Source organism: Pseudomonas sp. PDM19 (assembly GCF_014852215.1).
Classification (GTDB): domain Bacteria; phylum Pseudomonadota; class Gammaproteobacteria; order Pseudomonadales; family Pseudomonadaceae; genus Pseudomonas.
In genome coordinates, this window is the sequence record NZ_JACVBG010000005.1 from 731,390 (window position 1) to 846,732 (window position 115,343).

The 115,343-nt window shown below is 66.6% G+C and carries 98 protein-coding genes (2 of these 98 running past the window's edge); 51 read left to right on the top strand and 47 right to left on the bottom strand.

What is annotated here, in order from left to right:
* The 3 genes in view from IB273_RS29815 to choV are tightly spaced (at most 54 nt apart) and all read left to right on the top strand, a layout consistent with a single transcriptional unit that may run on beyond the window.
* On the top strand, positions 1-834 hold the 3' portion of the coding sequence (locus IB273_RS29815) for a choline ABC transporter substrate-binding protein (RefSeq protein ID WP_045213872.1). The gene continues 108 nt to the left of window position 1, outside the view; the window shows 834 of its 942 coding nt (coding positions 109-942); its start codon lies beyond the left edge, outside the window; the stop codon is at positions 832-834.
* A gap of 54 nt (positions 835-888) precedes the next feature.
* Positions 889-1,728 (top strand): choline ABC transporter permease subunit, encoded by an 840-nt coding sequence (gene choW, locus IB273_RS29820; RefSeq protein WP_081519043.1) that lies wholly within the window; start codon positions 889-891, stop codon positions 1,726-1,728.
* A gap of 5 nt (positions 1,729-1,733) precedes the next feature.
* Positions 1,734-2,912 (top strand): choline ABC transporter ATP-binding protein, encoded by a 1,179-nt coding sequence (choV, locus tag IB273_RS29825; protein WP_045213877.1) that lies wholly within the window; start codon positions 1,734-1,736, stop codon positions 2,910-2,912.
* 251 nt (positions 2,913-3,163) lie between these two features.
* Here the strand turns inward: choV and IB273_RS29830 are convergent, their stop codons facing one another.
* The 4 genes from IB273_RS29830 to IB273_RS29845 form a co-directional block, all read right to left on the bottom strand.
* Complete coding sequence (locus IB273_RS29830) at positions 3,164-4,174, bottom strand: alpha/beta fold hydrolase (protein ID WP_192225682.1); 1,011 nt, start codon at positions 4,172-4,174, stop codon at positions 3,164-3,166.
* A 134-nt stretch (positions 4,175-4,308) separates the two neighbouring features.
* On the bottom strand, positions 4,309-5,178 hold the full coding sequence (locus IB273_RS29835) for a helix-turn-helix transcriptional regulator (RefSeq protein ID WP_192210514.1): 870 nt from the start codon (positions 5,176-5,178) through the stop codon (positions 4,309-4,311).
* A gap of 53 nt (positions 5,179-5,231) precedes the next feature.
* Complete coding sequence (locus tag IB273_RS29840; RefSeq protein WP_192225683.1) at positions 5,232-6,650, bottom strand: aminotransferase; 1,419 nt, start codon at positions 6,648-6,650, stop codon at positions 5,232-5,234.
* Between the two features lie 92 nt (positions 6,651-6,742).
* Positions 6,743-7,846, bottom strand: a complete 1,104-nt coding sequence (locus IB273_RS29845; RefSeq protein ID WP_081519047.1) for a polyamine ABC transporter substrate-binding protein — start codon at positions 7,844-7,846, stop codon at positions 6,743-6,745.
* A gap of 371 nt (positions 7,847-8,217) precedes the next feature.
* On the opposite strand from IB273_RS29845, the gene IB273_RS29850 reads away from it, so the two are divergent.
* From IB273_RS29850 to IB273_RS29920, 15 genes are all read left to right on the top strand, one after another.
* The gene (locus IB273_RS29850; RefSeq protein WP_081519048.1) at positions 8,218-8,865 is read left to right on the top strand and encodes a TetR family transcriptional regulator C-terminal domain-containing protein; all 648 of its coding nucleotides are present in this window, start codon (positions 8,218-8,220) and stop codon (positions 8,863-8,865) included.
* A 110-nt stretch (positions 8,866-8,975) separates the two neighbouring features.
* Positions 8,976-9,722: a response regulator gene (locus tag IB273_RS29855; RefSeq protein ID WP_139791607.1), complete on the top strand. Its 747-nt coding sequence runs from the start codon at positions 8,976-8,978 to the stop codon at positions 9,720-9,722.
* A gap of 103 nt (positions 9,723-9,825) precedes the next feature.
* Positions 9,826-10,587, top strand: coding sequence for a substrate-binding periplasmic protein (locus IB273_RS29860; RefSeq protein WP_192225746.1), 762 nt, complete (start codon positions 9,826-9,828; stop codon positions 10,585-10,587).
* Entirely contained in the window at positions 10,584-12,827 is a 2,244-nt protein-coding gene (locus IB273_RS29865; RefSeq protein ID WP_192225684.1) for an ATP-binding protein, read from the top strand. Before IB273_RS29860 ends, IB273_RS29865 begins: the two co-directional genes overlap by 4 nt.
* A 519-nt stretch (positions 12,828-13,346) precedes the next feature.
* Positions 13,347-14,774: an amino acid permease gene (locus tag IB273_RS29870; protein ID WP_151188798.1), complete on the top strand. Its 1,428-nt coding sequence runs from the start codon at positions 13,347-13,349 to the stop codon at positions 14,772-14,774.
* A gap of 482 nt (positions 14,775-15,256) precedes the next feature.
* On the top strand, positions 15,257-16,045 hold the full coding sequence (locus tag IB273_RS29875) for an enoyl-CoA hydratase/isomerase family protein (RefSeq protein WP_081519053.1): 789 nt from the start codon (positions 15,257-15,259) through the stop codon (positions 16,043-16,045).
* Positions 16,046-16,062: 17 nt separating this feature from the next.
* Positions 16,063-17,223 (top strand): acyl-CoA dehydrogenase family protein, encoded by a 1,161-nt coding sequence (locus tag IB273_RS29880; RefSeq protein ID WP_138213566.1) that lies wholly within the window; start codon positions 16,063-16,065, stop codon positions 17,221-17,223.
* Between the two features lie 10 nt (positions 17,224-17,233).
* Complete coding sequence (locus IB273_RS29885; protein WP_192225685.1) at positions 17,234-19,321, top strand: acetate--CoA ligase family protein; 2,088 nt, start codon at positions 17,234-17,236, stop codon at positions 19,319-19,321.
* A 159-nt stretch (positions 19,322-19,480) separates the two neighbouring features.
* Entirely contained in the window at positions 19,481-21,091 is a 1,611-nt protein-coding gene (locus IB273_RS29890; protein WP_192225686.1) for a 5-guanidino-2-oxopentanoate decarboxylase, read from the top strand.
* Between the two features lie 55 nt (positions 21,092-21,146).
* On the top strand, positions 21,147-22,337 hold the full coding sequence (locus IB273_RS29895) for a pyridoxal phosphate-dependent aminotransferase (RefSeq protein WP_192225687.1): 1,191 nt from the start codon (positions 21,147-21,149) through the stop codon (positions 22,335-22,337).
* A complete protein-coding gene (locus IB273_RS29900; RefSeq protein WP_192225688.1) occupies positions 22,330-23,748 on the top strand; it encodes an aldehyde dehydrogenase family protein in 1,419 nt (472 codons plus the stop codon). The genes IB273_RS29895 and IB273_RS29900 overlap by 8 nt, the downstream gene beginning before the upstream one ends.
* Before the next feature lie 72 nt (positions 23,749-23,820).
* The gene (locus IB273_RS29905; RefSeq protein ID WP_192225689.1) at positions 23,821-24,525 is read left to right on the top strand and encodes an NAD(P)H-dependent oxidoreductase; all 705 of its coding nucleotides are present in this window, start codon (positions 23,821-23,823) and stop codon (positions 24,523-24,525) included.
* Between the two features lie 357 nt (positions 24,526-24,882).
* Positions 24,883-25,818 carry a LysR family transcriptional regulator gene (locus IB273_RS29910; RefSeq protein ID WP_081519060.1) on the top strand — a complete coding sequence of 312 codons (936 nt, stop codon included), beginning with the start codon at positions 24,883-24,885 and terminating at the stop codon, positions 25,816-25,818.
* A 181-nt stretch (positions 25,819-25,999) separates the two neighbouring features.
* Positions 26,000-26,194 (top strand): hypothetical protein, encoded by a 195-nt coding sequence (locus IB273_RS29915; RefSeq protein ID WP_045213909.1) that lies wholly within the window; start codon positions 26,000-26,002, stop codon positions 26,192-26,194.
* 401 nt (positions 26,195-26,595) lie between these two features.
* Positions 26,596-27,600, top strand: coding sequence for a hypothetical protein (locus tag IB273_RS29920; RefSeq protein ID WP_192225690.1), 1,005 nt, complete (start codon positions 26,596-26,598; stop codon positions 27,598-27,600).
* Here IB273_RS29920 and IB273_RS29925 read toward each other — a convergent pair.
* A complete protein-coding gene (locus IB273_RS29925) occupies positions 27,582-28,916 on the bottom strand; it encodes a sigma-54-dependent transcriptional regulator (RefSeq protein ID WP_151188792.1) in 1,335 nt (444 codons plus the stop codon). The two genes, IB273_RS29920 and IB273_RS29925, sit on opposite strands and share 19 nt — an antisense overlap.
* Positions 28,913-30,676, bottom strand: a complete 1,764-nt coding sequence (locus IB273_RS29930; RefSeq protein WP_081519063.1) for a sensor histidine kinase — start codon at positions 30,674-30,676, stop codon at positions 28,913-28,915. Before IB273_RS29930 ends, IB273_RS29925 begins: the two co-directional genes overlap by 4 nt.
* Before the next feature lie 103 nt (positions 30,677-30,779).
* On the opposite strand from IB273_RS29930, the gene IB273_RS29935 reads away from it, so the two are divergent.
* Together IB273_RS29935 and IB273_RS29940 are read left to right on the top strand one after the other, a co-directional pair.
* Positions 30,780-31,658 (top strand): alpha/beta fold hydrolase, encoded by an 879-nt coding sequence (locus IB273_RS29935; RefSeq protein ID WP_192225691.1) that lies wholly within the window; start codon positions 30,780-30,782, stop codon positions 31,656-31,658.
* The gene (locus IB273_RS29940; protein WP_151188790.1) at positions 31,655-32,008 is read left to right on the top strand and encodes a hypothetical protein; all 354 of its coding nucleotides are present in this window, start codon (positions 31,655-31,657) and stop codon (positions 32,006-32,008) included. Before IB273_RS29935 ends, IB273_RS29940 begins: the two co-directional genes overlap by 4 nt.
* On the opposite strand, the gene IB273_RS29945 is transcribed toward IB273_RS29940, so the two are convergent.
* On the bottom strand, positions 32,005-32,496 hold the full coding sequence (locus IB273_RS29945; protein WP_081519066.1) for a DUF3301 domain-containing protein: 492 nt from the start codon (positions 32,494-32,496) through the stop codon (positions 32,005-32,007). The genes IB273_RS29940 and IB273_RS29945 overlap by 4 nt on opposite strands.
* Before the next feature lie 120 nt (positions 32,497-32,616).
* Here IB273_RS29945 and pdxY point away from each other — a divergent pair, with 120 nt between their 5' ends.
* Complete coding sequence (gene pdxY, locus IB273_RS29950; protein WP_081519067.1) at positions 32,617-33,486, top strand: pyridoxal kinase PdxY; 870 nt, start codon at positions 32,617-32,619, stop codon at positions 33,484-33,486.
* 85 nt (positions 33,487-33,571) lie between these two features.
* Here the strand turns inward: pdxY and IB273_RS29955 are convergent, their stop codons facing one another.
* The 6 genes from IB273_RS29955 to IB273_RS29980 all read right to left on the bottom strand — a co-directional run bounded on the left by IB273_RS29955 (position 33,572) and on the right by IB273_RS29980 (position 40,609).
* A complete protein-coding gene (locus IB273_RS29955; RefSeq protein WP_024766834.1) occupies positions 33,572-34,156 on the bottom strand; it encodes a YqaA family protein in 585 nt (194 codons plus the stop codon).
* 4 nt (positions 34,157-34,160) lie between these two features.
* On the bottom strand, positions 34,161-35,864 hold the full coding sequence (ybaL, locus tag IB273_RS29960) for a YbaL family putative K(+) efflux transporter (protein WP_192225692.1): 1,704 nt from the start codon (positions 35,862-35,864) through the stop codon (positions 34,161-34,163).
* A 209-nt stretch (positions 35,865-36,073) separates the two neighbouring features.
* Entirely contained in the window at positions 36,074-36,553 is a 480-nt protein-coding gene (locus tag IB273_RS29965) for an acyl-CoA thioesterase (protein WP_081519069.1), read from the bottom strand.
* A gap of 202 nt (positions 36,554-36,755) precedes the next feature.
* Positions 36,756-37,514, bottom strand: coding sequence for an SDR family NAD(P)-dependent oxidoreductase (locus IB273_RS29970; RefSeq protein WP_045213936.1), 759 nt, complete (start codon positions 37,512-37,514; stop codon positions 36,756-36,758).
* A gap of 237 nt (positions 37,515-37,751) precedes the next feature.
* The gene (locus IB273_RS29975; RefSeq protein WP_192225693.1) at positions 37,752-39,134 is read right to left on the bottom strand and encodes a glutamine synthetase family protein; all 1,383 of its coding nucleotides are present in this window, start codon (positions 39,132-39,134) and stop codon (positions 37,752-37,754) included.
* A gap of 80 nt (positions 39,135-39,214) precedes the next feature.
* The gene (locus tag IB273_RS29980; RefSeq protein ID WP_192225694.1) at positions 39,215-40,609 is read right to left on the bottom strand and encodes an aspartate aminotransferase family protein; all 1,395 of its coding nucleotides are present in this window, start codon (positions 40,607-40,609) and stop codon (positions 39,215-39,217) included.
* A 127-nt stretch (positions 40,610-40,736) separates the two neighbouring features.
* Between IB273_RS29980 and IB273_RS29985 the strand changes: the two genes are divergently transcribed.
* Together IB273_RS29985 and IB273_RS29990 are read left to right on the top strand one after the other, a co-directional pair.
* On the top strand, positions 40,737-41,525 hold the full coding sequence (locus IB273_RS29985) for an SDR family NAD(P)-dependent oxidoreductase (protein ID WP_192225695.1): 789 nt from the start codon (positions 40,737-40,739) through the stop codon (positions 41,523-41,525).
* Between the two features lie 74 nt (positions 41,526-41,599).
* Positions 41,600-42,265 (top strand): GntR family transcriptional regulator, encoded by a 666-nt coding sequence (locus tag IB273_RS29990; protein ID WP_081519073.1) that lies wholly within the window; start codon positions 41,600-41,602, stop codon positions 42,263-42,265.
* Between the two features lie 8 nt (positions 42,266-42,273).
* Here IB273_RS29990 and IB273_RS29995 read toward each other — a convergent pair whose 3' ends face one another.
* The 3 genes from IB273_RS29995 to IB273_RS30005 form a co-directional block, all read right to left on the bottom strand.
* Positions 42,274-42,486, bottom strand: a complete 213-nt coding sequence (locus IB273_RS29995) for a YgdI/YgdR family lipoprotein (RefSeq protein WP_017521498.1) — start codon at positions 42,484-42,486, stop codon at positions 42,274-42,276.
* Positions 42,487-42,589: 103 nt separating this feature from the next.
* Positions 42,590-42,991 (bottom strand): SMI1/KNR4 family protein, encoded by a 402-nt coding sequence (locus IB273_RS30000; protein WP_081519074.1) that lies wholly within the window; start codon positions 42,989-42,991, stop codon positions 42,590-42,592.
* 194 nt (positions 42,992-43,185) lie between these two features.
* Positions 43,186-44,070 (bottom strand): Tim44 domain-containing protein, encoded by an 885-nt coding sequence (locus IB273_RS30005; protein ID WP_138213587.1) that lies wholly within the window; start codon positions 44,068-44,070, stop codon positions 43,186-43,188.
* Positions 44,071-44,328: 258 nt separating this feature from the next.
* Between IB273_RS30005 and IB273_RS30010 the strand changes: the two genes are divergently transcribed.
* Positions 44,329-46,089, top strand: coding sequence for a cation:proton antiporter (locus tag IB273_RS30010; protein WP_081519076.1), 1,761 nt, complete (start codon positions 44,329-44,331; stop codon positions 46,087-46,089).
* A 75-nt stretch (positions 46,090-46,164) separates the two neighbouring features.
* Here IB273_RS30010 and uvrD read toward each other — a convergent pair whose 3' ends face one another.
* Entirely contained in the window at positions 46,165-48,345 is a 2,181-nt protein-coding gene (gene uvrD / locus IB273_RS30015) for a DNA helicase II (RefSeq protein WP_192225696.1), read from the bottom strand.
* Positions 48,346-48,521: 176 nt separating this feature from the next.
* Between uvrD and IB273_RS30020 the strand changes: the two genes are divergently transcribed.
* Positions 48,522-51,371: an EAL domain-containing protein gene (locus IB273_RS30020; RefSeq protein WP_081519078.1), complete on the top strand. Its 2,850-nt coding sequence runs from the start codon at positions 48,522-48,524 to the stop codon at positions 51,369-51,371.
* Here IB273_RS30020 and IB273_RS30025 read toward each other — a convergent pair.
* From IB273_RS30025 to IB273_RS30055, 7 genes are all read right to left on the bottom strand, one after another.
* On the bottom strand, positions 51,365-51,886 hold the full coding sequence (locus IB273_RS30025) for a nitrous oxide reductase accessory protein NosL (RefSeq protein WP_192225697.1): 522 nt from the start codon (positions 51,884-51,886) through the stop codon (positions 51,365-51,367). The genes IB273_RS30020 and IB273_RS30025 overlap by 7 nt on opposite strands.
* A 14-nt stretch (positions 51,887-51,900) precedes the next feature.
* Entirely contained in the window at positions 51,901-52,725 is an 825-nt protein-coding gene (locus tag IB273_RS30030) for an ABC transporter permease (protein WP_192225698.1), read from the bottom strand.
* On the bottom strand, positions 52,722-53,630 hold the full coding sequence (locus IB273_RS30035; protein ID WP_192225699.1) for an ATP-binding cassette domain-containing protein: 909 nt from the start codon (positions 53,628-53,630) through the stop codon (positions 52,722-52,724). The genes IB273_RS30030 and IB273_RS30035 overlap by 4 nt, the downstream gene beginning before the upstream one ends.
* Entirely contained in the window at positions 53,627-54,892 is a 1,266-nt protein-coding gene (locus tag IB273_RS30040; RefSeq protein WP_151188779.1) for a nitrous oxide reductase family maturation protein NosD, read from the bottom strand. Before IB273_RS30040 ends, IB273_RS30035 begins: the two co-directional genes overlap by 4 nt.
* Before the next feature lie 59 nt (positions 54,893-54,951).
* Complete coding sequence (nosZ, locus tag IB273_RS30045; protein WP_081519083.1) at positions 54,952-56,859, bottom strand: TAT-dependent nitrous-oxide reductase; 1,908 nt, start codon at positions 56,857-56,859, stop codon at positions 54,952-54,954.
* 27 nt (positions 56,860-56,886) lie between these two features.
* A complete protein-coding gene (nosR, locus tag IB273_RS30050) occupies positions 56,887-59,034 on the bottom strand; it encodes a transcriptional regulator NosR (RefSeq protein WP_192225700.1) in 2,148 nt (715 codons plus the stop codon).
* 74 nt (positions 59,035-59,108) lie between these two features.
* On the bottom strand, positions 59,109-59,420 hold the full coding sequence (locus tag IB273_RS30055; RefSeq protein ID WP_054910310.1) for a c-type cytochrome: 312 nt from the start codon (positions 59,418-59,420) through the stop codon (positions 59,109-59,111).
* 200 nt (positions 59,421-59,620) lie between these two features.
* Here IB273_RS30055 and IB273_RS30060 point away from each other — a divergent pair, with 200 nt between their 5' ends.
* The 6 genes from IB273_RS30060 to IB273_RS30085 all read left to right on the top strand — a co-directional run bounded on the left by IB273_RS30060 (position 59,621) and on the right by IB273_RS30085 (position 65,135).
* Positions 59,621-60,418: a CbbQ/NirQ/NorQ/GpvN family protein gene (locus tag IB273_RS30060; protein WP_192225701.1), complete on the top strand. Its 798-nt coding sequence runs from the start codon at positions 59,621-59,623 to the stop codon at positions 60,416-60,418.
* The gene (locus IB273_RS30065; protein WP_192225702.1) at positions 60,402-60,995 is read left to right on the top strand and encodes a cytochrome c oxidase subunit 3; all 594 of its coding nucleotides are present in this window, start codon (positions 60,402-60,404) and stop codon (positions 60,993-60,995) included. The genes IB273_RS30060 and IB273_RS30065 overlap by 17 nt, the downstream gene beginning before the upstream one ends.
* Entirely contained in the window at positions 60,992-61,240 is a 249-nt protein-coding gene (locus IB273_RS30070; protein WP_081519087.1) for a cytochrome C oxidase subunit IV family protein, read from the top strand. The genes IB273_RS30065 and IB273_RS30070 overlap by 4 nt, the downstream gene beginning before the upstream one ends.
* Before the next feature lie 113 nt (positions 61,241-61,353).
* Positions 61,354-61,794 (top strand): c-type cytochrome, encoded by a 441-nt coding sequence (locus IB273_RS30075; protein ID WP_045213987.1) that lies wholly within the window; start codon positions 61,354-61,356, stop codon positions 61,792-61,794.
* 2 nt (positions 61,795-61,796) lie between these two features.
* Positions 61,797-63,221 carry a cbb3-type cytochrome c oxidase subunit I gene (locus IB273_RS30080; protein WP_081519088.1) on the top strand — a complete coding sequence of 475 codons (1,425 nt, stop codon included), beginning with the start codon at positions 61,797-61,799 and terminating at the stop codon, positions 63,219-63,221.
* Positions 63,222-63,287: 66 nt separating this feature from the next.
* Positions 63,288-65,135: a nitric oxide reductase activation protein NorD gene (locus IB273_RS30085; protein ID WP_192225703.1), complete on the top strand. Its 1,848-nt coding sequence runs from the start codon at positions 63,288-63,290 to the stop codon at positions 65,133-65,135.
* A 182-nt stretch (positions 65,136-65,317) separates the two neighbouring features.
* Here the strand turns inward: IB273_RS30085 and IB273_RS30090 are convergent, their stop codons facing one another.
* The 6 genes from IB273_RS30090 to nirK all read right to left on the bottom strand — a co-directional run bounded on the left by IB273_RS30090 (position 65,318) and on the right by nirK (position 69,909).
* Entirely contained in the window at positions 65,318-65,500 is a 183-nt protein-coding gene (locus tag IB273_RS30090; RefSeq protein WP_081519090.1) for a protein DnrP, read from the bottom strand.
* Positions 65,501-65,503: 3 nt separating this feature from the next.
* Entirely contained in the window at positions 65,504-66,187 is a 684-nt protein-coding gene (locus tag IB273_RS30095; protein ID WP_081519091.1) for a Crp/Fnr family transcriptional regulator, read from the bottom strand.
* A 108-nt stretch (positions 66,188-66,295) separates the two neighbouring features.
* Complete coding sequence (ytfE, locus tag IB273_RS30100) at positions 66,296-66,967, bottom strand: iron-sulfur cluster repair protein YtfE (RefSeq protein ID WP_081519092.1); 672 nt, start codon at positions 66,965-66,967, stop codon at positions 66,296-66,298.
* Positions 66,968-67,069: 102 nt separating this feature from the next.
* Positions 67,070-67,798: a Crp/Fnr family transcriptional regulator gene (locus tag IB273_RS30105; RefSeq protein WP_139791608.1), complete on the bottom strand. Its 729-nt coding sequence runs from the start codon at positions 67,796-67,798 to the stop codon at positions 67,070-67,072.
* 65 nt (positions 67,799-67,863) lie between these two features.
* Positions 67,864-68,691 (bottom strand): SUMF1/EgtB/PvdO family nonheme iron enzyme, encoded by an 828-nt coding sequence (locus tag IB273_RS30110; protein WP_081519093.1) that lies wholly within the window; start codon positions 68,689-68,691, stop codon positions 67,864-67,866.
* A gap of 66 nt (positions 68,692-68,757) precedes the next feature.
* Positions 68,758-69,909, bottom strand: a complete 1,152-nt coding sequence (nirK, locus tag IB273_RS30115) for a copper-containing nitrite reductase (RefSeq protein WP_081519094.1) — start codon at positions 69,907-69,909, stop codon at positions 68,758-68,760.
* A 243-nt stretch (positions 69,910-70,152) separates the two neighbouring features.
* Here nirK and IB273_RS30120 point away from each other — a divergent pair, with 243 nt between their 5' ends.
* Positions 70,153-72,330 carry an outer membrane assembly lipoprotein YfiO gene (locus tag IB273_RS30120; protein WP_081519095.1) on the top strand — a complete coding sequence of 726 codons (2,178 nt, stop codon included), beginning with the start codon at positions 70,153-70,155 and terminating at the stop codon, positions 72,328-72,330.
* A gap of 5 nt (positions 72,331-72,335) precedes the next feature.
* The gene (locus IB273_RS30125) at positions 72,336-73,043 is read left to right on the top strand and encodes a DUF3142 domain-containing protein (protein WP_151188772.1); all 708 of its coding nucleotides are present in this window, start codon (positions 72,336-72,338) and stop codon (positions 73,041-73,043) included.
* A gap of 98 nt (positions 73,044-73,141) precedes the next feature.
* Here the strand turns inward: IB273_RS30125 and yegQ are convergent, their stop codons facing one another.
* Positions 73,142-74,545: a tRNA 5-hydroxyuridine modification protein YegQ gene (gene yegQ, locus IB273_RS30130; protein WP_192225704.1), complete on the bottom strand. Its 1,404-nt coding sequence runs from the start codon at positions 74,543-74,545 to the stop codon at positions 73,142-73,144.
* A 220-nt stretch (positions 74,546-74,765) separates the two neighbouring features.
* A complete protein-coding gene (gene zwf, locus IB273_RS30135; RefSeq protein WP_192225705.1) occupies positions 74,766-76,241 on the bottom strand; it encodes a glucose-6-phosphate dehydrogenase in 1,476 nt (491 codons plus the stop codon).
* Positions 76,242-76,331: 90 nt separating this feature from the next.
* Here zwf and hexR point away from each other — a divergent pair, with 90 nt between their 5' ends.
* Together hexR and IB273_RS30145 are read left to right on the top strand one after the other, a co-directional pair.
* The gene (gene hexR / locus IB273_RS30140) at positions 76,332-77,216 is read left to right on the top strand and encodes a transcriptional regulator HexR (protein WP_045214017.1); all 885 of its coding nucleotides are present in this window, start codon (positions 76,332-76,334) and stop codon (positions 77,214-77,216) included.
* Positions 77,217-77,340: 124 nt separating this feature from the next.
* Entirely contained in the window at positions 77,341-77,556 is a 216-nt protein-coding gene (locus IB273_RS30145) for a PA3496 family putative envelope integrity protein (protein WP_192225706.1), read from the top strand.
* On the opposite strand, the gene IB273_RS30150 is transcribed toward IB273_RS30145, so the two are convergent.
* A complete protein-coding gene (locus tag IB273_RS30150) occupies positions 77,510-78,445 on the bottom strand; it encodes a LysR family transcriptional regulator (RefSeq protein ID WP_138213613.1) in 936 nt (311 codons plus the stop codon). The genes IB273_RS30145 and IB273_RS30150 overlap by 47 nt on opposite strands.
* Positions 78,446-78,672: 227 nt before the next feature.
* On the opposite strand from IB273_RS30150, the gene IB273_RS30155 reads away from it, so the two are divergent.
* From IB273_RS30155 to IB273_RS30165, 3 genes are all read left to right on the top strand, one after another.
* Positions 78,673-80,088, top strand: coding sequence for an acetyl-CoA carboxylase biotin carboxylase subunit (locus IB273_RS30155; RefSeq protein ID WP_024766119.1), 1,416 nt, complete (start codon positions 78,673-78,675; stop codon positions 80,086-80,088).
* A gap of 11 nt (positions 80,089-80,099) precedes the next feature.
* Entirely contained in the window at positions 80,100-81,914 is a 1,815-nt protein-coding gene (gene oadA, locus IB273_RS30160; RefSeq protein WP_081519101.1) for a sodium-extruding oxaloacetate decarboxylase subunit alpha, read from the top strand.
* A 170-nt stretch (positions 81,915-82,084) separates the two neighbouring features.
* Positions 82,085-82,720 carry a c-type cytochrome gene (locus tag IB273_RS30165; protein WP_225610324.1) on the top strand — a complete coding sequence of 212 codons (636 nt, stop codon included), beginning with the start codon at positions 82,085-82,087 and terminating at the stop codon, positions 82,718-82,720.
* Between the two features lie 51 nt (positions 82,721-82,771).
* On the opposite strand, the gene IB273_RS30170 is transcribed toward IB273_RS30165, so the two are convergent.
* Together IB273_RS30170 and IB273_RS30175 are read right to left on the bottom strand one after the other, a co-directional pair.
* Positions 82,772-83,038, bottom strand: coding sequence for a hypothetical protein (locus IB273_RS30170; RefSeq protein WP_192225707.1), 267 nt, complete (start codon positions 83,036-83,038; stop codon positions 82,772-82,774).
* A gap of 189 nt (positions 83,039-83,227) precedes the next feature.
* Positions 83,228-86,200, bottom strand: a complete 2,973-nt coding sequence (locus IB273_RS30175; protein ID WP_192225708.1) for an autotransporter domain-containing protein — start codon at positions 86,198-86,200, stop codon at positions 83,228-83,230.
* 164 nt (positions 86,201-86,364) lie between these two features.
* On the opposite strand from IB273_RS30175, the gene IB273_RS30180 reads away from it, so the two are divergent.
* The gene (locus tag IB273_RS30180; protein ID WP_081519104.1) at positions 86,365-86,706 is read left to right on the top strand and encodes a zinc ribbon domain-containing protein YjdM; all 342 of its coding nucleotides are present in this window, start codon (positions 86,365-86,367) and stop codon (positions 86,704-86,706) included.
* A gap of 175 nt (positions 86,707-86,881) precedes the next feature.
* Here IB273_RS30180 and IB273_RS30185 read toward each other — a convergent pair whose 3' ends face one another.
* From IB273_RS30185 to IB273_RS30195, 3 genes are all read right to left on the bottom strand, one after another.
* Entirely contained in the window at positions 86,882-87,721 is an 840-nt protein-coding gene (locus IB273_RS30185; protein WP_192225709.1) for an acyl-CoA thioesterase, read from the bottom strand.
* Positions 87,722-87,799: 78 nt separating this feature from the next.
* Positions 87,800-88,828 (bottom strand): DUF5924 family protein, encoded by a 1,029-nt coding sequence (locus IB273_RS30190; RefSeq protein ID WP_192225710.1) that lies wholly within the window; start codon positions 88,826-88,828, stop codon positions 87,800-87,802.
* A 325-nt stretch (positions 88,829-89,153) separates the two neighbouring features.
* The gene (locus IB273_RS30195) at positions 89,154-90,062 is read right to left on the bottom strand and encodes a LysR substrate-binding domain-containing protein (protein ID WP_081519107.1); all 909 of its coding nucleotides are present in this window, start codon (positions 90,060-90,062) and stop codon (positions 89,154-89,156) included.
* 204 nt (positions 90,063-90,266) lie between these two features.
* On the opposite strand from IB273_RS30195, the gene IB273_RS30200 reads away from it, so the two are divergent.
* From IB273_RS30200 to IB273_RS30230, 7 genes are all read left to right on the top strand, one after another.
* The gene (locus IB273_RS30200) at positions 90,267-91,064 is read left to right on the top strand and encodes a carbon-nitrogen hydrolase family protein (RefSeq protein ID WP_192225711.1); all 798 of its coding nucleotides are present in this window, start codon (positions 90,267-90,269) and stop codon (positions 91,062-91,064) included.
* 195 nt (positions 91,065-91,259) lie between these two features.
* Positions 91,260-92,753, top strand: coding sequence for an aldehyde dehydrogenase (locus IB273_RS30205; protein WP_192210524.1), 1,494 nt, complete (start codon positions 91,260-91,262; stop codon positions 92,751-92,753).
* 172 nt (positions 92,754-92,925) lie between these two features.
* Positions 92,926-94,308, top strand: a complete 1,383-nt coding sequence (locus IB273_RS30210; RefSeq protein WP_138213622.1) for an aspartate aminotransferase family protein — start codon at positions 92,926-92,928, stop codon at positions 94,306-94,308.
* A 224-nt stretch (positions 94,309-94,532) separates the two neighbouring features.
* Entirely contained in the window at positions 94,533-95,579 is a 1,047-nt protein-coding gene (locus tag IB273_RS30215; RefSeq protein WP_151188765.1) for an ABC transporter substrate-binding protein, read from the top strand.
* Between the two features lie 66 nt (positions 95,580-95,645).
* Positions 95,646-97,037, top strand: a complete 1,392-nt coding sequence (locus IB273_RS30220) for a purine-cytosine permease family protein (RefSeq protein ID WP_081519112.1) — start codon at positions 95,646-95,648, stop codon at positions 97,035-97,037.
* A complete protein-coding gene (locus tag IB273_RS30225; RefSeq protein ID WP_192225712.1) occupies positions 97,034-98,146 on the top strand; it encodes a class II histone deacetylase in 1,113 nt (370 codons plus the stop codon). Before IB273_RS30220 ends, IB273_RS30225 begins: the two co-directional genes overlap by 4 nt.
* Before the next feature lie 186 nt (positions 98,147-98,332).
* Positions 98,333-98,740 carry a lysozyme inhibitor LprI family protein gene (locus tag IB273_RS30230; RefSeq protein WP_192225713.1) on the top strand — a complete coding sequence of 136 codons (408 nt, stop codon included), beginning with the start codon at positions 98,333-98,335 and terminating at the stop codon, positions 98,738-98,740.
* A gap of 295 nt (positions 98,741-99,035) precedes the next feature.
* Here the strand turns inward: IB273_RS30230 and fdhA are convergent, their stop codons facing one another.
* From fdhA to glyA, 7 genes are all read right to left on the bottom strand, one after another.
* Positions 99,036-100,235, bottom strand: a complete 1,200-nt coding sequence (gene fdhA / locus IB273_RS30235) for a formaldehyde dehydrogenase, glutathione-independent (protein ID WP_081519115.1) — start codon at positions 100,233-100,235, stop codon at positions 99,036-99,038.
* A 262-nt stretch (positions 100,236-100,497) separates the two neighbouring features.
* Positions 100,498-101,355 (bottom strand): formyltetrahydrofolate deformylase, encoded by an 858-nt coding sequence (locus IB273_RS30240; RefSeq protein WP_081519116.1) that lies wholly within the window; start codon positions 101,353-101,355, stop codon positions 100,498-100,500.
* A 55-nt stretch (positions 101,356-101,410) separates the two neighbouring features.
* Complete coding sequence (locus IB273_RS30245; RefSeq protein ID WP_081519117.1) at positions 101,411-102,046, bottom strand: sarcosine oxidase subunit gamma; 636 nt, start codon at positions 102,044-102,046, stop codon at positions 101,411-101,413.
* A 74-nt stretch (positions 102,047-102,120) separates the two neighbouring features.
* Positions 102,121-105,141, bottom strand: a complete 3,021-nt coding sequence (locus tag IB273_RS30250) for a sarcosine oxidase subunit alpha (protein ID WP_192225714.1) — start codon at positions 105,139-105,141, stop codon at positions 102,121-102,123.
* Positions 105,141-105,467 carry a sarcosine oxidase subunit delta gene (locus IB273_RS30255; RefSeq protein WP_081519119.1) on the bottom strand — a complete coding sequence of 109 codons (327 nt, stop codon included), beginning with the start codon at positions 105,465-105,467 and terminating at the stop codon, positions 105,141-105,143. Before IB273_RS30255 ends, IB273_RS30250 begins: the two co-directional genes overlap by 1 nt.
* A gap of 13 nt (positions 105,468-105,480) precedes the next feature.
* Entirely contained in the window at positions 105,481-106,731 is a 1,251-nt protein-coding gene (locus IB273_RS30260; protein ID WP_192225715.1) for a sarcosine oxidase subunit beta, read from the bottom strand.
* A gap of 128 nt (positions 106,732-106,859) precedes the next feature.
* Complete coding sequence (gene glyA / locus IB273_RS30265; protein ID WP_192225716.1) at positions 106,860-108,113, bottom strand: serine hydroxymethyltransferase; 1,254 nt, start codon at positions 108,111-108,113, stop codon at positions 106,860-106,862.
* Between the two features lie 241 nt (positions 108,114-108,354).
* Here glyA and IB273_RS30270 point away from each other — a divergent pair, with 241 nt between their 5' ends.
* The 4 genes from IB273_RS30270 to IB273_RS30285 all read left to right on the top strand — a co-directional run bounded on the left by IB273_RS30270 (position 108,355) and on the right by IB273_RS30285 (position 111,292).
* Positions 108,355-108,882, top strand: a complete 528-nt coding sequence (locus IB273_RS30270; protein WP_192225717.1) for a hypothetical protein — start codon at positions 108,355-108,357, stop codon at positions 108,880-108,882.
* Between the two features lie 65 nt (positions 108,883-108,947).
* Positions 108,948-109,628, top strand: coding sequence for a hypothetical protein (locus tag IB273_RS30275; RefSeq protein ID WP_081519123.1), 681 nt, complete (start codon positions 108,948-108,950; stop codon positions 109,626-109,628).
* A gap of 119 nt (positions 109,629-109,747) precedes the next feature.
* A complete protein-coding gene (locus tag IB273_RS30280; protein WP_192225718.1) occupies positions 109,748-110,173 on the top strand; it encodes a hypothetical protein in 426 nt (141 codons plus the stop codon).
* 75 nt (positions 110,174-110,248) lie between these two features.
* A complete protein-coding gene (locus IB273_RS30285; RefSeq protein WP_081519125.1) occupies positions 110,249-111,292 on the top strand; it encodes a low specificity L-threonine aldolase in 1,044 nt (347 codons plus the stop codon).
* 186 nt (positions 111,293-111,478) lie between these two features.
* Here IB273_RS30285 and IB273_RS30290 read toward each other — a convergent pair whose 3' ends face one another.
* Positions 111,479-111,796, bottom strand: a complete 318-nt coding sequence (locus IB273_RS30290; RefSeq protein WP_017521552.1) for a heavy metal-binding domain-containing protein — start codon at positions 111,794-111,796, stop codon at positions 111,479-111,481.
* Positions 111,797-112,707: 911 nt separating this feature from the next.
* Between IB273_RS30290 and fusA the strand changes: the two genes are divergently transcribed.
* A complete protein-coding gene (fusA, locus tag IB273_RS30295) occupies positions 112,708-114,756 on the top strand; it encodes an elongation factor G (RefSeq protein ID WP_192225719.1) in 2,049 nt (682 codons plus the stop codon).
* A gap of 235 nt (positions 114,757-114,991) precedes the next feature.
* Here the strand turns inward: fusA and gbcB are convergent, their stop codons facing one another.
* Positions 114,992-115,343: the final stretch of a glycine-betaine demethylase subunit GbcB gene (gene gbcB / locus IB273_RS30300; RefSeq protein ID WP_081519127.1), read on the bottom strand. The gene runs 752 nt beyond the window's last position; the window shows 352 of its 1,104 coding nt (coding positions 753-1,104); its start codon lies off the right edge, out of view; its stop codon occupies positions 114,992-114,994.

Here is a 115,343-nt window from a genome sequence, read left to right on the forward strand (position 1 = left end):
GGCTGGACCGATATCACCGTGACCACCGCTACTACCCGTCAGGTGCTCGAGTCGCTTGGCTACACCACCAAGGTGACCATGTTGTCCGTGCCGGTGACCTACAAGTCGCTGGCGAACAAGGATCTCGACGTCTTCCTCGGCAACTGGATGCCGAGCATGGCCAACGACATCAAGCCCTACGCCGACAATGGCTCGGTGGAGACGGTGAAAGCCAACCTCGAGGGCGCCAAGTACACCCTGGCCGTGACCCAGGCCGCTTACGACGGCGGGCTGAAATCCTTCGCGGATATCAGCAAGTACGCCGACAAGCTGGGCAACAAGATCTACGGCATCGAGCCGGGCAACGACGGCAACCGCCTGGTCCAGGGCATGCTGGACAAGAACCAGTTCGACCTGGGCAAGTTCAAGCTGGTGGAGTCCAGCGAGGCGGGCATGCTCTCGCAGGTCGGGCGCGCCGACCGCCGCAACCAGTGGATCGTGTTCCTGGGCTGGGAACCGCATCCGATGAACACCCGCTTCAAGATGAAGTACCTCGAAGGCGGGGACGATGTGTTCGGCCCCAACTACGGCGGCGCGACCATCTACACCAACGTCCGCAAGGGCTACGTCCAGGAATGTTCCAATGTCGGCAAGCTGCTGACCAACCTGACCTTCACCCTGGAAATGGAAAACAAACTCATGGACGCCGTGCTCAACGGGGGCAAGAAGCCCGAAGAGGCGGCAAAAGCCTGGTTGAAGGACCATCCGGAACTGCTCGACGCCTGGCTCGCCGGCGTGACCACCCGTGACGGCAAACCGGCCTTGGCGGCAGCCAAGGTGGCATTCGCTAAGTAAGTGCCGAAAGCATTGCCGTTGGCCGATTCCTCAAGCTTCTGATGGGCCCGCATTATGTTTCTGACTGACCACAAGTTACCACTGGGCGAGCATATCGCCGCCTTCGTCGACTGGCTCACGCAACATGGCGCGTCGGTGTTCGACAAGATTTCCGACACCCTCGAGTTCCTCATCCACGGCGTCACCAACAGCCTGCTCTGGTTCAACCCGCTGGCGCTGATCGCGCTGCTGGTCTTCCTGGTGTTCTACATCCAGCGCAGCTGGGGGCTTGCCGTATTTGCCCTGGCCTCGCTGCTGCTGATCCTCAACCTGGGGTACTGGCAGGAAACCATGGAGACCCTGGCGCAGGTGATCTTCGCCACGGTGGTGTGCATTGCCGTCGGGGTGCCGCTGGGCATCCTGGCGGCGCACAAGCCCTGGTTCTACACCGGGCTGAGGCCGCTGCTGGATTTGATGCAGACGGTGCCCACCTTCGTCTACCTGATCCCCACCCTGACCCTGTTCGGCCTGGGTGTGGTTCCGGGTCTGATCTCCACGGTGATCTTCGCCATCGCCGCGCCCATCCGCCTCACCTGCCTGGGTATCCAGGATGTGCCGGCGGAGCTGTTGGACGCCGGCAAGGCCTTCGGCTGCTCACGCTGGCAACTGCTGACGCGCATCGAGCTGCCGCACGCCATGCCAAGCATCGGCGCGGGGATCACCCAATGCATCATGTTGTCGCTGTCGATGGTGGTTATCGCCGCGCTGGTGGGTGCTGATGGCCTCGGCAAGCCGGTGGTCAACGCGCTCAACACGGCGGACATTTCCCTCGGCTTCGAGGCCGGTCTGGCCATCGTCCTGCTCGCCATCCTGCTCGACCGGGTGTGCAAGCAACGTTCGCTGCGGGGGAGGTAAGTACTATGTCGGCGATTCGATTCGAACATGTGGATGTGATTTTCGGCACCCACACCAAGGAAGCGCTCAAGCTGCTGGATCAGGGCCTGGGCCGCGAGGAAATCCTCAAGCGCACCGGCCAGGTGCTGGGTGTCGAGGATGCCTGCCTGGATGTCGAACGCGGCGAAATCTGCGTGATGATGGGCCTGTCGGGCTCGGGCAAGTCCAGCCTGCTGCGCTGCATCAACGGCCTCAACCGGGTCAGCCGCGGCAAGCTGCTGATCGAGCACGAAGGCCAGCAGGTGGATATCGCCAACTGCTCGCCGGCGGCGCTCAAGACCATGCGCACCAAGCGCATCGCCATGGTGTTCCAGAAGTTCGCACTGATGCCCTGGCTGACCGTGGCCGAGAACATCGGCTTCGGCCTGGAGATGCAGGGCCGCCCGGCCAACGAGCGGAAGAAGGTGATCGACGAGAAGCTCGAACTGGTCGGCCTGTCGCAATGGCGCGACAAGCGCCCGGATTCGCTCTCCGGCGGCATGCAGCAGCGCGTCGGCCTGGCCCGCGCGCTGGCGATGGATGGCGATATCCTGCTGATGGACGAACCCTTCTCCGCGCTGGACCCGCTGATCCGCCAGCAGCTGCAGGATGAACTGCTGGTGCTGCAACGCCAGCTGCACAAGACCATCGTCTTCGTCAGCCACGACCTGGACGAGGCGCTGAAGATCGGTACGCGCATCGCGATCATGAAGGACGGCCGCATCATCCAGCACGGCAAGCCCGAGGAAATCGTGCTCAGCCCGGCGGACGACTACGTGCGTACTTTCGTGGCCCACACCAACCCGCTCAACGTGCTGTGCGGCTCCAGCCTGATGCGAGGCCTGGACCAGTGCCGCCGCCAGGCCGACGAGGTGTGCTTCGACCAGGGCCGCGACTGCTGGCTGGGCCTGACCGAGTCGAACCAGATCAAGACCGCTCGCCAGGGCAGCAACATCATCGACCTGCAGCAATGGCGCCCGGGTGACCCGGTGGAGAAGCTCAAGCACGAGCCGACCCTGGTGGACGTCAACATCCGCATGCGCGACGCGCTGCAGATCCGCTACCAGACCGGCCACAAGCTGGTGCTGCAGGAGCAGAGCCGCGTCGTCGGCGTGCTCGGCGACAGCGAGCTGTACCACGCGCTGCTGGGCAAGAACCTGGGCTGATTGCCCGCCTGAACAAAAACGCCGGCTCCCTGGGAAGGGGGCCGGCGTTTTTGTTGGGGCTGGCGACGGTGTTCACCTGTAGGAGCGCCCCATGGGCGCGATCGCGGGCATGGCCCGCTCCTACAAGTCCGCGCGGGAGCGCTTTTGTAGGATGGGTGGAGCGCAGCGATACCCATGCTGATGGCGGGGCGAATCGATGGGTATCGCTTCGCTCCACGCCATCCTACGGTTCAACCAACCCGGCACATCGATCAGTGCTTGAGGTCCGCCAGGCCCTTGAGCAGCGCGTCGTGGAAGCGCTTCGGGTCCTGGATCTGCGGGGCGTGGCCCATGTCGTCGAATTCCACCAGGGTGGCGTTGGGGATGGCCTTGGCGGTGGCCTTGCCCAGTTCGGCGTAGTTGCCCAGCTTGGCTTTCAGCTCGGCGGGGGCCAGGTCCTTGCCGATGGCGGTGTTGTCCCTGGTGCCGATCAGCAGCAGGGTCGGCATCTTCAGCTGGCCGAACTCGTAGACCACCGGCTGGGTGAAGATCATGTCGTAGAGCAGCGCCGAGTTCCACGCCACGCGCTCGTGGCCGGCGCCGTTGAACAGGCCGGCGAGCATGTTCACCCACTTGTCGTACTCGGGTTTCCACTGGCCGGCGTAGTAGGTCGCCTGCTCGTACTGGCGGATGCCTTCGGCGCTGGTCTTCAGCTCGCGCTCGTACCACTGGTCCGGGGTGCGATAGGGCACGCCCAGGGCTTTCCAGTCTTCCAGGCCGATGGGGTTGACCATGGCCAACTGCTCGACCTGCTGCGGATACATCAGCGCGTAGCGGGTGGCGAGCATGCCGCCGGTGGAGTGGCCGAGCAGGGTGATCTTGCCGACCTTCAGGTGCTCGAGCAGGGCGTGGGTGTTGGTCGCCAGTTGCTGGAAGCTGTACTGGTAGCGCTCGGGCTTGGTGGACTTGCAGAAGCCGATCTGGTCCGGTGCCACCACGCGGTAGCCGGCGTCGCTCAAGGCGGCGATGGTGGTTTCCCAGGTTCCGGCGCAGAAGTTCTTGCCGTGCAGCAGCACCACGGTGCGGCCGTTGGGCTGCTTCTTGGGCTTCACGTCGATGTAGGCCATGTGCATGTGGTGGCCCTGGGACGCGAAGCTGTAGTGACCGACCGGGTAGGAGTAGTTGAAGCGCTCCAGTTCCGGGCCGTAGGTGGGTTTGGATTCGGCGGCGTGCAGCGGCAGGGCGGCGGCCAACAGCAAGGCGGGTAGCCAGCGGCGGGGCATCGGGAAGCTCTCCTGGTGGTGGGGCACGGGTCAGACAGCGGGAAAGGCCATAGGTTGGCAGATTTCCGGGCGCGCCGCCGCATCGGTTGGTATCGAAATCCGTACGGTCGTGAGCTTGGCGGTAGCAGTGGGTGTCAGGCCGCGCTCACGCCGCCGGTGAGCCAGTCGATGAACAGCGAGAACAGCTCGGCCTGGGAGTTGATCGCCAGCTTGGTGTAGAGGTGCTTGCGGTGCATGCGCACGGTTTCCGGCGAGATATCCAGCACCCGCGCGCTGGATTTCACCGAGTGGCCGCGCAGCAGCAGGTGGGCGATTTCCCGTTCGCGCTCGGTGAGCAGGTCGGCGCCGAAGTTCATGAAGGCGGCGCGGATGTGCCGGTTCAGCGGCGCCTGGTCGTCCGGCGCACTGACTTTCACGCCGCGCCCGGCCAGCAGCAGGTCCAGCCCGCCATTGCGCTCGAACTGGCGGAACAGCTCGCGCACCAGCGGCAGGGCGGTGGCCAGCAGGTCCAGCTGGGTTTCGCTGAAGCGTGCGCCGCTCTCGCCCTGGTACAGGCACAGCGAAACCTTGCGCGTCTCGCCCAGGTCGATGATGAAGTGACAGTCCTCGGTGCAGCCGAACTTGAGGTAGTAGGTCTTGTAGTACTCGCTGGCGAAGAAGTCGTCCGGGGCGATGTCGGCCAGCGGGTAGAAGCCTTCGGTGAGGCCGTCTTCCATGGCCAGGCAGAAGGGGTCGAGCAGGTAGCCGCGGGCGTAGTAGCGGTCGACCAGGGCCTCGTGGTGGTCCGGGTGGACGCCGCGCTGGTACAGCGGTTGCGGCGGCTGGCCGCGCTGTTCCAGGCCGAGCATCACCGACTCCACCGGCACCAGGCAGCCCAGGGCGTCGGCCAGGCGTTCGACGAAGACGACTTCGCCGACGCTGGCCAGGGCGCGCGCCAGCCCCGCATGCCAGGCATGCAGGGCCGGTGCGTCGGAGGTTTCGCTCAGCGCCTGGGATTCGCTCATGTCCGGCAGTCTAAAGGGCTGCCGGGGTGTAGGCAAAATCCTCGGATCGATCATCAGTGCCCCGCGTAATCACCGCTGCGCTTGAGGTCTTCGGCGGCCTCGAGGATCGACTCGCGCAGGATGTCGACGATCTCGTCGACCTGCTCGCGGGTGATGGTCAGCGGCGGCGACATCACGTTCAGGTGCACGATCGGCCGCACCAGCAGGCCCTTGGCCTGGGCGCGCAGGTGGATCTTCTCGCCGATGTTCAGCTCCTCGGGGAAGAGCACCTTGCTGCGCTTGTCGGCGACGAACTCGACGCAGGCCATCAGCTTCTGGCAACGCACGCTGCCCACCAGCGGCAGCTCGGCCAGTTCCTGCAGACGCTGCTCCAGGTAGCCGCCGACGTCCTTCACATGCTCCAGCAGATTCTCGCGCTCGATGATCTCGATGTTCTTCAGTGCCGAGACGCAGCTCACCGGGTGTCCGCTGTAGGTGAAGCCGTGGGCGAAGCAGCGGCCCTTGTCGGCCTCGCCGATCACCTTCCAGATGCGGTCGGAGAAGATGCACGCGCCCAGCGGCAGGTAGCCGGAGGTCAGGCCCTTGGCGGTGGTGATGATGTCCGGCTGCATGCCGAACACGTCCTCGGAGGCGAAGAAGGCGCCGAGGCGGCCGAAGGAAGTCACCACCTCGTCGGCGACGTAGAGCACATCGTACTTCTGGCAGACCTGCCACATGCGCTGGTGGTAGCCCTTGGGCGGGATGATCACGCCGCCCGAGCCCATGATCGGCTCGGCGAAGAAGGCGGCGACCTTGTCCTGGCCCAGCTCGAGGATCTTGTCTTCGAATTCCTTGACCAGGAATTCGAGGAAGTCGCCCTCGGTCATCCCTTCCGGCGCGCGGTAGGGGTTGGGGCAGGAGATGTGGTGGATGACGTCCTTGAGGAAGTCGAATTCGGCCGGGTGGTCGGCGACCTTGCCGCCCAGCGACATGGTGAGGAAGGTCGAGCCGTGGTAGGCGTTGACGCGGCTGATGATGTGCTTCTTCTCATGCTTGCCGCGGCAGTTCTGGTAGTACTGGATCAGGCGGTAGGCGGTGTCCACGGCGGTGGAGCCGCCAGTGGTGAGGAACACGTGGTCGAGGTCGCCCGGCGCCAGTTCGGCGAGTTTCTCGCAGAGCTGGATGGCGGTGACGTTGGCCATGTCGCAGAAGGGGTTGGAGTAGGCCAGCTTGCGTACCTGCTCGGCGATGGCATCGGCCATTTCCGCGCGGCCCAGGCCGATGTTCGTGCACCACATGCCGCCCACGGCGTCCAGATAGCGATTGCCCTTGGTGTCGTAGATGTAGGCGCCCTCGCCGGCGGCGATGTTCAGCGCACCGTTGACCCGGTGATCGTCGAACACGTGATAGCCGTGCATGTAGTGGGCTTTGTCGGCGGCGACCAGCTGCTCGTCGTTGAACTGGGCGAAGAAGGCTGGGGTTGGGGTGGTCATCTGCTTTACCTCGGTATTCCGGTTATTCGTCCTGGGGAGAGCCTTCTCCCCGTGCCCCGGCGCTCAGGCCGGGGCGTGTGGTTGGCGATCCATCAGGTCCCGGTCTTCACCGCGTTCCAGGTACGGGTGATCAGGCGGGTCGCCTTGGGGGTCTGCACTTTCTGGGTGAACAGGCGGGCGCGGGTCTCGGCGTCGGGGTAGATCGCCGGGTCGTTGCGCACTTCTGCGGCCAGCAGCGGGGTGGCGGCGGCGTTGCTGGAGGCGTAGCGGATGTAGTCGGCGACGCCGGCGGCCACCTTGGGCTGCAGCATGTATTCGATGAACTTGTGGGCGTTTGCCACGTGTGGCGCGTCGGCCGGGATGTAGAAGTCGTCGAACCAGATCAGCGAGCCTTCCTTGGGCACGAAGTAGCCCAGCTTGACCTTGGCGCCGGCTTCGTCGGCGCGGGCCTGGGCGGTGGCGTAGTCGCCGGACCAGGTCATCGCCATGCACTGGTCGCCGTTGGCCAGGCCGTTCAGGTAGCTGGTGGAGTCGAACTTGCGGATGTACGGACGGATCGATTGCAGCAGGTCCTGGGCGGCCTTGAGGTCCTCGGGCAGCGCGCTGTTGGGGTCACGCTTGAGGTAGGCCAGGGCCAGCGGGATCACGTCGGTGGGGGAGTCGATGATGGTCACCCCGCAATCGGCGAATTTCGACACGATCTTCGGATCGAACAGCATCGCCAGCGAGCCGATGGGGGCGTCGGGCATGCGCTGCTTGATCTTGTCGATGTTGTAGGTGATGCCGTTGCTGCCCCAGGTGTAGGGCGCCGAGTACTGCACGCCCGGATCGTAGTGGTCCAGGTGCTTGAGCACGTCCGCGTCGAGGTTGTTCCAGCTGGGCAGCTTGGACTTGTCCAGCGGCTGGAAGACGCCCGCCTTGAGCAGCGGCGGCACCAGGGCGGCGTTGAGCACCACCAGGTCGTAGCCCGAGCGGCCGGGCAGCAGTTTGCCCTGCACGGTCTCGTAGGAATCGAAGGTGTCGTAGACCACCTTGATCCCGGTTTCCTTCTCGAAATCGGCGATGGTGTGTTCGCCGATGTAGTCGGTCCAGTTATACAGCCGCAGCGTCTTCGCGCCTTCGGCATCCTCCCCGTGACCCAGTGCCGGCAAGGTCGCCAGCGCCGCGCTGAGTACTGCTGCGAGCGTTTTCTGCATGTCAGTCCCACCTTTGATTTTGTTATGGATTGGAGATATCGCGGATGAAGCCACTCTCGACCAGGGCCGGTTCCCCGGCCATTCCCCGAACGGGTAGGTAAGGGTCTGTTGGCGTTTCGACGCGAGCCGCGTTGCCGCGAAAAATCACGCCAGGCTAGACGCGGGACGCCGGCAATGGTCATTCCCTTGCCTAGTCCCGCAACGACGCATGGCGTGATTTTTCGCGCAACCCGAAGGGACGACTAACGGCTCGCATCGACCTTTGTGAGCGCGCATCGTCGCGGCCGTGGCAAAACGTCAACAGCGCCCTGGCGCTGGCGTCCAATCGAACAATCGTTCAGATTGGCCACCTGAAACCTTAGGAGCCAGGCATGAACGAGGAAGTCCGCTTTACCCGACTGGAGCCGGAGCAGCGCAAGGCGCTGCTGATCGAGGCCACCCTCGCGTGCCTGAAACGCCATGGCTTCCAGGGAGCATCCATACGCAAGATCTGCGCCGAGGCCGGGGTCTCGGTGGGGCTGATCAACCACCACTATTCGGGCAAGGACGAGTTGGTGGCCGAGGCCTACCTGACCGTTACCGGGCGGGTCATGCAGCTGCTGCGCGAGGCCATCGCCGAGGCGGCGCCGGATGCCCGCGCACGGCTGTCGGCGTTCTTTCGCGCGTCGTTTTCCGCCGAGCTGCTCGACCCGCAACTGCTGGATGCCTGGCTGGCGTTCTGGGGCGCGGTGAAGACGGCCGAGGAAATCAACAAGGCGCACGATCATTCCTACGGCGAGTACCGCGCGCTGCTGACGCAGGCGCTGAACGAACTGGCAAAGGAGCAGGAGTGGGCTGATTTCGACGCGGAACTGGCCGCGATTGCCCTCAGCGCCTTGCTCGACGGGTTGTGGCTGGAGTCCGGTCTGAACCCCAATACCTTCACCCCGGAACAGGGCGTGCAGATCTGCGAAGCCTGGGTGGATGGTCTCCAGTACGGCGGCCGGCAGCGCTTCTGTCGGGCGTCGGGAGTCTGTTGATCGATTGTTCAGCGGGCGGTAACCTGCCGCCATCTGCAGGACAGTTCCTACAGCTCTACCTCCACGCATAACAAGAACGGCCCCGTCACGAGCGGCGGCCTCAGCAGGGTATTGCGATGACTTCCCGTGTACTGATCGTCGACGACGATCCGGTGATTCGCGAGCTCCTCCAGGCCTACCTCGGCGAGGAAGGCTATGACGTGCTTTGCGCCGGCGCCGCCGAACAGGCTGAGGCGTACCTGGCCGAAGCCGAGCAGGCCGGCCAGCCCATCGACCTGGTGATGCTCGACATCCGCCTGCCGGGCAAGGACGGCCTGACCCTGACCCGCGAGCTGCGCGTGCGTTCGGAGGTCGGCATCATCCTGATCACCGGGCGCAACGATGACATCGACCGCATCGTTGGGCTGGAATGCGGCGCCGATGACTACGTGATCAAGCCGCTGAACCCCCGCGAGCTGGTGTCCCGCGCAAAGAACCTGATCCGCCGCGTGCGCCACGCCCGCCAGCCCGCCGCCATTTCGGTGTCCGCCAGCCGGCAGAACCACAAGCGCTTCGCCCACTGGACACTGGACCCGGACCGCCGCCGCCTGATGGACCGCGACGGCAGCGAAACCCCGCTGACCCACGGCGAGTTCCAGCTGCTCTGCGTGTTCCTGCGCAACACCGGTCACACCCTGAGCCGCGACCAGCTGATGGACCAGATCCGCAACCGCGAATGGCTGCCCAACGACCGCTCCATCGACGTGCTGGTAGGTCGCCTGCGCCGCAAGCTGCGCGACGACCCGGCCGAGCCCGAACTGATCATCACCATCCACGGCGCCGGCTACCTGTTCACTGCCACGCCTGCCGACGCCTGAGCCTTACTCCGTGTTTCGAGCGCGCACCGTACGGCTCCCTCTCCCTTCGGAGCGGGGCGCGCAGCCAGGGCTGGGGAGAGGGCAATCCCCGCTCCAATTCCTCCTGTATTTCCTGGCTTTGCTCTTCTGCACCCCCACCCAAGCCGCCCAACCCCTCCGCTACTGCGACTACCCCGTCTACCCACCCATTTCCTGGACTGATGGCCACGAAGTGCGCGGGCTGGCGCCGCAGACCGTGCGCAGTGTGCTTGGCGGCTTGGGCTACGAGGTGAAGACCGTGGTGCTGGGCAACTGGAAGCGTTGCCTGCTGGACGCCGCCGAAGGCCGGGTCGACGTGGTGCTCGCCTACCAGACGCCGCAACGCGACGACGGCCTGCTGTTCTCCCGCGTGCCGGTGCTGCGCGAGGAAGTGGCGATCTTCTACAACCGCCGCAAACCGGTACGATTCGACCAGCTCGGCGACCTCGCCAGTTACCGTGGCGGGCTGCTGTTCGGCGAAAGCTACGGGCCGGAGTTCGACCGTTTCGTCGCCGAGCACGGCAATGTCGAATGGGTCTCCGACAGCCGGCAGAACTTCGGCAAGCTGATCCGCCAGCGCATCGACTTCATCGCCCACGAGCGGCGCACCGGCACGCTGTTCGTCGAGCAGTTGGCCGGCGGCCAGGACATTGCCGCGCTGCCCCGGCCGCTGACCGTGGATTACCTGCGCATCGCCGTCTCCCGCCATTCGCCGCTGGCGGCGCGGATGGACGAGATCGACGCGCTGCTGAAGCAGCGCGTGGACGACGGCAGCGTCGCCCGCTGGCTGCAGCAGAGCGAGCACGACTACCGCGCCATGCTCGCCGGCGACGGGGTGCCGCGATGAAGCTGCCCGGCGGCCTGGCCCGGCGCCTGCTGCTGCGGGTGCTGCTGTTCAGCCTGTGCTTCACCGTGCTGGCCAGCGCGGTGCAGCTGTACTTCGAATACCGCCGCGAGATGCGCGACATCGACACGCGGCTGGAGCTGATCCGCGTCGGCTATCTGGCCAGCTTCGAACGCAGCCTGTGGGACCTCAACCAGGAGCAGCTCAACGTGCAGCTGCACGGCCTGGCCGACTTCCCGGACATCGCCCAGGTGCGCCTGCGCAGCGCCGACTTCAACCTGGTGCAGGACGCCGACGAGAAACGCGGGCCGTTTCGCGTCGTGCACTACGCGCTGGCCTTCCAGCCGCCGGATGGCGAGCGCCGCGCCCTGGGCGAGCTGGAAATCAGCATCGACCTCGGCGCGGTCTACCTGCGCCTGCTCCACGGCGGGCTGACCAGCCTGTTGTGGATGGGCGTGTTCCTCTGCGGCCTGGCGGTGGCGCTGAGCTGGCTGTTCCACAGCCTGGTCACCCGCCACCTGCGCGCCATGGCCGACTTCGTCCGTGGGCTCACCGGCGGCGACCTGGGCACCGAGCTGGCGCTGGCCAAGAAACGCTCAGGTGAAGAGGACGAGATCGACACCGTCGCTGATGCACTCGATGGTTTGCGTCGTGCCCTGCGTGCCGAACTGCGCCGACGCGAGGCCGACCGCGAGGCGCTGCAGAGCAAGCGCGACGAGCTGCAGCGCCGGGTCGAGCGGCGCACCGCCAGCCTGCGCCGCGCCAAGGAGGAAGCCGAGGCCGCCAACCGCGCCAAGAGCCGCTTCCTCGCCACCATGAGCCACGAGATCCGCACGCCGCTCAACGGCATCCTCGGCATGGCCGAGCTGCTGCGCGCCGCGCCTTTGGGCGAGCAGGACCGGCGCCGCCTGCAGGCGCTGTCCACCGCTGGCGAAGGGCTGCTGGCGATCCTCAACGAGGTGCTGCACTTCGCCAAGCTGGAGGACGGCGCCAGCCAGCCCGAGCCGGTGGACTTCTCCCTGCGCCGCCTGCTCGATGACGTGGTGACGCTGCTGGAGCCGCGCGCAGAGGACAACGGCAGCTGCCTGCGCCTGCGCATCGAACCCCAGGTGCAGGACGGTTGTCGCGGCGCCGAGCAGTTCCTGCGTCAGGTGCTGAGCAACCTGCTGGCCAACGCGGTGAAGTTCACCGAAGAGGGCGAGGTATTGCTGGAGGTGGCCGTGCTCGAAGGCGGAGACGCCGGGCAGCGCCTGCGCTTCAGCGTGACCGACGACGGCATCGGCATCTCCGCCGAGCAGCAGGAGAAAATCTTCCAGCGTTTCACCCAGGCCAGCGACGAGGTGGCGCGGCGCTACGGCGGCACCGGGCTGGGGTTGGCGATCAGCAAGCGGCTGGTGGAAGCCATGGGCGGCGAGATCGGCGTGGAGAGCCTGGAAGGCGAGGGCAGCACCTTCTGGTTCGAGATCATGCTGGCGGCGGGCGTGGTGCCGCGCTCCGACGTGGCCATCGAGCAGGCGCCGGTCCTGGACGTGCTGGTGGTGGAAGACGTCGCTCTCAACCGCGAAGTCGCCCAGGCTTTGCTGGAGCGTGATGGCCACCGCGTGCTGCTCGCCGATGACGCCGAGCCCGCGCTGGCGCTCACCGCCGCGCGGCGCTTCGACCTGATCCTGCTGGACATGCACCTGCCGGGGATGACCGGCCTCGACCTGTGCCGGGCGATCCGCGCGCAGTCCGGTGGGCTCAACGCGACCACGCCGATCCATGCTTTCACCGCCAGCGTGCAGCCGGGCATGGTCCGCCGCTATTTCGAGGCCGGCATGCAGGGCGTGCTGGGCAAGCCGCTGCGCCTGGACGACCTGCGCCGCACGCTGTCCGGCGTGGCCTGGGAGCTGCTGCCCGCGGCTGTGGATAACGGCCCGCTGGACCGCCAGGTTCTGGATACCCACCGTCGCCTGCTGGGCGAGCACAAGCTGAACGAACTGCTCGCCAGCCTGTGGAAGCTGCTCGATGAGCAATGGCCGCTGCTGCTGGATGCCTTGCGCCAGGACGATGCGGTGGAGGCAGCCAGCCTTGCGCACCGGTTGGCGGGCAGTTGCCGGTCCATGGGCTTGCGCGGGGTGGGGAATTGCCTGGCTGAGCTGGAAGCTGCGGCGCTGGCGGGGTCGCTTTCTGGCGATTGGGTGGTGCGCTTGGAGCAGGAGAGGGCGGTTGCCGCTGAACTCCTGAAGAGCTGGCCGACGTAGGGCGCATGACCTGGAACAGGTTATCCGCCGTTGGCTGCGGCGGATAACGCTGGCGCGTTATGCGCCCTACGGAACTCAAGAGCGTCAGGTTCAGTTCTGGCGTGGCAGGCCGGCCCTCACCCCAACCCTCTCCCAGGGGGAGAGGGGGCCGTTCGGCGTAGGGGGATGTCACGAATTCTGCCGGCGAGCGCCGTTATTTAAGCTCGCTCGGACAGTCCCCTCTCCCTTCGGAGCGGGGCGCGCAGCCAGGGTTAGGGTGAGGGAGATCCTGGGCACCGAAGTCGCCGGGAGCGCCAAACCCTGTAGGAACGCTCATGAGGCCCCGCCCCACGCGCCCTGCACAAAATCCTTACATCTTTCTACAACTTCGATCCAGGCGAACAACCCCGTCTTACATCGCCTTCCAATAATCCGGTGGCATCCGTGCCCGAGCCACGGCCTCTGATTGATTGGAGATAACAATAATGATCCAACGTAGAGTTCAGCTCAGCCGCGCCCGCCGTTCCCTGGAGGTGCGCCATGTCTGAGACCCATCACGCCGGTAGCGGCGAGAAGATCCAGCTCACCCGCGCGCTGAAGAGCCGCCATATCTTCATGCTGTCCCTGGGCGGCGTCATCGGCACCGGCCTGTTCATGGGCTCGGGCGTCACCATCAGTTCCGGCGGCCCGATGGGCGCCATCCTCGCCTACCTGGTCGCGGGCCTGCTGATGTACCTGGTGATGGTCTGCCTGGGCGAGCTGTCGGTGCAGATGCCCGTCTCCGGCTCCTTCCAGGCCCACGCCACACGCTTCATCGGCCCGGCCACCGGGTTCATGATCGGCTGGGTCTACTGGATGAGCTGGGCCTCCACCGTCGGCCTGGAATTCACCGCCGCCGGCATGCTGATGACCCGCTGGTTCCCCGAGGTGCCGATCTGGCTCTGGTCGGGGTTCTTCGTGGTCGTGCTGTTCTCCCTCAACGCCCTGGCCACCCGCGCCTTCGGCGAGGCCGAATACTGGTTCTCCGGGATCAAGGTCGCAGCCATCCTCGGCTTCATCGTGGTCGGCCTGCTGGTGATCTTCGGCGCCATCCCGCTGAACGATGGCGCGGCCGCGCCGGGGCTGTCCAACCTGGTCAGCGATGGCCTGTTCCCCAACGGCCTGTCCGCCGTGTTCGCGGTGATGATGACGGTGGTCTACGCCTTCCAGGGTTGCGAGATCATGGGCGTCGCCGCCGGCGAGACCGACCAGCCGGAGAAGAGCATCCCGCGCGCCGTGCGCAACGTGGTGTTCCGCGTGCTGATCTTCTATGTGCTGGCGATTGCCGTGCTCTCCTGCATCGTCCCCTGGAAGCAGGCCGGGCTGATGGAAAGCCCCTTCGTGCAGGTGTTCGACATGGTCGGCATCCCCTACGCCGCCGACATCATGAACTTCGTGATCCTCACCGCGATCCTGTCGGTGGGTAACTCCGGCCTGTACGCCTCCACGCGCATCCTCTGGGCCATGTCCAAGACCGGCATGGCGCCGCGTAAGCTGTCCAGGCTCAGTGCCCGTGGCGTGCCGCTCTATGCACTGCTGATCAGCCTGGCGTTTGCGCTGCTCTCGCTGCTCACCAGCGTGGTCGCCGCCGATACCCTGTTCATGGTGCTGATGGCGGTGAGCGGCATGGCCGGCACCGTCACCTGGATCGTCATCGCCTACGCCCAGTACCGCTTCCGCCGCGAGCACATGGCCAAGGGCGGCACCGTGGCCGACCTGAAGTACGCCGCTCCGCTGTTCCCGCTGATCCCGCTGGCGTGCATTGCGATCTGCTGCTCGCTGTTCGTGTTCCTCGCCATGGACCCGACCCAGCGTCCGTCGCTGTACTGGGGCTTCGGCTTCATGGCGGCCTGCTACCTCGCTTACTTCCTGCTCAAGCGCAAGCGCGGGCAGGTGCTGAGCGACGAGGCGGTACCGAGCCTGGGCTGAGGCTTCGCCCGTTCGGCTGAAGCCCCGCAGCGCGGGGCTTTTGGCTTTACGTAGGGCGGATAACGCGCCAGCGTTATCCGCCGCAGGGCCGGCGCATAACCTGTCCCAGATTATGCGCCCTACGAGCTGCGGGGCTTTTGCTTTGGCTTTGTGGTTCTTCGCAGGAGCGAGCTTGCTCGCGAACCCGTTCAGCTCCAGAGCCGCCGGCTGATCGTTTCGCGAGCAAGGGCTAGGCGCCCCCCTCGGTCCTACAGGTACTCCACCAGCCCCATCTCTTGCTGAACGATTGTTCGAAGTTGTAACAAGCCCGCCGCGACTTCCCTGCAAAACCCCTCAGCCCCCGCGCCGCGCGGCCTTCCCGTCGATTGGCGGAGCGTTACAAGCCACCCATTCGGGTGGATTGCCGTCTTACTGAACACTTGTTTAGTATTGGCTCCAACGCTTCATCCGCCTCAGCAAACGACTACAAGAACGAGGGCAGCATGACTCAGCCATCCCCGCTCAGCCGGGTCCAGGACGGTATCGCCTGGATCACCCTGAACCGCCCCGAGCAGCGCAACGCGCTCGACGTCCCCACGCTCAAGAACCTGCTGGCCCTGCTCGACGCCTATGAAGTCGACGAGGCCGTGCGCGTCATCGTGCTCAGTGGCGAAGGCCGCAGCTTCTGCGCCGGCGCCGACCTCGCCGAATGGGCCGAGGCCGAAGCCCGTGGCGAACTGGAAACCTACGGCTGGACCGAAACCGCGCACGCCCTGATGCGCCGCCTGCACGGCCTGGACAAGCCGACCATCGCCGCCGTCAACGGCACCGCCGTCGGCGCCGGGATGGACCTGACCCTGTGCTGCGACTTCCGCATCGCCGGCGCCTCCGCGCGCTTCAAGGCCGGCTACACCGGCATGGCCTACTGCCCGGACGCCGGCGCCAGCTGGCACCTGCCGCGCCTGATCGGCAGCGAAGCAGCCAAGCGCCTGCTGTTCCTCGACGAACTGTGGAACGCCGAGCGCGCGCTGCAGGCCGGGCTGGTCGGCGAAGTGGTCGCCGACGATCAGCTGCAGGCCCAGGTCGGCGAGTTCGCCGCGCGTCTGGCTGCCGGCCCGACCTTCGCCTTCGCCCAGACCAAGCGCCTGATGCGCGACGGTGCCGCCCGCACCCTGGCCCAGCAACTGGAGGCCGAACAGGCCGCCGGGCTGCTCTGCGGCCGCAGTGAAGATGCCGCCGAGGCGCTGCGCGCCGTGGCCGAGAAACGCTCCCCCCAATTCAAAGGCCGCTGACGGCTGCAGGTGATGTGATGGACTTCCAACTGACCCAGGAACAGGAAATGCTCGTCGAGGCGGTCAAGGCTTTCGTCGAGAAAGAACTGCTGCCCTACGAGGAAGAAGTGGACCGCGCCGACGCGGTGTCCCCGGAGCTGGCCGCGAAGATTCGCGGCAAGGCCCTGGCAGCCGGCTTCTACGCCTTCAACATGCCCGAGGAAGTCGGCGGCGGCGGCCTGGACTACCTGTCCCAGGCGCTGGTCGAGCGCGAGCTGTCCAAGGTGTCCTGGGCGCTGCACGTGTTCGTCGCGCGGCCCTCGAAGATCCTCATGGCGTGCAAGGGCGAGCAGATCCAGGACTACCTGCTGCCGGTGGTACAAGGCGAGAAGATCGATTGCTTCGCCCTCACCGAACCGGGCGCCGGCTCCGACGCCAACTCGATCAAGACCCGCGCCGTGCGTGATGGCGAGGACTTCGTGATCAACGGCTCCAAGCACTTCATCAGCCATGCCGGCCACGCCGACTTCGCCATCGTCTTCGCGGTCACCGACACCTTCGAGCGCAACGGCAAGAAGCGCAACGCCGTGACCGCCTTCCTGGTGGACAAGGGCACCGCCGGCATGACCGTGCGCCGTGGCCCGAAATGCGTGAGCAACAAGGGTTACCACACCTACGAGATTTTCTTCGACGACTGCCGCGTGCCGGCTTCCAAGGTCCTCGGCGAAGTCGACAAGGGCTGGGAAGTGGCCAACGCCTGGCTCACCGCCGGCCGCGTGATGGTCGCCGCCAACTGCGTCGGCCAGGCCCAGCGCGCGCTGGACCTGGCGCTGCAGTGGTCGGCCGACCGCAAGCAGTTCGGCGCGGCCATCGGCAGCTACCAGGGTATCTCCTTCAAGCTCGCCGACATGGCCACGCAGATTCGCGCCGCCGAGCTGATGACCCTGCACACCGCCTGGAAGATGGACCGCGGCAGCATGACCGACGGCGAGGCCGGCATGGCCAAGCTGTTCGCCAGCGAGGTGCTGGGCAAGGTCGCCGACGAGACCGTGCAGATATTCGGCGGCATGGGCCTGATGGACGAAGGTCCGGTGGAACGCATCTGGCGCAATGCGCGCATCGAGCGCATCTGGGAAGGCACCTCGGAAATCCAGCGCCACATCATTTCCCGCGAACTGCTGCGTCCGCTGCTGCGTTGAGGCCCGTGCGATGAAACGCGAAAACCTCCAGCGCCTGCTGGCGCCCCGGCACCTGGCCTTCATTGGCGGTCGCAGCATGGCGCGCGCGCTCAAGCGCTGCGCCGAAGGCGGCTTCGCCGGCCCGATGTGGCTGGTCAACCCGCAATACGACGAACTCGAAGGCGTGCCCTGTGTACGCAGCATTGCCGAGCTGCCCGAAGGGCCGGATGCGGTGTTCGTCGCCACCAACCGTGACCTGACCCTGCAGGCCGTCGCCGAACTGGCCGCCAGGGACGCCGGCGGCGCCATCTGCTACGCCTCCGGCTTCGCCGAGACCGGCGCCGAGGGCGAAGCCCTGCAGCGCCGCCTGCTCGCCAGCGCCGGCGACATGGCCCTGCTCGGCCCCAACTGCTACGGCCTGCTCGACTACCTGCACGGCTCCGCGCTGTGGCCGGTGGCCCACGGCGGGCACCTGGTGGAGAAGGGCGTGGCGGTGCTGACCCAGAGCGGCAATTTCGCCTACAACCTGTCCATGAGCGACCGCTCGCTGCCCATCGCCTACATGGCCTCGGTGGGCAATCAGGCGCAACTGGGCGTGGCCGAACTGATGGACGTGCTGCTCGACGAGCCGCGCGTCACCGCCATCGGCCTGCACCTGGAAGGCTTGAAGAACGTCCCCGGCTTTGCCCGCGCGGCCTTCAAGGCGCTGCAGAAAGGCATCCCGGTGATCGCCCTGAAGACCGGCGTTTCCGAGATCGGCGCCGAACTCGCGCTCAGCCACACCAGCTCCCTGGCCGGCTCCGACGCGCTGTACGACGCGCTGTTCGACCGCCTCGGGGTGATCCGCGTCAGCGGCCCGGTGAGCTTCATCGAAACCTTGAAGGCCGCCGCCTGCGGCAACCTGCCGGCCGGCCCCAGCCTCGCCGCGCTGGCCTGCTCCGGTGGTGATGCCGGGCTGATCGCCGACTACGCCGAGCGCAACGGTCTGAGCCTGCCCAAGCTGGTTGACGCGCAGCGCGCCGAACTGGCCCAGGTACTGCCGGACTACGCCAACATCGCCAACCCGCTGGACTTCACCACCGCCATCTGGGGCGATGGCCCGGCGCTCGACCGTATGCTCGACAGCGCCCTGCAGACCCCGGCCGATGCCGCCCTGTTGGTGCTGGACTACCCCGGCGAGGATACCGGCGAGCGCCCGCAGTGTGACCTGCTGCTGGAGCTGTACTGCGCGGCATTGAAGCGCCACGACAAGGTCGGCTTCATCGCCTCCGCGCTGCCCGAGCTGCTGCCCAGACATGCCCGCGAACTGCTGCATTCCCACGGCGTCGCCGCGCTGCAAGGCGTGGAAGACGGCCTCGCCGCCTGGGGTCGCATCGCTCACTACCGGCAGCGCCGCGAAGCGCTGCTGGCCCGTGGCGAAGCCGCGCTGGTACCGCTCTGCCCGCAGGCGCTGGACAGCGAAGGCCGGTTGCTGGACGAGTGGCAATCCAAGCAGGCGCTGAAACCCTTCGGCCTGCCGCTGCCGCGCGCCGCCCTGAGCACGCCGACCCAGGCCCGCGAAGCGGCCGCCGATGTCGGCTTCCCGCTGGCCTTGAAAGTGGTCAGCGCGCAACTGCCGCACAAGACCGAGGCCGGCGGCGTGGCGCTCAACCTGCGCAACGAGGCGGCGCTGGAAGCCGTGCTGTTCGACATGCGCGAGAACATCGCCCGCCACGCCCCCGGCGTGCCCTTCGACCAGGTGCTGCTGGAGCGCATGGCCAATCCGCCACTGGCCGAGCTGATCGTCGGCATCAAGCGCGAGAACGGCTTCGGCCTGGCGCTGGTGCTGGGTGCCGGCGGCATCCTCGTCGAGCTGCTCAAGGACAGCCGCAGCCTGCTGCTGCCGACCAACGACGCGGCGATCCGCGACGCCCTGCTGGGCCTGCGCAGCGCGCCGCTGCTCACCGGCTTCCGCGGTCGCCCGGCGGTGAACCTGGAGGCGCTGGTAGAGGCGATACGCGCCGTCGCCGACTACGCCTGCGAGCACGTGGACAACCTGCTGGAACTGGACGTGAACCCGCTGCTGGCGGACGCCGATGGCGCCGTGGCGGTGGATGCGCTGATCCGCACCGCCGAGTGATCGGCAGCAGGACCTGAAGGAAGAACACGAACGCTCCCTCTCCCGCTTGCGGGAGAGGGAGCAAAAGCGGCGCACGCCGGACACTCGGCGTTGGCCCCAACGAGTAGGGCGAGTAACCGCTTGCGGTTATCCGCCGAAGAACAGTTCGGGAGATCGTTCATGCAAAACGACAAGACCCTCACCGGCGGCCAGGCCCTGGTACGCCTGCTGGCCAACTACGGCGTCGACACCGTGTTCGGCATTCCCGGTGTGCACACCCTGGAGCTGTACCGTGGCCTGCCCGGCAGCGGCATCCGTCATGTGCTGACCCGCCATGAACAGGGCGCCGGCTTCATGGCCGACGGCTATGCGCGCGTCAGCGGCAAGCCGGGTGTGGCCTTCATCATCACCGGGCCGGGGGTGACCAACGCCGCCACCGCCATCGGCCAGGCCTACGCCGACTCGATCCCGATGCTGGTGATTTCCAGCGTCAACCACACCGCCAGCCTGGGCAAGGGCTGGGGCTGCCTGCACGAGACCCAGGACCAGCGCGCCATGACCGCGCCGATCACCGCTTTTTCCGCCGTCGCCCTGAGCGCCGAAGACCTGCCCGAGCTGATCGCCCGCGCCTACGCCGTGTTCGACAGCGAGCGCCCGCGCCCGGTGCACATCTCCGTGCCGCTGGATGTGCTGGCCAACCCGGTCGCCCGCGACTGGACCCACGAAGTGGTGCGCCGCGCCGGCCGTGGCCAGCCCAGCAGCGAAGCGCTCAAGCAGGCTGTGGATAAGCTCCAGGCTGCAAAGCGCCCGATGATCATCGCCGGCGGCGGCGCGCTGCATGCCGCCGATTCCCTGGCCGCGCTCAGCGAGCGCCTGGCCGCGCCGCTGTTCACCAGCGTCGCCGGCAAGGGCCTGCTGGCGCCGGAAGCGCCGCTCGCCGCGGGTGCGACCCTGTGCACCCAGGCCGGTTGGGACATGATCGCCGAGGCCGATGTGGTCCTGGCCATCGGCACCGAAATGGCCGACACCGACTTCTGGCGCGACCGCCTGCCGGTCACCGGCGAGGTGATCCGCGTCGACGTCGATTCGCGCAAGTTCAACGACTTCTACCCGAGCGCCGTGGCGCTGCTGGGCGATTCGAAGGCCACCGCCGAGGCGCTGCTCGCCGCGCTGCCGAGCGCGAGCCGGGATGCGGCGAAAGCGCAGTCGCGCATCGCCGAACTGCGTGCGCAGATCGACGGCGGCCATGCGCCGCTGCAACTTATCCACAAGTCGATCCTGGAACGCATCGCCAAGGTCCTGCCGGACAACGCCTTCATCGCCAGCGACATGACCCAGCTGGCCTACACCGCCAACTACCTCTACCCGAGCAAGGCACCGCGCGGCTGGCTGCACCCCACCGGCTACGGCACCCTCGGCTACGGCGTACCCGCCGGTATCGGCGCCAAGTTCGGCGCGCCTGAGCGTCCCGGCCTGGTGCTGGTCGGCGACGGCGGCTTCCTCTACACCGCGCAGGAACTGGCCACCGCCACCGAGGAGCTGGACAGCCCGCTGGTGGTGCTGCTGTGGAACAACGATGCGCTGGGGCAGATCCGCGACGACATGATCGGCCTGGACATCGAGCCCATCGGCGTCCTGCCACGCAATCCGGACTTCGCCCTGCTCGGCCGCGCCTACGGTTGCGAGATGCGCCAGCCGCAGAGCCTGGACGAACTGGAGCGCGACCTGCGCACCGGCTTCGCCCATCCGGGCGTCACCCTGATCGAGCTGAAACACGCCTGCGCCCAGTAGGACCCGTTGCACCCGCCGGAGCTCACGGGCTCCGGTACCTTGAAGGAAGCACAGCATGCGCTACTCGAACTTCACCCAACGCATCGCCGGCGACGGCGCCGCTGCCTGGGACATCCACTACCGCGCCCTGGCGCGCATGGAGCAGGGCGACGACATCCTGCTGCTGTCGGTGGGCGACCCGGACTTCGACACGCCGGTGCCCATCGTGCAGTCGGCCATCGACAGCCTGCTGGCCGGCAACACCCACTACGCCGACGTGCGCGGCAAGCGCTCGCTGCGCGAAGCCATCGCCCGCCGCCACAGCCAGCGCAGCGGCCAGGCCGTCACCAGTGATGACGTGGTCGTGCTGGCCGGCGCCCAGTGCGCGCTGTATGCCGTGGCGCAGTGCGTGCTCAATCCGGGCGACGAGGTGATCGTCGCCGAGCCGATGTACGTCACCTACGAAGCGGTGTTCGGCGCCTGCGGCGCCAAGGTCATCCCGGTGTCGGTGCGCTCCGAGCACGGCTTCCGCGTGCAGGCCGAGGACGTCGCCGCGCTGATCACCCCGCGCACCCGCGCGCTGGCGATCAACAGCCCGCACAACCCGTCCGGTGCCAGCCTGCCGCGCGCCACCTGGGAAGCGCTGGCCGAGCTGTGCATCAGCAACGACCTGTGGATGATTTCCGACGAGGTCTACAGCGAGCTGCTGTTCGACGGTGAGCACATCAGCCCCGCCAGCCTGCCGGGCATGGCCGGGCGCACCGCGACCCTCAACAGCCTGTCGAAATCCCACGCCATGACCGGCTGGCGCGTGGGCTGGGTGGTCGGCCCGCAGGAGCTCTGCGCGCACCTGGAAAACCTCGCCCTGTGCATGCTCTACGGTTCGCCGGACTTCATCCAGGACGCCGCCTGCACTGCGCTGGAAGCCAGGCTGCCGGAACTGGAAGCCATGCGCGAAGCCTACCGCCAGCGCCGCGACCTGGTGCTCGACTGCCTCGCCGACTGCGTCGGCGTGCGCGCCCTGCGCCCGGACGGCGGCATGTTCGTGATGGTGGATATTCGCGCCACCGGGCTCTCCGCCCAGGACTTCTCCGATCTGCTGCTGGACCGCCACGGCGTCTCCGTGCTGGCCGGCGAAGCCTTCGGCCCCAGCGCCGCCGGGCACATTCGTCTCGGCCTGGTGCTCGGCGCCGAACCGCTGCGCGAAGCCTGCCGCCGCATCGCCCTGTGCGCCGCCGAACTGCTGAAGGAAAAACGCTATGCGTGAGCGTACACAGCTCTACATCGATGGCGCCTGGGTGGCGCCGCAGGGGCAGGGCATGGCCGAGGTGCAGAACCCGGCTACCGAGGAATGCGTCGGCCGTGTGCCGCTGGGTGGCGAAGGCGACGTGAACCGCGCGGTGGACGCTGCCCGCCGTGCCTTCCCGGCTTGGTCGCAGACCCCGTCCCAGGTGCGCGCCGGCTATATCCGCGCGCTCGCCGAGCAACTGAAGAACCGCGCCGACGAAATGGCCGCGCTGATCACCGCCGAGCTGGGCATGCCCATCCAGTGGTGCCGCATGGTGCAGGTCGACGGGCCCATCGAGGGCCTGGAAAGCTACGCCGCGATGGCTGCGCACATGGACGAAGTGCGCGAGGTCGGCAACTCGCTGATCGTGAAGGAGGCGGTGGGCGTCTGCGCTTTCATCAACCCCTGGAACTACCCGCTGCACCAGCTGATCGGCAAGCTCGCCCCGGCCCTCGCCGCCGGCTGCACCGTGGTGGTCAAGCCGAGTCAGGACACTCCGCTGCACGCCTTCCTGCTGGCCGACATGATCCACGCCATCGGCCTGCCGGCCGGCGTGTTCAACCTGGTCAGCGGCCCCGGCTCCAAGGTCGGCGAAGCCCTGGCGCGGCACCCGGACGTGGACATGGTGTCCTTCACCGGCTCCACCGGTGCGGGCGTCAAGGTCTCCGAAGCCGCGGCGCCGACGGTCAAGCGCGTGTGCCTGGAGCTGGGCGGCAAGTCGCCCTTCCTGATCACCGCCGATGCTGACCTGGCCACCGCCGTGCGCCACGGCGTGCAGGACGTGATGATCAACTCCGGGCAGACCTGCACCGCGCTGACGCGCATGCTGCTGCCGGCCCATCGCTATGCCGAAGCTGTGGAAATCGCCCGCGCCGAAACCCTCGCGCTGAAGATGGGCGATCCGCTGGATGCCGACAGCTTCCTCGGCCCGATGTGCTCGGGCGGCCAGCGTCGCACCGTGCTCGATTACATCCGCGTCGGCCAGGAAGAGGGCGCGCAGCTGGTCTGTGGCGGCGCCGAGCGTCCGGCTCATCTGGAGCGCGGGCACTATGTGCAGCCGACGATCTTCGCCGGCGTGAACAACCAGATGCGCATCGCCCGCGAAGAAATCTTCGGCCCGGTGCTGTGCCTGATTCCCTACGCCGACGAGGCCGAGGCGATCGCCATCGCCAACGACTCGCCGTTCGGCCTGTCCAGCGCCGTCTGGGCGGGCGACCGCGAAGATGGCCTGCGACTCGCCCGGCAGATGCGCGCCGGCCAATGCTTCGTCAACGGCGGTGCCTTCAACTACCGGGCGCCGTTCGGTGGCTACAAGCAGTCCGGCAACGGCCGCGAATGGGGTGAGCAGGGACTGCACGAGTTCGTCGAGCTCAAGGCCATCCAGCTTTAAACAGACCCCCTCTCCCTCCGGGAGAGGGCTGGGGTGAGGGCTGTGCCGCTCACCGACTTGTCAGGAATCCACATGAACGTACTGATCGTCCACGCCCACAACGAACCGCAATCTTTCAGCACCGCGCTGTACCAGCTCGCCGAGGAAACCCTGCGCGGCCAGGGCCATGAAGTGCAGGTCTCCGACCTCTACGCAATGAACTGGAACCCGGTGGCCAGCGCCGCCGACTTCGGCGCCCGCGCCAACCCCGAGTACCTGGTCTACGCCCTGGAGCAGCGCGAAGGCGCCAAGGCCGGGACCATCGCCGCCGACATCCAGGCCGAGCTGGACAAGCTGCTCTGGGCCGATCTGGTGATCTTCAACTTCCCGATCTACTGGTTCTCCGCGCCGGCCATCCTCAAGGGCTGGTTCGACCGCGTGCTGGTCTCGGGCATCTGCTACGGCGGCAAGCGCTTCTACGACCAGGGCGGCTTGGCCGGCAAGAAGGCGCTGGTCAGCGTGACCCTCGGCGGGCGCGACCACATGTTCGGCGACGGCGCCATCCACGGCCCGCTGGAAGACATGCTGCGGCCGATCCTGCGTGGCACCCTGGCCTACACCGGCATGAGCGTGCTGCCACCCTTCGTGGCCTGGCACGTGCCCTACATCAGCAACGAGGCGCGCCAGGACTTCCTGCGCCAGTACCAGGATCGCCTGCAGAACCTGGACGGCGACCAGCCGCTGGAATTCGTGCGCCTGGAGCAGTTCGACGAGCGTCTGTACCCGCTGCCGCGCTGAGGCTTCCTCGGTTGGGCCGCGGATTCACCCTGTAGGAGCGGGCCATGCCCGCGATCGCGCGCATGGCGCGCTCCTGCAGACATGAAAAAGGGCGGTCATCCGAAGATGACCGCCCCTGGAGAAAGAGTCAGTCGCTGCAGCCAGGTATGCGCGGGGGAGAGGACCGTCGATTGGTGTATCGGCGGCCGTACGATGAGCCTGGTATGCCCAACGTTGCTGCAGCGACTTGTCCGGCACTATACGTGGTAACAATCGGCAAAAAACGACCCTATACTGCGATTCAGTTTTGCGGCGCGGACAACAATGGTTGTCGTCTCCTACAGGCGCCTACGACGAGATCAACAGGCAGGGGGAAGCATGGACGTACTTCACGCGATGCGGGCATTCGTCCGGGTGGTGGATGCCGGCAGTTTCACCGCCGCCGCCAACGCCCTGGGGTTATCCACAGCCCAGGTCTCGCGGGTGGTCTCCGACCTCGAAGCCCAGCTCGAAGCGCGCCTGCTGCACCGCACGACAAGACGCCTGGCGCTGACCGAAACCGGTGAGCGCTACCTGCTGCGCTGCCGGGAAATCCTCGCCGATGTCGATGAAGCCCAGGCCGAAGCCAGTGGCGCGCATCTGAACCCGCGCGGTCGCCTGCGTGTGCACTCGCTCACCGGGCTGGGCCAGCAGCACCTGATCCCGCTGATCTCGCGCTACTGCGAGTCCTTCCCCGAGGTCTACATCGAGCTGACCCTGGCCCAGCGCCAACCGGACATCCTCGAGGAAGGCCAGGACGTGGTGATCACCCGCGACCGCGAGCTGCCCGACTCCGAGTTCGTCGCCCAGACCCTGGGCACCATCTACAGCGTGCTCTGCGCCAGCCCCGAGTATCTCAAGCGGCGCGGCACCCCGACCAGCGTCGCCGACCTGCACCAGCACCAGTGCCTGCGCCTGCAGGACCCGACCTTCCCCGAAGGCTGGGCCTTCGAGGAGGGCAACGAGGAAAGCGTGATCCGCCCGCGCGACACCTTCATGGTCAACGTCGCCGAGGCGCTGACCGGCGCCGCCGCCGCCGGCATGGGCATCTGCCTGCTGCCCAGCTACGTCGCCGCACCCGCGCTGCGCCGGCGTTCGCTGGTACGCGTACTGCCCCGGCACAGCCTGCATGTGCGGCAGATCTACGCGCTGTACCCGTCGCGGCGCTTCCTCGACGCGAAGATCCGCACCTGGGTCGAATTCCTCAAGGCGGAGCTGCCGCGGGTATTCGAGGAAGACGAAGCAGCGCTCAACGATCCCGTCAACTGGGCATAAGGCAAAGGGCTAGCGTGGCGGATCGCCGCAGCCGCTCTATACCGGCGTTCTCGGACGATCGGCACGGATTGTTGCTTTTTAGGCAATGCTTTGTTGGTTAGCTAGCTATTTTTCGAGGGACTGTTGCGCCGTAACCTTTCATCAACCCCGACCAATCGGGTGTTCAGAAAGGATCACCGTCATGTCCCGTTCGCTTTATGTTGCTGCCCTGCTGTCCGTCTGCTCGCTGTCCTTCACTCAGCTGAGCTTCGCCGAAGAATCGCGCCTGATGACCGACAAGATGGTCAAGGCCAACGAAGCAGTGATTGCCCAGCAGCAGGCCCAGTCCGCCGAGCAGACCGCCAAGGCCGCCGCTGGCAGCAACGCCGATTCCTGATCGGCCGCTTCCCCCGGGAGGCTCGGTGCGTGAGCCGGGCTTCTCAACACCTTGCGCCGCATAAGACATGCGGCGTTTTTTTTGCCTGCGTTTTCACAGCGGCCAGCTGACTGTTACAGATTCTGAAACAGTCTTTCGCGGCCAGTGACCTGTATTCCTGTCTATTTGGTCAATATACTTGACCCAACAGCGCGGCTTTCCAGCCTCGCCGTTACCGGCCTCACCGCCGGCAAGCTTCCCGACGTCGATTCTTGATTGCTCCAGATCGATGTCCGTCTCAAGGCCGCTGCTTTCAGCGGCCTTTTTTTATGTCTGTGGATAAACCGCTGGCGTGCCGGGTAAGGGCTGATAGGCTGTAGGCCGCGTCAATACAGCCCCGGACTCGACAAGGATGCCGACCCATGACTGCTGAAAATCCCTTTGCTCCACCCCTGGCTCAGCTCACCGCACCGCTGTCATCCCAAGCCATGCCGGTTTCGACTTTCCGCCAGCCCTATTCCTTTATCGCCATTCAGATTCTCGCGACCCTGTTGTTGTTGGCCGTCAGCATCGGCTGGATATGGTTCGCCGCAACGGCATCGTTTCAGCTGCGCTACATGCCGATGATGATTTCCAATACGGTGGGCAGCCTGCTGTTCGACTGCTGCGCCGTCCTGCTGCTGGTGCACGATCAGCGAGAGCGCCACGGCTTGCTGGGCTTTCGCCCGATGTGGGCGCTGCTGCTGGGCTATGGTGCGTTGTACTTGCTCGCCAGCATAGTGCTCAACGGTGTCCTGGCCCACTTCAACTCTTCCCTGTTCGACTGGATGAGGCTGCAGCCGGGGCGCCAGTTCTGGATGTTCCTCTACACCCAAGCCAGCGGCGTGCTGAATCTTCTGCTGACCTGCCTGCTGCCGCTGTGGCTGGTGCTCCGGCTGGCGCGCTCGCGTTCGGAGCGGGTGCTCGGGAAGGTGCAGCTGAGCTTGGCGGGCTGGCAGGTCGCACTGGGCATCGCCCTGTGTTTCAGCACCGTGCTGTACAAAGTGGCCTCGACCCTTGCGTCGTCCCTGATGATGCTCTACAGCGAAGGGGACTACTGGCAGCCGCTGTTCCAGTTCCTCAGCAGTGCTGTGCCCTTCGCGGTGGTTCTGATGGCAGCCAGAGGCGCGCTCGGTGCGCGGCGCGAACGCTTCGCGGCCGGTCGGGTGCTCGCGGCGGCACTGGTGCTGTGGCTGATCTGGAGTGTCTGCGTGGTGCTGTGCTCGGCGCTGCTTACCTTCACTGCGCTGAACTACAACGATCCCGCCGAGCTGCAGCGCTATGCCGTGTTGCCGGCGGTCGTCTGCCTGGTTTTGCTCTGGCCGCTGACCCGCCTGAGCACTGGCTGGTTCTTCGCGCGCCCGGCGGCTCAGTCTTCGCCAAGGTAATCCCCGCGGCTCAGCCCGTGGCGCTGCATCTTCTCGTTGAGGGTGCGGCGCGGCAGGCCGAGCAGCTCCATCACCGCCTTGATGTCGCCCTTGCACTGGCCCAGCGCCTGGCGGATGCACTGCGCCTCGTAGGCTTCCATGCGTTCGAACAGGCCATTTCCGGCGGGCTCGATCGGCAGCTCGGCGCGGTCCAGGCCGAGCACGTGGCGCTCGGCGGCGTTAGCCAGTTCGCGTACGTTGCCCGGCCAGTCGTGGGCGAGCAGGCGGGCCAGTTCGCTGGCGGAGAGCGGCGCGGCTTCGCGGCCGAATTTCTCGCTGGCCAGCAGCGCGTAGTGCTCGAACAGCAGCGGGATGTCCTCGCGGCGTTCGCGCAGCGGCGGCAGGCGCAGCTCGGCGACGTTCAGGCGGTACACGAGGTCCTCGCGGAAACGCCCGGCGCGGGCTTCCTCGAGCAGGTCGGGCTTGGTCGCGGCGATTACCCGCAGGTCAACCTTGATGCTCTGGTTCGAGCCAAGGCGCTCCAGTTGCTGTTCCTGCAGCACGCGCAGCAGCTTCACCTGCTGGGCCAGCGGCATGCTCTCGATCTCGTCGAGGAACAGGCTGCCGCCGTTGGAGTGCTCCAGCTTGCCGATGCGTTTTCCCTGGGCGCCAGTGAAGGCGCCGCTTTCGTGGCCGAACAGTTCGGTCTCGAACAACTGCTCGGGAATCGCCGCGCAGTTCAGCGCGACGAAGGGCTTGCCGGCGCGTGGGCCGAAGTCGTGCAGGCAGCGTGCGACCAGTTCCTTGCCGCTGCCGGTGTCGCCGCGGATCAGCACATTCACCGGCGTACCGGCCAGCGCCATGATCTGCCGGCGCAGGGTTTCCATTGGGCGCGAGACGCCGAGCAGGCGCGATTCGATCTGGTCCTTGAGCGCCGCCTGTTCACGCAGCTGGCGGTTCTCCTGCACCAGCCGGCGTTTCTCCAGGGCGCGGCGCAGGCTGTCGAGCAGGCGTTCGGGGGTGAAGGGCTTCTCGATGAAGTCGTAGGCGCCCTGACGCATCGCCTGCACCGCCATGGGCACGTCGCCGTGGCCGGTGACCATGATCACCGGCAGGTCGCGGTCGATCTGCTGCAGGCGTTCGAGCAGGGCCAGGCCGTCGGTGCCGGGCATGCGCACATCGCTGATGACCACGCCGGGCAGCTCGCGGGACACACTCTTCAGGCACTCGTCGGCGCTGCTGCACAGGCGCACCTCGAAGCCGGAGAGTTGCAGCCATTGCTGCACGGCGTCGCGGATGGCGGCTTCGTCGTCGACGAAGAGGATGGTCTCGCTCATGGTCTTCTTTCTTCGCTGGCGGCCGGCAGGCTCAGGCGGAACAGCGCGCCGCCGGTGGGCTGGTTGGCGGCGTCGAGGCGCCCGCCAAGTTCGTGGACGATGCCATAGGATACCGCCAGCCCCAGGCCCAGTCCTTCGCCCACCGGCTTGGTGGTGAAGAAGGGGTCGAAGACGCTGGCCAGATGGGCTTCGTCGATGCCGGGACCGTTGTCGGCGACTTCCAGGCACCAGTGCTCGCCATCGCGGCGCAGGGTCAGGCGGATCTGCGGCGGGGCGGTATTGGCCACCGCATCGAGGGCGTTGCGGATCAGGTTGACCAGCACCTGCTCCAGGCGGATCGCATCGCCCAGCACCCAGGCGGGCAGGTCGAGGTCCTGGCTGATCTCCACGCCTTCGCTGCGGATGCGCACGGCCAGCAGCTGCAAGGCCTGCTCGATCACGTGGCCCAGCTCGATGCGTTCGCGCAGGCCGCCGGGCGTCTTGCGGGCGAAGGTCTTCAGGTGACCGGTGAGTGCGGCCATGCGCTCGAGCAGCTCATCGACCCGCACCAGCGCGGCGCGGGCGTCGTCCTGGCGGCCGGCGTCGAGCAGCAGGCGCACGCTGGCCAGCTGCATGCGCTGGGCGGTGAGCGGCTGGTTGATCTCGTGGGCCAGCGCGGCGGACATCTGCCCCAGCGCGGCCAGCTTGGCGGCCTGCACCAGGCCGTCCTGGGCGGTGCGCAGGGCGGCGGTGCGCTGCTCGACCAGGCGCTCCAGCTCTTCCTGGTTGCGCTGGCGCAGGCGCGCCAGGCGGCGGCGCTGTTGCAGCCAGAGCACGAGGAACACCAGCGCCAGCCAGACGCCGGCGGCGGCCAGCCGCGCGCTGGTGACGTCGGACTGCACGCCATGGGGATTGCGCAGCAGGTGCAGGGTCCACTCGTCTTCCGGCAGGCCGACCGATTGCCAGAGGTAGTCGCCGCTGATGTCCTGGCCGTCGACACGGACCATGCGCGCGTGCTCGCCGAGGGTTTCCAGCGTCCGGTGCGGCAGCGCGCTGAGCGGCTGCTTGTGGTACTGGCGGGTGTCGGCCATCTCGGCGCGGGCCACGGCGTCCAGCGGCATCAGCTCGCGGTAGCGCCAGCGCGGGTGGTTGGCGAGGAACACCACGCCCTTGCTGTCGCTCACCAGCACCACGTCCGGGGTCTGGCTCCACTGCCGCTCCAGGTCGGGGAATTCCAGCTTGACCACGATGGCGCCGAGGAAGGTGCCGTCGTCGTCGCGCAGGGCATTGGACAGGAAGTAGCCGGGAATCCCGCTGGTCACGCCGACCGCATAGAAGCGCCCCGCGCCCTGGGCGATGGTCTGGCGGAAGTAGGGGCGGAAGCCGTAGTTGTGGCCGACGTAGCTGACCGGCAGGTTCCAGTTGCTGGCAGCCACGGCAAGGCCGGTGTGGTCCAGCAGCTCCAAAGTGGAAGAGCGCGCCGCGCCGTTGATTTCCTGCAGCTTGAGGTTGAGCCGGTGCTGCAGCTCGCCGGTCACCGGGCCGCGCATGGCCGCGCGCAGCTCCGGGTCCAGCGCGAGCACGGCGGGAATACTGCGGAAGCGCTCGATCAGGGTGTGCAGGGAGTTGGCATAGAGACCGAGCTGTTCATGGGCCGCTTCCGCCTCGGCGAGCAGCGCGCGGTGCCGCGCCTTCTCGCCGGCCCAGAACACCGACAGCACCAGCCCGGCCAGCAGGAGCAGGCAGATCAGCAGCAGGCGAAGGGGGCGGGTAGGCGACATGTTCGACGGGGTTCGACCAACGGTTGGCGACAATAGCACGGCCGCGAGCTGGTCCGGCGCCCCGCCGCCTCGCTACACTGCCGCATCCCGATGGAGAGCTTCGATGCAGTTGTCGTCCTGGACCCACGAAGGGTCCGCCGGTTTCACCCTGCGCGGCTGGCGCAGCGAGCCCAGTGGCAAGCCGCTGCTGCACTTCCTGCATGGCAATGGCTTCTGCGGCCGTGCCTACGAGCCGATGCTGAAAATCCTGGCGCAGGATTTCGACCTCTGGCTGTGCGACGTGCAGGGCCATGGCGACAGTGACCACGGCGGACGCTTCCACGGTTGGAACCGCAATGCCGAGATGGCGGTGGAAGCCTTCCAGGCCGGCAGCAAAGTATTCGGTGACGTGCCGCATTACGCCGCCGGGCACAGCTTTGGCGGCGTGCTCACCAGCCTGATCCTCGGCCGTCATCCCGAGCTGTTCCGCCGTGCGGTGCTGCTCGACCCGGTGCTGTTCACCCCGGCGATGATCGGCGTGATGGCGCTCTCCGAAGTGCTCGGCCTGCACAAGCGCCGCACCATGGTGCAGAAGGCGCGCTCGCGGCGCAGCCAGTGGCCGGACCGCGAGGCGGCGTACGCCGGCCTGCACGGCCGCGGCATCTTCAAGGGCTGGACCGACGAAGCGCTCTGGGCCTATGTGGAGAACGCCATGAAGCGCACCGAGGCGGGTGTCGAGCTGAAATGCCGGCCCAGCCGCGAGGCGGAAATCTTCAGCTCCTTCCCCAAGCGCCTGTGGCCATCGCTGACCAAGGTGGTGACGCCGACCCAGGTGCTGTTCGGCGAGCGCACATACCCGTTCGTGCCCAAGTCCGTGGCGCGCTGGTGCGCGACGAACACGGTGGTGAGTGGCCAGTGTGTCGATGGCGGCCACTGCTTCATGCAGGAATTCCCCGAAGACAGCGCCGCGCGCGTGTCGCGCTTCCTGCTGGGCCACGAATGAACGACCCGGCCCGCGAGTCCGTCTGGCTGGCGCTGTCCGAGCTATGGCTGGACACCGAGCTGGATGAAGGCGGGCGCGCCGCTATCGCGGGCACCCTGTCGATCAGCGGATTCAGCGTGGACGAGTTGGAGGCCATCTACCGCCTGGAAGTGGCGCCGGTGGTCTGGGCCAACACCTGGGTGACGGCGGGCGTCTGGGACGGTTTCGATCCGGACTGGCTGTTCGAGCACTGCCGGCGCAACCAACGGCGGCGAACGTCACTCTGGCACCGCGGACGTTGCCGGTTGTTGCGCAAGGCGATGACGGCGGCGGTGGACGAGGACTGGAGGAAGATCCGCGCTCAGCTCTAGTCGCCGACCTTCTTGTCCTGGTGCGCGCGGCGCCATTCGTCCAGGCGCACGACTTCGGCCCTGGGGCGCGGCGGCGGCGGGGTGTCGTCGAACACGGCGTCGACGATGTCCTCATCGACCGGCGCGGCGGCGGGGTGGAAGGTGGCGACCGGCGATACCGGCATGCGCGGTTCGGGTTCCATGCGGAAGGGCGCCAGCTCGATGCGGCCCAGGTGCTGGCCGAACATGGCGATGCGACCGGCGTAGCGTTCCTGCCCGGTGGCGGTGAACTCGAAGGCGTATTCGCGGGCCAGGCGCAGGTTGCCGCGGCCGTCGCGCTGGAAGCGGAAGCGCTGCAGGGCCATGGCGTCATCGAGCAGCTCCACGCCCTCGCGCGCGCAGTGCTGCTTGGCCAGCGCCAGCGCACGCTCGCGGATGCCATGGGCACGCCACCACCAGGCGGCGCCCGCGACAACCAGCATGAAGATGAAAAGATTGCCCAGGTCCACTTCGGCTTCCTCGGAATCGGCGCACCAGCTTACTCACTCCGCCGTCGGGCGGCGAGGGGCGGATGTTCACAGCGTGTGAATTGCGCCCCATACTGGCCCATTCTGTAGCAGGACACCGTTATGCCGCGCACTCCCCACGTTCTCGCCATCCAGTCCCACGTCGTCTTCGGCCACGCCGGCAACAGCGCTGCCGAGTTTCCCATGCGCCGCGTCGGGGTGAACGTCTGGCCGCTGAACACCGTGCAGTTCTCCAACCATACCCAGTATGGCCACTGGACGGGGCAGGTGCTGCCGCCGGAGCAGATTCCCGCGTTGGTGGACGGCATCGCCGCCATCGGCGAGCTGGGCAACTGCGACGCGGTGCTCTCGGGCTACCTGGGCAGCGCGGCGCAGGGCCGTTCGATCCTCGAAGTGGTGCGCCGCATCCGCGAGGTCAACCCGCGCGCCGTGTACCTGTGCGACCCGGTGATGGGCCACCCGGAAAAGGGTTGCATCGTCGCCCCGGAGGTCAGCGAGTTCCTGCTCCACGAAGCCGCCGCCGTGGCCGACTACCTGTGCCCGAACCAACTGGAACTCGACAGCTTCTGCGATCGCCAGCCGACCTCCCTGGAAGACTGCGCGGCGATGGCCCGCGGCCTGCTGGTGCGCGGCCCGAAGGCGATCCTGGTGAAGCACCTGAATTACCCGGGCAAGCCGGCGGACGCTTTCGAGATGCTGCTGGTGACCCTCGACGAGACCTGGCACCTGCGCCGCCCGCTGCTGGCCTTCCCGCGCCAACCGGTGGGCGTGGGCGACCTGACCTCCGGGTTGTTCCTCGCCCGCCTGCTGCTGGGCGATGACCTGCGCACTGCCTTCGAATTCTGCGCCGCCGCCGTGCATGAAGTGCTGCTGGAAACCCAGGCCTGCGGCAGCTACGAGCTAGAGCTGGTGCGCGCCCAGGACCGCATTGCCCATCCGCGGGTGAAGTTCGAGGCGGTGAAGCTGGGGTGATTTGAGCCGCACATCGATATTCCCCTGCAGGAGCGGGCCGCGCCCGCGATTGGGCGCATGGCACGCTCCTGCAGACGGCTCAGTGTCAGAGCATGTACTTGCCCAGCAGCAACCCGCCCACCACCATCGCCGTGAGCAGGCCGAACGCCAGCCCGAGGCGTTTCTCGATGGCTTCGCGCAGCGCAGGTCCTGCCCAGAACAGCAGGGCGCAGGTGGCGGCGAAGCGCAGGGTGCGCGCCACCACGCTGAGGGCGATGAACAGCACCAGGTCCAGCTGGGTGACCCCGCTGGTCAGGGTGATCAGCTTGTAGGGCAGCGGGGTGAAGCCGCCGCCCAGCAGCACCATCAGCCAGCCGAGTTCGTTGTAGCGCTCGGCGACCTCGGCGAAGTTCTCCTGCAGGCCGTAGAAGGCCAGGATCGCCTGGCCCACCGTCTCGAACAGCAGCAGGCCGATGAAGTAGCCAGCGATGCCGCCCAGCACCGAGCTGACGATGCAGATGGCCGCATAACGCCAGGCCTTGGCCCGGTTGGCCAGGACCATGGGCACCAGCAGCGCGTCCGGCGGGATGGGGAAGAACGAACTTTCGGCGAAGGTCACCCCGCCCAGCGCCAGCTCCGCCCGCGGATGCCCCGCCAGGCGCATGGTCCAGTCGTAGAGTCGGCGCAGCATGGCGTCAGGCCGACTGGGGCAGGTGATCGTCGCTGGCCGCCGGCGTGGCGCCCTCGCGCTCGACCCGCTCGACCATCCCACGGGCAATTTCGCGCTCGCCCATGATCACCAGGCTGGCGCCGTTCTGCTCCAGGTAGTCCACCTCGGCGTCGAAGTGGGCGCGGGCGATGATGTCCAGGTTCGGGTTGATCGCCCGCGCGTGGCTGGAAATCGTCCCGGCCTCGAAGCCGTTGGGGATGGCGATCAGCAGCCAGCGCGCCGAGGTGATGTTGGCCTGGGTCAGGACATCCGGGTTGGCGGCGTTGCCGACCACCACGCAGAGACCGTGCTCGCGCAGTTCGGCGGCCTTCTCGCGCTTGTCCTCGATGACCACCAGCGGAATCCTGTCCTTGCGCAGGCACTCGCTGACCAGCGCGCCGACGCGGCCGTGGCCGATGAGGATCGCATGGTTCTGCTCCAGCACCGGCGGCGGCAGGTCCGGCGCCTCTACCTGGACCACACCCGGCTCGGCTTCGGCCTTCTGCTCCTGCCGCGCCTGCAGACGGTCGATGGCGATGAACAGCAGCGGGTTGACCAGGATCGACAGGATCGCGCCGGCCAGCACCAGGTCGCGGCCGGCTTCGGGCAGCAGGTTCAGGGTCACGCCGAGGCCGACCAGAATGAAGGAGAACTCGCCGATCTGCGCCAGGCTCGCGGCGATGGTCAGCGCGGTGCTGTTGGGGTGCCCGAACATGCGCACGATGACGTAGGCCGCCACCGACTTGCCGAAGACGATGACCAGGAAGGTCGCCAGCACCGGCAGCGGCTCGTGGATCAGGATCGCCGGGTTGAACAGCATGCCGACGGAGACGAAAAACAGCACGGCGAAGGCGTCGCGCAGCGGCAGCGAGTTCTCGGCGGCCTCGTGGCTGAGCTCGGACTCGTTGAGGATCATCCCGGCGAAGAAGGCGCCCAGGGCGAAGGACACGCCGAAGATCACCGCCGAGCCGTAGGCGATGCCCAGGGCGATGGCCAGCACGGCCAGGGTGAACAGTTCGCGCGAGCCGGTCTTGGCCACGCGCTCCAGCACCCAGGGTACGAAGCGGCGACCGCCAAGGATCATCACCGCGACAAAAGCGGCGACCTTGCCCAGGGTCAGCAGGATCGGCATCAGCAGGCCGCCGTCACCGCCGTCTGAGGTGCCGCCCAGCGAGCCGGCCAGCGCCGGCAGCAGCACGAGTGTGAGGACCATGGCGAGGTCTTCGACGATCAGCCAGCCGATGGCGATGCGCCCGCGCTTGGTGTCGATCAGCTGGCGCTGCTCCAGCGCCCGCAGCAGCACGACGGTACTGGCCACCGACAGGGCGAGGCCGAAGACCAGGCCGCCGCCGAAGTTCCAGCCCATCATCCAGGCCAGACCCAGGCCGAGCAGGGTGGCGACGCCGATCTGCACCACCGCACCGGGGATGGCGATGGCTTTGACCGACAGCAGGTCTTTCAGCGAGAAGTGCAGGCCGACGCCGAACATCAGCAGGATCACGCCCAGTTCGGCGATCTCCGTGGACAGCGCCTGGTCGGCGACATAACCGGGGGTGAAGGGGCCGGCCAGCACCCCGGCGAGCAGGTAGCCCACCAGCGGCGAGATGCGCAGGCGGTTGGCCAGGGCGCCGAGGACGAAGGCCAGCACGAAGCCGACGGCGAGGGTGGTCAGTAGCGGGGTGTGATGCATGGTCTGGGCTCCGGGCACTCAGGGAGCGACCGGACTGCGCATCAGCACCGGGTCGCTCGACGGTGGGTCACGGGGGCAAACCCGCGTATGAAAAGTCTAGGCGTAGTAATCGATTCCTACCTTGCTTTCACGCAAGGGTAACCTGTTGACGCATTGGGAAATTTCCGCGACACGAGGGATTTCTTTTCAGGAAATGTCGTGAACGTCCGTCATTCGTGGCGAAGCTCGGCGTAGCGCTGTTCCAGCTCCTGGCGAATCTGCCGACGCTGCTGGGCCTGGGCGAAACGACGTTTCTCGTCCTTGGTCTGCGGCACCAGTTGCGGCACCTCGATGGTCTTGCGGTCATCGTCCAGCGCCACCATGGTGAAGAAGCAGCTGTTGGTGTGGCGCACGGATTTCTCGCGGATGTTCTCGGTGACCACTTTCACGCCGATCTCCATGGAGGTGCGGCCGGTGTAGTTCACCGAGGCGAGGAAGGTGACCAGTTCGCCGACGTGGATCGGCTGGCGGAAGATCACCTGGTCCACCGACAGGGTCACCACGTAATAGCCGGCGTAGCGGCTGGCGCAGGCGTAGGCGACTTCGTCGAGGTACTTGAGCAGGGTGCCTCCGTGGACATTGCCGGAGAAGTTGGCCATGTCGGGGGTCATCAGGACGGTCATGCTGAGCTGGTGGTTGCCAGGTTCCATGGAATTCTCTTCGGAATTGTCTTGGGAAAAGGAAAGGGCCTAACTCTGGACAACCAAAGCGCGGCAGGCGACACAGTTTTTTCTATACCGCCGATTGGCGTCCGGCACCAGTGGGCCATTTACCAATGGCATGTCTGTCGTTCGATCAACGCCCCAAACGAAAACGGGCGACCCCTGGCCGCCCGTCCGTCTATCTGCCGGCTCAGCGCCCGGCGGAGAGGCCGAAGTCGATGGCCAGGTCCGCGCCGGTGATGGCTTCGGATTCCGGTTTGCACAGGTACCAGACCAGCTCGGCGACTTCCTCGGGGCGGATGAAGCGCGACGCCTTGCCCTGTGGGTAATCCTTCAGCAAGGCGCGCTTGTAGCTGTCCGGGTTGCCCTGGCCATAGCGCTCGGCCTGGTAGTCGAGCATCGGCGTGGCGATATCCGCCGGGGAGATGGCGTTGACCCGCACGCCGGACTCGGCCAGTTCCAGCGCCAGGGTACGGGTGAGCATGGTCAGCGCCGCCTTGCTCGCGCAGTACGCCGCGGAGCCGCGATAGGCCTGGCGGCCGGAGTCGCTGGAGATGTTGACGATGCAGCCGTGGTTTTCCTTGAGATACGGCGTCGCCGCCTGGCACATGTAGAAGGCGGCCTTGAGGTTCACGCCCATGACCAGGTCGAAGTCGTCCTCGTTGAAGTCTTCCACCGGGCCTTCGCGCCAGACGCCGGCGGCGTTCACCAGGGCGTCGAGGCGGCCGGTGCGGGCGAGGATGTCGGAAACCAGGCTGTGGCAGTTGTCGGCGCGTCGCAGGTCGCCGACGGCGGTGGCGTCCAGCGGAACCTGGGCGTTGAGCGCATGCAGGCCGGCTTTGTCCACGTCGGTTGCGGCGATGCGCCAGTGGCTTTGGGCGAAACGTTTGGCGATGGCTTTTCCGAGGCCACCGGCAGCGCCGGTGATCAGTACGACAGGAGTGCTCATTGTCTACGGGTTCTCCCTGCCTGAGAGAGGACGGCGGCCGGCAGGCAGTACCGGCGGCGCCGCTTTGACCACGGGGCGCATCTGCGCCCCGTGCAATTACAGACCAAGAAAAGACCAGATTCTTCAGTCTGACAGGGTAAATTTTTCGTAAGGCTGTCGTGTGTCAGTGGGGGTGCTGCGAAGCGTGGGCCTGGCGGCGGATAACGCTTCGCGTTATTCGCCGTATTGCCGCACGAATCAGGCGTGATGCAGGTACCAGCGCCAGTCCTGCTCGCCGACCTCGCCCATGAACTGGCGGTACTCCTCCCACTTGATCGCCAGGAACACCTTGAGGAATTCCTCGCCCAGCGCCTCGCGGGCCCAGGTGGAGGCTTCCAGTGCGCGCAGCGCGGTGAGCCAGTCGGTGGGGAGGAACTCGGTGGCCTGCTCGTAGCCGTTGCCGACGATGGGCGCGCCCGGATCGATCTGCTCGCGGATGCCTTCGTGGATGGCCGCGAGGATCGCCGCTGCCGCCAGGTACGGGTTGGCGTCGGCGCCGCAGATGCGGTGCTCGATGTGCCGGCTTTTCGCCGGACCGCCAGGTACGCGGAACGACACGGTGCGGTTGTTCACGCCCCAGCTCTTGGCCAGCGGCGCGTAGCTGTTGGCCTGGAAGCGGCGGAAGGAGTTGGCGTTGGGGCAGAAGATTGCCAGCGAATCCAGCAGGCGGGCCATCATGCCGCCGATGGAGTGGCGCAGCAGTTCGGTGCCGTGACTGCTCTCAAGGTCAGAAAGATCGCTGGCATAGAGGTTGTTGCCCTGCTCGTCGGCGAGGCTGACGTGCAGGTGCATGCCGGAGCCGGCGCGGTCGCCGAACGGCTTGGCCATGAAGCAGGCCTGCAACCCGTGCTTGTTCGCCACGCCCTTCACCAGGCGCTTGTAGCGCACGCCTTCGTCGATAGCCTGCATGACGTCGAAGCGGTGCTCCAGGGTCAGCTCGACCTGGCCCGGTGCGTACTCGGAGATCGCCGTGCGTACCGGCAGGCCCTGGACTTCGCAGGCAGCATAAAGATCGTCGAGGAATGGCTGCAGCTGTTCCAGTTCATAGACGCCATAGACCTGCGGCGCTTCCGGGCGGATGCCGTTCATCTGCACCGCCGGCTGCGGGCGGCCGTTGGCGTCGCGCTGCTTGTCCAGCAGGTAGAACTCCAGCTCCACCGCCATCACCGGGTGCAAACCGTCGGCCTTCAGCCGGTCGACCACGCGGGACAGCGCCTGGCGCGGGTCGGCCGGGGTGGCGGGCAGGCCCTGGGTCGGGTGCATGCTCACCTGCAACTGGCCGGTGGGGCTGGTGCGCCAGGGTTGCAGGGTCAGGCTGCCGGGCAGGGGGTAGGTCCAGCAGTCGGCGTCGGCCACTTCCCAGACCAGTCCGGTGCCTTCGACGTCTTCGCCCTGCACGGTCAGCGCGAGGATCGAGCTGGGCAGCGGGCGGCCGTTGTCGTAGATCGCCAGCAGCTCGTCGCGGTGCAGCAGCTTGCCGCGCGGGATGCCGTTGGAGTCGATGATGAAGAGTTCGATGCTGCGCACGTCCGGGTGGGCGGCGAGGAAGGCTTCGGCTTCCTGTCGATCGGCGAATTGCATGGTGGTCCTCGGTGGCGCTCGGCGCCGGATTGTTCTTTTGGCAGGAGCGAACCACGTCCGCTCCTGCAGGTGGCAGGCGATCAGGCCTCGCGCGCGCCGGGGATCGCCAGCAGCTCGGTGATGCCCGCATCGAGGGTCTCTATCAGGCGATCCACGTCGGCGGCGGTGGTGTCCGGGCAGCACAGGGTCATGTTGTGGAACGGCGTGATCAGGATGCCGCGGTTGATCAGGTACAGGTGCAGGGCCATCTGCAGCTCGTCGTGGAAGGCCGCTTCGGCCTCGGCGCCGGTGCGCGGGGAGACGGGGCAGAACTGGAACTCGCTGCGTGCGCCCAGCTCGGTCACCGACCACTTCAGGCCGTGCTTGGCGATCAGTCGGCGGAAGCCATCGGCCAGGCGCTTGGCCAGCGGCAGCATGTGGTCATAGGCCGCCTGGGTCATCACCTGTTCCAGGTTCGCGCGCATACAGTGCATGGCCAGGGCATTGGCCGAGAGCGTGGTGCCCATGCCGCTGTGGCCGTGGCCATGGCTGTCTTCCTGGGCACTCTTGCGCGACGCGGCCATGCGTTCGGCCATCTCCGCGCTGCAGCCGAAGATGCCGCAGGGGACGCCGCCGGCGATCGGCTTGCCGACCACGAAGAAGTCCGGGTCGAGGTTCCACAGCTTCGTGCAGCCACCGATGTTGGTGGAGATGGTGTGGGTTTCGTCGATGATCAGCAGCGCGCCGTACTGGCGGGTCAGCTCGCGGCACTTCTGCATGAAGCCCGGGTCGGGCAGGACCATGCCGATGTTGGTCATCGCCGGCTCGCACAGCAGGGCGCAGACGTCACCCTGGGCCAGCGCGGCTTCCAGCGCCTCGACGTCGTTGAAGGGGATGGAGCGGCTGTGCTGGGTCAGGTCGTAGGCCTGGCCGACCAGGCCGGAGCGGTGCACGGTCTCGCCGTCGCGGTAGCGCACCATCACATCGTCGACGGTGCCGTGGTAGCAGCCATCGAACACCAGCAGGGTCTTGCGCTTGGTCACCGCACGGGCCCAGCGCAGCACATAGCGGTTGGAGTCGGTGGCGGTGGCGGTCACCTGCCAGTAGGGCAGGCCGAAGCGCGCGGCGAGCAGTTCGCCGCAGACAACGGCGTCCTCGCCGGGCAGCATGGTGGTCAGGCCGCGTGCGCCTTGTTCGGCGAGCGCGCGGGCGATCGGCGCCGGCGAATGGCCGAACATGCTGCCGGTGTCGCCCAGGCAGAAGTCCACGTAGTCATGGCCGTCCACGTCATAGAAGCGAGCGCCCTGGGCGCGTTCGACGAACAGCGGGCAGGGCGTGGACCAGTCGGCCATCCAGTGCATCGGCACACCGGCGTACAGCGACTTGTGCGCACGCTCGGCAAGGGCGACGGACTTGGGATTCTGTTCCAGGAAGCGCTGGCGCTCGCGGGCGGTGAAGATATCCACGGCCTGTTGGGCGATTCCGCTGGCGGTCATGTTGCACACCTCGTTTGTTATTTCGCACATATTCCATTTGTGATCACAAAAATGTCAATACAGCGCGTCGACTGCCTGATAATCTGCCCTGTAACGAATTCTGTGATCACAGATCAAAAAGATGCCCATGAAAGATGTCACGAATGAGTCCGCCTGGGCCGGCCAGGTCGCCCTGGTCAGCGGCGCTGGCAGCGAGTCCGGCATCGGCTTCGCCAGTGCCCGCCGGCTGGCGCGCAACGGCGTGAAGCTGCTGCTCACCGCCAGCAGCGAGCGCGTTCTGCTGCGTGCGCAGGAGCTTCGCGCCGAGGGCTTCGAGGCCCGCGCGCTGCCCGCCGACCTGACCCGCGAAGGCGACGTCCGCGCCCTGGCCGAGTGGGCGCAGGGGCAATGGGGAAGCGTAGACGTGCTGGTGAACAACGCCGGCATGGCCATGCAGGGCAGCCCGGAGCCCTTCGCCGAACTGGCGGCGATGGACCTGGCGACCTGGAACCTGTCGCTGGCGCGCAACCTGACCAGCGCCTTCCTGCTCACCCGCGCGCTGCTGCCGGGGATGCTGGAGCGCGGCTACGGGCGCATCGTCAATGTCAGCTCCACCACCGGCGTGCGTGCCAGCAATCCGGGCGAATCGGCCTACAGCGCGGCCAAGGCCGGGATGCTCGGCATGAGCATGGGGCTGGCGCTGGAAGTGGCGTGTCGCGGGGTGACGGTGAACAGCGTGGCTCCGGGCTGGATCGCCACCGGCTCCAGCAGCGAGGAAGAAATCCAGGCCGGACGGCGCACGCCGCTCGGCCGTTCCGGGCGACCGGAAGAGGTGGCGGCCGCCATCGTCTTCCTGGCCTCGCCCGAAGCCAGCTACATCACCGGCGAAGTGCTGGTGGTGGATGGCGGCAACTGTCTGATCGAGAACAAGGGATAAGCAAGATGAAGCACGACTGCAGCCTGACCTTCGCCCAACTGCCGGCGCCGCCGGCCGGCCGGGAGTGAATCACGATGGCCGACAACCTTCAGGAACAGCTGTACCAGAACCTGCGCCAGGCCTTGTTGAGCGGGCGCTTCCAACCCGGCGAGCGGCTCAAGATCCGCGACCTGGCCGATGAGTGGGGCACCAGCCCGATGCCGGTGCGCGCGGCCCTGCAACGGCTGGTGGCCGAGGGCGCTCTGGAGGGCGAGCCGCAGCGCTCGCTACGGGTGCCGGTCATGACCCGCGAGCGCTACCTGCAGATCCTGCAGGTGCGGCAATCCCTGGAGGGGCTGGCGGTGGAAGACGCGGCCAGGCACCTGAAGCCCGCCGACATGGCGGTACTGCGCGATTGCACCGAGCGCATGGAAATCGCGCTGAACGCCCGCGACGTCCACGGCTACCTGGAGGCCAACAGCCGGTTCCACCTGACGCTCTACCGTGCCTGCGGCAATCCCACGCTGCTGCGCATGATCGAGGCGCTGTGGCTGCAGGTCGGGCCCTTCTTCAACCGGTTGTTCACCGAGGCCGACCTGTCGCTGCGCCTGAACGACTTCCACGAAGACACCCTGCAGGCGCTGGAGCGTGGCGATGGCGCAGGCGCGCGCAAAGCCATCGAACAGGACCTGGGCTACTGCGGCCAGTACCTGCTCAACCTGCTTGAGCTGGAAAGCGGGGGAAGGCTCGGGGCGCGCTAGGGCGCCCTTCACGGGGTCTTGATGAAGCGGACGTTGTCCTTCTTGATCAGGATCGTCTCGCCGTTGAGCTGTTCGAATTCGTAGTAGTCATTGTATTTGTCGTAGTCGGAGTGATCCTTCACCAGGATTTCGCTGCCATCCTGCAGCGTCACCACGGCCTTGTCGGCGCATCCGGCGAGGCCGAGCAGCAACAGGCAGGTGAACAAGGCTTTCAACTTCATAGTTTCTCCACGGGGCATCGTACCCGCCCGGGCAGCAAGGGCTGGAGGTACGCTGGGTTGCCTGTGTGACCATGGAAGTTTCAGGAAATTCCGACACCGGGCTTCAAGTATCGAGCCATACGTCGCGTGCCCAGGTCCAGACGGAGTCCCAGGTTTCCTCGGTGAGCTCGCCGTCGGCCCAGAGGATCACCTCGCCGTCCTCGGCGACCGCGTAGTAGTCGTCACCATCGGCGCAGAGCGGAATCAGCTCGCGCGGCAGGCCGCTGGCCCAGGCTACGGCGGCCACTTCCGGCAGGTAGGTGTGGGACTGCGGATCGGCCACGGTGACCGGCTCCAGGCGCCCGTAGATCACATCGCTGACCAGCAGGAGGAACTCACGGAATTCCGACGGAATGCCGATCAGCAGGGCTTCTTCGATCTCCACGAGCAGTTCTTCGTCGGGCAGTTCCAGCGGTACCGGAACCGGCTCGTTCGCTTCACGCAGTTTCTCGATCACATCTTCCACAGGCGGGGCCTCTTTGAATTCGACGAATGGCGCGCTTTATACAGTAGTAGCCGGCCATTCGCGCAAGACCACTGTGCCGGTGCCGTCCGGACGAGCGGCGGGCCCGCGGGGAGTGCCGCGCCGGATTGCCGAGGCGGGCGACGGAAACGAAAAAGCCCGGCAATCGCCGGGCTTTTTCAGTGTTGCGCGCAGGATCAGTTCTGACGGATGCCCGCCACCAGCCAGGGCTGGTTCTCGCCCTGCGGGCGCTCCATGCGCCAGCTTTCGCTGAAGGGCTCGCCCTGGTCGAAACGCGAGGACTTCGACACGCCGCTGAAGGTCAGGGTGGCGATGGTCTTCTCGGCCTGGTCGTCCACGCCCTCGAGCTGCACGTCGAGGTTGTCGATGTAGGTGGACTGGTAGCCCTCGCCCAGGTCAGCACGCTCCTGCTTGAGGAACTGCAGCATCTGCGGGGTGACGAACTCGGCGATCTTGTCCATCTCGTTGGCGTCCCAGTGCTGCTGCAGGGACATGAAGTGCTCGCGGGCGGCGGCGACGAAACGGGTCTCGTCGAACCAGCTCGGCGCGTTGATCACCGGGCGGCTGTCCATCACCGGGCGGGACGCACCACCGAAGATCGACGGCGGGGCGGCCGGCATTTCACGCTGCATCGGCGCATGTCCGCCGGCCATGGCGGGCTGGTTGCCCTGCTGCTGGCGGCGACGGGAGGCGATGAAGCGGAAGGCGATGAAGGCGATCAGCGCGATGATCAGGATGTCGAGGAACTGCATGCCCTGGAAGCCGTCGCCCATGAACATGGAGGCGAGCAGGCCACCGGCGGCGAGGCCGGCCAGCGGGCCGAGCCAGCGCGAAGCGCCGCTCTTGGCGGCGGCGCCGGCAGCGCCTGCGGCAGCACCGGTTGCGGCAGGGCCTGCGGCAGTCGGGGAATTCGGCGCGGCATTGGGTTGCGCCTGGCGGGTCTGGTGGCTTGGCGCCGAGCCCATGCTCTTGCCACCACCAAAACGCTTGGCGGCGTTGACGTCGAGGCTGAGCGTCACGGCGACACAGAAAGCCATGGCAAGGCTGAGAAAGCGCTTCATGGTTGTCATTCTCTTGGTTGGTATACGACGCACGTCATGTTGCCGGTGGGTGCCCTTGAGGGCCAGCCGGATTTTGTTTCGTGCTGTTGCCCTGCGTGGGCTCGCCCCCTGATATGGGGTCTGATGAATCCCTTTCCAAATCAGTCTGTTACTGATTCTTTCAGAGCCGCCTGTCGGAGGACTCGGATGGTAGGCTTCGCTGAGCGAGGCCGTCAGCCGCGCGATCCCCTGACCAGCCCGCCGCGAGGACCGCCGACCATGCATGCCATCGACTTCATCCAGGACCTCGCGGTGATCATGCTGATCGCCGGTTTCGTCACCATTCTCTGCCACCGCTTCAAGCAGCCGGTGGTGCTGGGCTACATCATCGCCGGGGTGATCATCGGCCCGCACACCCCGCCGTTCGCCCTGGTGCACGACGAGGAAACGATCAAGACCCTCGCCGAGCTGGGGGTGATCTTCCTGATGTTCTGCCTGGGACTGGAGTTTTCCCTGCGCAAGCTGTTCCAGGTCGGCGCCACGGCGTTCATCGCCGCGTTCCTGGAAATCACCCTGATGATCTGGGCCGGCTTCGAGATCGGCCGCCTGTTCGACTGGAGCACCATGGATTCGCTGTTCCTTGGCGCGATCCTGGCGATGTCCTCCACCACCATCATCATCAAGGTCCTGGGCGACCTGAAGATGAAGAACGAGCGCTTCGCCCAGCTGATCTTCGGCGTGCTGATCATCGAGGACATCCTCGGCATCGGCATTATCGCGCTGTTCTCCGGCATCGCCGTGAGCGGCACGGTGGAGGCCGACCAGGTGTTTTCCACGGTCGGCAAGCTCAGCCTGTTCATGGTCGTCGCGCTGGTCGTCGGCATCCTGCTGGTGCCGCGTCTGCTGGCCTACGTGGCGAAGTTCGAAAGCAACGAGATGCTGCTGGTGACGGTGCTGGGCCTGTGCTTCGGCTTCTGCCTGCTGGTGGTGAAGCTGGAGTACAGCATGATCCTGGGCGCCTTCCTGATCGGCGCGATCATGGCCGAGTCGCGCCAGCTGATCCAGATCGAACGCCTGATGGAGCCGGTGCGCGACATGTTCAGCGCGATCTTCTTCGTCGCCATCGGCCTGACCATCGACCCCAAGGTACTGGTGGACTACGCCGCGCCGATCCTGGTGATCACCCTGGTGGTGGTTGCCGGCAAGCTGGTGTCCTGCGGTGCTGGCGCCTTCATCGCCGGCAACGACGGGCGCACCTCGATGCGCGTGGGCATGGGCCTTTCGCAGATCGGCGAGTTCTCCTTCATCATCGCCGCGCTGGGCATGAGCCTGGGCGTGACCAGCGACTTCCTCTATCCGGTGGTGGTCGGCGTGTCGGCCATCACCACGCTGCTGACGCCCTACCTGATCCGCTCGGCCGACCCGCTGGCGCTGTACCTGGGCCGCAGCCTGCCATCGCCCATGGTGCGCGTGTTCAGCCTGTACGGTGAATGGCTGCGCAGCATCAAGCCACGCGGCGACAAGGCGATCCTCGCCGGGATGATCCGGCGCATCCTGCTGCAGGTCGGGGTCAATCTGACCCTGGTGATCGCGATCTTCTTCGGCCTGGCGTTCTTCGCCGACCGTCTGTCGCAGTGGCTGGCGCAGTTCGTCGAGCACGAGGCGCTGCACAAGGCGCTGATCTGGGGGGCCGCGCTGCTGCTGTCACTGCCGTTCCTGATCGCCGCCTACCGCAAGCTCAAGGCGCTGGCGATGCTGCTGGCGGAGATGGGCGTGAAGGCGGAGAGCGCCGGGCGCCACACGGCCCGCGTGCGCCGGGTGATTTCCGAGCTGATCCCGCTGCTGTCGCTGGGCGGCATGATGCTGCTGCTGGCGGCGCTCAGTTCGAGCATCCTGCCGCCGGGCGAGCTGCTGGTGGTGGTGGCGCTGATCGCAGCCCTGGTGATCGCGGTGTTCTGGCGCTGGTTCATCCGCGTGCATTCGCGGATGCAGGTGGCGCTGATCGAGACGTTCGAGCAGAACGGCGGCGGGCATCACTGAGGCCTCGCCATTCCCTGCAGGAGTGGGCCATGCCCGCGATCGCGCCCATGGGGCGCCCCTACAGGTTGGCCGTGATCAGATCGCTTCCAGCTTCGCGTAACCCATCATCAGCCACTTGCTGCCCTCGCTGTCGAAGTTCACCTGCACCCGTGCCTGGGCGCCGGAGCCTTCGAAGTTGAGGATCACGCCGTCGCCGAACAGCGGGTGGCGCACGGACTGGCCCAGGCTGAAGGGGGTGTCCGGTACGCTGGCGCCGCTGAACAGGTTGCCGCTGCGCTGGTTGCCCGACAGCGGACGGCTCACCGAGTTGGACAGGCGCACTTCCTGGATCAGGCTCGGCGGGATTTCGCGCACGAAGCGCGAGACCTTGTTGTAGGTCTCGCTGCCGTACAGGCGGCGGGTTTCCGCGTAGGTCATGACCAGGCGGTGCATGGCGCGGGTGATGCCGACGTAGGCCAGGCGGCGTTCCTCTTCCAGACGGCCGGGCTCTTCCAGGCTCATCTTGTGCGGGAACAGGCCTTCTTCCACCCCGGCGAGGAACACCAGCGGGAATTCCAGGCCCTTGGCGCTGTGCAGCGTCATCAGCTGCACGCTGTCCTCGAAGGCATCGGCCTGGGTGTCGCCGGACTCCAGCGCGGTGTGGTCGAGGAAGGCCACCAGCGGCGGGGTGTCCTCGTCGTCCGGGGTCTCGAAGGCGCGGGCGGCGCTGACCAGTTCTTCCAGGTTTTCCACCCGGGCCTGGCCTTTCTCGCCCTTCTCTTCCTTGTGGTAGGTGATCAGGCCAGACTGCTCGATGACGATCTGGGTCATCTGGTGCAGCGGCAGGCCCTCGACCTTCACCGCCAGCAGGTCGACGGTTTCCAGGAACACATTGAGCGCACTGGCGGCGCGGCCGGCCACGGCCTTGGCGGCGATCACGTCGTTGATCGCACGCCACATCGAGGTGCCGTTGTGGCGTGCGGCGTTGCGGATCGCCTCGATGGTCTTCTCGCCGATGCCGCGTGGCGGCACGTTGATCACCCGCTCCAGCGCGGCGTCGTCGTCGCGCAGGCGGATCAGACGCAGGTAGGCCAGGGCGTTCTTGATCTCGGCACGCTCGAAGAAGCGCTGGCCGCCGTAGATGCGGTAGGGAATCTTCTCGCGCAGCAGCGCCTCTTCCAGCACGCGGGACTGGGCGTTGGAGCGGTAGAGGATGGCGATGTCGCTGCGCTTGAGGCCGTCCTTGCGCAGGGCGTCCTCGATGGTCTCGACGATGTAGCGCGCCTCGTCGTGCTCGTTGAAGCCCGAGTACAGGGTGATCGGGTCGCCGTCGACGCCGTCGGTCCACAGCTCCTTGCCCAGGCGTCCGCTGTTGTTGGCGATCAGCGCGTTGGCGGCCTTGAGGATGGTGCCGGTGGAGCGGTAGTTCTGCTCCAGGCGGATGTCCTCGGTGCCGGCGAAGTCATCGCCGAACTGCTGGATGTTCTCGATCTTCGCGCCGCGCCAACCGTAGATCGACTGGTCGTCGTCGCCCACCACCATCAGGCTCTCGCCGCCCTTGCCGAGGAAGCGCAGCCAGGCGTACTGCACGGCGTTGGTGTCCTGGAACTCGTCCACCAGGATGTGGCGGAAGCGCCGCTGGTAGTGCTCCAGCAGACTCGGGCGGTCGCGCCAGAGGTCCAGCGAGCGCAGCAGCAGCTCGGCGAAGTCGACGACGCCGGCGCGGGCGCAGGCCTCTTCGTAGGCCTGGTAGACGCTGACCATGGTCGCCAGGTACAGGTCGCCGCCGGCCTGGATGTTCTGCGGGCGGTTGCCCTCGTCCTTCTGGCCGTTGATGAACCACTGCGCCTGGCGCGGCGGCCAGCGCTGCTCGTCGAGGCCCAGCTCGCGCACCACGCGCTTGACCAGACGCAGCTGGTCGTCGCTGTCGAGGATCTGGAAGTTCTCCGGCAACCCGGCTTCCTGCCAGTGCGCGCGCAGCAGGCGGTGCGCCAGGCCATGGAAGGTGCCGACCCACATGCCGGCCGGGTTGATCCCCAGCAGTTGCTCGATCCGCGCGCGCATCTCGGCGGCGGCCTTGTTGGTGAAGGTCACGGCCAGGATGCTGTGCGGCGAGGCGTTCTCGACCTGGATCAGCCAGGCGATACGGTGCACCAGCACGCGGGTCTTGCCGGACCCGGCGCCAGCGAGCACGCGCTGGCGCCCCAGCGGCGCGGCCACGGCCTGGCGCTGCGGGTCATTGAGGGAGTTGAGCAGGTAGGAGATGTCATCGTTCATGGGGCGGCATTCTACCGACGGGCGGTTTTCCCCGGCAAACCCGCCCGCCGTCCGGCGTCTTCCCGACGAAAGTTGGGCGGGCACGCAGCCAATTGCCATCATCCTGCTTGGGTGGGGCTACCTCCTCGGGTATGCTCCGCCGACGCCTAGGCCTGACACCTACAAGAAAAACGCCTATGACCGCTTATGTAGAGCCTTCGGCGATCCCGGTGAGCCATGCCGAGATCCGCCAGCAGTACGCTCACGAAATTGCCGTCGAACGCACGCGCCTGCTCTATCAGGGCTCGCGGGTGCCGACCCTGCTCATGCTGCTCAATGGCCTGGCCTGCGCTGGCTTGCTGTGGGATTACGTGAAGCCGGGCCTGCTCGCCGGCTGGCTGGTGTGGCTGGTGCTGCTGGCCGTGCTGCGCCTGATCCAGGTATCCGCCTTCAACGCCGCTTCCGCCGAGCGCCAGGCCAGCCCGCACTGGCAGCGCACCTTCCTGTTCGGCGCCGGTGCGTCAGGGCTGACCCTCGCCTTCGCCGCTATCGCCCTGGTGCCGCCGGACGCCTTCCTCCAGCAATCCCTGGTCTTCGGCCTGATCGCCGCGGCCATTCTCTCCGCCAGCGTCGCCTACGCGGTCAGCCTGCCAGCCTTCCTCACCTTCGCCTTGCCCTGCCTGTTCCCCTCCATTGCCTATTTATTGATCAGCGATAACCCGCTGCAGCAAGGCTGGGGCGTGCTCGGGGTGATCCTGCTGGCCGCGCTGCTGGTGGTGGCCTGGCAGATCCACCGGGTGGTGCATGTCGGCCTGCTGCGACGTTTCCAGGCCCAGGCGCTGGTGGCGCACCTGGAGCGCGCCAAGGCGCAGACCGAGGCGCTGAACCAGGACCTGGAGCGCGAAGTCGAGCAGCGTCGTCGCGCCGAACGTGAACTCTGCCGCGCCCGCGATGCCCTGCAGGAGCGGGTCGAGGCGGGCAGCGCCCAGCTCAGTCATACCGAGGCGCGCCTGGCTCTGGCACTGGAAGCCAGCGAGCTGGGCCTGTGGGACTGGAACCTGCTGACCGACGAAGTGCACCACTCGCACCTGGAAGAAATCTTCGGGCTGACCCAGGCGGCGGTGAAGAGCGTGCGCAACGACCTGCGCCCGCGCCTGCACCCCGATGACCTGCCGCTGCTGCGCCGCGCGCTTGTCGAGCATCTCAAGGGCCGCACCGACGGCTACCGCATCGAATACCGCGTGCGCCACGCTGCGGGCCACTGGGTCTGGGTGGAAGACCGTGGCCGGGTGATGGAGCGCGACGGCCGCGGGCAGGTCACCCGGATGGTCGGCACCCGCGCCGACATCTCCACGCGCAAGCTGCGCGAGGAAGAGCAACGCCTGGCCGCCACGGTATTCGAGGCCGCCAGCGAAGGCATCATCATCCTCGACCCGGATTACCGGCTGATCGCCCTCAACGAAGCCTTCACCCGCCTCACCGGCTACCGCCGCGAAGAAGTGCTGGGGCACAACGTCGCGCGCCTGATGGGATCGTCGGAGGCGCTGCGGCGCTATCAGTCGATCCGTACCGAACTGGAGCGCCAGGGCACCTGGCAGGGCGAGCTGATCGAGACGCGCAAGAACGGCGAGCTGTACCCGCAGTGGCTGCAACTGAACGTGGTGCGCGACGGCCGCGGGCAGGTCGCCCATGTGGTCGGCTTCTTCGCCGACCTCACCGCCCGCCGCGACGCCGAGGAGCGCCTGCGCTACCTGTCGCACTACGACGAACTCACCGGGCTGGCCAACCGCACGCTGTTCAAGGAGCGCCTGCACGAGGCCAGCCAGCGCGCGCGCCAGGAAGGCCGCACGGCGGCGCTGCTGCTGATCGACCTGGACCGCTTCAAGTTGCTCAACGACAGCCTCGGCCACGAAGTCGCCGACCAGTTGCTGCGGCAGATGTCGAGGCGCATGACCCAGACCGTGCCCGAGGCCGACACCATCGCCCGGCTTTCCGGCGACGAGTTCGCCGTACTGATCGACTCCTACGCCAGCCTCGCCGCGCTGGCGCGGCTGTCCAGCCGCCTGCTGGCCAAGCTGCGCACGCCGATGACCGTGGGCGGCCACGAACTGGTGATCAGCGCCTCGGTGGGCATCAGCCTGCTGCCGGAAAACGCCTGGGAAATCTCCGCGCTGATGAGCCAGGCGAACATGGCCATGCAGCACGCCAAGCACCTGGGCGGGAACACCTTCCAGTTCTTCACCGACAACCTGCAGGCCTGCACCCTGGAGCGCCTGCAGCTGGAAACCCGCCTGCGCAAGGCCATCGACGAAGGCCAACTGGACGTTCACTACCAGCCCAAGCTGAACCTCGCCAACGAGCGCCTGGACAGCGCCGAGGCGCTGGTGCGCTGGCGCCACCCGGAGATGGGCATGGTACCGCCCAGCGATTTCATCGGTCTGGCCGAGGAAACCGGGCTGATCGGTGCCATCGGCGAGTTCGTCCTGCGCCGCGCCTGCCGGCAGGCGCGCGCCTGGCAGCTCCAGGGCCGCGAGTTGCGGGTGTCGGTCAACCTCTCGGTACACCAGTTGCGCACCGGCAACCTGGTCGACCTGGTGCGCACCGTGCTGGAGGACACCGGCCTGCCGTCGCACCTGCTGGAGCTGGAGCTCACCGAAAGCCAGCTGCTGGACAACGTCGAGAGCGTCACCACGACCTTCCAGCAACTGCGCGAGATGGGCGTGAAGCTGGCCATCGACGACTTCGGTACCGGTTACTCCTCGCTCAGCTACCTGAAACGCTTCCCGGTGGACTACGTGAAGATCGACCAGACCTTCATCCGCGACCTGTCCGAGCGCGGCGAGGACGCGGCCATCACCCGCGCGATCATCGCCATGGCGCACAGCCTGGAACTGAAGGTGGTGGCCGAAGGCGTCGAGCAGGCCGAGCAGCTGCGCTTCCTGCGCGCCCATGGTTGCGACGAGATTCAGGGCTACCTGATCAGCCAGCCGGTGCCGGCGGATGCCTGCCTGGCGCTGCTGGAGAGAAGCGACCGGCTGGGTCAGTGATGCTGGTGGTCGCCTGAAACACCCTGCAGCACGCTCTGGTCGATCTCGCTGAAACGCAGCACCCGACCACCGTCGTCATTGGCCATGCGTTCCGCGTCCGCGCGTTCGGAGAATGACGCGAGGGTGGCGCCCATGGCGCCGGGACGCTTCACCCCGACCACGTAGAAGGCGCTGGTGGCGTCGATCAGGTGGCGGTCGTCGGGATGGTTCCAGTCGCTGCGGGCCATGTCATGCACATACAGGCGCGCGCCGCTGTGCTGGTTTTCCGGCTGCAGCCACCAGCCCAGCAACTCGGCGGTGGAACAGAACTTGTGTACGGCTCCGGGGGCCACGGCTTCACCCTTGGGACCGGCGAAGTCGCTGATGACCATACCGCAGACGTGGCATTCCTCGCCGTTCTGGAAGGGCACAGGGCCCAGGTTGGCACTTTGTTGGGCAGCATCGTCGCAGCCGCCGAGCAGCAAGCTGAAGAACCCGGCGGCGAGGCCGAGGCGAAGGGGACGGGACAGCAGCATGGGGGCTCCTTGAGTCAGATCGGGCGTCGGCGGAACAGCGCATAGGCCAGCGCCAGCGCGGCCAGGGTCCAGGCGCACAGCGCCAGCCAGAGGCCGGCGACGGGAACGGCGAGGTCGCGGCCGAGGGTCAGTACGCCGCCCAGCTCGGAACCGAAGTCAGGCAGGTTGATCAGCCGGTACAGGTCGGTGGGGTTGAGCAACAGCAGCCAGGGCAGCAGGTTGGCGCTGAGCTGGCCCTTGCCTATCACCAGCAGGGCGAGCAGGGCCAGGTCGAACAGCAGTACGAAGAAGAACCACACACCCAGCGCCAGGCCGGCGGCGGTGGATTTTTCGCTGACCCGCGCGCTCAGCGCGTAGGCAATCGCCAGGAAGGTCCAGCCCAGCAGGCAGGACGACAGGATGAAGCGGGCGAACGAGCCCAGCAGTTGCCCCAGCGGGATACCCGGCACCAGCAGGCCAATGGCCAGGGCGGCAGCGGAGAAGCCCAGCAGCGTGGCGAGGCCGAGAATCAGGCCGTGGCCAAGAAACTTGCCGATCAGCAGCTGCCCGCGCCCCAGCGGGTAGGTCAGCAGGAGCAACAGGGTACCGCCTTCCTCCTCGCCGACGATGGCGTCGTAGGCCAGCAACAGGGCAATCAGCGGCATCAGGAAGGTAGCGAGGCTGGTCAGGCTGGCCAGGGTTGCCGGTAGCGAGGTGAAGCCTACCTGGCCACTGGCGGCGGCACCGAACCAGGCGATGCCGACCGCCAGCAGGGCGAACAGCAGGCTGATGGCAAGCAACCAGCGATTGCGCAGGCCGTCGGCCAGTTCCTTGCGCGCGATGTTCCAGATCGGGTTCATGCCGTGGCTCCCGCGTGCGCGCTCTGCATATGGTGGCGATAGAGGTCCTCCAGCGATGGAGGCAGCACTTCGAGCTCCTGCGCCTGCTCGGCGAGCAGCACGCTGAGCACTTCGTGCTGGCGCCCTTCATCGACCCGCAGCTCCAGGCGTCGGCCATCCAGGGCGGCGACTTCATGGCCGACGGTGCGCCAGTGTTGCGGCCAGTCGCTGTCGGGTTTGCCTGCGTAGCGGATACGTACCGGCAGGCCGGCGTCCCGGCGCAGGTCGGCAAGACTGCCGGCGGTGAGCAGGCGGCCCTTGGCCAGGATCGCGGCGCGGTCGATATGCGATTCCACGCCGGGCAGTACGTGAGAGCAGAGGATGATCCCGGTGCCCTGTGCGCGCAGGCGGTCCAGCCATTGGTAGAGCTCGATGGTGGCCAACGGATCGAGGCCGACGGTGGGCTCGTCGAGCAACAGCAGTTGTGGCTCGCCGAGTAGCGCCTGGGCCAGCCCGAGGCGCTGGCGCATGCCCTTGGAGTAGGTTTTCACCCGGCGCTGCGCGGCGTGGCTGAGGCCGACCTGTTCGAGCAACTCGTCCACTTCGGCAGGCCGCGCGCCCTTGAGCCGGGCGAAGTGCTGCAGGGTTTCGCGGCCGGTGAGCTGTGGATAGAAGGTCACGTTCTCCGGCAGGAAGCCGATGCGCCGGCGCACCGCCGCATCGCCCGGTGACTGGCCGAAGACTCGCACCGAGCCTTCTGTCGGGCGCAGCAGGCCGAGGATCAGCTTGATCGTGGTGGTCTTGCCGGCGCCGTTATGTCCGAGCAGGCCGAGGACTTCCCCGGCCCCCAGTTGCAGATCGAGCCCATGCAGGGCAGTGAAGCCGCCGTAGTCCAGGGTTGCGTCACGGATTTCCACGGGGTTCATGGTTGCGGCTCCAGGTCAGCGGCTCGCATCAGCGGGAAGCTGTCGCGCACGCCGGGTGGACGGGTGACGGGAAAGGCGCGCTGGACCCAGCGCAGCAATTCGATGGCGGGGCTGGTCATCAGCAGTTGCACCTGTGGGTACAGCCAGAGCAACTGGTCGACCTTGTCGTTGGGCTCGTAGGCGACGTCGCCGATGCCGTCGGCGTTGCGGTCCCAGCCCAGGTAGTCGCTCCAGTAGTTGCCGCGCCCGTCGGCGGACCATTCCTGGGTCCGGCTGGCGACGTACTTGACCTGCTGGCGGTTGCCGATGAATGCGTTGCCACTGATGCGGTTGTCTTCGGAGCCGGCGGTCAGGTGGATGCCCAGGGCGCTGCTTTCGAAGCGGTTGTCCTCGATGCGGTTGAACAGTGAGTTGTAGATGAACAGGGCCTTGCCCTCGGCGCCTGCAATCATCGCGTCGCCGCCGCCATCGCCGCTGCGCACGGCTTCGACGCGGTTGCCGGTGAGGGTGGAGTAGGTGATGTAGTTCATCAGGATGCCGTAGTTCTGGTCGTCCACCGAGCGGTTGCCGACCACGGTGAGCTTGCGGCTCTGCATCAGCGCATAGCCGGTGCGCGTGTGCCGGGTGGTGTTGCCGATGACGCGGCTGTTGTGGGTGAACATGTAGTGCACGCCGTAGCGCAGGTCCTCGAAGAGGTTGTCTTCGATGCTGCTGTCGTTGGAGGTGTCGATGTAGACGCCGTCGCGGGTCTGGCGCACCTGGTTGCCGCGCACCAGGGCGTTCTTCACCGCATAGAGGTGGATGCCGTTGCCGCGGTCCTGGGAGCGAACGCTGGGGTCGCCCTGGATGCGGTTGTCGAGCACCTGCACGTCAGCCGTCGCGTCGAGCCAGATGCCAAAGCCGGCGCCCTGCAGGTCATTGCCGCGCACCACGGTGCCGTGGGCGGCCTTGTCGATGAATATCGCCGCGTCCATGGCGGTCAGGTCGCGGCCCCAGTTGCGCAGCGCGCAGCCCTCGATGACGACGCCGGGCACCCGCACGTGCAACGTGCTGCCGGTCCCTTCGCCGTCGAACAGGGCGCCAGGCGCGCAGCGCAGGTGCAGCGGATGGTCGATGGTGAAGTTGCCGCTGTACGTACCGGCCGGCAGCGTGCGGATGTCGCCGTCGCCCTGCAGGGGCAACTGGTCGATGGCTTGCGGTTGTGCCTGGACGCTTGCCGCGAGCAGCAGCGACAGGGCAAGGCCGGGCCGGGTGAGTCCCATGCAACACCTTCTCGTCGATACCCCGCCGGCGCTTGCCGGCGGGGCCAGGGGCCTGCTCGTCAGGCTTTTTCCACCAGCATGCGGCCGACCATTTCCATGTGCAGCGCATGGCAGAACCAGCTGCAGTAGTACCAGTGCAGGCCGGGCTTGTCGGCGGTGAAGGTGATGGAGGAGGTCTGTTGCGGGCTGATCTCCATGCTCACGCCGTGGTTGACCACGACGAAGCCGTGGGTGACGTCCTCGATCTCGTCCAGGTTGGTGATGGTGACGGTGACTTCATCGCCCTGTTTCACGGTGAACTCGGTAAGACCGTAGGCGGGCGCGGAGGAGGTCATGTAGACGCGGACCTTCTTGCCGTCGCGGATGACCTTGTTGTCCTGCATCAGGTCGATGCCGTCGCGCTTGGCGATGGCCACGGTCTCGGCGAAGAACGGGTCCTTGCGGTCCCAGATCTTGCGGGTCTTGATCTGGTCGCGGCGGGCGAGGATGCAGTCATGCGGCTCGGCGAAGGTGGGGCCGTCGTGCACCAGCTTCATCTCGTCGCCGGAGATGTCGATCAGCTGGTCGTTCTCCGGGTGCAGCGGGCCGGTGGGCAGGAAGCGGTCCTTGGAGAACTTGCTGAGCACGATGATCCACTTGCCGTCGGCCTCCTTGGTCTCGGTCAGCGTCGCGTGGTTGTGGCCTGGCTGGTAGTGCACGTCGAGCTTCTGGCGGATGTAGTCGACCTTCTCGCCCTTGTAGGCGCGAATCGCGTCGGCGATGTTCCATTTCACCAGCTGGCTGTCGATGAACAGCGTGGTATAGGCGTTGCCGCGGCCGTCGAAGGTGGTGTGCAGCGGGCCCAGGCCCAGCTCCGGTTCGCCGACGATAACGTCGCGCGGGTCCTTGAGCTTGCCGGAGAACAGGTCGGGCAGCTTGTCGATGGCGATGATGCTGCAGGTGGGGGAGAGCTTGCCGTTGGCGATGAAGTACTTGCCGTCCGGCGAGGTATTGAGGCCGTGGGGGTTCTTCGGCACCGGGATGTAGCGGGTGACGACGCTGTCCTTGCCGTCCTTCTTGCGCCCGTCGACCACCGGCACCTTGCTGTCGCCCAGGGTGATGAAGCGCTTGGCCTTGATCTCCTTCTCGATCGCCGGGACGTCGAACACCACCACCCAGTCGCGCTCGTTGCGCATCATGCCGGCCAGATCGGTGGCCTTCTCCGAGTTGTAGCAGGTGGCGGCCGTGAAGCGGCCGGTGTAGTCCATGTCGCTGTTGTCGAGGTTGCCGTCGACGATGACCTGCCAGGCCACTTCCATGGTCTCGGCATCCAGCGCGTTGTACATGGTGAAGGCGTTGTCGCCGGTGATGTCGAAGCTCGTCCCGTCATTGGGGTGGGGGATGATGAACTCGGCGTTGCAGAACACGTACTGGGTGTGCGGCACCTTCTGCAGGCGCAGGCCGTGGATGGCCTGGACGTTGGGAATGGTGGTGATGCGGTCGCACTTCATGATGTCCAGGCGGATGCGCGCGACGCGGCTGTTGGCCTTGTCGTTGATGAACAGGTACTTGCCGTCGTACTTGCCGTCGGTCATCGAGATATGCGGGTGGTGGCAGTCGCCGTTCTGGAAATGCGCGCTGTCGCCGAGGACGCGTTTGCTCTCGTTGGTCAGGCCCCAGCCGGTGGCCGAGTCGACGTTGAACACCGGGATGCGCATCAGCTCGCGCATCGATGGGATGCCCATCACGCGAACCTCGCCCTGGTGGCCGCCGCTCCAGAAGCCGTAGTACTCGTCCAGCTCACCGGGGGCGATGTGGATCTTGTCCTGGGCCGACTTGACCGCGTCGGCCCAGGCCTCGCGAGAGGTGAACGCGCCCATCGAGCCTGCGGTCACCAGCGCCGCTGCGCCGGTGACCGCGGAGGCACCGAGGAAACCCCGCCGGCTGAGCCCGGCGATCTCGTCGTGCTGCTGTTTCTTGTCAGTCATTTCCTGCTCCTTCCTGAAGGCAAATGGTCAGATCTGTTGCACTGCAATCAACTGGTCGTCGTCGCTGGCAGTTGCCCGCTTGCCGCGCTTCTTGCGCTTGTTCACCAGCGGCGGGCACTTGTTCTCGTTGTGGTAGGTCATCTGGCAGTCGAGGCAGTAGTGGCACTCGTTGGCGTTGATCCTTCCATCGGGGTGGATGGCCTGGATCTCGCATTCCTTGGCGCACAGCTGGCAGGGCTGGCCGCACTCCTTGCGCCGCTTGAGCCAGTCGAACAGGCGGGCCTTGCCGGGGATCGCCAGCGCCGCGCCGAGCGGGCAGACGTAGCGGCAATAGACCTTGCGGGTGAACAGGTTGAGGACCAGCAGCAACACCACGTAGGCGACGAACCACCACTGGCGGTCGAAGTGCAGGGTGATGGCGGTCTTGAAGGGCTCGACCTCGGCGAAGCGCTCGGCGGTGGAGAGCGACTCCAGGGAGAGGCCGAACAGCACCAGCAGGACGATGTACTTGATCGCCCAGAGCCGCTCGTGGACGGCGAAGGGCAGCTCGTACTGCGGCACCTTGAGCTTGCGCGCGGCCTCGTTGAGCAGCTCCTGCAGGGCGCCGAAGGGGCACAGCCAGCCGCAGAACACGCCGCGGCCCCAGAGCAGGATGCTGGCGGCGGTGAAGGTCCAGAGGATGAACAGCACCGGGTCGATGAGGAACAGTTCCCAGCGGAAGCCTTCGAACAACGCGTGGACGAAGGTCAGCACGTTGACCACCGACAGTTGCCCCAGGCAGTACCAGCCGATATAGGTCAGGGTGAACAACAGGTAACCCCGGCGCAGCCAGTGCAGCAGTTGCGGACGGCGGGTCAGGGTATCCTGCAGGAACAGGATCACCGCGAGCAGCCCCAGGGCACTGAGCAGCACGCCGATCTGGAAGCTCTTCTGGTACCAGACGCGCAGCCACATCGGCCGCTTGGCATCGGCCAGCGCCTCCAGTTCCGCAGCGGTCGGTTGTGGCCGGTCGAGGTAGCCTTCGGGCGTCTGGTAGCCCAGGTCGAAGGTGGTGAAGAGGCTGTCCACCGGGCCGGTCTGGCGCCGCACCAGCAGTTCCAGGTCCCACGGGGTGCCGGGGTCGAAACGCTGCGCGGCGCGGACGATGAAGATCGCCATCTCGACGAAGTGCGGCATGCCCTCGGCATAGGTGTCCGACAGGCGCTGGTAGTCGAGGTCGCGGAAGCTGAGGATGTCGCCGAACTGGCGGATCTGCACCCGGTCGAAGATGCCGCCGCGCACATAACCCGAGCCCTTGAACGAGTACTCGCCGCTGCCCATTACCACCACGGCGTATTCGTTCGGCTTCAGGGAGTCCATCAGCTCGCGGTACTGCCTGTCGCCGAGCAGGTTTCGGCCGACATTGGGCGGGTTCAGCAGGGCGGTATAGAGGTCTATGAAAGTGTCGTCGCGCTGCTGCGCATCGCGGGCCTGGTCGACCTTCTCCGCGGCGGTGCCCTTGAAGGCATCATCGATCTGCCCGCGGGTCAGTTTCAGCTGGCGGATCGCGCCATTGCCCAGCAGCTCGCTCCAGCTCGCCGGCTGGTAGGCGTCGGCGCGGACGATGGCGGGCTTGGGCCGCACCTGTCCGTCGTCCTTGATCAGCTTGAGCGACACCGCCACGGTACGGGCGGCGCGCATGACGATCTCGTTGACCACCATGACCGTCACGGTGGCGCCGGCGACGGCATCCACGGTGACCGTCTGCGGATCGCCGGAGCGGCCCACGGCGACCCGCTGGTCGGCGCGCAGCCCGGAGTAGCCGGCGGTGAAGGCGTGAAGTTTCTCTTCGGGAATGCCGATCAGCAGGATCGGCTCATGGTGTTCGAGGACGTAGCTGTCGCGGATCACCGCCTGCGGATCGAGGATCACCTGGAGGTTGATCGGCTTGCCCGAATACGCGGGCATGCGGGTGACGCGGATGCTCTGGAAGGCATAGCCCAGCAACTTGTCGCCGTGGGACAGGCGCCGCACGCCGTACTCGCCTTCGGGTTCGCCGATATGATCGGCCTGGGGAAACACCTGCTGGATGCGCGTCCGCTCCAGATCACTGAGCTCCGCACCCTGGACCGCCAGGCCGGCCATCAGCAACAGACAGCCGACCAGGAGCCTGAACCACTCGCGAACGCCCACCATGAGGCCTCCTTCCTCCATGCCCGAACGGGCAGAACTGCGTCAGAAGGCGGTGGGCGCCCATCTCACGCGGCAGGTCACTTCAGGGTGACGATCCACTCGGCCAGGGTCTTGGCTTCTTCCGGGCTCACGGCGTTGGCTGGCATCGGAATCGGGCCCCAGTTGCCCTTGCTGCCGGTCTTGATGCTGTTGGTGATGTGGGCGACACCATCGGCCTGCGGGCCGTACTTGGCGGCGACGTCATGGAAGGCGGGGCCGACGAGCTTTTTGTCGACCGAGTGGCAGGCCACGCAGGCCTTCGCCTTGAACAGCTCCTCGCCGGTGCTGGCCATCGCGGTTGTCTGGACCAGCAGGCCGCCGAACAGCAGGGCTACCAGGGCTTTGTTCATGAACGTCTCTCCTCACAGGCTTGGCGCTTCGAGGCGCCGATCGTTTTCGCCGGCTTCCCGCCCGGCGTCTGTGGCGATTCTAGGAGCGGCCCATGCGGCTTCCGCTTGATGCCAATCAAGAACTTCCGGCGACGTGCTTGAGGCAATCCGTCGCGCTGGATAGCTTGCTACCCGAAACTTCCTACTGAGATTCGCCCGTCATGAATGCCCCTGTGCAGAACGATCCGCCGCTCTTCTACCAGCCTTCAGGCAACGAGGTAGCGCTGTTCACCCACGCCTCCGCGCAGGGCATGCCGGTGCTGATCAAGGGCCCGACCGGCTGCGGCAAGACGCGCTTCGTCCAGCACATGGCGCAGCGCCTGAACCTGCCGCTGTACACCGTGGCCTGCCACGACGACCTGTCGGCGGCGGACCTGGTCGGCCGTCACCTGATCGGCAGCGACGGCACCTGGTGGCAGGACGGCCCGCTGACCCGCGCGGTGCGCGAGGGCGGCATCTGCTACCTGGACGAGGTGGTGGAAGCGCGGCAGGACACCGTGGTGGTGCTGCACCCGCTGGCGGACGATCGCCGCGAGCTGTTCATCGAACGCACCGGTGAATCCCTGGTGGCGCCGCCGGGCTTCATGCTGGTGGTGTCCTACAACCCCGGCTATCAGAACCTGCTGAAGGGCATGAAGCCCAGTACGCGCCAGCGCTTCGTCGCCCTGCGCTTCGATTACCCGACACCGGAAGTGGAAGCCGGCATCATCGCCCGCGAGGCCGGCGTTTCCCCTGAGCTGGCGCAGCGCCTGGCGCAACTGGGCGTGGCCCTGCGCCGCCTGGGCCGGCAGGAGCTGGAAGAGGTCTGCTCGACGCGCCTGCTGGTACTCACTGCGCGCCTGCTGCAGGCCGGCGTGGCGCCGCGTGATGCCTGTCGCGCCGGGCTGGCCGAGCCGCTGTCGGACGACGAGGCCACGGTCGCCGCGCTGATGGACCTGGTCGATGTCCACTTCGTCTGAGGCGACGCTCAGCGCCCGGCACCTGCCGGGCGACCTGGCGATGTGGTTCTTCATCCTCGCCGAGCTGACCGTCTTCGCCATCCTCATCATCGTCTTCGCCGTGACCCAGCACCTGGACGTCGAAGGCTTTCGCGCCGGGCGCGCGCAGCTGGACCTGTCCACCGCCCTGGCGCTGACCCTGACCCTGCTTACCGCCGGCTTCTGCGCGGCGCTGGCGGTGGAGCAGGTGCGCCACGGCCGCCAGCGCCGAGCGGCCGTGTTGCTGGGTATTGCCGTGCTGCTGGGGCTGGCCCATGTGGTGCTCAAGTCCGGCGAATACCATCACCTCGCCGCACGCGGGCTGGACCTGGAGTACAGCACCTTCTTCACCCTGTTCTGGCTGATCACCGGCTTCCACTTCCTGCACGTGCTGCTGGGGCTGGTGATCCTCGGCTGGATGACCCTGCGTTGCCTGCGTGGCGCCTACCGCAGCGACGCCCTGGGCGGGCTGGAGTCCGGCGCGTTGTATTGGCACATGGTCGACCTGGTCTGGGTGGTGCTGTTCCCGCTGGTCTACGTGCTGGCGCCTGGCTCATGAGGACGTTGCTGCTCGCCTGGCTGCTGATGCTGCCGATGTCCGTCGCCTCGGTCTGGCTCGGTCACCATGCACCCGACCTGCTGCTGCCGGTGGCGGCGATCCTGCTGCTGGGCCTGGGCAAGGCCTGGATCATCACGCTGCGCTTCATGGAGCTCAGCCACGGCCCGCGACTGTGGCAAGCGCTGCTGCTCGGCTGGCCGCTGGTGGTCACCGGCGTGATTCTGGCCCTGCACGCAACTCCCTGATTTTTCTTCGAAAAAATACCTGACTGGAAGCATTGGTCTTTCTTGATTGCCATCAAGCGAGAGGTCCTGGGTCGCTTCCTACAATGGCCCCGACCGTGACCTAGGAGGGCCCCATGTCAGAGACATTTACCAAAGGGATGGCGAGGAACATCTACCTGGGAGGAGGCGTTTTCTTCTTCCTGGTATTCCTCGCGCTGACCTATCACACCGAAACCACCTTCCCCAAGCGCACCAACCAGAGTGAGCTCACCGAATCGGTGGTGCGCGGCAAGCTGGTGTGGGAGCAGAACAACTGCGTGGGTTGCCACTCGATCCTCGGCGAAGGCGCCTACTTCGCGCCGGAGCTGGGCAACGTAGCGGTCCGCCGTGGCGGTGACGCGGCCTTTGGCAGCTTCCTCGCGGCCTGGATGAAGATGCAGCCGCTGGGCGTGCCCGGTCGCCGGCAGATGCCGCAGTTCCACCTGAGCGACCAGGAGGTCACTGACCTTGCGGCGTTCCTGCTATGGACATCGAAGATCGACACCAACAAATGGCCGCCGAACAAGGAGGGTTGAACATGAACCCGGGCAATCCCTATCTGAAATTCGCCTCGCAGTCGGTGGCCAAGCCGTACTTCGTGTTCGCCCTGATGCTCTTCGTCGGGCAGATCGTCTTCGGGCTGATCATGGGCATGCAGTACGTGGTCGGTGACTTCCTGTTCCCGGCGATCCCCTTCAACGTCGCGCGGATGGTGCACACCAACCTGCTGATCGTCTGGCTGCTGTTTGCCTTCATGGGCGCGGCCTACTACCTGATCCCCGAAGAGGCCGACCGCGAGCTGTACAGCCCGAAACTGGCCATCGTGCTGTTCTGGGTGTTCGCCATCGCCGGCGTGCTGACCATCCTGGGCTACCTGCTGGTGCCCTACGCGGGCCTGGCGAAGCTGACCCACAACGAGCTGCTGCCGACCATGGGCCGGGAGTTCCTCGAGCAGCCGACGATCACCAAGATGGGTATCGTGGTGGTGGCGCTGGGCTTCCTCTTCAACATCGGCATGACCATGCTCAAGGGCCGCAAGACTGCCGTCAGCGTGGTGATGATGACCGGCCTGGTGGGCCTGGCGGTGTTCTTCCTGTTCTCCTTCTACAACCCGGAAAACCTGTCCCGCGACAAGTACTACTGGTGGTGGGTCGTGCACCTGTGGGTGGAAGGCGTGTGGGAACTGATCATGGGCGCGATGCTGGCCTTCGTGCTGATCAAGATCACCGGCGTCGACCGCGAGGTCGTGGAGAAATGGCTCTACGTGATCATCGCCATGGCCCTGATCACCGGGATCATCGGCACCGGCCACCACTTCTTCTGGATCGGCGCGCCGCAGGTCTGGCTGTGGCTGGGTTCGATCTTCTCCGCGCTGGAGCCGCTGCCGTTCTTCGCCATGGTGCTGTTCGCCTTCAACATGGTGAACCGTCGTCGCCGCGAGCACCCGAACAAGGCCGCCGCGCTGTGGGCGCTGGGCACCACCGTGACCGCCTTCCTTGGCGCCGGCGTGTGGGGCTTCCTGCACACCCTGGCTCCGGTGAACTACTACACCCACGGCTCGCAGCTCACCGCCGCCCACGGCCACCTGGCCTTCTACGGCGCCTACGCGATGATCGTCATGACCATGATCAGCTATGCCATGCCGCGCCTGCGGGGCATCGGCGAAGCGCCTGACGCCCGTGCGCAGAGCCTGGAGATCTGGGGCTTCTGGCTGATGACCATCTCCATGCTGCTGATCACCCTGATGCTCACCGCCGCCGGTATCGTCCAGGTCTGGCTGCAGCGCATGCCCGCCGATGGCGCCGCCATGCCGTTCATGGCCACGGTCGACCAGCTGAAGATCTTCTTCTGGCTGCGCCTTTACTCCGGTGTCGGTTTCTTCATCGGGCTGATCTGCTACCTGCTGAGCTTCCGCCAGCGCGGCCGCGTGGCCGTTGCCTCGGGCGCGGCTCAGGTGAGCTGATCGATACCGTCCACCCGGGCCCGACCGCTTTGCGGCGGGCCCTTTTTTCGTTCTGCAGGGGGCGCCATGACCATCCACCTCGAAATCGAAGAAAGCTTCGGCCGCGTCTGGCACCGCTTCATCACGCGCCGCGCCAGCCCGGAGTTCGAAGAGGCGGCAGTCAGCCTGGAGGAAGTGCGGCGCAGCCTGCTGCTGCTGTTCCGCGGCACCGGCGGCGAGGCCGGGGTCGGCGTGGAGGCGGCCAGCGCCCGCGAACTGCTGGTGCGCCGCAGCCTGCTGCAGCAGGTGGCCGGCACCTGCCAGCAATTGCCGGTGGCCTGGTTCGACGCTGATTCCCTGCGCCTGCCCGCGCAGTTGGCTGTATACCCCGACGCCGAACTGAACCACGAGCTCTACCGCTGGCTGGCGCTGCTGGCCGCGCACAGCCAGCCGATGCGCCACTGGGCGCGCGACAACCAGGCCTGGACCTGCGCCGTGCTGGAGCGCTACCCGCTGCTGCGCCCGCGCTACCGTCGACTGGTGGAAGCGCTGCTCGGCCTGCGTCCCGACCCCGCTGATCTGCCACCGGCGGAAGCGGAACTGGAGCTGGCGCTGCAACGGGCGCTGCGCGATCCGGGTAGCGTCGAGCGCCTGCCACGCAGTGAAAAGGCGCCGTGGCCGGTGCCGTTGTGGCTCTACCCGCCGCAACGACTGGCCGCGCCGCAGCACACCGACCTGATCGACGGCGACGAGCACGGCCGCTCCGCCCACAGCGAAGCCAAGGGCCTGGCACGCAAGCGCGCCGAGCGGGTCGAGCAGGACCCCGGTCGCGGCGGCCTGCTGCTGTTCCGCCTGGAAAACCTGTTCAGCTGGTCCGAGCACATCGAACTGGATCGCGCCGGCGACGACAGCGAGGACCTCGACGCGGCGAAGGTCGCCGACGACCTCGATCACCTGAGCATGTCCCGACAACGGCAGAAGAAGGGCGGCGGGCTGAAGCTCGACCTCGACCTGCCGGCCGCCGACTTCGACGACGTGCCGCTGGGCGAGGGCATTCGCCTGCCGGAATGGGATTACCGTCGCCAGCAACTGATCGACGACCACGTCTGTCTGCAGCCGATGCTGCCCCGCGATGCCGTTCCGGCGCCGCTGCCGGACTCACTGGCGCCCATTGCGCGGCGCCTGCGCCGGCAGTTCGAGAGCCTGCGCCAGCAGCCCCAATGGCTGCGCCGGCAACCCCAGGGCGCGGAGCTGGACCTGGAAGCCTGGCTGGACTTCAGCGTCGAGCGGCGCCTCGGCGCCTGCAGCGAGCCCGGGCTGTTTCTCGAGCGCCGGCAGACCCGCCGCGACCTTGCCTGCCTGCTGCTGGCGGACCTGTCGATGTCCACCGACGCGCACATCGACAACGACCACCGGGTGATCGACCTGATCAGCGACAGTCTGCTGCTGTTCGGCGAGGCGCTGCAGGCGGTGGGCGACCGGTTCGCCCTGTACGGGTTCTCCTCGCTGCGCCGCCAGCAGGTGCGCCTGACCCAGCTGAAGACCTTCGATGAGCGCCACAACGATGTGGTGCGCGGGCGCATCCGCGCGCTGCGGCCGGGCTACTACACGCGTATGGGCGCGGCGATCCGACGGGCCACGCAGCTCCTGCTGGAACGCAAGGAGCGCCAGCGAGTGCTGCTGATCCTCACCGACGGCAAGCCCAATGACCTGGATCTGTACGAGGGGCGCTACGGCGTCGAGGACACTCGCCAGGCAGTGCTGGAAGCCCGCCGTGCCGGACTGGTGCCGTTCTGCATCACCATCGACCGCGAGGCGGCCGACTACCTGCCGCACCTGTTCGGCAGCCAGGGTTACCTGTTGATCAACGATCCGGCGCAGCTGCCAGTTCAGCTGCCGCAGCTCTACCGGCAGCTCACCCGCCGGCAGGGCTGACCATTGTGGGGGCGCGCCCTGCGCGCGATCGCGGGCATGGCCCGCTCCTACAGGGTGAAACCACGGGGTCAGTTTGGGGACGTAGGGCGAATGAAGCGGGACGCTTCATCCGCCGCGGCGGATAACGCCTGGGGCGTTATGCGCCCTACAGGGTGTTCACAGGTAGCGGCGGAAAGCGGGAATCAGCGCGGCAACCACACCATCATCACCCCGCAGAACACCGCGAGAATGGCGCAGTACCAGGCGAAGCGCCGCAGTCTGCGTTGCTTCGCCAGTTCCTGGTCCACCGGCAGGGGCATCCCGCACTGCGGGCAGTCCGCAGCATCCTCGGGGCTCTCGTGCTGGCAGTACAGGCACTGGCGCATGGCTTACTCGAACTGTTCCAGCCGCGCCACATCGAGCACCTGCACGGTGCGGCCGTTGAGGTCGATGATCTTCTCGTCGATCAGTCGCCGCAGCACGCGGGAGAAGGTCTCCGGCTGGATCGACAGGTGCCCGGCCACCAGTTGCTTGGCCATCGGCAGTTCGAAGCGGCCGTCCTGGTTGCCATGGCGGTTGAGCTGGGTGATCAGGTAGCGCACCACGCGGTGGGTGGAGTTCTTCAGCGACAGCGTCTCGATCTCGTTGATCCGCCGGTGCAGGCGCACGCAGAGAGTGGCGAGCAGGGAGAAGGGCAGCTGCGGGTTGCTGTGCAGCAACTCCATGTAGGTGCGGTTGGCGAAGCGGTAGACCTGCGTGGGCTCCAGCGCCTGGGCCGAGGCCACGTAGTCGGAGGTGTCCATCAGCATCATGGCTTCGGCGAAGGTCTGCCGGCTGCCGACGACCTCCAGCACCTTTTCCTGTCCCTCCGGCGTCAGGCGGTAGATCTTCACCGCACCGGAAATCACGAAATAGAAGGAGTGGGCCGGCTCACCCTGGAGGAACAGCTTGTCGCCTTTCTCCAGGTTGAGCAGCGTGCTGGTGGCGAGCAGCTGCTCCAGCTGTTCTTCGTTGAGCACGTTGAACAGATGGTGGCCGCACAGAATCTGGTGGTGGACGCGATGCGCGAGCATGGCGGAGCGCTCCTGGGCGGGGACAATCCCGCCAGTATGCGCGATGCCGCTGGGCAGCGTGGTGAGACAAGCTGTCACTGGTCGCCCTCCTGGCTCCCGGTCCGGCACTCAGGCCGGGTGGTTGGCGCCCAGGAACAGCAGGTTGTTCTCCAGGTGGATGTGCTGCATCAGGTCGCGGCGCAGCTCTTCCAGGCCGCTGTAGAGCCGGCGCCAGCTGTTGCAGCCGTCCGCCGGCACGGTGAGGTCGTCGGTCAGGTCAGCCAGCGCGGCGAGGGATTGCGAGTGTTCGTCGTGCTCATGGCGCATCACGCCGATCGGGCCCTGCACGTGGGTCAGCGGGATGCCCTGGCGCAGCCAGGGGAACAGCACGCTTTCCTCCTTGCACATGTGCCATTCCAGTTCTTCCTGCATCTTCTTCAGGTGCGCGGTCAGCCCGGCCGGGCATTGCGGATGTGCGGCATGGGTCTTCTCGACGCGCTCGGCCAGCGGAATCAGCGCCGGCAGCTGTTCGCGATGGACCTTGTGGTAGCGCTCGAGGATGTGGTCGATCAACTGGTCGTTGCTGGTCAGGCGCCAGTCGGTCTGGTCGTTGGCAGGCGGCAGCGACTGCAGTTCGGCGGCGATGCGCTGGGCGTCGAGGCCCTGTTCGCTGGCGGCTTCGCCCAGGCTGCGCTGGCCGGCGCAGCAGAAGTCGAGCTTGTAGTCGTGGAACAGCGCGGAGCTGCCCGGCAGGCTGAAGGCCAGGTCGCTCAGGGTGCGCTCGGTGAGGTTGTCGGTCATGGCGGGCCTCGGGTGGAGTGGGGCACGGCGGCCGCAGTCGTCGTGGCGGTGGTGGTGGTGGTGAGTCTAGGGAAAGCGGCGCGCCGGTCTCCTTGATTGCAGTCAAGCGCCCTCGTGCACCACTTCCCGCTCGTCGCCGCCGGCGACCCGCATCAATTGCTGCGGGTTGCACACCAGCAGCTTCTGCCGGCCGCCGACCACCAGGCCGCGGTCTTCCCAGGCGCTCAGGATGCGCGAGACGGTGTGCAGGGTGGTGCCGGTCATCTCGGCGATGTCCTGGCGGGTGACCGGGAAATCGATGCGGATGCCGTCGGCCTCCGGTCGACCTGACTGCTGCACCAGGCGCAACACGGTGTGGGCGACGCGCCGTTCGACCTCTTCGGTGGCCAGTTCGCAGAAGCGCACGTGGGCTTCCTGCAGGCGCTCGCCGATGGCCTGCACGGTGTTCAGGGCGAAGCCGGGGTGACGGGCGAGCAGGGGTTCCCACTGGCCGGTGGGCCAGGCGAGGACCAGGCTGTCCTGGCTGGCCGTGGCGGTGGCGGGGTAGTCGCGCCGGCCGAGGGCGCGGACGAAGCCGAACAGATCGCCCGGATTGACCACGCGCACCAGCACGCGCTGGCCGTCGCCGGTGAGCTGGGTGGCTTTGAGCCGGCCGTGCACCAGCAGGTAGAAGCTGGTCGCCGGCGAGCCTTGCTCGAACACGGCCACGCCGCTGTTCAGGCGCAGGATGCTGGCCTGGCGGAGGATGTCGTCCTGTTCCTCGCGGCTGCTGTTGGCGAATGGCGGCAAGCTGCCCAGCCAGGCGCGGTTCAGCGAGATATCAGCGGTCACGGCAGTGATTCCCGTCGGTTCGCCGCAGCATAACGGTTAAGCGCTGCAGCGAAACTTGAGGGGAATCAAGGGATATCTCTGACCAGGCGGAAACCGAGGTTGTCCGGTGGCTGGCCGGCGCTGCAGCCGCCGCCGCGGGCATCGCGGACGAAGTCGTTGATCGCCGCGCGATGGCGCCCTTCGGCGATGCGGATCGAGCAGTACTCGGCGCGGTGGGTCTGGGTGCCCTGCGCGTCGAGGTTGACCCGCTGGTGGCAGCTCTGTGTCCACTCCCAGACGTTGCCGCCCAGGTCGGCCACGCCGTATTCGTTCAGCCCGTGGTTGCCGCGCGCCTGGGGCAGCGCCGAGGCGCTGGTACGGGTCTCCGCTTCCAGGCGGTAGCGCGCCAGCCAGCGTCGGGCAGGGTTGCTGCCATCATCGTCTTCGATGCGCAGGGCATCGTCGGCCCAGCGCGTGCCGGCGAAGAAGGCCCACTCGCGGTCGGTCGGCAGCCGCCATTGCTGGCCGGTGCGTTTGGACAGCCAGTCGGCGTAGAGCTGCGCGTCCAGCAGGCTGGCACCGGTCAGGGGCAGGTCGTCGCGGGGAGCGCTGTTGTCCAGTGCCAGGTTGTCCAGCGCCAGGCAATCGCCCTCGGCCACGCAGCGGGCGTATTCGCCCTGGCTGACCTGGAATTTCATGACTTCGAAGCGCGGGGACAGGTGTTCACGCTGCGACGGCGCATCCACCGCCTGCTTCTCCAGCCAGTAGTCGCCCGCCGGGCGGAAGTCGAAGTCGCGGGGCTCGAGCCGCACGGTTTGTGGTGCTAGCTCTGGTGCGTACTGAGGCCGCAGCAGGAGGAGGGCCCCGCCCAGCAGCAGTACGGCGGGTACGCCGATCAGGATGGTCTTGCGCATGGTCTGCCTGGTCGCCGGTATCGATTAGGGGGAAAGGGCCGGCCCGGATGGGCCGGCCTCGGGGGCTTACTTGATCGCAGTCGGTGGCTGGATCTGGCTCATCAGGTCATTGTTCCATTGGCCTTCGACCTGGATGTGCGCCGCAGCGCCCAGCAGCACAGCCTCGATGAGGTTGTGGTTGAGGTAGGTGTACAGGCCCGGCTGCAGGAAGGTGTACAGCGCCGCACCGGCCGCGCCGCCCGGGATGAACCAGGTTTCCAGGTCTTCCTCCGGCGGGTTGTGGAACTTGCCGGTGGCCCAGACGTGGTCGCCATGGCCGCCGATGAGGTGCGGGCGGGTATCGCGGTTGGCCTGGGAGTGGACGATCAGCACGGTCTCGCCGACGTTGGCCTTGAGCGCGTTCTTGCCGGTGAGGGCGCCGACCTTGCCGTTGAACACGATGTGGCTGGGGATCAGCCCCTTCATGACTTCCTGCATGTCGTTGTAGCTTTCCATCGGCGTGCCGTAGCGCTTGAACTTGCCGTCCTTGTCACGCGGGACGTAGTAGTCCTGCTCGCCGATGTAGACCACCTTGTCGTACTTCAGGGATTTGCCTTCGCGGTCCTTCAGGCCGTCGCGCGGCAGCACCATGATCGCGCCGTTCATGCCCGAGACCACGTGCCACGGGATCATCGCGCCGCCTGGAGCGCAGTGGTAGACGAACACGCCGGGGCGGGTGGCCTTGAAGCGCAGCTTCACTTCCTCGCCGGGCTGGATGATGGTCAGCGCGCCGCCGCCCAGGGCGCCGGTCGAGGCATGGAAGTCGATGTTGTGGGTCAGGGTGTTGGTCGCCGGGTTGACCAGGGTGAGCTCCAGGTAGTCGTCCTGGTGTACTACCATCATCGGGCCGGGCACCGAGCCGTTGAAGGTCATGGCGTGGATCTCGGTGCCATCGTCGTCGATGACCAGCTTCTTCTCCTCGATCACCATGCGGAACTGCACGACCTTGGGCTTGCCCTTGGCGCGCTGTTCATGGGCATGGACGAAGGGCGGAGCGACCAGCTCGACCTGGACGTGCTCCAGCTTCGAGAGGTCCAGGGCCGGACCCATGTTCTTCGGCGCTGCCTCCCCGTCGGCCATGGCCTTTCCGCTGCCGAGCATGCTGCCGGTAACGCCCAGCACCACGGCGCCGGCCAGCAGGGTGCGGCGGGAAAGCGAAATTTCTTCCTGATCAAACATGGGTAATTCTCCGTAATCGACGAACTGTCGTTGGCTACAGAAATACCCGGTCGGCAGATTCCTTCTTTGAGCCGGAACAAAGAAGGAATCAGCTGGACAACGTGTCGCAGGCTCTGTTGTGCGGTAGATCGCGTTTACAGTCTTGTACCCATGCAGGCGGGCAAGACCGGGCGCGGCGAGGTAAGATTCTTCCTGCTCTGAATTCCGGCCCGGCGTGCGGGCTGCAACGGACAAGGATCATTCATGCGTCTGTACGGACTGACCCTGCTGGCCCTGATCACCGGCTGCCTTGGCGTGCAGGAAGCGCGCGCGAGCAGCGACGACTCCTGCTACCCGAGCTGGAACCTCAAGCGCGACTCGCTGGACGTGTGCAACAGCTTGCCGTTCCTCAGCCCGGGCAACGACAGCCGGGTCAACCTGCAGCTGCTGCTGGCCGACGCCGGCCAGGCCAGCATTCCCAATCGCGCGCTGACCGACGATGAGCAGCAACTGGGCTACGGCCAGGTGCCGTTCCCGCTGGCGCGCTGGCTGGAAGGTGCCGCGCCAGGGGATTCGACCGACAGCGCCAGCGCTGCCAGCACCGCACCGCTGGCCGACCTCGCCGCGCGTATTGGCCTGCCGGCGGATGCCGTGCAATCCTCCGCGGACAGCTTCGCCAGCGGCGAAGGCAGTCGCTGCCGCAGCAACAACGCGGGCACCGCCCAGGACTTCCTCAGCCAGCTGTTGCTGGTCGACAGCCTTTCCGCCGCCGAACGCCAGGACCTGGCCCGCGCGCGCCTGACCCTGCTGGGCGCCTGCCAGTGGGACGAAACCCAGCTCAGCGTGCTGCTGCCGGGTGACCTGCAGAGCGCGCAGGCCTTGGCCTACCGCAGCTACCTCAAGGGCGCCGCGGACTTCTACAGCGGGCGTTTCGGCGACGCGCTGAAATCCTTCCGCGCCCTGCAGGACAGCGACCAGCCCTGGCTGAAGGAAACCTCGCGCTACATGGTCGCCCGTGCCCTGCTCAACCAGGCGCAGCAGAACGCCTTCGACGAGATGGGCTACCCGGATCTGCGCAAGGTCGACAAGAAAATCCTCGCCCAGGCCGACACTGCGCTGGGCGACTACCTCAAGGCTTATCCACAGGGCCGGTACAGCGCTTCGGCCAAGGGCCTGACGCGCCGCGTCTACTGGCTGATGAGCGATGAAAGCCGACTGGCTGGCGAGTACGCCGAACTGTTCGCCCGCGAGGATGCCGATGACCTCGCCCAACTGGTTCAGGAAGTCGACAACAAGCTGCTGGTCACCGCCCATCCGGCCGACGTGCGCGACGCGCGCCTGCTGGCGGTGCTCGACCTGATGCAGATGCGCCACCACGAACCCAACGAGCCCCGCGCCCTCGACGCCGCCGGGCTGGCCGCGCAGAAGGACCTGTTCGCCAAGTACCCCGGCCTGCACGACTACCTGACGGCGGCCTTCCTGCTGTACGTCGAGGAAAAGCCCGCCGAGGCACTGAAATCCCTGCCCGAAGAGCTACCGGCCAAGCTCGATTACCTTGCCTTCAGCCAGCAGGCCCTGCGGGGCTTCGCCCTGGAAGCCGGCAATGACTGGATCGCCGCCGAGAAGCTCTGGCTACGCCTGCTGCCGCTCGCCGAGCAACCGCTGCAGCGCGAACAGCTGGAGCTGGCGCTGGCTTTCAACTACGAGCGCAGCGACCGTCTGGTGAAGGTCTTCGCCGAAGGCTCGCCGGTGCATACGCCGATCATCCGCGAGATTCTCCTGCGCCATGTCGCCGGCCCCGACCTGCTGCGCCAGCAGGCGAAATCCACCAGCATCTCGGTGGAGGAGCGCGATACCGCGCTGTTCGCGCTGCTCTACAAGGACCTGCTGCACGGTCAGTACCAGGCCTATATCGACGACCTCGCGCTGTTGCCCACCGACGGCAGCGGCAAGCCGCTGGGCGCGAGCATCGGCTACCTCTACGGCAGCATGCCGCTGTCGCTGTTCCAGTGGCCGGGCGGCAAGAACGACAGCGGCTACGAATGCCCGGCCATCGTCGACGTCGCCCGCGACCTGCTGCAGAGCCCGCAGCCGCCCAAGGCGCTGAACTGCCTCGGCGAGTTCATCCTGCGCAACGGCCTGGACGGCTTCCCGCTGGATACCCAGCCCAGCGAGCGCGAACTGGGCGGCGGCGAATCGCTGTTCCCCGGGACGGCCTACTCGCGCATGGACGGCTACCTCAAGGTCATCGCCGACAAGCAGGCCGTGGAAGAGGACCGCGCCTACGCGCTGTTCCGCGCCATCAATTGCTTCGCGCCCAGCGGCTATAACGGCTGCGGCAGCCAGGACATCGCCCCGTCGCAGCGCAAGCAGTGGTTCCGCACCCTCAAGGGCCAGTACTCCGCCACGCCCTGGGCGAAGTCCCTGAAGTACTACTGGTAAGCCCCGTGCGGCGCGTGCTGGCCCTGGCGCTGGCGTTGCTCGCGGGCAACGCCCCGGCGGCCGGCGTGGACGCCGCGGACCACGACGCGTTCTGGCTCTGGAGCGGCGTCGCGCCCCAGCCCGTGCTGGCCCAGGCACGCACTCTCTACGTCCTGCAGGGGCAGGTCAGCGCGCCGCGCCATAGCGATGGTCGCGCCCGGCTGATCGCCCAGGGCATCGCCATCCCGCGCCTGAAACAGGGCGAGGTGTGGGTGGTCTACCGCGCCCACACCTTGCGCTGGAACGAAGACATCTACCGCACCCTGCTCTCGCAACTGCGGCGCTGGCGAGCCGCCGGCAATCCGGTGGTCGGCGTGCAGATCGACTTCGATGCGCGCACGCGCTACCTGAACGAGTACGTCGACTTCCTCCAGGACCTGCGCACGCGCCTGCCTGCGGGCTGCAAGCTGAGCATCACCGGGCTGATGGACTGGGGCAGCAACGCTGCGCCTGAGACCATCAACCGCCTGGCCGGCGTGGTGGACGAAGTGGTGGTACAGACCTACCAGGGGCGCCAGACCATCCCCAACTACCAGGCTTACCTGCCGCGCGTGGCGCGCCTGCAACTGCCCTTCCGCATCGGACTGGCGCAATACGGGGAATGGCAGGCACCGGCCTACCTGGCGAAGAGCCGGTGGTTCAGGGGGTATGTGGTGTTCCTGCAGAACCCTTAGCAGCGCAGGTCGGAATTGCGCAGGGCTCCCCTGCAGGGGCGCCCCACGGGCGCGATCACGGGCATGGCCCGCTCCTGCAGGGAAACTCCGGCGGTCAGTCAGTTCCCGCCACACCCGCACTTTCCGCAATCGCTCCCGCAACCGCCGGCTGCCGCCGGTTCCCGCGCATCGCGGGTCGAGCCGCCCTTCAGGTTGCGCATCAGCAGCGCGTATTGCAGGTCCAGCTCCTCGGGTAGTGGGAGGTAGACCACATGCCCGTCGCCGGGCGCGACGCCGATGGATTCGCCGCGGTTGTTCTCCAGCGCGTGCAGGCGGAAGGTGCGGTTGCCCGCCGGGGTCATCAGTTCGACGCTGTCGCCCATCTCGAAACGGTTCTTCACCCGCACCTCGGCCAGCCCATTTCGGCGCTCGCCGGTGAACTCGCCGACGAACTGCTGGCGCTCGGACAGCGAGTGGCCGTACTGGTAGTTCTGGTACTCGTCGTGCACATGGCGGCGCAGGAAGCCCTCGGTGTAGCCGCGGTGGGCGAGGGACTCCAGGGTGTCCATCAGGCCGAGGTCGAAGGCGCGCCCGGCGACGGCATCGTCGATGGCCTTGCGGTAGGCCTGGGCAGTGCGCGCGACGTAGTAGTGGGACTTGGTCCGACCTTCGATCTTCAGCGAATGCACACCCATCTGCGTCAAACGTTGCACGTGCTGGATGGCTCGCAGGTCCTTGGAGTTCATGATGTAGGTGCCGTGCTCGTCCTCGTACGCCTCCATCAGCTCGCCGGGGCGGTTGGCTTCTTCGAGCAGGACGATTTCCTTCGTCGGCGCGCCGATGCCCAGGGTCGGTTCGACGTTGCGCACCGCGTGGCCCAGCTCGTCCTCATGGGCGGCGTGGGTCTGGTATTCCCAGCGGCAGGCGTTGGTGCAGGTTCCCTGGTTGGGGTCGCGGCGGTTGATGTAGCCCGACAGCAGGCAGCGCCCGGAGTAGGCCATGCACAGCGCACCGTGGACGAAGACTTCCAGCTCCATGCCCGGCACGCGCTCACGGATTTCGCCGATTTCCTCCAGCGACAGCTCGCGGGACAGGATCACCCGCTTGAGCCCCTGCTGGCGCCAGAACTCCACGCTGGCCCAGTTCACCGCATTGGCCTGCACCGAGAGATGGATATCAACCTCGGGGAAATGCTGGCGAACCAGCATGATCAGGCCGGGATCGGACATGATCAGCGCATCCGGGCCAAGGGCGATCACCGACTCCACGTCCTGCAGGAAGGTCTTCAGCTTGGCGTTGTGCGGGGCGATGTTGACCACCACGTACAGGCGCTTGCCCTGGGCGTGGGCCTCGTGGATGCCGGTGGCGAGGTTGGCGTGGTCGAACTCGTTGTTGCGCACCCGCAGGCTGTAGCGTGGCTGGCCGGCGTAGACGGCATCGGCGCCATAGGCGAAGGCGTGGCGCAGGCTCTTCAGCGAGCCGGCGGGGCAGAGCAGTTCGGGGGAAAACGGCGTGGGGGACATGGCGGCGCAGCGGGTAGTGGGAAAAAGGCCGCCACTCTAGGAAATCCGCGGGCTGCGCGTGCTGAGCGAGGTCAACGGATGCGCTATCCGCGCCGTCAGGCTCTTCGTAGGATGGTGTGGAGCGAAGCGATACCCATCAATACCTCGCGCCGGCAGCATGGGTATCGCTGCGCTCCACCCATCCTACGTCGTGTTCATCCGGTGAGATCGGCTCGGTGCATCACTCCAGCCAGCGCCGCCCCTGCAGCTCCAGCAGCGTCTGCGCCGGTTCCGGCCCGTTGCTGCCGGCGGGGTAGGGGCGCGGGCTCAGGTAGTGCTCGTGCCAGCCCTTGATGATCGGGTCGACCCAGCTCCAGGCCGCTTCCACCTCGTCGCGGCGCATGAACAGCGTCGAGTCGCCCTCGATCACGTCCAGCAGCAAGCGTTCGTAGGCGTCCCAGCGGCGCTTGTTGGTGCTGAAGGCCTGGGCAAGGTTGAGGTCCAGCTCCACCGGTTCCAGCTGCATGCCCTTGCCGGGGGTCTTGGCCATCAGCTGCACGCTGATGCGCTCCTCCGGCTGCAGTCTTATCCACAGGCGGTTGGCCGCGCCGGCACCGCTGCCGATCAGGCTGTTGGGCACCGGCTTGAACTGGATGACGATCTCCGAGCACTTCTTCGCCATGCGCTTGCCGGTGCGCAGGTAGAACGGCACGCCACTCCAGCGCCAGTTGTCGATCTCTGCCTGAACGGCGACGAAGGTCTCCGTATCGCTGTCATTGTCGACATTTTTCTCGAACCAGTAGGCCGGCACTTCCTGCCCGCCGATGTGCCCGGCGGTGTATTGGCCGCGCACGGTCTTGTCCTGTACGTCCTGTCCGGAAATCGGCCGGAGCGCCTGGAGAATCTTCACCTTCTCGTTGCGCACCGCTTCGGCGTCGAAGCGCACCGGCGCCTCCATGGTCACCAGGCAGAGCAGCTGCAGCAGATGGTTCTGCACCATGTCGCGCATGGCCCCGGCATGGTCGTAGTAGCTGCCGCGGTTCTCCACGCCCAGGGTTTCGCTGACCGTGATCTGAACGTGGTCGATGTGCCCGTTGCGCCACACCGGCTCGAACAGGGTGTTGGCGAAGCGCAGGGCCATCAGGTTCTGCACGGTTTCCTTGCCCAGGTAGTGATCGATGCGGAACGCCCGCGACTCGTCGAATACTTCGCCGATGGCCTGGTTGATCGCCACCGCCGACTCCAGCGAATGCCCCAGCGGCTTTTCGAGCACGATGCGCGCCAGCGGCCCGGCGAGACCGGCAATCTTCAGGTTCTGCGCAATCGGCGCGAACAGGCTCGGTGCGGTGGCCAGGTAGTGCACCAGCACCCGGCCCTCCGTGCGCTTGAGGGCCTTGGCCACGCGACCGAAGTCGGCGCTCTGGGAGGCGTCCATCGCCACGTATTCCAGGCGCTGGGCGAAACTGCGCCAGGCCTCGGCGGAAAAGTCGCTGCGCGCCACCTGGGCGCGGCAGTTGCGTTCGGCCAGGGCGAGGTAGGCGGCGTTGTCGCGCTGGCTGCGGGCGAGGGCGAAGATCCGCGTGTCGGCCGGCAGACGATTCTCCCGGTGCAGGTGGTAGAGCGCCGGCAGCAGCTTGTGCAGCGCCAGGTCACCGCTGCCGCCGAACACCAGAATGTCGCAGGAGCTGGGAAGACTAAGGCTGGCGGGCGTATTCAAGACTTATTCCCTGGGCGTGGCGGTTAGTTTTGTAGTATAACTACAACAAGACTACATAAATTTCAGACAACTATCACCGAGCCTATCCCTGTGAACCTTTTGCAGCACATTGCCCAGTCGCGTCATCTGCTCCGCAAGTCGGAGCTCAAGGTTGCCGATCACGTGATGCAGGACCCTGCATCGGTCATGCACAGCTCCATGGCAGACCTCGCCCACAGCGTGGGCGTCAGCGAGCCGACCATCGTGCGCTTCTGCCGCGCCATCGGTTGCACCGGCTTCCAGGACCTCAAGCTCAAGCTGGCGCAGAGCCTGGCCGCCGGCGCCAGTTTCGGCCAGTTCTCGATCAACGAAAGCGACTCGGTGGCGGACTTCAGCCTGAAGATCTTCGACACCACCCTGCACTCGCTGATGGAAGTGCGCGAGAACCTCGACACCCACGCCCTGGAGCGCGCCATCGCGGCCATCGCCCATGCCCAGCGCGTCGAGTTCTACGGCTTCGGCGCCTCCGGCGCGGTGGCAGCGGACGCCCAGCACAAGTTCTTCCGCCTGCTGCTGTCGGCGGCGGCTTACTCCGATCCGCACATGCAGGCCATGTCGGCGGTGACTCTGAAGCCCTCGGACGTGGCGATCTGCATCTCCCAGTCCGGTCGCTCCAAGGACCTGCTGGTGACCGCCAACCTAGTGCGCGAAGCCGGTGCCACGCTGATCACCCTGTGCCCCAGCCAGACCCCGCTGGCGGACCTGGCCACGGTGAACCTGGCGGTGGATGTCCACGAAGACACCGATATCTACACCCCGCTGACCTCGCGTATCGCTCACCTGGTGGTGATCGACGTGCTGGCGATGGGCGTGGCCATGGCCCGCGGCCCGGACCTGGTGAATCACCTCAAGAGCGTGAAGCGCAGCCTGCGCAGCCTGCGCCTGTCGCCGAAGGTGGTGAAGAACCATGAGGAGCGCCCGGAAGAGGCGTCCTGATCCGTCCCTGACGGTGTCGCCGACCGCCCGTCGGCGTCACCGGGGCTTCACCACCACGTCGTCAAACGGTCATCCGTCGTCAGCATGCTGGCGTCTCCAGCCCTTAGGCTTTGGGAGATGCGAGATGCCCCGCCATATCGACGACACCCAGCTCCAAGTGGATAGCAAGACCCGCCGCAAGCTCGAAGACCAGCGCCGCATGCAGTTCCGTCGCGCCATCGAGGACCGCATGGAGGCCCAGCGCCTCGCCCTCGAAACCTCCGATTACCCCGACCTGATCGCGACCGCCTACCTCACTTCGGCGAAGGCGGGCCGGCGAAGCGTTCGGCCAGCTGGCTGATCAGCGCCCGCTCTTCACGGATGAAGGCGACGAACGCCTGGGCCACCGGGCTCAGGCGCTTGCCGCGGGCGTGCACCAGACACCAGCTGCGGTAGAGCGGCAGTTCTTCCACCGGCAGCTCATGCAGCAGCCCGGATTGCAGTTCGCGGCTCACCGCGTGGCGCGGCAGCAGCGCCAGTCCCAGACCCGCCAGCACTCCTTCGCGTGAACCTTCCAGCGAGGCGAACTCCAGCGTCTGCGGGAAGTGCGCGCGCTTCTGCTGGAAATGTTCCTCGCAGGCCTTGCGCGTGCCCGAGCCGGGCTCGCGGATCAGCAGCGGGTAGGGCTCCAGGTCCTTCAGCGAAAGCTTCGCGGCGTTGCACAGCGGATGGTCCGGCGGCGCCACGGCCACAATGGGGTTGTTCAGGAACGGCAGGAACTCCAGCGCCATGTCCTGCGGCACCAGGGACATGATCACCAGGTCGTCGCGGTTGTCCGACAGGCGTTTGATCACCTGGGCGCGGTTGACCACCGTGAGGTTCAGGCTGACGTCAGGGTGCTGCGCGTGGAAGGCGGCGAACAGGTGCGGGGTGATGTACTTGGCGCTCGATTCCACTGCCAGGCGCAGTTGGCCCTGCAGCGAGCCCTTGAGATCGGAGAGGTTCATGTCCAGCACTTCCAGGCGCTGGAAGATGTCGGTGGTGGCGCGCAGCAGGGCGTCGGCGGCATCGGTCTGGTAGAGCTTCTTGCCGATGTACTCGAACAGCGGCTGGCCGACCAGTTCTTCCAGCTGGCGGATCTGCAGGCTGACCGCCGGCTGGGTCAGGGCCATTTCCTCCGCGGCGCGGCTGTAGGAACGGCTTTCGCACACCGCACGAAAAACCTGCAGCTGGCGAAGGGTCATACGCATCAATGACTTACGCATAGAACACGGCCTGATCGCGACATTTCCGCTCAACTATAAAGCATTCTTTATGGCTACCCCAATAATTATTGATTTTGGTTAATCCTCCCTCCCGCGCTAGGGTAAAAACACGCCGGAACCCGCTCCGGCCGAGAGAGCCAGCTGCCGCGACCGGAGCTGCCGATGGGTTTTTACGCCGGGGTCCAAAAGGCCCGGGCCGAGGGAAAGCCGCAGTGATCAAGAAAATCCTGATCGCCAACCGTGGGGAGATCGCTGTCCGGATCGTGCGCGCCTGCGCCGAGATGGGCATCCGTTCGGTGGCCGTCTATTCCGATGCCGACCGTCACGCCCTGCACGTCAAGCGCGCCGACGAAGCCCACAGCCTGGGCGCCGATCCGCTGGCGGGTTACCTGAACCCCCGCGCCCTGGTGAACCTGGCGGTGGAAACCGGCTGCGACGCCCTCCACCCGGGCTACGGCTTCCTCTCCGAGAACGCCGAGCTGGCCGATATCTGCGCCGAACGCGGGATCAAGTTCATCGGCCCGTCGGCGGAAGTCATCCGCCGCATGGGCGACAAGACCGAAGCGCGCCGCAGCATGATCGCCGCCGGCGTGCCCTGCACCCCCGGCACCGAAGGCAACGTCGCCGATCTGGCCGAAGCCCTCTCCGAAGCCGAACGCATCGGCTACCCGGTGATGCTCAAGGCCACCTCCGGCGGTGGCGGCCGCGGCATCCGCCGCTGCAACAGCCGCGAAGAGCTGGAGCAGAATTTCCCCCGCGTGATCTCCGAGGCCACCAAGGCCTTCGGCAGCGCGGAAGTCTTCCTCGAGAAGTGCATCGTCAACCCAAAGCACATCGAGGCGCAGATTCTCGCCGACTCCTTCGGCAACACCGTGCACCTGTTCGAGCGCGACTGCTCGATCCAGCGCCGCAACCAGAAACTGATCGAGATCGCCCCCAGCCCGCAGCTCACCCCCGAGCAGCGTGCCTACATCGGTGACCTCTCCGTGCGCGCGGCGAAGGCCGTGGGCTACGAGAACGCCGGCACCGTGGAGTTCCTGCTCGCCGATGGCGAGGTGTACTTCATGGAGATGAATACCCGCGTGCAGGTGGAACACACCATCACCGAGGAAATCACCGGCATCGACATCGTCCGCGAGCAGATCCGCGTGGCCTCCGGCCTGCCGCTCTCGGTCAAGCAGGAAGACATCATCCACCGTGGCTTCGCGTTGCAGTTCCGGATCAACGCCGAAGACCCGAAGAACAACTTCCTGCCGTCCTTCGGCAAGATCACCCGCTACTACGCGCCCGGCGGCCCTGGCGTGCGCACCGACACGGCGATCTACACCGGCTACACCATCCCGCCGTACTACGACTCGATGTGCCTGAAGCTGGTGGTCTGGGCGCTGACCTGGGAAGAGGCGCTGGACCGTGGCCTGCGTGCGCTGGACGACATGCGCGTGCAGGGCGTGAAGACCACCGCGGCCTACTACCAGGAAATCCTCAAGAACCCGGAATTCCGTAACGGCCAGTTCAACACCAGCTTCGTCGAAAGCCACCCGGAACTGACCCAGTACTCCATCAAGCGCACCCCGTCGCACCTGGCCATCGCCATCGCTACCGCCATTGCCGCCCACGCTGGCCTGTGAGGAATTCGTACATGACCGTTTCCAAGAAAGTCACCGTCACCGATACCATCCTGCGCGACGCCCACCAGTCGCTGCTGGCGACCCGAATGCGCACCGAAGACATGCTGCCGATCTGCGACAAGCTCGACCAGGTCGGCTACTGGTCGCTGGAAGTCTGGGGCGGCGCCACCTTCGACGCCTGCGTGCGCTTCCTCAAGGAAGACCCGTGGGAGCGCCTGCGCAAGCTCAAGGCCGCGCTGCCCAATACCCGCCTGCAGATGCTCCTGCGCGGGCAGAACCTGCTCGGCTACCGCCACTACAGCGATGACGTGGTGCGTGCCTTCGTCGCCAAGGCGGCGGTCAACGGCATCGACGTGTTCCGCATCTTCGACGCGATGAACGACGTGCGTAACCTGCGCGTCTCCATCGAGGCCGTGAAGGCCGCCGGCAAGCACGCCCAGGGCACCATCGCCTACACCACCAGCCCGGTGCATACCATCGACGCCTTCGTTGCCCAGGGCAAGGCCATGGCCGACATGGGCGTGGACTCCATCGCCATCAAGGATATGGCCGGCCTGCTGACCCCCTACGCCACCGGCGAGCTGGTCAAGGCGCTCAAGGATGCGCTGCCGCTGGACGTGGTCGTGCACTCCCACGACACCGCCGGCGTCGCCAGCATGTGCCAGCTCAAGGCTGTGGAAAACGGCGCCGACCGCATCGACACCGCCATCTCCAGCATGGCCTGGGGCACCAGCCACCCGGGCACCGAGTCGATGGTTGCCGCCCTGCGCGACACCCCGTTCGACACCGGCCTGGACCTGGAGCTGATCCAGGAAATCGGCATGTACTTCCACGCCGTGCGCAAGAAGTACCACCAGTTCGAGAGCGAGTTCACCGGCGTGGATACCCGCGTGCAGGTCAACCAGGTTCCGGGCGGGATGATTTCCAACCTGGCCAACCAGCTCAAGGAACAGGGCGCGCTGAACCGCATGCCGGAAGTGCTCGCGGAAATCCCGCGGGTTCGCGAAGACCTCGGCTTCCCGCCCCTGGTCACCCCGACCTCGCAGATCGTCGGCACCCAGGCGTTCTTCAACGTCCTGGCCGGCGAGCGCTACAAGACCATCACCAACGAAGTGAAGCTCTACCTGCAGGGCCGCTACGGCAAGGCGCCGGGCAAGATCGACGAAACCCTGCGCCGCCAGGCCATCGGCAACGAAGAAGTCATCGACGTGCGCCCGGCCGACCTGCTCAAGCCGGAGCTGAACAAGCTGCGCGAAGAGATCGGCAGCCTGGCCAAGTCCGAGGAGGACGTGCTGACCTTCGCCATGTTCCCGGACATCGGCCGCAAGTTCCTCGAAGAGCGTGCCGCCGGCACCCTGAAACCCGAAGAACTGCTGCCGATCCCCAACGGCAAGGGCGTGGCCGCTGCTGGCGGTGAAGGCGTACCGACCGAGTTCGTGGTCGACGTGCACGGCGAAAGCTACCGCGTGGACATCACCGGCGTCGGCGTGAAGACCGACGGCAAGCGCCACTTCTACCTGTCGGTGGATGGCATGCCCGAAGAGGTGGTGTTCGAGCCGCTCAACGAGTTCATCGGCGGCGGCGGCAACAAGCGCAAGCAGGCCAGCGAGCCGGGCCACGTCAGCACCACCATGCCGGGCAACATCGTCGATGTGCTGGTCAAGGAAGGCGACAGCGTGAAGGCCGGCCAGGCCGTGCTGATCACCGAAGCAATGAAGATGGAGACCGAAGTGCAGGCGGGCATCGCCGGCACCGTGAAGGCCATCCACGTAGCCAAGGGCGACCGGGTCAACCCCGGTGAGATCCTGGTTGAAATTGAAGGCTGACCAAGGACAGACGGGTCTTTAAGGTTCAGTCCCACGGGGGAGCACGATGCTCCCCCTTTTTTTGCCCTGAGGATTTCCGGCGTCGCGCCATTGGTTGATCTGCGTCGGAAAATTCCTTCAGAAAGGCTCTATGTTCCACGCTGGGAAAATTGACTGACCAGGGTGCGGCGATGGGGAGAGTCGTTCTGTTGTGGGTGCTGCTGTGCGGGGCCACCCAGGCTTTGGCGCAGTCATCGGAGATGATGGATCGGCTTGCCGCCCTGGAGCAGGACCCGGCCAAGCGCGAGCAGGCCTATACCGCCGCGCAGGAGCGCATCCTGCTGTGCAGCAAGTGCCACGGCAAGGATGGCAACAGCAAGCGCGACTACATCCCCAACCTGGCCGGGCAGAACCCGCAGTACCTCTTCGACGCCTTCGAGAAGTACGTCGACGGCCAGCGCACCGACTTCGTGATGAACCAGGCGGCCAAGCTGCTGAGCATCAACGAGCGGGTCAACATCGCCTACTACTTCAGCCAGCAGAAGGTCCTGCCCCGCGCGGAGGCGGCGCCGGACAAGGCGCTGGTGGAACAGGGCGCCCGGCGCTTCGCCACCGTCTGCGTCACCTGCCACGGCGAGAAGGCCAAGGGGCACGACGGCTTCCCGCGTATCGCCGGGCAGCCGCAGGTCTACCTGACCCATGCCCTGCAACGTTACCGCGACAAGGATCCGAGCCGTGCGGACTCGCCGATGCTGGCGGTGGCGGCACTGCTCAACGATGACGACATCACCTCACTGGCTGCCTATATCAGCCAGCTGCAGCCCTGAAAGCAGCCAGCCGCCCGGAGGCGGCTGGCTGTTGGACTGAACGGCGGACGCTTACTGCTGCTTGTCGTCGGCCGGCTTGGCTGCTTCAGCGTCCGGCTGGACCGGGGCGGCGGCTGGTTCGGCAGGCGCCGTCGATTCTGCCGGGGCGGTCTGTTCAGCAGGGGCTGTCGGTTCTGCCGGCTTGGCTTCCGGTTGGACCGCAGGCTTGGTTTCCTGCTGGGCAGCTGCGGGGACGGCAGTCTTCGAGGCTTGTTCCTCATGCTTGCCACAGGCGGCAAGAACGGCGCAGGCAGCGATCAGGATGCAAAGCTTTTTCATGGGAGTGCTCACTCATCGAGGTTGGGCGGATACCGGTCGGCTGACCGGGGCGGCAAGCTTTGCCGTCGGCGCTCGCTGAGGCTATGTGTCGGGCTCCGAGACAGGGCGCGAAATTTCCGAATCTCTCGTCTTAACAACGCCCAAGAAAAAGCCCGGCTTGCGCCGGGCTTTTTCGTCAGTGGATCGCGATCAGAACGCCATCTGCCATTGGGCGATCAGCGCGTGGTTCTGCGCGTTGCTGCCCATCTGCCCGCTGTAACCGATGCCGACGGTGTTGCGCGCCGAGACGCCGATATCGAAGCCGACGTCCAGCAGCAGGCTGTTGCGATCCAGCGCGGTGCCCTGGACGCTGAAGGCGTCGCCGCCGGCGAGGAAGGACTGGCGGGTTTCGCTGTCGATGTCGCCGAAGGTGTGACGCCAGCCCAGGCCCAGGCGCGGGGTGAAGCTCATGCCGTTGCTCAGGGTGTCGAGGCGGGCGATGCGCAGGCCGAGGGTGCTGCTCAGGTTGTCCTGGTCCTGGGAGTCGACGTGCAGCGCGGCGGCGCCGCCCTTCTCGTCGTACGAATCGCGCTCGTAGCGCTGGTAGTCCAGGCGTGCGTAGGGCTCGGCGCTCAGGCGGCCGCTGCCCATGGCGTAGCCGGTCTCGACGAACGCCTGCCAGCTGTCGGCGTCGTAGTCGCCCTTGGGACGATCACTGAAGCCGTCGAACTCCACCCGGCGTTTGCTCTCGCCGTCATGGCTGCTGTAGGCCGCACCCAGACGCACTGCCAGCGGGCCGCTCTGGTGCAGCGCGTAGGCGCCCAGGTGCCAGCTGTCGATGTCGCCGGAGACGCCGCCGCTGCCGTCCAGGTCGGTGTGCGAGTAGCCGCCGAGCACGCCCAGGCGCCAGTCCGGAGTCACCGCCCAGTCGGCACCGAGCAGGGTTCCGCCGGTGTTCTGTTGCAGGTCGCCGCTGTTGTCGTGTTCGTCGAGCTTGCCGTGGCTGCCGATACCCTGCACCCAGAGGCGGCCGGCGGCGTTCGGGTCGTTCAGGTTGCGCGCTGCGCTGGGTACGCCGGTGGCGGCGAGCATCGGTGTGTCGCTGCGCTCGGTGGCTGCCAGCAGGCTGTTGCTGCCCAGCTGGCGCACGGCGTTGAGCATGGCGCTGCCGACCTGCTGGCTGCCGGCGATGGTCGCGGCGGCCAGGCTGGCGTTGCTGGCGCCGGCCAGTTGTTCCAGGGCGGAAGTGGCGTTGCTCGCGTCGCTGGTGATCAGCGCGTTGTACAGCGCACCGCCGTTCTGGCTCTGCAGGGCGGAGCCGGCGTTGCGGCCGTTGCTGCTGCTGGCCAGGTCGCCGAACTGCACGTCGTTGCGGGTCAGTTGCAGGTCGACGCTGTTGGCGCTGTAGCTCAGGGTCGGGGTGAGGAAGGCGAAGTTGCTCTTCACGTCGGCGAACTGGCCGCTGACGCCGCCGGTGGAGCTGATCACCTGTACGCTGCTCTGCCACGGCCAGTTGCCGCTGCCGGCCTGCACGGCGAGGTGCGAGCCGTCGATGCGGGTGCTGCCGTCCACCAGCACGGTGGCGTGGGCGCCGCTGGGCTCCACGCCGAAGGCCAGGGTCGAGCCGCTCTGCAGGTTCAGGTTGCCGGTCACCTGGGCGGCACCGGTTGCCGGCGAGGCGACCAGGGTACCGGCGACGTTCAGCCCGCCGACGCTGCCGCTGCCCGAGTAGGTGGCGCCCTGGTCGATCTGCAGGGTGCCGAGGAGGCTGCCGGTGTTGTTCAGGCTGGCGCCGCTGAAGACTTCGCCGCCTTCGCTGAAGTCGTCGGTGCTGGAGAGCGTCCAGCTGCCCTGTTTCACGTCCAGCCATTCGAAGTTGGCGCTGTTGCCGAAGCTGCCGCCGGCGGCGTCGTCGAAGGTCACGGTGTCGCGGCCGCTGCCGCCGTCCACCAGGCCTTCGAAGCGGCTGCCGGAGAGCAGCACCAGGCTGTCGTTGCCGCCCCCCATTTCCAGGGCCACGCCGTTGCCGCCGTGGATCAGACCGTCGTTGACCACGGTGTCGTCGAGGTCGCCGGACAGGGTCACGCCGGAGAGCTTCTCGCCGGTGATGGTGCCGTGGTTCTCCAGGTAGGTGGAGCTGAAGCCGCTGTTGCCGTTGCCGTCGTCGACCAGGATGCCGCGGTCGACGCTGCGGATGATTGCGCCGGCGTAATTGATGATGGTGCCGCCGCCCATGGCGATGCCTTCGCTGCCATTCGGCGAGCCGTCCTTGGAGCCGGCGGCGCCGGTGCCTTCGATGATGCCGTGGTTCTCGATGTGGCCGGTGTAATCGATGTCCACACCGTCGCCGTCGCCATCCGGAACCAGCCCGTTGTAGGAGCCTGTGATGCGCCCGTAGTTGATCACGGTGCCGTCGCCGTCGGAGCCGAAGCCCGAGCCATTGCGGCCGATGATCACGCCGTCGGCGTAGTTGATCAGGGTGGCGCCGACATCGGTGGTGATGCCGTGGCGGCCGCCGCTGATCAGGCCGTGGTTTTCCACGTAGCCGCCCGCGGCGCCCTGGAAGTCGATGCCATCGTTCTTGGTGTCGGCGGTGATCATGTCCGAGCTGCTGATCTCGCCGTAGTTGGTGATCGTCGCATTGCCGCCGGGGCGGATGGCGTCGTTGCCATCGCTGTGGATGACGCCGCTGGCGCGGTTGATCAGGGTGACAGTGGCATTGCTCTGCAGCTTGTCGAAGTCCAGCGCCTGGCCGGTGGCGGAATAGATGCTGCCGGCGTTGTCGACCAGCACGTTGCCGGCGCTGAACGGATTGTTCATGCGGATGGCGTCGTCGTAGCCGAGGATGCGCCCGCCTTCGCGGTTGATGATCTGGTAGAAGCGCGTGGTGCTGTCGCTGCCGGAGGTATCGACCACGCGGCCGGTGGTGGACTGCATCAGGCCGCTGTTGTCGATGACCACGCCGCTGCCGGTGGCCGCGCCCTTGAGGTCGACGCTCTTGCCGCTGGTGACCAGGCTGCCGGTGCTGGTGACGGTCAGGGTGTCCTGGTTGGCCAGGGTGCGGCTGCTGGTCTGCGCGTCGCTGATGATGGGCGATACCGGCACGGCGTGGGCGGTTTCGGCGGCCAGGCTCGCCAGCACCAAGGCGATGCTCAGCGCGAGCGGGGAGGGCTTGTGCAGCATGGTACGGGCGTCCTTTTTCTTATCGAAGTGGCCGCCTTTTATAGCGATGGATTCTTACGCTTTTGTAACGGTGCTGGCCCCTTGCCAACTTCGTCGCCGGGCAGGGACGGGAGAAACCTTATATACTCTGCGGTCTTTTTACCGTTTCCAGTGTGAGAATCGCCGTGAGCCAGCTGCCGCCCTGCCCCCAATGCAACTCCGAATACACCTATGAAGACGGCGCCCAGCTGGTCTGCCCCGAGTGCGCCCATGAGTGGTCCGCCGACGGCTCGGGCGAGGCCGAAGGCGATACCCGCGTGATCAAGGACGCGGTCGGCAACCTGCTGCAGGATGGCGACACCGTCAGCGTGATCAAGGACCTCAAGGTCAAGGGCTCGTCCCTGGTGGTGAAGGTCGGCACCAAGGTGAAGAACATCCGCCTGGTGGACGGCGACCACGACATCGACTGCAAGATCGACGGCATCGGCGCGATGAAGCTGAAGTCGGAGTTCGTGAAGAAGGTCTGAGCCTTCTCGCTGCCCATAAAAAAGCCCGGCCATGTGCCGGGCTTTTTTTGTTCGCCGTTTTCAGCCTTGGAGAGGGCTCAGGATGAGCGCAAAACTTGCGATACCCATCGCTCGCTGTTGCAGGAATTGATGGGTATCGCTTCGCTCCACGCCATCCTACGGGGTGAGCAGTGGCTCACTCCTTGTAGTAAACCACCTGGTTGCTGGTCGCCAGCAGTGCGCCGGACTGGCTCCACAGCTGGGCGCTCTGGTCGAAGAAGCCGTTGCGGAATTCCTGGGCGCGGGCGTCGCCCAGCAGGTAGCCGCTGCCGACCTCGGCCATCTGCGCGGCGTCGGTGTGGAAGTAGGTGGTGATCGACACGGTGCCGGCCGGCACCGGGGTGGCGCGGCGCAGCCAGATGCGCGGGTAGAAGATGTCACTCATCGCCGCCAGGGACAGGAAGTCCAGCGGGCGGTCCTGGGCATCGCGCAGCCAGAGCTGGCTGCGGCTGGTCTCGCCGCTGCCGTCCCATTGGGTGGGGAAGGCACCAGAGACCGGGCGCATCTCATATTGCTTGGGCCAGGCCACCCCCTTGGCGGCGGGGCTCATCGGCTCGAAGTCGCTGGGCGGGGCGAGGTCCGGCGCGGGGATGTCGGTCAGGCTCCAGGTCTCGCGGCGCAGCGCGGTGACCAGGGTGGCGGTGGTGGTGACCTGCTGCTCGCCGGCTTCATCAGCCTGGGTCAGTTGCAGCAGCCAGTGCTGGGTGCTGCGGTTGGTGCGCACCGGCACGGCTTCGACCTGGAAGGCGCCGGCCACGACTGCCGCAGCGTAGTTCACCGTCAGCGACACCGGGCTGCCGAGCAGTTGCGGGTGGCGCAGCGCGCCCTGCAGCAGGACCGCAGCGGTGACGCCGCCGAAGGGGCCGACCATGTTCCAGTAGTCCTGGCTGGTGTGGCCCTCGTAGAGGTTGGGCTGGCCCGCCACAGGTTGCAGGGCCACGGCGAGGTCGAACGGGTGCAGGGCGGTATCGGTCATGACTCTCTCGGCGCTTTTTGTTCTGGGGAGAGGGTCTTGTAGGGGAAAGCGCCGAGCCGGGTCAAGGATACCGAGTGGTCAGGGCGTGACCTCGAACCTCAAGGTGCCGATGACTTGGCCGGCTTCCGTGAGCACCTGCACCTGCCAGTCGCCGCTGGGGTCGGTGGGGAAGTTCTGCTTGTGCGTCCAGGCGCGGTAGCCGGCCTCGCGGCCGCCCTTGATGTCGAGGGCGATGCGGTCGACTTCCTGGCCGTTCAGCCGCCAGGCATGGTAGATGCGCTCGTTCAGCCCGCGCGGGGCGTTGATCGCGGTGTAGGCGTAGAGGCCCTGACTCTTGATCTGCGCAACGCTGACCGTTTCCAGGCTGTCGCCGGGGGTGCGCTGGGCGTTGTCGAAGCTCTCGGTCACCGCCATCTCGGTCATCCACAGGGTCGAGGGTGGCACCCAGGCGCGGGCGAACCAGCCCACCGCGCCGATGGACAGGGTCAGGCCGACGAGGGCGAACCAGCGCCACCATTTGTGGATCTTCACCGTGACCGCCAGGCTCGGGAAAGACAGCAGCACGGCGATGCCGAGTGCCGCCTGGTAGCTCTGCGGGGTGCTCAGGTGGAGGATGATCGGCAGCGCGGTGAGCAGCACCGCGAACAGCGTCAGGGTGTGGTAGCCGAGGAAGGTCCAGCGCCGCACCGACAGCCACTTGTAGTAGACCGGGTCGGTGATCGCCGCGAGGCCAGCCAGCGTCAGCACGCCGGTGAACAGGGCCTGCCCGCTGTTCCAGGTGGTGGTGACGAAGAAGAACGGCAGGCAGAAGAACAGGCTTTCCTGGTGGATCAGCTGGGTCGCGTAGCGCAGCAGGCCCGGTGGCACTTCCCAGCCGAAACGGCGTTTGAAGCGATCGGTGAGCAGGTTCTCCAGCATCAGCCAGATCCAGCTGACCAGCATGACGATGGCCATGGCGCGGGCGAAGCCGGCGCGGTGGCGGTCCACCATGATGAAGCTGAAGACGCCGGAGCAGAAACCGAACAGGGCGATGACGCGCGGATACTTCTGCAGCAGGCCGAGGACGAGAGTGATGAGGCGCTGCACGCGCTCTTTCCAGATGAGCATGGGGCGGGAAGGCATTGCGGATTGGGGGCGAGATTGTAACCCCGGATGTCGGCGCGGGGCACGGGGAGTGACGGGAGGGGGTTGGTGCTCGGGCGTGGCCCCTCACCCCAGCCCTCTCCCGGAGGGAGAGGGGGCCGTCCGCAGCGTTGGGGCATTTACGGAGTCAGTCGGCGAGCGTCGGTCCTTCAGCCCGTGGAGGACAGTTCCCTCTCCCTTCAGGGAGAGGGTTAGGGAGAGGGCAGCCGCCGCGCAGGAGGACGGGTTCGCGAGCAAGGACTAGGCGTCCCCCTCGGTCCTACGAAAAGCGAGATGTCAGGAGCAGGACTCAGTGCTTCCCGCTCAACTCCTCCCGCGCATAGTCGACGAACAGCTGCGCCGGCTTGGTCAGCTGGGCGCGCTTGAGCCAGGCGGCGACCAGGCCGGAGGTGCTGACCTCTTCGGCGACATCCACCGTCACCACCTTCTTGCCGTCGTAGGTGCACTCGGAATGCGGACGGGTGACCAGCAGGGAGAAGCCGAAGCCCTGGCCGACCATGCCGCGCACCATCTCGATCGACGGCGAGCTGAAGGCGATGTGCGGGTTCAGCCCCAGTTCCTCGAAGATGCGCACGAAGTAGGTGCGGCTGGGCTGCACGTCCAGCAGGATCATCGGCTCCAGCACCAGATCGCGCAGGGAGACCTTGTCCTGCTTGGCGAAGCGATGGTTCTCCGGCAGCAGCGCATAGGGGCGCTGGGCGGGCATCAGCGGGTCGGTGGAGATGGTGGCGTCGAGGTCATGCTCGTAGAGCAGCGCCAGGTCGAAGCGGCCGGCGGTCAGGCCCTGCACCAGCTCCTGCTGCTCGCCATCGCTGATGCGGATTTCCACGCCGGGGTAGCGCTCGCGGAAACCCGAGATCAGGCGCGGCAGGTAGAGCGGGGCGACCGTCTCGAAGCAGCCGATGTCGATCTGCCCGGCCACCACGTCGTTGTCGGCGAGGGCGTTCTGCTCGAATTCGTGGGCCATGCGCAGCAGTTCCTGCGCCTTGCGGTAGAAGCGCGCGCCGCTGGGGGTGAGCGACACGCCCTGGGCGTGGTGGCGGATGAACAGCTGCACGCCGAAGCTCTCTTCCAGCCCCTTGATCGCCGTGGAAATGGACGGCTGCGCGATGTACAGCTTGCGCGACGCCTCGGCCACGCTGCCGCACTCCACGGTGGTCACGAAATACTTCAATTGCCGCAAGGTATAGGAAGCCACTGCACGCCTCGTTGATGCTTTTTTATACAAGATACCGCGTTGGGCCGGCCGGCGGGGGCGGCCCATGGCGAAGATTTTCCTCGCCGGGGACCACATTTTTCATGGCCTTGGCCGCCTGCTGCGACCCTCCGGGCGCGGGCATACTCCAGCGCATCGGATGAAAACACCCTGCAAATCCCGTACACGCAGCCTGGAGTAAAGCTCATGCGCATGGCCCTTTGGCAGACCTGCGGCCTCCCCGGCGATGTCGCCGGCAACCTCGACCAACTGGAGCGCCAGGCCGGAGCCGCTGCGGCTGCCGGCGCGCAATTGCTGCTCTGCCCCGAGCTGTGGCTGGGCGGCTACAACGTGCCGCAACGCATGAACGAGCTGGCCGAAGCGGCGGACGGGCCGTCAGCCGCGCGCATCGGCGAGCTGGCGCAGCGCTTCGGGTTGGCCATCGCCTACGGTTACGCCGAGCGCCATCCGCAGGGCGGCAAGCCGTACAACTCGGTGCAGGTGATCGGCCCGTCCGGCAGCGCGCTGGGCCACTACCGCAAGGCGCACCTGTTCGGTGCCATGGAGCGCGAGGTGTTCAGCGCCGGCGATGTGCTGGAAGCGCCGTTCGACTATGCCGGCTGGCGCATCGGCCTGCTGATCTGCTTCGACGTGGAGTACCCCGAAGCGGTGCGCACCCACGCACTGAACGGCGCCGGGCTGATCCTCATTCCCACCGCGCTGACGCCCGAATACGGCGCGGTGCCGGGGGTGATAGTTCCGGCGCGGGCGGTGGAGAACCAGCTGTTCGTCGCCTACTGCAACCACTGTGGCGTGGAGGACGGGCTGGCCTTCCTCGGTGGCTCCTGCATCGTCGCGCCGGATGGCGAGCGTCTGGCTGCCGCCGGGCCCGCGGAGAGCCTGCTGATCGTCGATCTGGACCCGCAGCAGCGTGCCCGCCAGGCCGGCACTTTCCCCTACCTGCCGTGCCGTCGCCCCGAGCTTTACGAGGCGCTGACCCGCTGAATACGGGCCCTGCAGCGGTGCGCAGGCGCGCACCGTGATGGTGCGCAACGCTCCGGGCCGGTGCGTGGCTGCCCAGCTTTTTCATATACCCCGAAGACAAATTTAATAATTTTCCTTGGCAAGGCCTTGGGCGACCATCCAATCCACATTCGAACAACAACGTCCCTCGAGGGCGAGCGAAGCAGGAGTGCCCTGGTGTACGAGCTCAACGATTGGCGGCAGCGTGCTGCCCGGCAGACTTTCATCGACAGCGCGCTGATCGGCGGCCGCCGCGTGACTGCACAGGATGGCGCGACCTTCGCCGCCATCGACCCGGCGACCAATCGCCTGCTGGCCAATGTCGCTGCCTGTGGCGCGGCCGAAGTCGACGCCGCCGTGCGGGTTGCCCGCAAGGCCTTCGAAACCGGCCCGTGGGCACGCATGGCGCCGCGTGAGCGCAAGGCCGTGCTGCAGAAGCTCGCCGAGCTGATGATGGCCCACCGCGACGAACTGGCCCTGCTCGACACCCTGAACATGGGCAAGCCGGTGATGGACGCCTGGAACATCGACGTCCCCGGCGCCGCTGGCGTGTTCTCCTGGTACGCCGAAAGCCTCGACAAGCTCTACGACCAGGTCGCGCCGACCGCGCAGAACGCCCTGGCCACCATCACCCGCGCGCCGCTGGGCGTGATCGGCGCCGTGGTGCCGTGGAACTTCCCCCTCGACATGGCCGCCTGGAAGCTGGCGCCCGCGCTGGCCGCCGGCAACTCCGTGGTGCTCAAGCCCGCCGAGCAATCGCCATTCTCCGCCCTGCGCCTGGCCGAGCTGGCGCTGGAAGCCGGCATCCCCGAAGGCGTGCTGAACGTCGTGCCGGGCCTGGGCGAAAGCGCCGGCAAGGCGCTGGGCCTGCACCCGGACGTGGACGCCCTGGTGTTCACCGGTTCGACCCAGGTCGGCAAGTACTTCATGCAGTATTCCGCGCAGTCCAACCTCAAGCAGGTCTGGCTGGAGTGCGGTGGCAAGAGCCCGAACCTGGTGTTCGCCGACTGCCGCGACCTCGACCTGGCCGCCGAGAAGGCCGCCTTCGGCATCTTCTTCAACCAGGGCGAAGTCTGCTCGGCCAACTCGCGCCTGCTGGTGGAGCGCTCGATCCACGACGAGTTCGTCGAGCGCCTGATCGCCAAGGCCCGCGACTGGACTCCGGGCGACCCGCTGGACCCGGCCAGCCGCGCCGGTTCCATCGTCGACAACAAGCAGACCGCCGGCATCATGGCCTGCATTGATCGCGCCCAGAGCGACGGCGCGCAGCTCGCCTGCGGTGGCCGTCAGCTGAGCTTCAATGGCTCGGACAATTTCATCGAGCCGACCATCTTCACCGGCGTGCGCCCGGAGCAGTCCCTGGCCCGCGACGAAGTATTCGGCCCGGTGCTTGCAGTCATCCCCTTCGACAGCGAAGAAGAAGCCGTGCGCCTGGCCAACGACAGCATCTACGGCCTCGCCGCCTCCTTGTGGAGCGACGACCTGCACCGCGCCCACCGCGTGGCGCGCAAGCTGAACGCCGGCACCGTGTCGGTGAACACCGTGGACGCGCTGGACCCGGCGATTCCGTTCGGTGGCGGCAAACAGTCGGGCTTCGGCCGCGACCTCTCGCTGCATTCCTTCGATAAATACACGCAGCTCAAGACCACCTGGTTCCAGCTGCGCGACTGAATGAAAGACAGGCCGCCGGGGTCGCGCCCGGCGCCTGAGCAACACCCGAATTCCTAACCGAACCGTTCGAGACGGCCGGTGAGACTGCCTAGGTAAGTCCGTCGCCCTCGATCCCCTGAAGACCCCTCAGGCCGGCTGCCGGAGCACCGCCGAGGGATAGAGGAGAAAGTCGATGACCGACCCGAAGAGAGCGCCACGTGATACCCGCGAATATCAGAAAGCGGACGCGGCCCACCACATCCATGCCTTCCTCGACCAGAAGGCGCTGAACGCCGAGGGCCCGCGCGTGATGGTGCGTGGCGAAGGCCTGCACCTCTGGGACAACGATGGCAACAAGTACATCGACGGCATGTCCGGCCTGTGGTGCACCAACCTGGGCTACGGGCGCAAGGACCTGACCGCCGCCGCCACCGCCCAGCTGGACGAGTTGCCGTACTACAACATGTTCTTCCACACCACCCACCCGGCGGTGATCGAGCTTTCCGAGACCCTCTTCAGCCTGCTGCCCGACCACTACAGCCACGCGATCTACACCAACTCCGGCTCCGAGGCCAACGAGGTGCTGATCCGCACCGTGCGTCGCTTCTGGCAGATCGAAGGCAAGCCGCAGAAGAAGATCATGATCGGCCGCTGGAACGGCTACCACGGCTCCACCCTGGCAGCCACCGCGCTGGGCGGCATGAAGTTCATGCACGAGATGGGCGGCCTGATCCCGGACATCGCGCACATCGACGAACCCTACTTCTTCGCCGCCGGCGGTGACCTGACCCCGGCCGAATTCGGCCGTCGCTGCGCCCTGCAGCTGGAAGAGAAGATCCTCGAGCTGGGCGCCGACAACGTCGCCGGCTTCATCGCCGAACCCTTCCAGGGCGCCGGCGGCATGATCTTCCCGCCGGAAAGCTACTGGCCGGAAATCCAGCGCATCTGCCGTCAGTACGACGTGCTGCTGTGCGCCGACGAAGTGATCGGCGGCTTCGGCCGTACCGGCGAGTGGTTCGCCCACCAGCACTTCGGCTTCCAGCCCGACACCCTGTCCATCGCCAAGGGCCTGACCAGCGGCTACATCCCCATGGGCGGCCTGGTGCTGAGCAAGCGCATCGCCCAGGCGCTGGTGGAAGAGGGCGGCGTGTTCGCCCACGGCCTGACCTACTCCGGCCACCCGGTGGCGGCAGCGGTGGCGGTGGCCAACCTGCGTGCGCTGCGTGACGAGGGCTGGGTGAATGCGGTGAAGAACGACACCGGCCCGTACCTGCAGCAGTGCCTGCGTGAAGTCTTCGGCAACCACCCGCTGGTGGGCGACATCCAGGGCACCGGTTTTGTCGCTGCGCTGCAATTTGTCCAGGACAAGGCCACCCGCAAGCGCTTCGACAATGAAAACGACATCGCCTGGCGCTGCCGCACCATCGGCTTCGAGGAGGGCGTGATCATCCGCTCCACCCTTGGCCGCATGATCATGGCCCCGGCGCTGGTCGCCGGCCGTGCCGAGATCGACGAACTGGTCGACAAGACCCGCCGCGCGGTGGATCGCACGGCCCAGGAAATCGGCGTGCTGTAAGGCGCCGGAGCCGACTGTAGGGCGCATAACGCGCCAGCGTTATCCGCCGTGGATTGACCGGCGGATAACCCGTTCCGGGTTATGCGCCCTACGGCTCCACGAATACCTGATAACAACGCCGCGAGCGCAAAGACGCCCGCGCGATGGAACCCTTTTGTCCGGCTTCTGGCCGGGAGTACTGCCCAGCAACACAACAACGCCAATCCGGCTGTGGGAGTCGTTCCATGAAAGTGTCCTTGCTCACGCGCATCTCCATCACCTGTGCCCTTGCTGCCGCTGTCGGCAGCGTTAATGCACAGCCCCAAAGCATCACCGTCATCTCCTTCGGCGGCGCCACCAAGGCGGCCCAGGAGCAGGCCTACTTCAAGCCCTTCGAGGCCAGCGGCGCCGGCAAGATCGTCGCCGGCGAGTACAACGGCGAGATGGCCAAGGTGAAGGCCATGGTCGATGTCGGCAAGGTCACCTGGGACGTGGTCGAGGTGGAAAGCCCCGAGCTGCTGCGCGGCTGCGAGGAAGGCCTGTTCGAACGCATCGACCCGGCGGCCATCGGCGACGAGAAGAACTTCGTCCCCGGCACCCTCAGCGAGTGCGGCGTGGCCACCTACGTCTGGTCCATGGTCATGGCCTACAACGGCGCCAAGGTCGCCAAGGCCCCGCAATCCTGGGCCGACTTCTGGAACACCGCCGAATACCCGGGCAAGCGCGGCCTGCGCAAGGGCGCCAAGTACACCCTGGAGATCGCCCTGCTGGCCGACGGCGTGAAACAGGAAGATCTCTACAAGGTGCTCGGCACCAAGGAAGGTGTCGATCGCGCCTTCGCCAAGCTCGACCAGCTCAAGGGCAACATCCAGTGGTGGGAAGCCGGCGCGCAACCGCCGCAGTGGCTGGCCGCCGGTGACGTGGTGATGAGCGCCGCCTACAACGGCCGCATCGCCGCCGCGCAGAAGGAAGGCGTGAAGCTGGGCATCGTCTGGCCGGGCAGCCTCTATGACCCGGAATACTGGGCCGTGGTGAAGGGCACGCCGAACAAGGCGCTGGCCGAGAAGTTCATCGCCTTCGCCAGCCAGCCGCAAACCCAGAAGACCTTCTCCGAGAACATCCCCTACGGCCCGGTGCACAAGGGCACGCTGGACCTGCTGCCGGCGGACGTGCGCGACGCGCTGCCCACCGCGCCGGCCAACCTCGAAGGCGCCCGCTCGGTGGACGCGGCCTTCTGGGTCGACCACGGCGAAGAGCTCGAGCAGCGCTTCAACGCCTGGGCCGCCCGCTGATCCTTTCCTGATCCAAGCCCGGCGTCCGCGCCGGGCCTGCCTTGCCAACGACGCGTGAGAAACACAATGACAACGACGCAAAACCAGGCGACGACTCTGGAGCTGAGCACCATCCAGCCCATCGCCGCACACGAACGACACGGCCGCGCCCGCGACCTCTTCACCATCTGGTTCGGCAGCAACATCATGCTGTTGACCGTGGTCACCGGCGCCCTGGCGGTCACCGTGTTCAAGCTGCCGTTCTTCGCCGCCGTGCTGGCGCTGGTACTCGGCAACCTGGTGGGTGGCGTGTTCATGGCCCTGCACTCGGCCCAGGGTCCGCAGCTGGGCGTGCCGCAGATGGTGCAGACCCGCGGCCAGTTCGGCTCCTTCGGCTCCTTGCTGGTGGTCGCCCTGGTGGTGATCATGTACCTGGGCTTCTTCGCCTCGAACCTGGTGCTCGGCGGCCAGGCGCTGCACGCGCGCTTCGAGGTGATCGGCACCAACACCGGCATCCTGCTGGTGGGCGCGATCAGCGTGATCGCCACGGTGTTCGGCTACCGCCTGATCCACGGCTACACCCGCGTGATGTCCTGGCTGTCCGGCGCTGTGCTGCTGGTCAGCTTCGTCTGGCTGGTGTTCGTCCACGGCCTGCCGGCGGACCTGCTTGAGCGCAACGAGAACAACATCCCCGGCTTCCTCGGCGCGCTGTCCATCGCCGCCCTGTGGCAATTGGCGTATGCGCCCTACGTGTCCGACTACTCGCGCTACATGCCGCAGGGCACCGGTTCGCGCACCGCGTTCTGGTCGAGCTACTGGGGCTGCTGCCTGGGTTCGATCCTGCCGATGCTGCTGGGCGTGCTGGTCGGCCTGTCGGTGGGCGAGGGCGACGTCATTGCCGGCCTGATCGAGATGACCGGCGGCTTCAGCGCCATCATGGTCGCGGTGTTCTCCATCGGCATCGCCGCCACCAACTCGATGAACCTGTACTGCGGCACCCTCTCGGCCATCACCGTCGGCCAGACGCTGATTCCCGCCTGGTCGGCCAAGGCCGGCTGGCGCGCGGTGATTGCCCTGGCGCTGTTCGGCGGTTCGCTGACCATCGCCCTGCTCGGCCAGGACAACTTCATGGCCAACTACACCAACTTCATCCTGCTGCTGCTCTACGTGCTGGTGCCCTGGAGTGCGATCAACCTGGTCGACTACTACCTGATCGCCCATGGCGAGTACGACGTGCTGTCGTTCTTCCGGCGTGACGGCGGCATCTACGGCACCTTCAACTGGACAGCGGTGAACTGCTACATCCTCGGCATCCTGGTGCAGGTTCCGTTCATGTCCACCGCGCTCTACACCGGCGCCGCCGCGCAGGCCATGAACGGTGCGGACATCTCCTGGGTGGTCGGCCTGGGCGTGGTCTCGCCGGTCTACTGGCTGTTCAGCCGCAAGCGCCAGCGTGCCCTGAAGGCGGCCCGCGCATGAGTCGTCGTACCGGGTTCTTCTTCGACGAGCGCTGCTTCTGGCACGCGACCGGGCTGCACGCGCTGATCCTTCCCGTCGGTGGCTGGTTGCAGCCGCCGGTGGGCGGCGGCCACGCCGAGTCGCCGGAGAGCAAGCGTCGGCTGAAAAGCCTGATGGATGTCTCCGGCCTGAGCAGCCAGCTGCACCTGTCCAGCGCGCCGCTGGCCAGCGAGGAAGATCTGCTGCGGGTGCACCCGGCCAGCTACCTGGAGCGCTTCAAGGCCTACAGCGAAGTCGGCCACGGCGACATGGGCGAGGAAACCATGGTCAGCCATGGCACCTACGACATCGCCCGGCAGTCCGCCGGCCTGACCATCGCCGCGGTGGATGCGGTGCTGCGCGGCGAACTGGACAACGCCTACGCGCTGTCCCGTCCGCCGGGCCACCACTGCCTGCCGGATCGCGGCATGGGGTTCTGCTACCTGGCGAACATCGCCGTGGCGGTGGAGACGGCCAAGGCGCGCCACGGCATCCAGCGTGTGGCAGTGCTCGACTGGGACGTGCACCACGGCAACGGCACCGAGGCGATCTTCTACGGTCGCGACGACGTGCTGACCCTGTCGATCCACCAGGCCGACTGCTACCCCACCGGCACCGGTGCGGTGGGTGACATCGGCGAGGGTGCGGGCAAGGGCTACAACCTCAACGTGCCGCTCTATCCGGGCAGCGGTGACGACGCCTACCGCGTGGCGATGGAGACCATCATCGTGCCGGCGCTGGAACGCTTCCAGCCGGAGCTGATCGTGGTTGCCAGCGGCTTCGACGCCAACGGCGTGGACCCGCTGGCGCGCATGCTCGCCCACAGCGAGACCTTCCGCTTCATGACCGCCGCCGTGCGCGACGCCGCCGAACGCCTGTGCGAAGGGCGTCTGGTGGTGGTGCACGAAGGCGGCTACGCGGAAGCCTACGTGCCTTTCTGCGGCCACGCGGTGATCGAGGAAATGGCCGGCGTGCGCACCGAGGTGGTCGATCCCTTCCTGCCGATGCTCGAAGGCCAGCAGCCCGACGCGGACTTCCGCGCCTTCCAGCGCCAGGCGCTGGAGCGGATGGCGTCGAAGCTGCTCGGCTGATGTTGCTAGCATGGCGCCTGGCGACGTAACGGCGGATAACCGCAAGCGGTTATTCGCCCTACGTTTCTACCGGGCCTGAGCGCGTGCGTAGGGCGCATAACGGCCCAAGCGTTATCCGCCGCTTGGCCGGATCATGACCGAAGCGGCTAGAGTGGGGGTTCCATCCAAAACAACGGATCGCGTCCCATGAAGTCCCTGTCCTTCCTCTTGCTCCTGCCCGCCAGCCAGCTGGTGTTCTCCGCGGCCGCCCAGGCCGCCGCCGACTGCGCCGACGCCCAGACCCAGGCCGAGATCAACGCTTGCACCGGCGCCGCCTACAAGGCCAGCGACAAGCGCCTCAACGACCTCTACGGGCAGTATCGCCAGCGCCTGGATGCCGGGCAGAAGAAGGCCCTGACTGCCGCGCAGAAGGCCTGGCTGAATTACCGCGATCTCAGTTGCCAGTTCGAGACGGCCGGCGCCAAGGGCGGCTCGGGCTACCCGATGGCCTACAACAATTGCCTGAAAGTCATGACCGACAACCGCATCAAGGAACTGCAGGTGCTGTCCGACTGCCAGGAAGGCGACTTCAACTGCCCTGCGCCCAAGCCCTGATACTTGCAGGAGCAACGGTTCTTCCCCGGGTAGCTTCGTGTTTGCGCGTCCCCCTCATCCCAGCCCTCTCCCTCAGGGAGAGGGAGCAGACCGTGCCGGCTGAAGCTGCGGTTTCATCCTCCACCGCACGGTCCCCTCTCCCTTTGGGAGAGGGTTAGGGTGAGGGTCGACCTGAGCGGAGGAATATCTGGCAGGAACGGGCTCTAACCTGCGGGCAGAAAAAAAGGGAGCCTTGCGGCTCCCCTGGAGAGACGGCCGCGGAAGTGGAGTCGCGGCCGGGGGTTAAGCTGCGCTGTCAGGCTGCGCTGAACAGGCTGTGCGGGTCGATGACGAATTTCTTCGGCACGCCGGCATCGAACTCGCCATAGCCCTTGGGCGCCTGGTCGAGGGTGATGACTTCCACCCCGACGACGTCGGCGATCTTGATGCGGTCCCACATGATCGCCTGCATCAGCTGACGGTTGTACTTCATCACCGGGGTCTGGCCGGTGTGGAAGCTGTGCGACTTGGCCCAGCCCAGACCGAAGCGGATGCTCAGCGAGCCCTGCTTGGCGGCCGCGTCCACCGCGCCCGGGTCTTCGGTGACGTAGAGGCCCGGAATGCCGATCTTGCCGGCGACCCGCACCACCCCCATCAGCGAGTTCAGCACGGTGGCCGGAGCCTCGTGCTGCGAGCCTGAATGACCGTGACCACGGGCCTCGAAGCCCACCGCATCGACCGCGCAGTCCACTTCCGGCTCGCCCAGCAGATCGGCGATCTGCTCGTGCAGCGGAGTGTCCTTGGACAGGTCGGCGATCTCGAAGCCCTGGGCCTTGGCGTGGGCCAGGCGGGTCGGGTTGACGTCACCGACGATCACCACGGCCGCGCCCAGCAGGCGGGCCGAAGCGGCGGCGGCGAGACCGACCGGACCGGCGCCGGCGATGTACACGGTGCTGCCCGGACCGACGCCCGCCGTCACCGCACCGTGGTAGCCGGTGGGGAGGATGTCGGAGAGACAGGTCAGGTCGCGGATCTTCTCCATCGCCGCGTCGCGGTTGGGCAGGCGCAGCAGGTTGAAGTCAGCGTAGGGAACCATCACGTACTCGGCCTGGCCACCGACCCAGCCGCCCATGTCGACGTAGCCATAGGCGCCGCCGGCGCGGGACGGGTTGACCGTCAGGCAGACGCCGGTGTGCTGCTCCTTGCAGGTGCGGCAGTGGCCACAGGCGACGTTGAACGGCACCGAGACCAGGTCGCCGATCTTCATGGTTTCCACGCCACGGCCGATCTCCACCACCTCGCCGGTGATTTCGTGGCCCAGCACCAGGCCTTCGGGCGCTGTGGTACGGCCACGGACCATGTGCTGGTCGGAGCCGCAGATGTTGGTGGAAACGACGCGCAGGATCACCCCGTGGTCGATCTGCTTGCCCTGCGGGTCCTGCATCTTCGGATAGGGGATGTTCTGAACTTCGACCTTGCCCGGGCCGAGATAAACCACACCACGATTGCCAGACATACGCATTCCTCATTGTGTTTGTGGGTACAAAGGCGGGCCTTGCGGCTCGCGGTTCTGCACTGGGATGTCGTGTGTTGCGCGACAGGGCCGGGGGATTGGCAGCCGGCGGTCTGTCGGTGTTGCTCGGTGCTTGGGAGAGGGCGCATTACCGCGAACGCCACAGTCCAGGTCGGAACGTAGGGCGGATGAGCTCCATCCATCCGCCGTTCGGGTGTCATGGCGGATAACGCCTGCGGCGTTATGCGCCCTACGAAGGCGGCTCTTACAGCACCACCGTCCGGTTGGCGTTCAGGAAGACGCGTTTCTCGATGTGGTAGCCCACGGCTTTCGCCAGGGTCAGGCACTCCACGTCGCGGCCCTTGGCGATCAGGTCCTCGGGGTAGTGGGAGTGGTCCACGGGCTCGACGCCCTGGGCGATGATCGGGCCCTCGTCGAGGTCGTTGTTGATGTAGTGGGCGGTGGCGCCGACCAGCTTCACGCCCTTCTGGTAGGCCTGGTGGTAGGGCTTGGCGCCCTTGAAACCAGGCAGCAGCGAGTGGTGGATGTTGATCGCCCAGCCGTCCAGGCGGCGGCACAGCTCGGGGGACAGCACCTGCATGTAGCGGGCGAGGATCACCAGTTCGGCGCCGGTTTCCTCGATCACCTGCCAGACCTTCGCCTCCTGCGCGCCCTTGTCGTTGGGGTCGAGGGCGAAGTGGTGGTAGGGGATGCCGTGCCAGCGCGCCAGCGGTTCCAGGTCCGGGTGGTTGGAGACCACCGCTACCACGTCCATCGGCAACTGGCCGATGCGCTGGCGGTAGAGCAGGTCGTTCAGGCAGTGGTCGGCCTTGGAGACCATGATCACCACCTTGCTGCGATAGCCCGGCGGGGTCAGTTCGACATTCATCTGGAAGGGCGAGACGCGGTCGGCGAGGCCGGCGCGGAAGGCCGCTTCGTCGAAGCCGTCGCCGGCGCGGAACTCGATGCGGATGAAGAAGCGCTGCGCCAGGCGGTCGTCGAAGGAGTGGTGCTCGGTGACGTAGCAGCTCTGTTCGAACAGGTAGCGTGTGACCACGTCCACCGTGCCCAGCAGGCTCGGGCTGTCGGCGGTGAGGATCCAGGTTTCGGGGGTGCGGCTCATGGTCTGACTCCGAAGGATTTCCCCCCGCCGGTGCGGCAGGGGGAATCGACGCCTGTTACGCCGCTACCTGCAGGCCGTACTCGGCGCAGGCGTCCTGCAGCCACAGCCAGAAGTAGTCGGAGAAGCTGCGGCGCACCACCAGCTCCCAGGTGTGCTCGCCGGTATGGCGGATCACCAGCTGGGACTTGGCGAAGTTCGTGCCGATAGCCTTGCCCACCGGGAAGTTGCTCGGGTGCACGTCGTAGCCGGTGGACTTCATCAGCACTTCGCGGACCTTGGCGCCTTCGAGCTCCAGCAGGGTCTGCCCGCCGCTGACGTTGATCACCGAGTAGTGCAGTTCTTCGCCCAGCGCCTCGCGCAGGCGCTGTTCGACGGCGAACTCCTCGCCGCCGGGGACGATCAGCAGCCACTCGTCCGGGCCGAGCCACTGCAGCGAGGTTTCGCCCTTGGCCACCAGGCCCAGGGCCACCGGCAGCTCCAGGCCCAGGGCCTTGTGCACGCCGCCGGCGAAGGCCGGGTCGTGGGCATCGCCACGCAGGGTCAGGTGGCCGAGGAACTTCTTCTCCCGCAGGGTCACGCCGGCGTTGGCCACCTTGCGCGCGGCGAGCTTGTCCAGCTCGGCGTGGTGCAGGGGCGACTCGGCCTGGATGCCGTCTTCGGGGCGTTGCTGGTAGAGGTTGGCTTTGCTCATGTTCTGTTCACCTTGGGGCGCGTTGCGCCTGGAAATCGGTCAGCCCGCTCCGTGTGGGGAGCGGGCGCGAGGGATCAATCCACGTTCTGCCGTTCGCCTTTCGGGTCGTAGAACACCGAGCTGCAGATTTCCGCCTCGATCACCCGGCCGTCCGCCAGCGGGGCATAGACCTTCTCGCCCAGGCGCTTGATGCCGCCCTTCACCACCGCCAGGGCAAAGCTGTAGCCCAGGCTGCTGCTCATGTAGCTGGAGGTGACGTGGCCGACCATGGTCGCGGGGATGCTGTGCTGCGGGGTGAACAGCAGTTGCGCGCCCTCGGGCAGCAGGTCCATCGGGTTGGTGGGCTTGAGACCAACCAGCTGCTTGCGGTCTTCGCGCTGGCAGTCGGCGCGGTTCATGCCGCGCCAGCCGATCCAGGAGAACGGCTTGGTGCGACCCACCGCCCAACCCATGTTCAGGTCGTCCGGGGTGACCGAGGCATCGGTGTCCTGGCCGACGATGATGAAGCCCTTCTCGGCGCGCAGGACGTGCATGGTCTCGGTGCCGTATGGCGTCAGGTTGTACTTGGCGCCGGCGGCGACGATGGCCTCCAGCACACCCATGGCGTAGTTGGCCTGGATGTTCACCTCGTACGACAGCTCGCCGGTGAAGGAGATGCGGAACACCCGCGCCGGCACGCCGGCGACCTTGCCTTCCTTCCAGGTCATGAAGGGGAAGGCGTCCTTGTCCAGGTCGATGTCGGTGACTTCGGCCAGCAGCTTGCGGCTGTTGGGGCCGGACAGGGTGAGGGTGGCCCAGTGGTCGGTGACCGAGGTGAAGTACACCTTCAGCTCCGGCCATTCGGTCTGGTGGTACAGCTCCAGCCACTCCATGACGCGCGCGGCGCCGCCGGTGGTGGTGGTCATGACGAAGTGGTTGTCCGCCAGGCACGCGGTGACGCCATCGTCGAAGACCATGCCGTCTTCCTTGCACATCAGGCCGTAGCGGGCCTTGCCCACGTCCAGCTTGGTCCAGGCGTTGGTGTAGACGCGGTTGAGGAACTCGCGGGCGTCCGGGCCCTGGATGTCGATCTTGCCCAGGGTCGAGGCGTCCAGCAGGCCGACCGACTCGCGCACGGCGCGGCACTCGCGGGCCACGGCGGCGTGCATGTCTTCGCCACGCTTGGGGAAGTACCACGGGCGCTTCCACTGGCCGACGTCCTCGAACTCGGCGCCGTTCTTCACGTGCCAGGCGTGCAGGGCGGTGAAGCGCACCGGTTCGAACAGATGGCCGCAGTGACGGCCGGCGACGGCGCCGAAGGTCACCGGGGTGTAGTTCGGGCGGAACATGGTGGTGCCGGTGTCGGCGATGCTCTTGCCCTGGGCGCGGGCGGCGATGGCCAGGCCGTTGATGTTGCCCAGCTTGCCCTGGTCGGTGCCGAAGCCCAGCGCGGTGTAGCGCTTGACGTGCTCGATGGACTCGAAGCCCTCGCGGCAGGCCAGTTCGATGGCGGCGGCGGTGACGTCGTTCTGGGTGTCGACGAACTGCTTGGGCGCCCGCGCCGTGGTTTTCTCGTGGGGCACCTGGAACAGCGCGAGAGTGGCGTCCTCGGCGCGCTCGGCAACCACCGGCAGCTCGCCTTCGACGGACTTGAAGCCGCCGTCGACAGCGGCCTGGCTGCCGGCCTGGTAGCCGTCGGCCAGGGCATCGGCGAGGCGGAATACGCCGTTCACCGCGCCGGCGCAGAGGCGCTTCTGGAAGGCCAGGCCGGGAACGAAGGCGAGGATGTCCTCGCGCCATTCCGGCTTGCCGCCCAGGTGCGAAGCCAGGTGCACCACCGGGCTGTAGCCGCCGGAGCTGGCGATGAGGTCGCAGTCCAGCCACTCACCGGGCGCATTGACCTTGTGGCGGAAGGTGTCGATGGAGGCGACCTTCGCACCGGTCACGCGTTTGCTGCCGCGTGCCTCGATCACTGCGCTGCCGGTGATGACCCGCATGCCGCGCTTGCGCGCTTCCTCGACCCACTCGCCGCGCGGATTGGGGCGGGCGTCGGCGATGGCGACCACCTGCAGACCGGCTTCCTGCCAGTCCAGGGCGACGCGGTAGGCGTAGTCGTTGTTGGTGGACAGCACCAGTTTCTTGCCCGGTGCCACGCCATAGCGGCGGACATAGGTGGAGACAGCGCCGGCGAGCATGTTGCCCGGCACGTCGTTGTTGCCATACACCAGCGGGCGCTCGTGGGCGCCGGCGGCGAGCACCACGCGGTTGGCGCGGACCCGGTGTACGCGCATGCGTACCTGGCCCAGCGGAGCGGTCTCGCCCAGGTGGTCAGTGCGGCGCTCGTGGATGGTGAGGAAGTTGTGGTCGTGGTAGCCGTTGACCGTGGCGCGCGGCAGCAGGATCACGTCCGGGTTGCCTTGCAGCTCGGTGATGGCCTTGGCCACCCACTCCTCGGCCGGCTTGCCGTCGAGGGTCTCGCGGGTGTCGAGCAGACTGCCGCCGAACTCTTCCTGTTCATCGGCGAGGATCACCCGCGCACCGCTGCGCGAGGCGGCCAGGGCGGCCGCGAGGCCGGCGGGGCCGGCGCCGACGATCAGCACGTCGGCGTGGTGGTTCATCCAGTCGTAGCTGTCCGGGTCCACTTCGGTGGGCGCACGGCCCAGGCCTGCGGCCTTGCGGATGTACTTCTCGTAGGTCAGCCACATGGACTGCGGGTACATGAAGGTCTTGTAGTAGAAGCCGGGCGGCATCAGCTTGCCGCCGACCTTGCCGAAGATCCCCATGAGGTCGTTCTGCACGTTCGGCCAGCCGTTGGTGGCGGTCGCCACCAGGCCGCTGTACAGGGCCTGCTGGGTGGCGCGCACGTTGGGCACCTGGGTGGATTCGCGCGAGCCGATCTGCAGGATGGCGTTGGGCTCTTCGGCGCCGGCGGCGACGATGCCGCGCGGGCGCGAGTACTTGAAGCTGCGGCCGAGGATGTCGACGCCGTTGGCCAGCAGGGCGGCGGCCAGGGTGTCACCGGCGAAGCCCTGGTAGCTCTGGCCGTTGAAGCTGAAGGTCAGCGGCTTGTTGCGGTCGATGCGACCGCCACGGGACAGGCGATTGATCTGGCTCATTAGGCCTTCTCCACGGCGGGCTGGACGGCGGATTTCTTCTCGGATTCGGCGCTGATGCTTGGTTTTTCGCCGATCTTGTAGGTTTCCAGGATTTCGTAGGTCACGGTGTGGCGGGTGACGTTGAAGTACTGGCGGCAGCCGGCGGCGTGCACCCACAGCTCGTGGTGGATGCCGCGCGGGTTATCGCGGAAGAACATGTACTCGCCCCACTCGGCGTCGGTGCAGGCAGCCGGGTCGAGCGGGCGCGGGATGTGCGCCTGGCCCTTGGCGTGGAATTCCTCTTCGGAACGCAGCTCGCCGCAATGAGGGCAGAAGATATTCAGCATGGTTTTTGCCCTCTTAGTGCGCGACGGCGGCAGCGCCGTGTTCGTCGATCAGCGCGCCGGTGTGGAAGCGTTCGATGGAGAAGGGCGCGGCCAGCGGATTCGGCTCGCCCTTGGCGAGGGTGGCGGCGAAGACATTGCCCGAGCCGGGGGTGGCCTTGAAGCCGCCGGTGCCCCAGCCGCAGTTGAAGAACAGGTTCTTCACCGGGGCCTTGCCGATGATCGGGCAGGCGTCCGGGGTGGTGTCGACGATGCCGCCCCACTGGCGGTTCATGCGCACGCGCGAGAGCACCGGGAACATCTCGACGATGGCCTGCAGGGTGTGCTCGATGACCGGGTAGGAGCCGCGCTGGCCGTAGCCGTTGTAGCCGTCGATGCCGGCACCGATGACCAGGTCGCCCTTGTCCGACTGGCTGATGTAGCCATGCACGGCGTTGGACATGATCACGCTGTCGATGATGGGTTTCAGCGGCTCGGAAACCAGTGCCTGCAGCGGGTGCGATTCGATCGGCAGGCGGAAGCCGGCGAGCTTGGCCATGTGCCCGGAGTTACCGGCGGTGACCACGCCGACGCGCTTGGCGCCGATGAAGCCGCGGTTGGTCTCGACGCCGATGACGGCGCCGTCCTGCTTGCGGAAGCCGATCACTTCGGTCTGCTGGATCAGGTCCACACCGAGGGCATCGGCGGCGCGGGCGAAGCCCCAGGCCACGGCATCGTGGCGGGCCACGCCGCCGCGACGCTGCACGGTGGAACCCATGACCGGGTAGCGGGCGCTTTTGGTGCAGTTCAGGTAGGGAATCTCTTCGGCCACCTGCTGGGCATTGAGCAGCTCGCCGTCGACGCCGTTGAGGCGGTTGGCGCTCACGCGGCGTTCGCCGTCACGCATGTCCTGCAGGGTGTGGCAGAGGTTGTAGACCCCGCGCTGGGAGAACATGACGTTGTAGTTGAGGTCCTGGGACAGGCCTTCCCACAGCTTCATGGCGTGTTCGTAGAGCAGCGCCGACTCGTCCCACAGGTAGTTGGAGCGCACGATGGTGGTGTTGCGCGCGGTGTTGCCGCCACCCAGCCAACCCTTCTCGACCACCGCGACGTTGGTGATGCCGTGCTCCTTGGCCAGGTAATAGGCCGTGGCCAGGCCGTGCCCGCCGCCGCCGACGATGACCACGTCGTAGACCTGCTTGGGCGTGGGCGTGCGCCACATGCGCTGCCAGTTCTCGTGGTGGCTCAGGGAGTGCTTGAACAGGCCGAAGCCGGAGTAGCGTTGCATGGGGTGCTCCTGAATATCTCTTGTCGCGGCGTTCTACCTGTAGGAGCGGGCCATGCCCGCGACCCGTTGCCGGCTTTGCCGGCCAATCGCGGGCATGGCCCGCTCCTACAAAAGAGCCTCGGGGAATCTCAACGGTAGACCGGGAAGTCCGCGCACAGGCCCGCGACCTGGGTGGCGACCTTGGCCTCCACGTCGGCGTCGCCCAGGTGGTCCAGCACGTCGCTGATCCAGCCGGCCAGCTCGCGGCACTGTTCTTCCTTCAGGCCACGGGTAGTCACCGCCGGGGTGCCGATGCGGATGCCGGAGGTGACGAACGGGCTCTGCGGATCGTTCGGCACAGCGTTCTTGTTCACCGTGATGCCGACACGGCCCAGGGCGGCGTCCGCTTCCTTGCCGGTCAGGCCCTGCTTCACCAGGCTGATCAGCATCAGGTGGTTGTCGGTGCCACCGGAGACCACGTCGTAGCCGCGCTCGATGAACACCGAAGCCATGGCCTGGGCGTTCCTGATCACCTGGGCCTGGTAGTCCTTGAAGCCGGGCTCCAGCGCCTCCTTGAAGCACACTGCCTTGGCGGCGATCACGTGCATCAGCGGGCCGCCCTGGGCGCCGGGGAAGACGGCGGAGTTGAGCTTCTTCTCGATCTCTTCGTTGGACCTAGCCAGGATCAGGCCGCCGCGCGGGCCGCGCAGGGTCTTGTGGGTGGTGGTGGTAACCACGTCGGCGTAGGGCAGCGGGTTCGGGTACAGACCGGCGGCAACCAGGCCGGCGACGTGGGCCATGTCGACGAACAGCAGCGCCCCGACCTTGTCGGCGATGGCGCGGAAGCGCGGGAAGTCGAGGGTCTTGGAGTAGGCGGAGAAGCCGGCGACGATCATCTTCGGCTTGTGCTCCACGGCCAGGCGCTCGACTTCGTCGTAGTCGATCAGCCCGGTGTCGGTGTTCAGGCCGTACTGCACGGCGTTGTAGAGCTTGCCCGAGGACGACACCTTGGCACCGTGGGTCAGGTGGCCGCCGTGGGCCAGGCTCATGCCCAGGATGGTGTCGCCGGCATTGATCAGCGCCAGGTACACGGCGGAGTTGGCCGAGGAGCCCGAGTGCGGCTGGACGTTGGCGTAGTCGGCGCCGAACAGCTGCTTGGCGCGATCGATGGCCAGCTGCTCGACTTTATCCACATGCTCGCAGCCACCGTAGTAACGCTTGCCCGGATAACCTTCGGCGTACTTGTTGGTCAGCCCGCTGCCCTGAGCCTGCATGACGCGCTTGCTGGTGTAGTTCTCCGAAGCGATCAGCTCGAGGTGGTCCTCCTGGCGCGCTTCCTCGGCATCCATCGCCGCGAGCAGTTCGTCGTCATAACCCTGGATCTGGTCTTGCTTGCTGAACATCGCTGGTCTCCCTGCGGCGCGGTGGGGCGCCATGGCTGGTGCGGGGCGCGAGCTGGCCCCCTTGGAAGCGATGGTATGACTGGCCCCGTCAGCCCAGATGCCTGCGCACGTCGCGGGTAGGTGCGTTTGCGACATGCCGTGAACGGCGCAAAAGCGACCGCGTGCGTGGAATTGCACGCGACGGCTGGTCAGAATGCGACATGCCCGCGCCAGGACGGCGCGGCCCGCGGAGCCCTGCCCGATGAAGCGCTTCTTCTTATGTGGTTCGCTGTGCCTTGCGCTGCTGGCGCCGGCGTTGTCGGCCTGGGGCATGTCGCGCCTGTTTGACGGCGACGCGCGGGTCTGGGTGCAGGGCCGGACGCTGTGCTTCGGCGGCGCGGCATTCAAGTCGCCCGGCCTGTTCTTCAACCGCACGCGGCAGGTGGATGAACGGCAAGTGGCCGTATATTCCATCGAAGTCGCCCGCCAGCCTTACGAGCCGTTCTGGTCGTCGGCCAGCATCGAACCGACCCAGGGTGTACCGCTGCGCAGCGAGACCTGCTTCGCCTATGGCCAGGCCATCACCGGCTTCCGCGAGAAAGTCCCGGCACGGGCCCTGGAGCCTGGCCTGTACAACGTCACCCTCGGCGGGCGCGACAGTGCCGGGGACGGCCAGCGGGCGACCTTCATGAAGACCTTCTGCCTGGAAGCACGCGGCGCCGGGGTGACGGTGATCGATGCCGGCTATGACGAGAAGCAGGGGCGCTGGGTCTGCAACCCCCCGCAATGAAGCTGCCGATAGGAACCGCTGGGCCAAGGGACTAAACTGCGCCCCTCACGAAATGCGAGGACGCCATGAACCGTTCCCTGACTCTGCTTTCCGCCCTGCTGCTCACCGCGACACTGCAGGGCTGTGGTGACGACAGCAAACCCGCCAAGGCCGACGCGCCCGAAGCTGCCGGCACCGCCGCCGCGGCCACCCCGGCGGGCGACAGCTGCACCGGCCATGTACTGGAGAAGGCGCTGCCGCCGACCAAGGCCGTCTACGGCTATCCCTACCTGTCCCGCGAGTGCGGCTACGATGACGCCACCATCGTCTACGGCAAGGCCGATGGCAGCCAGCATCTGGTCGTGACCCTGACTGACACCGGCCTGCCGGCGCCGGGCGCCGACCAGCAGGGCGAGGCCGCCAGGCAGTACCTGGCCGCCCAGGCCAAGCTGCGCGACACCACCGCCAAGAACGTCTCGCTGCTCAACCAGGCCCGCCAGGCCGCGCTGCAGAATGGCACCGCCGCACAGTTCGGCGGCGAGCAGTACCTGCCGGTGATCGACAGCACCCGCATGGGCGACCCGCTGGCCATCAGCGTGCCGGGCCCGGACGACAAGGCCGGAGAATCCAGCCTGACCGGCCTGATCAAGGGCCGCTACGTGCTCAACATGACCTCGCCGGACAAGCCCAACGGCGGCACCGCCCAGTCCCTGCGCGAGCTGTTCGTGCCGATCTCCGAGCAGATGGCGCTGACCAAGCTGCCCTGATCGATCAAGAGAGTTCTGACAGGGGTTCGTCCCACTTTCTGATCCTCCACCGTGCCTAGTTCTTAGGAAAATTCCCGGCGTCGTTAATTACCCCCAACGCCGGGAAGAGGTGGAGGACCATGAATTTCAAGACGAGAGGCCTGCCTGTATTCCTGGCGGCCCTGCTGTCGCTTTCCGTGCAGGCGACGCAGATGCCGGCGCCGGCCCATGAAATCAAAGCCTACAGCGGCGCCGACGGCGTCAAGGTATGGGTGGAGCAGATCGGGCCTCGCCGGGCCAACATGTTTCTGGTGCGCATTGGCGGCGTCGATCATGCCTGGAACATGCGCATTCACCGGATGGATGGGCTGAGCCTGCTGGATGAGTCGCTGTTCAAGCTCCATTCCCGGCGGGAGGAGCCCGTTGCCCTGGTGCTGCGTGGCGAGTGTGGCGAAGTGATGCTCCCCGGCGAGCGCAGCGGCCGCAAGGTCTGCTACGACCAGGGACTCTCCGAGACCCAGGATGCCCAGCAGTTCGTGACGTCCTACGTGAACCAGCGCATGTAAGACCGGCGGGTGCACGAGAGGCGGGGATTTCGCTACGCTGCTGACTGACTTTCCGTGCAGTTCCGAGGCAGCGCCATGACCGACAACACCCAACAGTTCGCCAGTGACAACTACTCCGGCATCTGCCCCGAAGCCTGGGCGGCCATGGCCGAAGCCAACCGCGGTCACGAACGCGCCTACGGCGACGACCAGTGGACCGCCCGCGCCTCTGATTATTTCCGCGAACTGTTCGAGACCGACTGCGAAGTCTTCTTCGCCTTCAACGGCACCGCGGCCAACTCCCTGGCCCTGGCGGCGCTGTGCCAGAGCTACCACAGCGTGATCTGCGCCGAGACCGCCCACGTCGAGACCGACGAGTGCGGCGCGCCGGAGTTCTTCTCCAACGGCTCCAAGCTGCTGCTGGCGCGCACCGACGCCCAGGGCAAGCTGACCCCGGAGGCGATCCGTGAGATCGCCCTCAAGCGCCAGGACATCCATTACCCGAAGGCGCGGGTGGTCACCATCACTCAGGCCACCGAGGTCGGCACCGTCTACCGCCCGGACGAGTTGCAGGCGCTCAGTGCTACCTGCCGCGAGCTGGGCCTGCACCTGCACATGGATGGCGCGCGTTTCTCCAACGCCTGCGCTTTCCTTGGCGCGACCCCGGCCGAGCTGACCTGGAAGGCCGGCGTCGAAGTGCTCTGCTTCGGCGGCACCAAGAACGGCATGGCGGTGGGCGAGGCCATCCTGTTCTTCAACCGCGAACTGGCCGAAGGCTTCGACTACCGCTGCAAGCAGGCCGGCCAGCTGGCCTCGAAGATGCGCTTCCTCGCCGCGCCCTGGGTCGGCGTGCTGCAGGATGACGCCTGGATGCACTACGCCAGCCACGCCAACCGCTGTGCACAACTGCTGGCCGAGCGCGTCGCCGACGTGCCGGGTGTGCAGCTGATGTTCCCGGTGGAAGCCAACGGCGTGTTCCTGCAGATGTCCGAGCCCGCCCTGGAAGCCCTGCGCCAGCTGGGCTGGCGCTTCTACACCTTCATCGGCGCCGGCGGCGCGCGCTTCATGTGCTCGTGGGATACCGAGATCGCCCGCGTCGAGGAACTGGCGGCCGACATTCGTAGGGTGATGGGCGCCTGAGCCTGAGTTGTCCCCAGGCGCTGGGGACGGTTGCTCGCGCAACCTGTCCCCAACCTGTGGATGAATGCCTGCAGACCACGGTTGGCGAGGTCTGCGTTGGCCTACTCAAACTTTGATCAATCCTTGTAGGAGCGCGCCATGCCCGCGATCGCGCGCATGGCGCGCTCCTGTAATCACACTCCAGTGTCAGATACGCACCGCCGTACCGCTCACGCTGACCATCAGCATGCTGCCGTTCTGCCCCACGACCTCGTAATCCAGGTCGATGCCGACCACGGCATTGGCGCCCAGCTCCTGCGCGCGCTCCTGCAGCTCCTCGAAGGCGATCTCCCGCGCCCTGCCCAGTTCCTTCTCGTACGCCCCGGAGCGGCCGCCAATGATGTCGCGCAGGCCGGCGAACAGATCGCGGAACACGTTCGCGCCGAGGATCGCCTCGCCGACCACGATGCCGCGGTATTCCTGGATGGTCTTGCCCTCGATGGTGGGCGTGGTGGTCAGGATCATGGGCTGACTCCTCTGCTGGGGGAAATCCAGCATAGCTCCGCACCCTACCTAAGGCCGCGCCGGCTGTGTTTCAGCATTTGGCGGAAATCCGGGGGCAACCTTGTGATAAAGCTGTGGATAAAGGGGTGGGAAATGACAGCGGCATGGCACTTTCATGAACGACCGAAAATCGTCGCAGAATTTCAGAGAAGCGCCGTCATTCGTGGCTTTCACGGATGTCTGGGTGAGGTGTGGAGATCTCCACAGCCGCTGTGGAGGCAAGCTTGCCCAACCTGTGGAAAAACTGTTGGGCAGTGGCTGCGGAGCCGATGGGACGGGGCTTCCCTGAAGCTGGCTATTTTCTGAGCAGTCGCGTGTTTTCAATCACTTGCGGGCCTGTGTATCGATTGCGACGAAATTCCTGTGCACGATCCTTCCACCGCTATCCCCGGTTTGTGTTGACCCACTTGTGTGCCTCCTGTGGAAAACATCGCCGGCGCCACGGGCAGCGGGGCTTCCAGAGGGCTGTTCAAAGATTGATCAGCGAAATATGCAAGCGACTGATCCAAGGCGTCTTTTCCCCAGTGATGCGGGCTGCGTGAAACTTTCCACAGTGCCTGTGGGGCGAATCTCGCAGAAGGTGTGGACAACCTGTACCCAGATCGCTGCAGGCCACGCGCGGCGCGGCCCAGTCTGCTTAGTACGTTTTTTGATCAATTGGCGAAAGTCGCGCCGTTACTGGCTTTCAGCGAATTTTTCGGGGGGTTTTCCACATTGGCTGTGCAGCGTTCTGCCGGGAACTTGTGGGCGGGTTGTGGATGAATCGCTGGAAAGCCCGTTGTTTCTGGTTTGCGCCGGGCTGATCAATATTTGTCCAGGGGCGCAGGGCCCGCTGCCTATACTTCACTCACCCTGGGGGCGGGAGATTCAGCATGTCCAGTTACTCGGTGGAACAGATCCGCACCGTGGCCCTGGTCGGCCACGGCGACAGCGGCAAGACCCTGCTTGCCGAAGCGCTGCTGCAGCACAGCGGCGCCATTCCCAGCATGGGCTCGCTGGAGCGCGGCGACACGCTGTGCGACTCCGACCCGCTGGAACGCGAATACCACCACTCGCTGGCCGCTGCCCTGGTGCACTTCGAGCACGAGGGCGCGCAGGTCCGCCTGATCGATACGCCCGGTAATCCCGACTTCATCGGCCATGCACTGCCGGCTCTGGCGGCGGTGGAAACCGTGCTGGTGGTGGTCAATGCGCAGAACGGCATCGAACTGAGCACCCGCCGTATGATGGATTGGGCCGGCGAGCGCGGGCTGTGTCGAATGCTGGTGGTGAACAAGATCGACGCCGAGCGCATCGACCTGCCGGGCCTGCTGGCGGATTTGCGCGAGTCGTTCGGCAAGGAGGTACTGCCCATCAACCTGCCGGCCGAGGGAGGAGCGCGGGTTGTGGATTGTTTCTTCAATCCCGACGGCGAGGCGGATTTCTCCTCGGTGGCCGAGGCGCACCAGGCGCTGGTGGACCAGGTGGTGGAGGTCGACGAGGCGTTGATGGCGCATTACCTGGAGGAGGGCGAGGTAGCGCCCGAGGCGCTGCACGAACCCTTCGAGCGCGCCCTGCGTGAAGGCCACCTGATTCCGCTGTGCTTTGTTTCCGCCCGCACCGGCGCCGGCGTGCCGGAGCTGGCGAACATCCTTGCGCGCCTCGCGCCGAACCCCACCGAGGGCAATCCGCCGCTGTTCCTGCGCACCGATGACAAAGGCACCGAGCACCCGGTTAAGGCCCGCCCCGACCCGGCCGCCCACGTGCTGGCCCATGTGTTCAAGGTGGTGATCGACCCCTTCGTCGGCCGCCTCGCGGTGTTCCGCGTGCACCAGGGCACGATCCGCCGGGAGATGCAGTTGTTCGCCGGCGATGGACGCAAGCCGTTCAAGGTCGGCCATCTGTTGCGCCTGCAGGGAAAGAAGCACGAAGAGGCGCCGTGGCTGATCCCCGGTGACTTCGGCGCGCTGAGCAAGGTCGACGAACTGGAGTACGGCGTGGTGCTGCACGACTCCCACGACGAGGACCGCATCCACCTCAAGCCCCTGGATTTCCCCACACCGATGCAGGGCCTGGCCATCGAGGCGAGCCGCCGCGGCGACGAACAGCGCCTGGCGGAAATCCTCCAGCGCCTGCAAGCCGAAGACCCCTGCGTGCGCCTGGATTACAACGCCTCCACCCAGGAAACCGTGCTGCGCGGCATGGGCGAGCTGCACCTGCGCTATCTGCTCGAGCGCATGGCCGGGCAGTACAAGCTGGAAGTGCAGACCCGCGCGCCCAGCGTGCCTTACCGCGAAACGGCGACCCGCAGCGCCGAAGGCCACAGCCGGCACAAGAAGCAGACTGGCGGGGCGGGGCAGTTCGGCGAGGTCTACCTGCGCATTGAGCCAATGCCGCGCGGCGAAGGCTTCGCCTTCGTCGACGCGATCAAGGGCGGGGTGATTCCCGGCAACTTCATTCCCTCGGTGGAGAAGGGCGTGCGCTCGGCGCTGGCGGCCGGGCCGCTGGCTGGTTTCCCGGTGGAGGACGTGAAGGTCACGGTGTTCGACGGCAAGAGCCACTCGGTGGATTCCAAGGACATCGCCTTCCAGGCCGCCGGGCGCAAGGCCATGCTCGATGCGCTGCGCAATGCCGGCGGCATCGTGCTGGAGCCGGTGATGCAGATCGAGGTGACCACGCCGGATACCCACCTGGGCGACATCACCGCCGACCTCACCGGCCGCCGGGGCCAGGTACTGGGCACCGAGTCGCTGTCGGCGAGCGTCGCGCTGGTGCGCGGGCAGGTGCCGCTGGCGGAGCTGGACGGCTACGCCAACCGGTTGAAATCCATCACCGCCGGCCAGGGGCTCTACAGCCTTTCTTCCAGCCATTACAGCGCCGTCCCACAGGACGTGCAGCAGCGCCTGTCGAGTGGCTACAAGGCCGTCCCGGAAGAAGACTGAGCGAATGTGGATAGTTGTCGCAGCCGCTGCCCGAAAAGGCCCGTGGTTGGGCCTTGGCGCGCGACTGTCCGGCGTGTCTGCGGGAAAGGTGAAAGCCACGTGGCATAAGGGTTGCAGGCGGGATCGAGGCGGCCAGCCGGTTCGGCCAGAGGTGTCTCCGAGCTTGCCTCGGGACACCTTCAGCCTGTGGATAACTCAGTGGGTAACGTGTGGGACAGGTGGGGGCAGGCTGTGATCAGTACTCGATCACCACGTCACCCTTGGGCACGCTGCAGCAGGACAGGATGTAGCCTTCGGCGACGTCTTCGTCGGTGATCCCGCCGTTGTGCTCCATCTCCACTTCGCCCGAGCGCTTCATGACCTTGCAGGTGCCGCAGATGCCCATGCCACAGGCCTTGGGAATGTGCAGGCCGAGCTGCGCGGCGGCGGCATGGACGGTCTCGCCCGGTGCCACGCGGATGCTCTTGCCGGTCTCGCAGAACTCCACCAGGTTCTGATCGGCCAGGGGCACGGCCGGCGCCTCGGCGGCTTCGGCGGCCAGTTCCTTCACGTCGGCGCGGACTTCCGGCGGGGTCGGGCCAAAGGCC

Coding starts and splice junctions, on each gene's coding strand:
- IB273_RS30280 (WP_192225718.1), top strand. CDS start 109,748: ATGAATTTCAAGACGAGAGGCCTGCCTGTATTCCTGGCGGCCCTGCTG.
- IB273_RS29975 (WP_192225693.1), bottom strand. CDS start 39,134: ATGCAATTCGCCGATCGACAGGAAGCCGAAGCCTTCCTCGCCGCCCAC.
- IB273_RS29965 (WP_081519069.1), bottom strand. CDS start 36,553: ATGGAACCTGGCAACCACCAGCTCAGCATGACCGTCCTGATGACCCCC.
- IB273_RS29985 (WP_192225695.1), top strand. CDS start 40,737: ATGAAAGATGTCACGAATGAGTCCGCCTGGGCCGGCCAGGTCGCCCTG.
- IB273_RS29910 (WP_081519060.1), top strand. CDS start 24,883: ATGGACGTACTTCACGCGATGCGGGCATTCGTCCGGGTGGTGGATGCC.
- pdxY (WP_081519067.1), top strand. CDS start 32,617: ATGCCGCGCACTCCCCACGTTCTCGCCATCCAGTCCCACGTCGTCTTC.
- IB273_RS30270 (WP_192225717.1), top strand. CDS start 108,355: ATGAAGCGCTTCTTCTTATGTGGTTCGCTGTGCCTTGCGCTGCTGGCG.
- IB273_RS29870 (WP_151188798.1), top strand. CDS start 13,347: ATGTCTGAGACCCATCACGCCGGTAGCGGCGAGAAGATCCAGCTCACC.
- IB273_RS29885 (WP_192225685.1), top strand. CDS start 17,234: ATGAAACGCGAAAACCTCCAGCGCCTGCTGGCGCCCCGGCACCTGGCC.
- ytfE (WP_081519092.1), bottom strand. CDS start 66,967: ATGACCGACAACCTCACCGAGCGCACCCTGAGCGACCTGGCCTTCAGC.
- IB273_RS29915 (WP_045213909.1), top strand. CDS start 26,000: ATGTCCCGTTCGCTTTATGTTGCTGCCCTGCTGTCCGTCTGCTCGCTG.
- IB273_RS30255 (WP_081519119.1), bottom strand. CDS start 105,467: ATGCTGAATATCTTCTGCCCTCATTGCGGCGAGCTGCGTTCCGAAGAG.
- IB273_RS30145 (WP_192225706.1), top strand. CDS start 77,341: ATGCCCCGCCATATCGACGACACCCAGCTCCAAGTGGATAGCAAGACC.
- IB273_RS30170 (WP_192225707.1), bottom strand. CDS start 83,038: ATGAAAAAGCTTTGCATCCTGATCGCTGCCTGCGCCGTTCTTGCCGCC.
- IB273_RS29955 (WP_024766834.1), bottom strand. CDS start 34,156: ATGCTGCGCCGACTCTACGACTGGACCATGCGCCTGGCGGGGCATCCG.
- IB273_RS30210 (WP_138213622.1), top strand. CDS start 92,926: ATGACCGACCCGAAGAGAGCGCCACGTGATACCCGCGAATATCAGAAA.
- IB273_RS29830 (WP_192225682.1), bottom strand. CDS start 4,174: ATGCCCCGCCGCTGGCTACCCGCCTTGCTGTTGGCCGCCGCCCTGCCG.
- IB273_RS29970 (WP_045213936.1), bottom strand. CDS start 37,514: ATGAGCACTCCTGTCGTACTGATCACCGGCGCTGCCGGTGGCCTCGGA.
- IB273_RS30070 (WP_081519087.1), top strand. CDS start 60,992: ATGAGGACGTTGCTGCTCGCCTGGCTGCTGATGCTGCCGATGTCCGTC.
- IB273_RS30260 (WP_192225715.1), bottom strand. CDS start 106,731: ATGCAACGCTACTCCGGCTTCGGCCTGTTCAAGCACTCCCTGAGCCAC.
- IB273_RS30240 (WP_081519116.1), bottom strand. CDS start 101,355: ATGAGCCGCACCCCCGAAACCTGGATCCTCACCGCCGACAGCCCGAGC.
- IB273_RS30065 (WP_192225702.1), top strand. CDS start 60,402: ATGTCCACTTCGTCTGAGGCGACGCTCAGCGCCCGGCACCTGCCGGGC.
- IB273_RS30090 (WP_081519090.1), bottom strand. CDS start 65,500: ATGCGCCAGTGCCTGTACTGCCAGCACGAGAGCCCCGAGGATGCTGCG.
- IB273_RS30225 (WP_192225712.1), top strand. CDS start 97,034: ATGAGTCGTCGTACCGGGTTCTTCTTCGACGAGCGCTGCTTCTGGCAC.
- IB273_RS30110 (WP_081519093.1), bottom strand. CDS start 68,691: ATGCGCAAGACCATCCTGATCGGCGTACCCGCCGTACTGCTGCTGGGC.
- fusA (WP_192225719.1), top strand. CDS start 112,708: ATGTCCAGTTACTCGGTGGAACAGATCCGCACCGTGGCCCTGGTCGGC.
- IB273_RS30080 (WP_081519088.1), top strand. CDS start 61,797: ATGAACCCGGGCAATCCCTATCTGAAATTCGCCTCGCAGTCGGTGGCC.
- IB273_RS30005 (WP_138213587.1), bottom strand. CDS start 44,070: ATGAAGCGCTTTCTCAGCCTTGCCATGGCTTTCTGTGTCGCCGTGACG.
- IB273_RS30120 (WP_081519095.1), top strand. CDS start 70,153: ATGCGTCTGTACGGACTGACCCTGCTGGCCCTGATCACCGGCTGCCTT.
- IB273_RS29875 (WP_081519053.1), top strand. CDS start 15,257: ATGACTCAGCCATCCCCGCTCAGCCGGGTCCAGGACGGTATCGCCTGG.
- IB273_RS30095 (WP_081519091.1), bottom strand. CDS start 66,187: ATGCTCGCGCATCGCGTCCACCACCAGATTCTGTGCGGCCACCATCTG.
- IB273_RS30275 (WP_081519123.1), top strand. CDS start 108,948: ATGAACCGTTCCCTGACTCTGCTTTCCGCCCTGCTGCTCACCGCGACA.
- IB273_RS30035 (WP_192225699.1), bottom strand. CDS start 53,630: ATGAACCCCGTGGAAATCCGTGACGCAACCCTGGACTACGGCGGCTTC.
- IB273_RS30215 (WP_151188765.1), top strand. CDS start 94,533: ATGAAAGTGTCCTTGCTCACGCGCATCTCCATCACCTGTGCCCTTGCT.
- fdhA (WP_081519115.1), bottom strand. CDS start 100,235: ATGTCTGGCAATCGTGGTGTGGTTTATCTCGGCCCGGGCAAGGTCGAA.
- IB273_RS30200 (WP_192225711.1), top strand. CDS start 90,267: ATGCGCATGGCCCTTTGGCAGACCTGCGGCCTCCCCGGCGATGTCGCC.
- IB273_RS29980 (WP_192225694.1), bottom strand. CDS start 40,609: ATGACCGCCAGCGGAATCGCCCAACAGGCCGTGGATATCTTCACCGCC.
- oadA (WP_081519101.1), top strand. CDS start 80,100: ATGACCGTTTCCAAGAAAGTCACCGTCACCGATACCATCCTGCGCGAC.
- IB273_RS30290 (WP_017521552.1), bottom strand. CDS start 111,796: ATGATCCTGACCACCACGCCCACCATCGAGGGCAAGACCATCCAGGAA.
- IB273_RS29940 (WP_151188790.1), top strand. CDS start 31,655: ATGAACGACCCGGCCCGCGAGTCCGTCTGGCTGGCGCTGTCCGAGCTA.
- IB273_RS29925 (WP_151188792.1), bottom strand. CDS start 28,916: ATGAGCGAGACCATCCTCTTCGTCGACGACGAAGCCGCCATCCGCGAC.
- glyA (WP_192225716.1), bottom strand. CDS start 108,113: ATGTTCAGCAAGCAAGACCAGATCCAGGGTTATGACGACGAACTGCTC.
- IB273_RS29890 (WP_192225686.1), top strand. CDS start 19,481: ATGCAAAACGACAAGACCCTCACCGGCGGCCAGGCCCTGGTACGCCTG.
- IB273_RS30245 (WP_081519117.1), bottom strand. CDS start 102,046: ATGAGCAAAGCCAACCTCTACCAGCAACGCCCCGAAGACGGCATCCAG.
- IB273_RS29930 (WP_081519063.1), bottom strand. CDS start 30,676: ATGTCGCCTACCCGCCCCCTTCGCCTGCTGCTGATCTGCCTGCTCCTG.
- IB273_RS30150 (WP_138213613.1), bottom strand. CDS start 78,445: ATGCGTATGACCCTTCGCCAGCTGCAGGTTTTTCGTGCGGTGTGCGAA.
- IB273_RS30230 (WP_192225713.1), top strand. CDS start 98,333: ATGAAGTCCCTGTCCTTCCTCTTGCTCCTGCCCGCCAGCCAGCTGGTG.
- IB273_RS29840 (WP_192225683.1), bottom strand. CDS start 6,650: ATGACCACCCCAACCCCAGCCTTCTTCGCCCAGTTCAACGACGAGCAG.
- IB273_RS30020 (WP_081519078.1), top strand. CDS start 48,522: ATGACCGCTTATGTAGAGCCTTCGGCGATCCCGGTGAGCCATGCCGAG.
- IB273_RS30030 (WP_192225698.1), bottom strand. CDS start 52,725: ATGAACCCGATCTGGAACATCGCGCGCAAGGAACTGGCCGACGGCCTG.
- nirK (WP_081519094.1), bottom strand. CDS start 69,909: ATGTTTGATCAGGAAGAAATTTCGCTTTCCCGCCGCACCCTGCTGGCC.
- choW (WP_081519043.1), top strand. CDS start 889: ATGTTTCTGACTGACCACAAGTTACCACTGGGCGAGCATATCGCCGCC.
- IB273_RS30060 (WP_192225701.1), top strand. CDS start 59,621: ATGAATGCCCCTGTGCAGAACGATCCGCCGCTCTTCTACCAGCCTTCA.
- uvrD (WP_192225696.1), bottom strand. CDS start 48,345: ATGAACGATGACATCTCCTACCTGCTCAACTCCCTCAATGACCCGCAG.
- IB273_RS29895 (WP_192225687.1), top strand. CDS start 21,147: ATGCGCTACTCGAACTTCACCCAACGCATCGCCGGCGACGGCGCCGCT.
- IB273_RS29865 (WP_192225684.1), top strand. CDS start 10,584: ATGAAGCTGCCCGGCGGCCTGGCCCGGCGCCTGCTGCTGCGGGTGCTG.
- IB273_RS29835 (WP_192210514.1), bottom strand. CDS start 5,178: ATGAGCGAATCCCAGGCGCTGAGCGAAACCTCCGACGCACCGGCCCTG.
- IB273_RS29905 (WP_192225689.1), top strand. CDS start 23,821: ATGAACGTACTGATCGTCCACGCCCACAACGAACCGCAATCTTTCAGC.
- nosR (WP_192225700.1), bottom strand. CDS start 59,034: ATGGTGGGCGTTCGCGAGTGGTTCAGGCTCCTGGTCGGCTGTCTGTTG.
- IB273_RS29845 (WP_081519047.1), bottom strand. CDS start 7,846: ATGCAGAAAACGCTCGCAGCAGTACTCAGCGCGGCGCTGGCGACCTTG.
- IB273_RS30250 (WP_192225714.1), bottom strand. CDS start 105,141: ATGAGCCAGATCAATCGCCTGTCCCGTGGCGGTCGCATCGACCGCAAC.
- yegQ (WP_192225704.1), bottom strand. CDS start 74,545: ATGTCCCCCACGCCGTTTTCCCCCGAACTGCTCTGCCCCGCCGGCTCG.
- IB273_RS30165 (WP_225610324.1), top strand. CDS start 82,085: ATGGGGAGAGTCGTTCTGTTGTGGGTGCTGCTGTGCGGGGCCACCCAG.
- IB273_RS30085 (WP_192225703.1), top strand. CDS start 63,288: ATGACCATCCACCTCGAAATCGAAGAAAGCTTCGGCCGCGTCTGGCAC.
- IB273_RS30025 (WP_192225697.1), bottom strand. CDS start 51,886: ATGCTGCTGTCCCGTCCCCTTCGCCTCGGCCTCGCCGCCGGGTTCTTC.
- IB273_RS30220 (WP_081519112.1), top strand. CDS start 95,646: ATGACAACGACGCAAAACCAGGCGACGACTCTGGAGCTGAGCACCATC.
- IB273_RS29990 (WP_081519073.1), top strand. CDS start 41,600: ATGGCCGACAACCTTCAGGAACAGCTGTACCAGAACCTGCGCCAGGCC.
- IB273_RS30010 (WP_081519076.1), top strand. CDS start 44,329: ATGCATGCCATCGACTTCATCCAGGACCTCGCGGTGATCATGCTGATC.
- ybaL (WP_192225692.1), bottom strand. CDS start 35,864: ATGCATCACACCCCGCTACTGACCACCCTCGCCGTCGGCTTCGTGCTG.
- IB273_RS29935 (WP_192225691.1), top strand. CDS start 30,780: ATGCAGTTGTCGTCCTGGACCCACGAAGGGTCCGCCGGTTTCACCCTG.
- IB273_RS30075 (WP_045213987.1), top strand. CDS start 61,354: ATGTCAGAGACATTTACCAAAGGGATGGCGAGGAACATCTACCTGGGA.
- IB273_RS29850 (WP_081519048.1), top strand. CDS start 8,218: ATGAACGAGGAAGTCCGCTTTACCCGACTGGAGCCGGAGCAGCGCAAG.
- IB273_RS30285 (WP_081519125.1), top strand. CDS start 110,249: ATGACCGACAACACCCAACAGTTCGCCAGTGACAACTACTCCGGCATC.
- nosZ (WP_081519083.1), bottom strand. CDS start 56,859: ATGACTGACAAGAAACAGCAGCACGACGAGATCGCCGGGCTCAGCCGG.
- IB273_RS30040 (WP_151188779.1), bottom strand. CDS start 54,892: ATGGGACTCACCCGGCCCGGCCTTGCCCTGTCGCTGCTGCTCGCGGCA.
- IB273_RS30055 (WP_054910310.1), bottom strand. CDS start 59,420: ATGAACAAAGCCCTGGTAGCCCTGCTGTTCGGCGGCCTGCTGGTCCAG.
- choV (WP_045213877.1), top strand. CDS start 1,734: ATGTCGGCGATTCGATTCGAACATGTGGATGTGATTTTCGGCACCCAC.
- IB273_RS29995 (WP_017521498.1), bottom strand. CDS start 42,486: ATGAAGTTGAAAGCCTTGTTCACCTGCCTGTTGCTGCTCGGCCTCGCC.
- IB273_RS30185 (WP_192225709.1), bottom strand. CDS start 87,721: ATGACCGATACCGCCCTGCACCCGTTCGACCTCGCCGTGGCCCTGCAA.
- IB273_RS30175 (WP_192225708.1), bottom strand. CDS start 86,200: ATGCTGCACAAGCCCTCCCCGCTCGCGCTGAGCATCGCCTTGGTGCTG.
- IB273_RS30190 (WP_192225710.1), bottom strand. CDS start 88,828: ATGCTCATCTGGAAAGAGCGCGTGCAGCGCCTCATCACTCTCGTCCTC.
- IB273_RS29900 (WP_192225688.1), top strand. CDS start 22,330: ATGCGTGAGCGTACACAGCTCTACATCGATGGCGCCTGGGTGGCGCCG.
- IB273_RS29880 (WP_138213566.1), top strand. CDS start 16,063: ATGGACTTCCAACTGACCCAGGAACAGGAAATGCTCGTCGAGGCGGTC.
- IB273_RS29920 (WP_192225690.1), top strand. CDS start 26,596: ATGACTGCTGAAAATCCCTTTGCTCCACCCCTGGCTCAGCTCACCGCA.